Here is a 115,343-nt window from a genome sequence, read left to right on the forward strand (position 1 = left end):
CCTGCACCGGGCGCCCGGTCGTCAGTTTCTCCGCAAAGTCCTCTTGAACATTGAGCGTGACAATCCGTTCGTCATTCGTTGCCATGCCTGTCTCCCGTAGCGACAATTATTGCCCAAAGCAGCCGTTCAAGCACGGAACGATTCGAATAGCTGCCTTTGTGCTCCCAAGGGTGGGGTTAAATAGATCACCAAAAGGCCCAGGTTCGCTTTCGCCTTTTCTTCTCTATGATACATCGGGGGGCGTAAAGTGCTCGAACCTGCTCTGGACTGTTGAAGATTTGGGCCGCGACGCGCCAGCCGAACGTCGTCCTTTCGTCCTCGGGAAGTGGCGTATCAGATTACCCACCCCTTCATAAGCTCAACGGCAACGCTATGATGTTGAAGACCACCCGAGGCAACAATCTGTGTTGCATATAGCAGATTCCGTGTGCCTTTCAGGATCGAGGGAAAGCCGTGCCGGATATACAACTTGCTGAGAAAAAGACGGTTCTCCAGATTCTTGAGAGTTTCAAGGGCACCGGGCCACTGCGTGAGCTGCTGGCGCAGCTCAACTACGATCCCCTGAACGAGCCAGTGTCGCGTAAGGAATGGCCGGAGCCAGCGCAGGTCGCCCTCGCCCAAGATCCCAGGCTCTACGGCAGAGCGGCGGGCGAGTTCTATGTCGTCTATGCCCAGCTCGCTGCTGAAAAGCTCAAGTTGACGGATGAGCGTACCGTCATTCCTCAGCTCCTCAAGCAATACCCCTACGCCCTGTTCGTCTTCTCAGACAAGACGCAAACCAACTTCCACTTCGTCAACGTTAAGTGGGAGAACAACCAGAAGCGTCGCCTCTACCGCCGCATCACGATTGGCCCGCAGGAGCGGATGCGTACAGCCGCAGAACGTCTGTCCATGCTCGACATCCAGACGATTGACGCCGGCCTGTTCGGCGTCACGGCGCAAAACATCCAAGACCGGCATGACGAGGCCTTCGATGTGGCTAAGGTCTCCAAGTCCTTCTTCGACGAGTACAAGCGCGTCTTCGAGGTCATGCGCGATGCCGTCAAGGGCTTCGGCACCAGTGATGAGGAGCAGGATCGCCGCCACCTCTTTACTCAACGCCTCTTCAATCGCCTCATGTTCCTGCGCTTCATTCAAAAGAAAGGATGGCTGACCATTGACGGCAGCACGGACTATCTCGCCGCGCTCTGGGCATCGCACGGCAAACTAAAACAGGACGGTAAGAACTTCTACACCGACAGACTGCGGCTCCTATTTGCCGCTCTGAACAATGAGCGCGCTGGGATTGTTCTCCAGGGCGGAGGTGGCGCGGTTGAGGCGACAATCGGCAAGGTGAAATACCTAAACGGAGGTCTCTTCGAGGAAACCGACGAAGACAAAGATTCCAAGGTGCGCATTACAGACGACCCCTTCAAACAGATATTTGATAAGGCGGACGGCCTCTTCGAGGCGTTCAACTTCACCATCACCGAGAGTACCCCTCTCGATGTTGAAATCGCCGTTGACCCGGAGATGCTTGGGAAAATCTTTGAGGAACTTGTGACCGGAAGGCATGATAGCGGCAGCTATTACACGCCGAAACCCGTTGTCAGCTTTATGTGCCGCGAAGCGCTAAAGGGATATTTGGCGAAGAGCGTATCGGCAGAACAGAGTAGTGCGTTAGAGAGATTCGTTGATCGGCATGAGCCAGATGACATACATGATGCTGAGGCCGTCCTAAACGCACTGCGGACTGTGACGGTATGCGATCCGGCTTGTGGGTCTGGAGCATATTTACTTGGCATGATGCATGAGTTGTTAGATCTTCGCCAATGCCTCTTTCAGACCCGACATGTGGACCAAAAGACGATGTACCAGCGGAAGCTAGACATCATCCAAACAAACATCTACGGGGTAGACATCGCAGAGTTCGCCGTCAACATTGCACGCCTCAGATTATGGCTTTCGCTTGCGGTCGACTTCGATGGTCCAGCTCCCGAACCCCTTCCAAACCTTGATTACAAAATTGAGGTGGGAGACAGCATTAGTTCGCCGAGTCCAAAAGCATTGCAGATGGGTCTCCAGCAGCCTCTCGTCGACCAGTTTCTCGAACTAAAACGCAAGTACCTCGTTGCGCATCATGCGGAAAAGCAAACCCTCCGGTCTCAAGTTGAAACCCTACGACATGACATCATGGTCTTCAGCAATCGCAAGACCGAAGGTTTTGATTGGGTCATTGACTTTGCAGAGGTCTTTGTTGAAGGTGGCTTCAGCATCGTATTGGCCAATCCTCCGTATGTTCGGCTTCAGGAGTTATCGAGGGTGTCACCAGAGCTACTTCCTCACCTAAAGAAGAATTTCATCTCTGCCAAGAAGGGCAACTACGATCTTTACGTCGTGTTTGTCGAAAGGGGCTTGCAACTTCTAAAGCCCCTTGGCGAGTTTGCATACATTCTTCCTCACAAGTTCTTCAATGCTCAGTACGGCGAGCCACTTCGAGGGCTTCTGTCGGACGGTCGCCACCTTCAACACATCGTCCATTTTGGAGACTTGCAGGTTTTCTCTGCAGCTACGAGCTATGTGTGCCTTCTGTTTTTATCAAAGAAGCCTGTTGATGAATGCAAATGGGAGACAGTAGCGGATATTGAGAAGTGGAGTGCTTTAGGCCACGGCATTTCGACCCAGATTGCCTATTCAAGGTTTTCCAGTCAACCGTGGAACTTCGATATATCTGCTAGCGCAAGTCTCTTTGAGCGTCTGCAATCAATGCCCGACAAACTGGCAAGCGTTGCCGCCGGGATGGCTCAAGGATTGAGAACGAGTGCGAACGAGGTATATGTTCTGCGAGTTCTAAATCAGAATCGCGTAAAGGTTACGGCGAGTTCTAAGGAACTTGAACGCGAAGTAACCCTCGAAAAGAAAGCCACGCAACGGTTTCTCCAAGGTCGAAATATTAGGCCATATGAAATCGAAGCCACAGAGAAAATTGTAATCGTCCCATATAGCGTCGATTCGAGAGGTATCGAGCTCATCAGTCCGGCCCGCTACAAAGAATTATTTCCGAAGACCTGGGCTTACTTGAAAGAGAACAAGGCTGTTCTTTGCCAGCGCGAGGATGGGAAGATGGATAGACCAGATTGGTACGCGTATGTCTATCCTAAGAACATAGACCTGATGTCACGTCCGAAATTATTGGTACCCGATATTGCCGCTAGAGCGTCTTTCGCATACGACGAGCATGGGACTTTCGCGTTCGGCGGAGGCTATGGCATCACATTACGACAATCAGTTGAGGAGTCACCAAAATATTTCTTGGCTCTGCTCAACAGCAGTCTTCTTGACTTCTATTGGCGACGGATCAGTACACCTCTTAGAGGTGGTTTTTTTCGCTACTTCACCCAATTTCTCTCTGAGCTTCCGATTCGCCGCATCGATATGAACTCTGCGTCGGAACGGAAGGAACACGACTCGTTGGTCTCACTCGCAGACCGCTTGATCGAAGCAAAGGCCACGCATGACAACGCCGATACAAGCGAACTTGAGGAAGAAGTGAACGAAATAGTATTTCGCTTGTATAGCCTGACCCCTTCGGAAGTTGCCCAACTAAGGAACTCGACTTCGGTGCTGACCGAGGTGGGAGCATAATGCCAAACCACGACATCATCGACAACCGCAACGCCAAGCTCGTCGATAGCATTACGACGATGCTCGGTCAGACCGAGCTTGCACGTTTCGCCGTAGGATACTTCTTCGTCTCCGGCCTTGAGAGCATATCGAAACAACTTGGCCATGTGAAGGAACTGAAGCTGCTGATTGGCAGCACCACGAACTCTCGGACGTTGGAGCAGATGGCCGAAGGACATCGCCGGTTGAGTCTGGTACATGAAGAACTCGAAGAGGACAACTACCGGAAGAAATCCGACAAGCAAGCGATGGCTGCGGTGACTGCGGAGAACGTCCGTTCTGCTATCGAGCTGATGGACCAAACCGACATCGCGGAGGAGACCGTTCACGTCCTCGTTCGCATGATCGAGGAGAAGCGGCTCAAGGTTCGTGTCTACACCAAAGGCAGGATGCACGCTAAGGCCTACATCTTCACCTACGGAGACACCTTCAACCTGCTGGGGCATCCGATCGAGAAGCACGAGAAAGGCATTGCGGTTGTCGGCTCTTCCAATCTTTCGCTTGCTGGAATCTCCCACAACACGGAGCTGAACGTCGTCGTGAGCGGCAATAACAATCACGATGAGCTTTGCTCTTGGTTCGATACGCTTTGGGAGGAGTCGCAAGACTTTGACGAATCCCTGATGGACGAGATGAAACAGAGTTGGGCTCTCGCAGCCGCAACGCCCTACGACATCTACATGAAGACGCTGTACTCGCTGGTGAAGACCCGGCTAGAGGAAGCGGCCCCCGGCAATCTGCTGTGGGATGACGATATCTTCCGCAAACTGACAGATTTTCAGCAAGACGCGGTACGCCAGGCTACCGCGATGATTCGTAGGAATAGAGGCGTCTTCGTGGCCGATGTTGTTGGGCTTGGCAAGAGTTTTATCGGTGCTGCCATCGTCAAACATTTCGAGCGAACAGAACGTAGGCGCGCCGTCATTCTATGTCCCGCGACGCTCGTACAAATGTGGGAGCGATACAGCCACGACTACGACCTAAACGCTCAAGTCGTGTCTATGGGAATGTTGACCTCAGGCGAGGACGGAGAGAACTTCCTCCTCGACGACGATATCTACGCAGACCGCGATTTTTTGCTCATAGACGAAAGCCATAATCTGCGTAATGTTGGCACTCAACGATATCGCCTGGTGTCCGACTACATGGCCGGCGACCCCAATCGTCGGTGTTGCTTATTGACTGCTACGCCACGAAACCGAACCGCATGGGATGTCTTCAACCAAATCAAGCTCTTTCATCCAACGGACAAGACGGATCTTCCAATAGACCCACCAGACCTCCGTCGCTTCTTTGCCATGATTGAGAAGCAGGAGCGAAATCTTCCAGACCTTCTCACCCATGTCCTAATCCGTCGAACGCGCAACTTTGTTCTGCGTTACTACGGTTTCGACTCGGGAACGAACGAGCGGGTCGATGCCGCAAACTTCGCGCCCTATCTTAAGGGGCAGCGGCGCGCTTATGTCAAGGTGAACGGGAAGAATCAGTTCTTTCCGCGCCGTGAGCTTCAAACAGTCGAATACAGCATCGAGAAGACCTATCAAGGCCTCTATCAGGAGCTTCGCGCCCATCTCGGCAAGCCGAGGAAGGAGAAGAGCAAGCTACCGAAGAACTATGACAGTGAGTTGACCTATGCTCGATATGGCCTCTTCCGCTATGTGAAGGATTCCGCAGCGAGTCGAGAGCCCTACAAAAATCTCAAATCCACTGGGCCTAACTTGCGCGGTCTTGCCCGCGTGCTCCTCTTCAAGCGATTCGAGTCGAGCGTGGAAGCCTTTCGTAAGACAGTCGGGCGATTTCTCGAAAGCAACCGTCGATTCTTAATGGCTCTCGAAGCGGGCATGGTTCCCGCTGGAGAACTAGCCCAGTCGATGCTCTACCAGACAGACGATTATGAGGAACAGGACTTCATGGATGCGCTGCAGGAAGCATCCGAGAAGTATTTGCCAGTAGACTTCCATTTCGATCTCCTCAAACAACACGTAGCGCATGATATCAAGGTGCTAGAAGAGGTGCTGGCTAAGGTTCAACCAATTACACCTGAGCATGATGCGAAACTTCAGAAGCTGCTTGCCTTGTTGCCAGAGGCTACCCTCAACAGTGGAAAAAGACTAATTTTTACTCAGTATGCCGACACAGCGGACTATCTATTCGAGCACTTAAACAGCAAGGGCCGGGCCGATGTAGACGTAATCACCGGAAGCACCTCCAAGAGCAAGTTCCGTTTAGTGGGAAGATTTTCTCCTCTTGCGAACCCGGACTATAAGCCACCGTCAGGCGAGTCCGAACTAAACACCGTGATTGCGACAGACGTGCTATCCGAAGGCCTGAATATGCAGGATTGCGACACGATCATCAACTATGACTTGCATTGGAATCCACTTCGTCTCATTCAGCGATTTGGTCGAATTGACCGTATCGGCAGTACGCATGACAAGGTTTATGGTCTCAACTTCCTGCCTGAGTTGGGGATCGAGCAGAATCTGGGGCTACGCCAACGCCTAGAGCGTCGAATTGCCGAAATCCAAGAGACTATCGGTGAGGATTCAGCCATCTTGGACCCGACGGAACGAGTCAACGAAGAAGCGATGTACGCGATTTACGACAACCAGCCCGCCAATCTGGATTTATTCGAGTCGGATGAGCCGATGGGACTCGGAGAAGCTGAAGGTGTCCTGCGTCAACTACGGGCAGAAAATCCCGCAGAGTTTGAACGAATTGCTGCTTTGCGCGATGGCATTCGCTCAGGCATGAACTCTCTTCATCCAGGAATGTTCGTTCTGTGCCAAGCAGGAGATTTCCAGCAGCTCTTCTTCGTTGACTCGCAGGGGCAGATCGAGACGAGAGATGCTTCTACGATCCTTGGACGGCTCAAATGTACACCCTCTGAGCCAGCCTTGCCGTTACCCACCGAGTACAACTCTTCGATCATGAAGGTCTATGAACTGTTCGCGGGGGAGGTAGCGCACCGCAAGACTTCGCTTGACCACAGCACATCTCAGAGCGTGGGGCAACGATACATCAGTCAAGAGTTGAAGGCATTTGTAACTACCTTCGATGAAGATGAGCCCCGGCGAACCGACGTTGCGATATTGCAGCGAGCTTATAACTCAAATTCTCTAACGGCAGCAGTACAGACTGAGTTGAGGCGGGTTCGAAATCACAAACTCACGGGCGACGCGCTCTTTGCTCGACTTAGAAGCATCTACGACCAACATCGTCTCAGTCAGCAGCAGGAACAAGTCCGTAGCGACCGTCAGGTCACTGTACCGCACATAGTCTGCAGCGAATTCTTGGCATAAAGTGGAATATCAAACAGGAGCGAAATGAAATCGGAAACGATAACGGTACGGACACTCTTCGAGAATCGCCGCCAGTATTGCGTCCCGTTTTATCAAAGAGCATACGTTTGGACGTTAGAGGATCAATGGGAGCAACTCTGGGACGACATCCGCGAAAAAGCAGACGCACGCCTAGCAAATCAAAAAGCCACACCACATTTCCTCGGCGCCGTCGTTCTTGAGCCGCAGCCGAGGGTGGGACTGGTTGGGGTTGATGTTCTGCACATCATCGACGGACAACAGCGGCTCACCACGCTGCAATTCGTGTTAGCGTCAATCTTATTGACGCTCAAGAGCCCGGAAGATGATACGTATATTGGCATTGTCAAAGCCTGTTTTGAGAATGGAAATCCTCAATCCATGCGAGATCCGGCGGTAGAGATTTTCAAGGTATGGCCGACATTTCGTGATCGCGACAATTACAAGCTAGCGCTCGCTGCTCCAAATCTTGATGAACTGCGAGCACGCTTTCCAGCACATTTCACAAGAACAGCCGAGTTGAGGAAAATTGGTTCAGATCATCCGACTGCTCTTGCGGCACTTTGGTACTTCAGTCGAGCCTTCACTACTTGGCTGACTGCCGATTTAGAACATGTTTCTGCCCACGTTGACGCTCTTGTCAATGCCGTACTTCACGACCTCAAGGTCGTCTCGATCATCTTGGACCCCGAAGATGATGCGCAGATCATCTTCGAGACGTTGAATGGGCGTGGCGCTCAGCTACATGCGACCGATCTCATACGGAACTATTTATTTATGCGGGCGGATGAGGATAAGGCAGATCCCGAGTCTCTCTATGACACGCTCTGGTCACCCTTTGAAACGGAATATTGGGCGACAGAGCAACGGCGCGGTCGATTGAAAAAACCGCGCCTAGAGTGGCTAATCCATACTGCTTTGCAAGCAGAACTTCACGAGGAAGTTGATCTCTCAAGACTCTATTTCGAATACCGCAAGTATGCAGTCCAGGGCGGTGTGCCACTCACCGCTGAAAGACAACTCTTGACTCTGACTGAGTATGCGAAGCACTACAAGGAACTGATTGGCGGAACAGGCACTACTCCCATTGCACGATTTGGAAGAAGAATCAGCCCATACGACATTACAACCCTTTACCCGCTAGCTCTTATGATATCGTCGTCAGCGCTCCCCGATGACGCAAAGACGGAGATGTTTAATGATCTCGTTTCCTACCTTGTAAGACGTGCGGTCTGTAACTTGACATTCAAGAACTACAACAATGTGTTTTTGACGACCTTGCGTCAGCTCTATGGCGATGGAGTGACACCGCAGGGACTTCGACGAGTTTTAGGTGGACTTTCCGGGGAGGCCTCCCGCTGGCCTTTGGACGGCGAGTTCCGCAGTGCTTGTCTGACCGCTCCGCTATATCACGGACGGCTTGATGCACCCAAGGTTCGCTCGATTCTGACAGAACTCGAAGGACATCTGAGGTCTACAGTTCATAGCGAGGAGCCAACGCTCCCGGATCTCAGCGAACTCGATATCGACCATATACTGCCTCGTTCCTGGTTTGAGCATTGGCCCTTACCCAAGATCTCTGCTGAGCCAAATCAAGAGGCGACGAACGCGCCGCTTGCTTCGTCATCCGAAGCTGCGAATGTTGAGCTGCTCGTTCAAGTGGGTGAGCCCCTGAATGAAAGACAACGGTCTATAAGCGATCGCCAGGATTCGGTCAACCGACTGGGCAATCTGACGCTACTGAACCTTAGCGTCAATCGCGCAGCGCAGAACTACGCATTCAAGAGCAAGAGAGACCTCCTCATTGCAAACACGAATCTAAGACTTAATATTCCGCTGATACTCTTTGAATCTTGGGATGAAGAAGCCATCAAGGTGCGGGGTGGACTTCTGGCTGACGCCGCACTGATTGTTTGGCCGGGTCCTCGACCCTAGAACCGCGAAAGTTCTTTGACTATGCAGCCTCGTAGTGAATTGTCAGGCCCCAGTTTAACTTTAGGGGAATCCGAGCCTTCTTCGGAGGTCATATGTTTCTCGAAACCGTAGGGTTGAAGAACTTCAGGTCCTTTGAGGACGAGCAGATTTGTTTCTCCGATGATTTGACGATTCTTGTCGGTGAGAACAATGGCGGCAAAAGCAATGCCATTGATGCAATTCGTCTTATTACTACGCCCTTGAGCGGACGCCGAGAAATTTATTGCGAGTCTACCGATGTACGGTTTGGCAGCACGGATCGAAAGTTCGAGCTCGATGCAACCTTTGCTTCCCTCAATATTTCTCAACAGGGACGGCTGATTTCCGCTGTCACCGATCACTCGCTCAATAAGGCTGTCTTCGGAATCACCTACGACGAGACTAGGAGGAGCCATCCTGTTCGCCCGACTAGCTGGGCCGGGCACCTTAAGTCGTCACCAGAGGCTGGCTGTCAGGAGTGCATTCGTCACGTCTATCTGCCGCCACTACGTGACGCAAAGCGTGCGCTTGCCTCCGGGAACCCAACGCGCATCTATTCGCTGCTCAGGCATTTCCTCGGTGAAGATGACCCTCAACAACTGGCAGACCGGCTCAAGCGCAACACGGATGAAAAGATTCTCAAAGATATCGGTGGGGCCGTCGATATAGGTCTGACCGCCTTAACCGCGGGCGTTCGCCGTCAGTCGGCATCGCTTGGCTTTAGTACGGATGAGGCTTTGATAGACATCGCGCGAGACCTCCGTTTCAAGCTTGCCGACCATGGCATTGAACCTGAGGATTTACGCTACACAGGCCACGGCTATGCGAATTTGTTGTACATGGCGACCATTGCCGTCGAGTTGGAAAAAGTGAATGATACTGACCTTACGCTCTTCCTCGTGGAGGAGCCGGAAGCCCATCTTCATCCGCAGCTCCAGGCTGCTGTGTTGTGCTTTCTTGAGGAACAAGCCGAAAAGTCAAAGGTCGTGCTTCCAGGATACTTGGGACCAGCCGGGCAGTTACAAGTGATTGTCGCAACCCATTCCCCGAACCTCTCGGCTTGGGTTTCCAGCAAGAACATTGTCTTCTTCCGATCCGTTGTCACAGTGTCTAGGAATGCCGTTCCCATACCTCCACCGACAGAGGCCGAAGTCACGTTGCTCGCTTCAGCGATCGCCGAGGCGAACACGGATATACCGATTGCTACGATGACGGAAGGTATAGGGGAGCTTGTGAGCAGTCCAATCGGAGACGAAGAGGATTCGGGACAAGCTGCTGGGTTCGTGGAAGATGCTGTGGACCCGGTGGTGGAACCGTCTTTGCCGCCACCCCTATCCCGTCGTTCAACGCGGTGTATCCCGCTCAAAAAATTGGCATTGCCCGATTTTGAGCGCCGCAAGGTGGACCGCTATCTGGACGTAACAAAGTCTGCCTTTCTTTTCGGTGGTAGAGTTTTGTTGGTCGAAGGCATCGCCGAGACGCTGTTGCTTCCGGTTATTGCCAAGAAGTACGTTCTCGCCGGAAAGCCAGAAAAGCTCCGACTCTTCCGCAGTGCTGTCTTCGTCCCAATAGACGGCGTGGATTTCGAATGCTATCAGCGCCTACTCCTCACACCATATAACGATATTCGCATCGCTGATCAGGTTGTCGTGGTGACAGACGGTGACCGGAAGAGCGAAGCGCCAGGTGTAGCGTCAGCCGGTCAACTCCGCAAGATAGCTCTGGATACCGTGGCGACAGAACTTGTTGCCACGGAGCTATTTCGTGCCGTTATAAATACCTACTCTCTTGAAACCGAGCTTGTCAGCGCGGGCAATGGCGAACTCTTGAAGCAGGTTTACCTCAAGCTTCATCCCAGATCAGAGACTAAGTGGGATACCGCTGCCGCCCTGTCTGGCGACGCCCAAGCAGCTTCTATCCAAGGCTTGTTTGAGGACACGCGGAAGGGCGATTTTGCGCACCTTCTGGCTGAAGCCATCAACAGTGCCGCAACCTTCGTCGTTCCTGCTTACATCCGCGAAGCGATTGAGGCGCTTGTGCAATGAGCGTCAGACCGTTTGTTCCCACTCTTGAACAGAAGAGCGTAATTGAACATTGCGGAAACGCTTTTATTTCTGCCTGTCCCGGCGCAGGCAAGACGCAAGTGCTTGTAGAGCGAGCACGCAAGGAATTGAAGAACACAGCATCCGGGCAGGGTCTGGCCTTCCTGTCATTTACGAACGCCGCAATTTCGGAACTCAAACGCAGACTCCAACTAGAGGCATTGCTGCTGTCGCCCCCCTTTCCTCACTACGTTGGTACTTTTGACACCTTCATCTGGCAATTCTTTATTGCGCCATTGGGTGTTCCGGGTCACACCATAGCGCCACAGCTCATTCCTGATATGGACGCGCGGTGCGTCAAAGCCTATCCGGGCGCACAAGGTATCCCCCTCTCATGCTTCGACCGCACGACTGGCGCGATTATCGCGGACAAGGCCAAGCAGGAGGGCTTCGATCCAGCGAATAAGACGGCACGATTGATAACGCAATATGAGGAGGTTGCGCGGCAATGTCGCGCGCGTTTCATGGCGCGAGGGGAGCTGGGTTTCAGTGATGTTCGAACTGTCGTCAAGGAACATCTCTCCAATGTTCCTCTTTCAGCGAAACTGTCTGTAGCACTGGCGGCCCGCTTCCGCGAAATCATCGTTGACGAGGCTCAAGACTGTAACCCTGCCGACATCGAAATCATCAATTGGCTTCGTCGGGCTGGCATCGTCACAAAGGTGATTTGCGATCCCCACCAATCCATTTACGAGTTTCGGGGTGGCGTTACCGATCAACTCTTCGCGCTCCGTGACAGCTTCGGCGCGAGTGAACGCCTGACGATGAGCGGAAATTTCCGGTCGAACGCTAACATCTGCAAGGCCATCGCCGCGTTCCGCGCTCCAGCAGATCAGCAAGCTATCGACCAGCCTTTAGGTAGAGCGGCAAACGACCCAACCCACATTCATGTCCTCTTGTACTCCGGCACGTCTGTTCCTCTCACTATCGGGCGAAAATTTGAAGAATTATTGCGGACTGCTAGTCTGAGTCCCGCAGATTGCCCGGTGGTCTCGTCCACGAAGGACAGCGCTTGTAAAGCCATTGGACAGACTGTTGATCCGTCGAGTCAGGATCGAACTCTCCGGCTGGCGCTCGCCGTCGCGAGCTTTCATATTGGGCAAGAGGTCAACGCCCGCAAAATGGCGATGGAGGCCATGCACAAAATCATTCTGGAGTTGGAAGGACATCTTGGCGAGAAGACCTATTCGCAGCACGTCACAGCGGAAGGTTTGAAGCCGGAAGATTGGCGCCCTTGCGTGTTGCAAGTTCTGCAATGTCTTCGGTTCGACCCGGCAACTGACTCCAGCGCCGACACATGGCTTACACGCGCTAAAACGCTTCTTACCCCGCACCTCGCGGCTGGAGGGTCGTCCATCGCTCAAATGCTGCGCCGACACCAGGATTTGGCAGCCGTGTTTACCGCGACACCCGTGGCGAGTCTGACCGCGAAGACGATTCATTCCGTGAAGGGAATGCAATTTCCGGGAATTTGCGTCATTCTGACCACGAAGACAGCGAAGAGCCTCATCGACTATCTGACGACCGGCCAGCCCCCAGAGATGGCCGAAAGCGCACGGAAATTGTATGTAGCTGCATCTAGGGCGGAACGATTGCTGGTGATTGCCGTTCCGAGAAGTCAGGGAAGTCGGTTGGCAGCTCACATCAGCAACACAAGTGCCCAAGTGACGCAGATCACTTTGACTTGAGTCATTGGTAAACAGTTTCCAAACTCTGCACCGATCTCCTGAGCTTCGCCGGCATCACGAGTTGCGATTTGGAAGCACAAGCTAGAGCACAAGCGCCAACATTGAAGGTAAGGCGAAGCGTCAGCCAAACTGCTAACCGTTTTTCTCCGCAGGGCAGAGAAGGCGTAGTCGGAAAGCCGATCGTCGAAACGGAGCGTCATATTCTGTCCGCCTGACGGACCTAAATCTCGAAGGGCCTTGACTGCGAACTCGCAATCAGAATCAGAGGTCGATGATATCGACTTGATCGCCAAGTGCCTCTTTCGCCATATCGGCGACGAAGCGATGATGCGTGAAGAGTATGGGCTGAAGATGTAAACCGATGTCCGCTAGTGCCAGCAGACCTGCGCGGGTGCTCACTTCGTCAAAGGTCGTGAAGATATCGTCGCCAATGAAAGGGACAGGTTCGCTTTTTTTGGCGTAGTCGTCCAGGTAAGCCATTCTGAGCGCAAGATAAAGTTGGTCGCGCTGTCCTTCGCTTAATCCGTCAATGCAGACAGTCTTGCCGGTATCTCGAACCCCAACGAGTTGAGGCCGGTCGTTGTCTGGATCGAATTCTTGGTCGATGTGTGTGAAAGCGCCATTGGTGAGACTACGAAAAAGGATTCCGGCTGATTGCATTAGAGGAGCAGACTGAGTTGCACGGTGCTCTTCGATGACGCGGTTTAGCATATTAGCGCTCAAAGCCAGTGTGAGGTAGTCATGGGCAGCGGTCTCGATTTCTACTTCTGCACTCTTCAGTTGTTGCAGCGCGACTTCTGCCCCGGAACCGGATTCTGCGTCGATGAGCGCCTTCTCTTGGGCGGATTTATCGGCAAAGACCTGATTTATCGCGCCATCCTGTGCCGGAAAACCCTGAGCTAAAAGTTGAATTTCAATGAGGGTAGCTTGAGAATCAAATCCATTGAGTTCAGTTCGTAGTTGATCCTCTGGTAGACCGTCAGATTGAGCGATTAGGGTTGAACGCGCTGCAATGATTCTGCTCCGAATGGCTGTGGCTCGCTCAAGTCGTTCCAAAGTCGCGATGGGCTCACTTGTAAGCGCCAATTCGGACATTCGAGTTTGTACTAGCTTTGAATCCCGATCAGCATTGCGCTCCGCTGTTTCGAGGTTGGAAGACTCTTGCTCTACTTTGCTCTCAGCAGTCTCATAAAGGAGTTGTTGACGGGCCTGCCCTGCCACAATCTCGCTGAGCCGAATTGCTTGGTCAACTGGAGGAAGCTGCGGCAACTCTGGAGCGATAAGCTGGGTTAGGCGGTTGACCTCTTGTTCAAACTTCGTGATGTCACGGTCCATCCCGCGAACTCGTTTCATCTCACTCTCATATACGAGACGGCGTGCCGGAATATCACGCCAGACCTTCACCGCTGCGGCAACCGCAGCCAGACTTGCTTGAACATCGAAGCCGAGTGCTGCTGTAGCGACTTTCCAAGAAGCCGACCAGGCAGTTTCTTTCAACGTGTGTGCTGCTAGGTTTTTCTCGAACCTAGCCAATTGCTTGCGGCCATCCGCTGCCAACCCTTGACTGACAGCTCTATTGTTCCAAACAATCGCAAGCTCCTTCAGATGCTTATCTATCAGTATGAGTAGACTTTCTGTGGGAACAGCGGCTGGTTTCTCCAGTCCAACCTCACTCGAAAGAGCTTCGAGAGCCGTATGTAGCTCTGTTATCTGTGGATTGAGTGCAGCTAAGGCCGCTTCGTCGGCAATAAGCAATTCACGTTGCTCTGTGAGGAGCTTAACACTGTCGATCCAAGAGACCATCTCTCCCGGCGTTCCCGGCGATGACGTAACCGATGCCCATAAAGCCAACCACTCACTGCTAGTTTGGTTGAGTTGCGATGCGGTCTCCGTCTGTTGATCTTTGAGCTTAGATCGTTCATTCAGCTTGTTTGTTAGAGACTTTTGCTCAGTGTTGTATTGCGCGACCCTATCGGCATCTCGCGTGGCGGCATCGGCCAGACGATCAGCCTCACTGACCCGCGTTTCAAAAAGGTCAACAATCACGGGTCTGGAAGCTAATGCGACGGGTGCATCTTCGCCCAGAACCAATGGCCGGAGTTGTTGCCAACTTTCTTCTCGCACTTGACGAGCATCGGCGATTCGATCTGCTGATGCGACGGGCTCACCGGAGACAAGAACTTTGAGTGTTTTCTGTGCTTCTTCAATCGCCAAATCCAGCAGTTTGATTGCAGCCTCGGTTTGTCTCCGGCTATCTTCAATCTCCGAAAAGCGATTTCCGAGCCGGGCGAGGGCTTCCGGGGTGGGAAGTGTTAGGGTGGCGAGACTCTCTAACTTAGTCACCGAAGGCGACAAACGCGCTGAACGCTCTTCGAGCTTGCGTCGAGTTGTGGCAGAATCCCGGGCTAGAGTGCGGCTGCGTTCCAAGAGCGGGCGACTAGGTTCAAGAGCATCGAAGCGGGTTCGCCATGCAGCAGGGTCACCCAGCTCTCAAGTTTGACCATCCCCTTCCAGGTTTTCAAGGTTCGTCTTGGCCTCAGAGATGGACTCTTCTAATCTTTCCCGGTCTTGGGATAGCTTTTGGCCCTGCATTACCAAGTCTTCTAATTCCGCTAGCACAGCATCGGTGGGCTGGGAGGAATCAAGCTGATCCTCCGCTATACCAACACGGGCGGCCATGAGGGCAATTTCACGTTGTTTGCCTTCGGCTTCAGATGCAACTCGGGCGCGATCTCTCGTCGCGTCCTGATATTTTCCTATGTTGGTTTGAAGCGTTTGCACTGAAGCCTGATGCATAAGGATAGCGGCTTCCACGGTGATTCCGTTGAGCGCTGCCTTCGCTGCTGCTAACACTTCAGCAACGGAATCTCGCTTCTGGAGTGAAGTTCCCGATGCGGCAATCGCTGTGCGAAGACGAGTGATGGCTTGTTCGGAAAGTTCTGGAAGGTCGGAAAACTCCCGAATGTTCTCACACTCGGCATCGAGAATGTGAAGCTGAGGAGCTATGGTTCTTAGGCGAGTTAGGCGAGCGTGTTTCGCTCTGTCCGTGTCACGAGCTTGGCTCAATAACGCCAGTTGGGATTCGAGAGACTGTAACGCCGACCTCATCCCCTCAAGCGTCTCGGCCCGCAAGGTCCGCTTACGAATCTCTGAGCGGGCCTGGGTGTAAGCATCCGCCGCTTGGTCGAAGCGACGCTTGTTGGAACCCTTACCTGGCTTGAAGATCGTTCCCGCTTCCTCATCCAACTCGCGCCGGAGGCGAGTAATTCCTGAGAGACCGGAGGCCGCAGCGTAGAGTGTCGCCCCGACCTCGCCTTCGCTATCAAGCATCTCCTCAGCGCCCTCACGGAGCTGCGCACTATTGAGTCCAAAGGCGTGCGAAAAGACCGGTCGCGTGAGCCCTCCTAAAAACGGGTGGAGTGCAGTATCGTCGAGTGGTTTCCCGTCGCTTGCAAAGAGGACGTTTTTGTTCCCTTTACGACGCTTGAAGCAGAGCTGAGAGAGGTCGCGAGCCTGTAGAGTGGCACCAAGCCGCATTGTCTTTCCTTCATGCAGAAACGAAAACCGGGTCTGAGCTTCGATGCCAAAGAAGAGGTCTGTAATCCCTGCCAATGCGCAACTCTTGCCAGCGGCGTTACGCCCGTAGACAACATGCAAACGTGAGTCTGGTTTGAAGTGAAGGGTGCGATCGGTAAACGAGCCGTAGCGCTCAAGCTCAAGGGAAAGAATTCGCATTTAGAGTCTCCCTCCTTGAGTAGCGCCGGAGCGGCTTAGAAGAAGTTCGCGAGCTTCTGCAATCAGATTTTGTATATCTAGGTTGCCAAAAGCCGTCTCCTCGGAAGAACCCGCAGGGAGTTTGCGAACCAACTCCGCAATAAGCTCTTTCGTTTCCTTCTGTAAGGCTTCGGAAAGTGCGATGGTTTCGAGCGTGGAGCTCAGATCGAAAGCGTCTAGTGACGAGTTCGCGGCTGCGTCCACTTGAACGGGTTCCGTGGTTTCGAGTTTCAACTGCTCAAGCCAAATGTCCTGACCGCAGTGTTGCAAAGTGGCTTCAATATCGTCGCGTAGCTGGTCCTTTGCCGATCGAAGAGCGGAATGAAGAGCCGTGCAACCACGAAGGTGAATACGGACGAGGAGTAATCGTGCCTGTGAGTCTGCCTCAGCCTCAGCCACGATAGGCCGGATTAGGCTGCTGAGAAGATCGTGGACTTCGTTTGGGTCAGTCAGTCCCTCCACATCCACGGTAACGTCGAACCAGCGGGCGCGGTCCAAGATGAGCCTCTCCACAGTGACTTCGTCGTCTTTGACATGGACTAACAAAGCTCCTTTGGCTCCGCACTCATGGATGCCGCGCCCTTGTAAGTTGCCGGGAAAGAGAACGTGGGGGGCGGCGTGGAGCTGCTCGTATTCATGGATATGCCCGAGTGCCCAGTATTGATAGCCCTTAGTGACCAAATCCTCCAATGAACAGGGCGCATAGGGATCGTGGCCGGGGCGGCCATTGCAAGACGTGTGCAGAACACCAATATTGAACCAGCCAGCGCGGGCAGCAGGGTACGATGTTACGAAGTTTTCTGGTACTGCCCGGTTGGAGAAGCTACGACCGTGGATCGCTACCTTCAGGTCGTCGAGCAAAACTGTATCGGCAGACTTTGACGGAAACTCGAAAACTCCTTCCGGCAATCTAACGCTCTGTGTTACGACTGATACCGCATCATGGTTGCCGCGAAGCGTATAGACAAGGATGCCGGCACGAACCAAGCGGGAGACTTGGCGATTGAAGAAAAGTCCGATTGATGTGTCTTTCCACTCACCGTCGTAGATATCCCCAGCAACGATCAGAAACGAGACACGATGTGCGATGGCCTGGGTAACAAGCGCCGTGAAGGCTTCGCGGCTTGCAGTCGCCAACCGAGCGGCCAGTTCTGGATCTCGTGCAGCGATTCCGACCAAGGGGCTGCCTAGATGGAGATCGGCGGCGTGAATGAAGCTGAATGTCATTGCACCATAATACGAGCGCACCAGCGAGAGGAAGACCTGTTCTGTGGTCATAGTTCTTCTTTTTCCGTTCACTCGGCCACCGCTACGGTGTAAAAGCTACGCCCTTCGGCTCTGCGTTCAGAACTCGCGTACCGCGCCCTCCGGGTTTCGGACTCCTCCCCCCTCGCAGGCTCCGGGTCCCTTTCCAAAAACTTCTGCCCTTGGCAACGCGGCCATGCCGCGACTTGGGAGCAGCCACCTCCGCGCCCTTTGGGATGTGTCCCGATTGACCGGGCAAAAAGGAGAACACCATGCAGACACAACAGACCATCACCCTCTTCGGCACCGTCAGCAACTCAGCCACCAGCCGCATCTCCAAGAACGGCCACAAGTACACCGCCTTCGGAGTCGCAATCATCTCCGACCGCAATCTCCAGGCCTTTCACTACAACGTCGTTGCCTTCGGCAAGCAGGGCAGCTTCGCCAAACGCCTCGAAACAGGCACTCGCATCAAGCTAGTCATTCAGGCACAGTCCCAGCCGGACAACATCGCCATCACCCCACTTCTTACCGCAACCTTCGTGCGACCGGTTCATCCGGTTGCACGGGGGTAGTATAGGGTGACTTTTCCCATCCTAAAAACGCTCTCGTAATTACGATAGCGTCAGTTCCGCCCATCCGACGGGTTTGACTTAGTTAAAGAATTTGCGCTCCGTGTTTAACATCAAGATCGAATTCCCAGACCTCGATATTCGGCCCGATCAAGTGTCCTTGCGTTCTGACGTAATAGCTGGCTAGACTCACATCCTTCCGCATGTGTTTCAGGACGAATAAAATACGGCGGTAATGCTGAGGGCAGACGCTAAAGAGAAGCATCACTTCATTCATATTTCGTAATTTGGCACTTGGGATTCCGCTCGGGGTCCATGTGAAAGATTTGCACTCGACGAGGATTGCCGGGTCGTCGCTTCCCAGATCGAACCGATGAGGCTTTTTTCTTACGTATCCTACCGGCGCAATAAAATTTCGCTGCAAATTGATTCCTGTTTCTGCAAAGTATAGTTGTGCAGCCTCTTCAAACTCGTTTCCCACATGGGTATTACTCTTAGCGCCGACCCTTTGAAAATTATTTTCCATCCGTCAATCTCCCATGCCTCTCTATATAAAGAGAATGTATTCAGCCCAACGCTTACAGAATGTGTGTCCGAACTGCGGTATCAAGCCGCCGATGAACTAGAGATATCGTCGTCAGAATATCGAGCGCATCCTGCTCCGTGATATTCCAGTGAATTTTAGGAGCGTGTGCCGCAGTATTCCGGAACGCCCCGAACAAACCCTTAATAAGGTTCATGAGCCCGGAATGCTCGTTACGCTCGTTCTCTGTCCTCAGAGAATTAAAGGCGAGACGCGGGCATCCGGCCTTTCCGATACCCAAGGCTTCATCAACCAGTTGCGAGCCGTCGGAGCCCAGTCCAGTTTTCACGCGCAATTTTTCAGCAATGCTTTTGCTCGCCTCGAATACCGCGTGGAAGTAGTTATCGACAACAAGTTCGGCGCGACAGAACTTCAGCACGTCGGCGTGTACATTTCTCTCGACCAGAGCTTTTCGGAGGGCACTCGCAATTGCCTCCGATTCCGATAGCGTGCGCGCGGTTTTCACCTCGCGCAGCTTGCCGTCGTCTCCCAAAGTCAGACCGCTGAAGGCCAGGACACTGTTCAGTTTCCCTCGTTCCGACTCAAAATAATCCCGGCTGCCGACATGGCGCACTGGATTCATAACATGCGTGATGAATCCCAGGATGTTGTTGGCGCACCTGTCTAAGTTCTGTTTCTCTACAAGCGCAGCATAAAGCCTGTGGCGCTTCGTCATCTGCGGAATCGGATCAGGACAACCACATTCCCCCAAATATCGCCCGATCTCCGTCCCGGTCAGCCCTGTATCGGTTGCGCCCAGGATGTCGCATATCGCCTGTAAGTTTGCTTCGTCTAGTTTTGGTATGACAGCCATTTAATTGCACCCCATCTCTGCCCAACGACCTTCATCAAGAAGACTTTGGGATAGCCGGCAACGGTTCCCCCGCGAGCCCTTTACGCACGAGTCCAGCAATGAAGTCGGAGAAGGGAACTATGTCTTCTCCGACACTCGCCCGTTCGAGAGCATTCATGTAAACGTTGCGATCACTGACAGGTATAACCGTCCAGGGGTATCCACCAGATGCCAGCATCACGTTCATCAGAAAACGCCCAATGCGACCGTTTCCGTCCATGTAGGGATGAATGTAGACGAAGAGAAAATGCCCCAGCACGACGCGCACTGCCGGATGAGTCTCTTCCCGAAGAAGATCAAAAAACGCTGGCATAGCGTCCCTCACGGCATCGCGGTTGAGCGGGACGTGCATGGACTTCCGAATGTAGACCTGGCTATTTCGATATCCGGCAAGGTCAACGGGCTTCAAGATGCCGGATGCAACGCTCGGCGCGAAGAGTTCCCGATACCATGCCCCGTGTTCGTCGTCCGCGACTTGGCCGGGATTATCGCCGCGCAGAACCCGTCCAACGCCTTGTTGCACGGACTGGAACGCCAGCCAGTAGCCGCGCGCCGCCATCGCGTTCCGCTGCTCGCGGTCGCCCTCATTCGTCTCAGGGTTCCATGAGCCAGCGCGGACTCGCTCAATCAAGTCTGCCGTGACGCGGTAGCCTTCGATGGACAAGGAGTGGTAAGCGTCGGTGACATAGGTTTCGTTGACGCGCTTTAAGTAGGCCGCGATATTGCTCGGCGTCCCCGGCGCTTTCGGGAATCGCTCAATAATTGGCTCCCGCATCTTCTGCCAAAGCAGCCGTATTCGGTTTACATACGGGGATGTTTCACGGGTGCGGAGGACGAGGTTCGGCCTATCGCTGAATGGATCGTTTTCCCGAACAGCATAACCGGCAGCGGTCATCGTCTTCACAATGTCGTCCGCGATGCGATCGCGCCCGATGTTGCGAAACGCTCCGGCCAGACGCCCCGCAATGATGGTGTGTCCTCCGGCCAGCAGTCGGGCCAGGAGGCCAGAGGCATCGCGGACCATCAGCAGGACAGCCCGAACGTCAGTTGAGTTGTGGGAGAAGAAATTGGGAGAGCATTCGAGGAGGGCGGACTCCTGCGAGAAGACCTGCAGGCCGTCCACGACCTGCCGATCAGCAGCTACCGGCAGGGAGGAGCGAAGATCTAGTAGGGAAGTGCCATGCGGGAGCTTGGTAACGGCATTCCGGGCTTTCGGCGCCCTCACCATCAGTTGGCTAGGGACTGTCCAATTGGCGGCATGGAGCGACAGGGATTGTTCCGGGGAGAGGCTCCATTGCGTCCCGAAACGCTCTCTGAGGTAGACCGCGCAGAACTGCCAGTAGGAGGCGTACCATGCCGTGCTCTCGCCCGTAGTAGCGTTGTCTGGGCGACTCGGGATGAGCCAGCCCTTTAGAACCAGTTGGAGAAAGCCTTGAGCGAGCAGCCGCTCCCTGTGTGTGCGAGATAGATCCCTTGCACGAATGGCTGCGCCGCCGTCTGACTTCTGGAGCTTGGCAAGAGCCTCCAAGGACTGCGCTAGTTTCTCGGACGGTGTGGCCATGTTGCTCCCTTAGCTTTTCTCGCTGTACTGAAATTATCTTTTCATGTTGTACGCTTTTTATCTTATTATGTCGAGGCTAGAGGCGCTGGAGGCTGCTTAGTTCGGCCTGAGCTGATGACCTGCGCATGATACGGCATGGCGCAGCTTTATGGGAATCAAGCTAGGTTCTCCTAAATTTCTCTTGATAAGCGCAGGACATAACTGCGGTTTCTCGCTATCTTCACCGGTAGAAGTGAAAGGACGGTGATGGAAATGCCACCAAGGAAACCAAAGTCAATAAAGAAAAGGCTGCGCGTAAGCAGGGTGGGCGGCGTAATGTCGCGCAGGCGGCCCCGCGCGGCGAAGAGCAAGCGGCCTTATAAGGGCTGCCCGCTGAAAGTCACGATTGAATGCTTTTCGTGGCCGCCAATCACCGTCACGGTGCAGACGTTGGGCCTGACGCCGGAGCAGGTCGAGAAGTACGGCATCAAGCCGGGGCATCGTCTGTACTGGTGCTCTGAGTGCCGCTGCGTCTACTACCTCTCGAACAACTTCGCATACATCATCGGAAAGCGCGAAGTGGAGGGCAGCGACTTTATCCCCGGCGAGCTGCGCGGCGGGAGGTATATCGGAGGTCGTTAGACGAAACTAGGGGCCATGCCGGGGAAGTCGCGCGGTCATCCGTTGTCAGATTGTTTGAGAATCCTTGTGGCCCGCAACATGATTTGCTCGGCGGCTTCTTGTCCGAGCAGTGCCTTAGCAAACAAAGAGAACTGGATTGCCCGCATGGCGATCGGCTCGGCAACCAACTTGAGGTCGTCTTCGGAGAGGGTTTCGAGATCGGCGAGTACGTTTTCGGTTTCAAGATCGCAGAACGCCCACTTCAAGGCGGAGATGACCCGCCAAACGTATCTTTCTTCGAGCGGCAATTCGGCTAACGCGGCCAGGTAAGGCGCTGTGTCCTGCCCTCCGATATCGGCCTTGAGAAGCTCCAGATACGGCCTCATCTTTTCCGAACGGACGAGATCTTGGGACCCGGCCTCTTGTTGCAACGCACTAATTGGAATGCTCTGCGGGGTAGAGCGCATCATCGTGTCTCCCTGTGTATCCGAGTCCTAGCCTATACCGCCCATTTATACGGGGGGGCAACCCGCTCGGTTGGCCCCTGCCAAAAACGCCTGTCGCCCTGCCGCCGCAGGGTTATTTTCTCGGCAGCAAGGTCAGGGCTTGAGTGAGAGCTGAAACGAAAGCGCAACCCGCCGCCAGCGCATTCAATTTCGAGATCAGTTTTAGCGCGGCATAGAAGGGTTCCACACCAGCTATGTTCGAGCCATCGGGCATCTGGGTTCCGAGCGTCCCGAAGCCGGAATAGATTACAGGAACATTGATGAGTGCCGACCAGCCCCAGAAACCAGCGGCACCAAGGGCAAAAACCACACTGACAAGTGACAGGATCTTCATGAGGACAGCATAACGCTTCAGAGCCGAAACCCATTGTGGAACGACCACTCCACTCTCTTTAGTGTCCAGGCAACGCGCTGATTGGAATGCTCTGCGGGGTGGGGCGCATCATCCTGTCTCCCTGTGTATCCGAGTCTTAGCCTACATCGTCCATTTGTACGGGAGGCAAACGGCGAAAGCGCCCGGTTGGCCCCTGCCAAAGACGAGAGTTGGTTACAACTGCCACAAAAACTGCCACAGTCGCCAAAAACACAAGAGGCAAACCGTTTCCGATTTGCCTCTAAGTCTTTTATTATGAGATTGGTGCGGAGGAGGGGACTTGAACCCCGCTATCCGGGTTGACGCGCTAGACTGCAAGCTAGCGCGTTGTCGAGTGCAACGCATAAACTCGCCATCGCTATTAGCGCCTTGCTGGAGAAACGCTAATAGCGGTCCGCTCTATTAGCGCCGCCGATGATCAAGATCAGATGTTTGCGACTGAATCACGATGGGGTAGGGAGTTCGCATTCCCCAACGGAGGACTGAAACTGAGCCTCAAAAAGTGTGGGTAGTTTTGTGGGTACCCTGCCTCAAAAAGGTGGGTAATAACGGGTAATACCCACAGTCCAGCAACTTCTAAGAAGTGCCGTAAGTCTATTCCTATGAGCAGTATAGAGCGCCAACGAGCAACCCTGAAAAGAGGAAATCCCTAACTGTTAACCGAAGGGTTGTAGGTTCGAGTCCTACCTCAGGAGCCATTTAGAATCAACAAGATACAAGCCTAAAGGCGCCATGTAAGCCCCGAAAATCATACCGCAAAAGCGACGATTGCAGATACAAAGGTGATCGTCAGGTTTTAGTAAATCTTGCGAATCGGTTTGACGAAGGCCCATCCGTATGCTCCGAGCATGAAGATATTGTCTGTCGTGTCGATCAACGACATGCCTGCGACGAAGAGCGCAGGGAGGGCCATAATCGACCACAAAGACAGCCCCTTCGGCGCTTCCAAAGCCGAAATCCCCAGCAGACCAATCTCCGTGGCTGTGTCGAATCCAAGCCCGAACAAAATGCCCAAAGGGTACATGTGCCAGCTGCGATGGATCATGTTGAAGATGGGACGAAACAATCGAGAGAGGAAACCTCGACTACCAAGCAGCAGATCGAAATCTTCCTCCATGTACGGCTCTCCGCGTCTGACCCGCTTGAACGCTTGAAAAATGGAGCGAAGAACGACAGGATTCGCGATGGCAATTCCGAACAGGAAGAGCGTCGACACCATTGTGCCGACAGTTTCTCCGATCTCTCGCGCGGTTTCAAAACGGTGTTGCGGTGCGGAGGCAGTCGTCGCAATCGCAATCGAACCGATAACGACGACCGTTCTGCGATCTGTCGGTCAGCGCCGAACGTGAAAGAGGCGATCGTCGATGGGCGTACCATGCCCTGATGAGCCTTCGACATCAGTGACTTGGAACCAGGCTCGTCGTCGCTTATACGAGCTTCGTGCGTCTCGCATTGCGCGCCGGTGTGGGGGCCGGACCGAGCATCTTCGGCCTGGAGGCGTTCTGTTCGGGCAATTGGTCGTGCAGCACCACATTGAGGAGAGTCTTGTGGACTCGAATGCGACCGTTGTAGTCGATATAGCCCAGGCTGCGGAAGCGATTCATGAAAAAGCTGACACGTGATCGGGTGGTGCCGATCATCTCCGCGAGCGCTTCCTGCGTGATCGGTGGGAGCAGCGTCTCCGGCTCGCCGGGTTGACCGAACTCCGCCATCAGCAGCAGGGTTCGTGCGAGCCGTCTTTCACTTGAATTGAAGAGTTGGTCGACCAGGTCTGCTTCTGTCTTTGCGTTCTTCAGCAGGAGGAATTGGAGGAAGAAATCCGAGAAGTCATGCTCTTCATGCATCACGCGGAGCATCTCCTTCCTCTCCACCTCGAGCAGAGTACAGAGGGTAAGGGCAGTGGCTGTGGTTGTTCGAAGGCCGTCAGCATTCTGCATCGCCTCTTCGCCGAAGAAGTCTCCAGCAGCGAGAAGCGAGACCGTGGCTTCCTTACCCCGTTTCGACACGACGCTGAGTTCTGCGCGGCCAGCCTGCAGAAAGAAAACGGAATCCGCAGACTCTCCCTGAGAAAAGGCGATGCCTTTAGTCTTCAGGTGGACGATTCGTCTTCCCGTTCCTGGAGTTGCGAGGAATAGGTCTAGTTTGAACGGCTTTTTGTTCGATCCATCCATCGGGACAGCCTCTTTTTCGATACGTCCGCATCGGTAAACCCTCGTCCAATGACGCTTACGAGAAGTACGGATTCTGATCTGGCGCTGGATGAAAGCTCGCTGTCCATAGTGCGAGTATCCGCCAAACACAAAGGCTGGAGTGAGCAATATTGCTCTTTCTCGCACCGAGCCGGAGACGGCACTCAGTTCGCTTCTCATAGAGCAATACGACACAGTCTTATTTCAACTGCTCGCTCATACTCGACGCAGGTTCCCAATACCCCTTCACCACATCGGCTGGCAATCTTCACGGGCCGGTGAAAAGTCCCCCTCTGCGCACTGCTCTTGAGGAGATCCCATGCGGCGCCTGTCTTTGATTCTCGTACCGTTGATGCTGCTTCCGTGGCTTTGGAAGTCAGGGACGATCGACGCCGCGCAACAGGCGCCTGAGTCGGCCCTGGTCCAGCAGGCGGCTGCTGCAAAGCCCGCGGAGTTTGCCGGCTCAGAGACGTGCGTTCTATGCCATACCGATATTGCGAAGAAGTTCGCGTCGAACCCACATTCCGAACTGGCGCTGCTGCATGGCGGCAAGGGCGCCACCTGTGAGAGCTGCCATGGACCAGGACAAGCGCACGTTGCTTCTGGCGGAGATCCAACCAAGATTCTGCAACTGGGCAAGATGTCCGCGAAGCAGATCGATACGACGTGTCTCGGCTGCCATGCAAGTGCTCATCCAGACTTCCTGCGTTCGGACCACGGCAAGGCCGGCGTAAGCTGCACCAGTTGCCACAGCATTCACGGTCTTGCTCCCGCGAACATTCCAGCGGACCCCGCAACGCCCGTCGCGAACGCCGGAAAGAAAACACGTCTCAGTGCGCGCCTGTTTGGCGTATTGAAGCCTGACGCGAGCGTGAGCGATCCATTGCAATGGACGACCGCTTCACTCGAACGGCCGGGGCAGAATCCGGACCTGCTCAAAGCTCCTCAACCGCAGCTCTGTTTCAGCTGCCATAGCGACGTGAAGCCTGCGTTTAGCCAGCCCTTCCATCACAAGGTGAACGAAGGCCTGATGAAGTGCACGGACTGCCACGACACGCATGGGACCTTCGGCAACAATCAGCTTCGGTCGACTGCCGACCAGAACATGATCTGTGTGAAATGCCACACGGAGACGCGCGGTCCTTTTGTCTTCGAACACGCGGCTGTGAAGGCGGAAGGCTGCGTCGGCTGCCACTCGCCGCATGGTTCGCAAAACGCACGGCTGTTGAACGTGCCCAACATCAACCAGATGTGCAACGAGTGCCACAGCCCGGTTGCCGCTGGAACGATCCATGGCATGGGATCCGGGTCTGCTGAGGTGCAGTCCTGCGTCAGTTGCCACACCATGATCCACGGATCGAACATCAATGCCGCCTTTATCCGGTGACGAGTGAGCCAGCCGACACGCCGCAAAGCGATGCCGCATGATGAGTCCCATAGAACGCGCTTCACCGCAGACGAGGCTTGAGATGACGAAGATCGACTGCTTCATTCGGTTGCACAAAGATCAAGCCCGTCGCGTATTGCTTGCGGGGCTGCTGATGAGTGCTGGATCAGCGTCCGGCCAGACCGTCGTACCCAATCCGCTAACTCCGGTCGCGCCACCTGCGGCCGCCGCGTCAACGGCTCCTGATTCACCGTCTCCCGCCGCGCCTGCGGCACCCGAGCAGGCGCCGGGGAACGGGTATGCGATCCACCAGACGGCCGACCTGGGCGGCCATATCGCCGGAGTCTCGGGCAGCGGCGCAATGTATGACACGTTGGTGAATCTTCATTCCGGTCCCCGTATCCTTGGGCAGACTTTTACGATGCATGCCCTTCCGGGCAGCAAGCATTTTCTTGTGGATTCGCTTTCAGCGTCCGGCAGTGGCTTTGGCGGCGACCCCATCAACTTCGCCCGACTGTCTTTCTTCAAAGGCAAGCTCTACGAGTTCAGCGGAACGTTCCGTCGCGACCGGCAGTACTTCGACTACGACCTGCTGGCCAATCCAAGCATTCCATCCGGCATTTCGACTCCTTACGGCATGGTTGCCGGTGTGCCAACCGCCGCATCGCTGGCGCAGCCGCAGGTCAATCAATCGCCTGTGATGTTCAATACCGTCCGCAGGATGACGGACACCACTTTGACGCTCCTGCCGCTTTCGAAGATCTCGTTCCGCCTGGGCTATTCCCAGAACATCTTTCAGGGACCAAGCCTGAGCCCGGGTTACTTGATCGGTAAGTCCGATCTATTGCTTCGCGAATACCAGCGCAACAGCACCGATGACTTCACGGCTGCGATGATCTGGAAGCCGCTTCAACTGACCAGCTTCACCTTCGAAGAACAGGTGGACCACTATAAGGCGGACTCCTACTTCACCATCGCCCCAGGTCAGTTCAACGTGCAGGAGGCGGATGGTACGCCTGCCGCTCTGGGCAATTGGGATGCGACGGCGTCGCCGTATTCCATCGCCTCCTGTAACACGGCGAGTATGGGCGGCGCTTACACCAATGCGACTAACTACACGCTCCTGTCAGCTCCACAGACTGCAGGTGGTCTTCCGATCATCCATCCCGCCTGCGATGTCACGACGAGCTACCTGCGTTCACAGCCGACGCGTGTTCTCTTGCCCACGGAGATGCTCCGCTTTCAGAGCTCGAGTATCAAGAAGCTCGCTCTTAATGGTGACCTCCGGTACACGATCGCGAACAGCAATCTCGCGAATTACTATGAGAACTTTCAGGGGCTCGACGGAGCGATTCGCAACTACACCTTGACGGGCAATGCGTCTGTCCAGCGCCGGATGGTGAGCTCGGACCTCGGTATTACCTGGCAGGCAGCGAAAACGATTGCCCTGTCGGAGCAGCTCGACTTTTCCAACGTTCATCAGCCTGGCAGCGCGAATATTACTCCGGGTATTACGCAGAATGCTCCGGTGACCGCAGGCAACGAGACCATCAGTTATGCAGGGCCATTGGTTGCGGGAGCTGCCTACAGTATTGAAGGCAATCCTACTGGCGTGCCGCTCTACGGTTACTTTGGACAGAAGTTCTTGACGAACAATGCGACTGTTAGCTGGGACGCATCCTCTCGTGCGACGCTGACGTTCACTTACCGTTACAAAACCCATAGCATCGTGCAGGGAGCTGGATCGGGTGCGTCCAGTCTTTTAGTGACGGTCGAAGAAAATGGCGGCATCTTCAACGTAGCCTTCCGGCCGACAGCAAAATGGAAGATGAATGGTACGGTCGAGATGCTCTATGCCGACAATGCCTTGACGCCCATCGGTCCGAGGCAGACGAAGCATTATCGGTTTCATACCCTATACAGGCTCAGACCCTGGGCGACGCTCTCGGGCGCGTTCAACGATCTGGAGCGGCATAACAACACGTTCAACACCGGTGTGACGCCGATTGACGGACCACTTCAGCATGTCGATCACACACGCAATGTGGGTGTCGGTCTGTCGGTTGCGCCGAACGAACACTACGGGTTCGAGATCAGTTACGACTACTCGGATGTTTATATCTCGTCGAACATCTGCTACCTGAACGGCGCGACCACAACGCTGCCCGGCGCCGCCTCGACCACGAGCAGTGGAGCGCCGAATATCTGTCCGGGAGTGTTTGTGCGAGGATCGACAACGGTACTCTCGGATTGGGGTCCGACGAAAGATTTCATGGACGCGCCGACGCAGTTCGCATCCGTCGGGATCACTTATTCGCCGAACAAGAAGGTGCGCACAGCCGCTGGATATCGCATCAGCGCGGTGAGCGGCAACCAGTTCTTCGCCAACGCGCAACAGGTGAACGGCTCGCTTCAGTCCGCGTATCAGTCTCCTTATCTCAACTTAGCCTGGACGGTTCACCCGGGCTTGATCTGGAAGGCGGAATACAACTACTACGGCTATGGCGAAGGCGGTCCATCGGGCGCACCCTTCTGCAGCAACTCGACGTCTGTGACCTCTGTCGTCGTCCCTTGCAATTCTCCGACCCTGACCGGTCCCACGGGCTTGACGGAACCATCCTCCGGCTTGAGCGCGCCGAGAAATGTGCATGCGAACATCGTCACTCTGTCGATGCACTACGAGTTCTAACAAGCGCTGTCAGCAGATTCTTGGAAGCTGTTCACCCGACATCATGTCTAGCACCCGGTTGCCTCCGATCCGGCTGCGAACGGTGACGATGCCAGAACGATGATCGTAAACGGATCCTACCTGCACGGCGCTGGTGGAGACACTCTGCGAGCGCAGGATACTCAACGCTCGATCTGCGTCCTCATCGGCGACGAAGATTGCGAATCGGCCTTCGTTGGCCACATAGAGGGGATCGAGACCAAGCAGCTCGCAGGCCCCGCGAACGACCTCCGACACCGGGATGAGTGCTTCTTCGACCGTGATGCGAAGCCCGGCGACCGAGGCGATCTCATTCAAGGCGGACGACAAGCCGCCGCGGGTCAAATCGCGGAGACAATGAATCTCGATACCGGCTTCGAGAAGCGCTTCGACGGCAGGCCAAAGGCAAACCGTATCGCTGCTGGCCGGGCCTTCAAATTCGAGGCCCTCGCGCACGGACAGGATTGCGATTCCGTGAGCGCCAAGATCGCCGCTGACCAGAACGGCATCGCCAGCGCGGATAAACTCTGGACCGATCGCGTTGGGCGCCAGAACCACGCCTACCCCGGTGGTGTTGATGAAGATGCCGTCGCCTTTGCCCTTGTCCACGACCTTCGTGTCGCCGGTAACGATCGGCACGTTCGCAACGAGCGCCGCGTCGCGCATCGAGTGAACGACGACACGAAGCGTTTCCATCGCGAGCCCCTCTTCGAGGATGAATCCCGCGCTCAGGGCAATGGGCCGTGCCCCGCACATCGCGAGATCGTTCACGGTGCCATTCACGGCAAGGTCGCCGATTGTGCCGCCAGGAAAGACGAGCGGCTGCACAACATAGGTGTCGGTCGTCATGGCAAGCCTGGCCCCGCCAATGGCGAGCAGAGCTCCATCGTGACGCGCATGGAGGGCGGTGTTCGCAAATGCCGGGAGAAAGACATCTTCAATGAGTTGATTGGTAAGCCTGCCGCCACCGCCATGGGCGAGCAGAATCCGTTCAGTAGCTGGCAGCGGTAAGGGACACGAGAGAATCGACATCGTTCTTCCTCCTTCCGAAGTGATAGTAGGCGGCACATGCGCCTTCGGACGAGACCATGGGTGCGCCCAGGGGTGTGTCCGGCGTGCAGCGTATGCCAAAGGCCGGGCAATCGTACGGCCTGCGCAGACCCTGCAGCACGAGGCCAGCGATGCACTCGGCGGACTCTGCCGCGTCTTCGAGCTTCAAGCCGAATCTCAACTCAGCATCCAGGTCACGGTAGCGATCCCGCAGGCGCAGTCCGCTGGAGGGAATCTCGCCGATGCCACGCCAGACGCGATGGGTGACCTCGAAGACCTCGGCAACCCTTGCCTGTGCCTGGAGATTTCCTTCTCTTTGTACGGCGCGCGTGTATTGGTTCTCCACATCCGCACGGCCGGCTTCGAGTTGAGCCACGAGCATCAGTACGCCTTCGAGAAGATCGAGCGGCTCGAAGCCAGTGACGACGATCGGTACGCCATATCGCTGGCTGATCGAAAAGTATTCTTCGTAGCCCGTCACCATGCACGCATGACCGGCCGCGAGGAACGCCTGCACCTGACATTGTGGAGACGCGAGCACGGCCTCCATCGCGGGTGGCACGAGCACATGCGAGACCAGCATCGAGAAGTTCGATAGCTTCTCGCGGCCGGCCTGCCAGACGGCCATGGCGTTTGCGGGCGCCGTGGTCTCAAAGCCCACGGCAAAGAAGACGACCTCGCGGGTGGGGTTGGAGCGGGCGAGTTGCAGCGCGTCGAGCGGTGAATAGACGATACGCACATCGGCGCCCAGCGCCTTGGCGTCGAGCAGGCTTTGCGTGGAGCCCGGAACGCGCAGCATATCGCCAAAAGAGCACAGGATCACCTGTGGTAGAAGTGCGGTGGCTACGGCGCGGTCGATCATGGCGACTGGTGTCACGCACACGGGGCAACCGGGGCCATGCACGAGCGTGACGAGCGAAGGGAGGAGCTCCTGCAAGCCGCTCTTGACGATGGTGTAGGTCTGGCCGCCGCAGACCTCCATGATGCTCCATGGGCGGGTCGTGATGCGGCGAATCTCCTGAGCGATGCGTTGGACGGAATCGTAGTCCCGGTATTCATCGAGGTATTTCATCGGGTTTGTCCTGTCTCCTGCATCTCCAGATCCTCCAGCAGGTCGAGTTCTCGCAGCGCATCGAAGACCCGCTGCGCCTCTTCTTCATTCACGATCGATAGAGCAAATCCGACGTGGACCATGACGTAATCTCCCACCTGCGCCTCTGGCGTGTAGTCGAGGCAGACCTCCTTGCGGATGCCTCCGAAGTCGACTTTGCCGCGACGCAGACCGAGATGCTCTTCAACGAAGATGCTTACGATTTTTCCAGGCACAGCGAGACACATGGTGGTTCTCCTTATTGCATCATTCCTGCAAGAACAGCCTGTCCGAGTGCGAGGCTCCCGTCGTTCGACGGAACCTGACGGTGCGTGAAAACGTGGAATCCATTGGCCTCCAGAAGTCTTCGAGAGTGCCGAGTGAGGTAGGCGTTCTGGAAGACGCCTCCGCTGAGCACAACGTTCCGCGTCTTCGTGGTTCTTGCGACGGCAAGGATCCAGTCGGCGAGAGCATGGTGAAACTTTGCGGAGATGATTCCAACACGGACACCGTTCAGCCGGTCGGCCTGGATGCCTTGTACAAGGGAGGACCAGTCGCCGATTCCATCCGCGCAGGTAATCCGATAGGCTTCGTCCGTTTGGATTCCATCCGTAGCATTCTCAAGAGACATGGCAGCCTGTCCTTCGAAGTGGTTTCGCTGGGCGGCTCCAGATAGATAGGCCACCGCGTCGAAGAGTCTGCCCACACTGGAGCACTCCGGGGCGTTGATCTCGTTCTCCAGCATCGCGGAGAACTCGGCTTTGATCGAATGGCGAGCCACGTGGGGACCCAGGGTCTCCCATAAGAGTCCTGCTGCTGGACGGGAGCAATCGCGCATGGCAGCTTCGCCTCCGGGCAGCGCAAACGGTCGAAGCGAGGCGACCCGCTCAAAACCACGCTGGTCTGCCAAGAAGAACTCGCCGCCCCAGATCGTTCCGTCCAATCCAAGGCCCGCGCCATCCCACGCTACTCCAAGGTAGGGCGCGTTCAGACCATTCTCGGCTGCGCAGGAGGCGACGTGTGCGTGATGATGCTGGACCTGCACCAGCGGAACGTCGGCGACTCTTGCCTGTCGTTGAGCCCACCGGGTCGAGGCATAATCCGGATGAAGGTCGCAGACGATCACCTCGGGCTTGAATCGATACAGCTTGCAGAGATCCTCGATGGTGCGCTCGAAGGCATCACGCGCTTCGAGCGAATCAAGGTCGCCTATATGTTGACTGAGCCATACTTGCCGACCGAAGCCGATCGCCACCGTATTCTTGAGATGTCCGCCAACGGCGAGCACGGGCCGCAACTCGTGGGGCGCCATGACCGGAAGCGGTGCATAGCCGCGAGCTCTGCGCAGGATATGCGGACCATCAAGCAGCTTTACGACGGAGTCGTCACAGGCGCGCGCGATAGGGCGGTCGTGCAGAACGAAGAGGTCGGCCACGTCTTTCAAGCGATCAAGAGCTTCGTCATTATCGATGGTGATCGGCTCACCTGCGAGATTTCCGCTGGTCGCTACCAATGGGAAGGGATGATGCGCCATCAGCAGGTGGTGAAGGGGCGAAGCCGGTAGCATTACCCCCAGGCGGGAAGAGTGCTGTGCGACCTCGGGCGCGAGATCGCCCGCTGCCTTTGCCTGGAGCAGGACGATGGGGGCTGCGGCGGAACGTAGCAGGTTCTCTTCTTCTGTGTTGACCTCGCAGTAGCGGCGAACGCATTCGAGCGATGGCATGAGCATGGCAAACGGTTTTTGATCCCGCTGCTTGCGCTCCCGGAGTCGAAGCACCGCGGATGAGTTGCGTGCGTCTACCAGTAGCTGAAACCCTCCGATGCCTTTGAGCGCGACGATCTTGCCTTGATCCAGCGCGGAAGCAGCCGTAGAGAGGAGATTCACCGAGTCCGACCCGGCAGGTGAGAGCCAAAGACGTGGACCGCAGATGGGACAGGCAATCGGTTGTGCATGGAATCGGCGGTCGTGCAGGGAGCCGTACTCGCGACGGCACGACGGACAGAGTTGGAACTTCCGCATGGTCGTGTTGGGCCGGTCGTAGGGGATGTCCAGCACGATGGTGTAGCGTGGTCCGCATTGGGTGCAGTTGGTGAAGGGATAGCCAAATCTGCGATTCTCCGGATCGAGCACCTCAGCCAGACACTCCGAGCAGGTCACAATGTCGGGAAGAATTGCAGCGAGTCGGGGACGTTCAGCTGAAGCCTCCTCGCCGTTAGTCTCGGCGCTGGGAAGAATCTCAAAGCCGGAGCCTCCGCGAGGAGCGACACGAAACGTCTCTTCTTTCGCGATCACCGCTGCCGACGGTGTTGCCGCTCTTAGCTGAAGGACGAACACGTTCACTTGCTCCGCGTCACCCTCGATCTCAATCTCCAGGCCGGCATCGGTGTTCCGCACCCATCCCGTGAGGCGCATCTTCTCCGCGAGGCGATAGACCGTCGGACGAAACCCAACGCCCTGCACAGCGCCCTGAAGCGTGATGCGGAGGCGTTCGATGTGCGATGACAGGACGAGGGCCAATTAGACACTCACCGTCGCAGCAAGTGCACGCATCTCAACCGCTTGCTGAAGCCACTGCGTCCACGCAGCCATACCTTGGCCTGTCCTTGAGGAGAGTTCAAAGATGGCAGCCTTCGGACTGACCTCTCGGACGTTCGCCGCGAGTTCCTTCACGTCCACGCCGGATGCGTCGGCCAGGTCAATCTTGTTGATCAGGACCACGTTCGCTTTATTGAACATGACGGGGTATTTCTTCGGCTTCTCCGGACCCTCCGCAACGCTGCAAACCACGACTCGTAAACTTTCCCCGAGGTCGAAGGAAGCGGGACAGATGAGGTTGCCAACGTTTTCAATGATCAGCAGATCGAGGTCGTCAACGGGGAATGAGTCGAGAGCACGTGCGACCATGCGCGCATCGAGATGGCATACCGTTCCAGTCGTGATTTGATGGGCGCGAACGCCAAGAGCCTGGATCCGTTGAGCGTCGAGATCCGTCTGTAAGTCGCCTTCGATAACGGCAAGGCGAAAGTGCCCCTGAAGCGCCTTGATAGTCGCTTCGAGCAGAGTCGTCTTACCTGCGCCGGGCGCCGACATCAGGTTCATCACGAGCAGACCTCGATCGGCGAACAGTTCGCGATTCGCAAGGGCCGTCTGCTGGTTGGCGTTCAGTACATTGGTCTGGACTGAGATTCGTTCTGGCACTGGCTGCATGGTGATTCCTCTTTCTCTGAATCCACTTCGATATAGTCGATTTGAAGCTCTTCGCCGGAGACGATCTCGAGCGGGAAGCCGCAGTGCTCGCAGATCAGGCACACTCCGCGCACGGGTTGAGTCGATGCTTCGCAGACAACGCAACGCACGACCATCGGCACGATCTCAATGTCGAGCCGAGCATCCCGTGCAAGCGTTCCCTGCCGCGCAATCTCAAAGGCGAACTGGAGCGCATCGGGAACGATCGTTGTAAACGTGCCGAGGCGAAGCCCGATGACCTGGATGGATCGCGCGTACTGCTCGCGAGCCTTTGCTTCGGCGATCTGGACGATGCTCTCGGCGATGGAGATCTCGTGCATGCTTCAAACTCCTCATGCCGCAGCGGAGCGTTCTACCTGTTCCATGCGCATCCACCAGAGATTGGGCGTGGACGCCGGCTCGCGGTGGAAGCAGGCGATACCGCGTTCGATCAAGGCCTGCGCGATCATGGAGGAGGCGCGGGATGCGGTGCTCCGTACGGTTTCGCTAATACCCTCGGCGAACCCACATGCCTCGGGATTTACGCCGAGAACGATCAGGTCCAACGGAGCATGTCCAGCCAATCGGAGATGCGCCAGTGCGTCCCACAGGCCTGGATCGTGGCCGGTGATGCGCAGCTTGGCCTTGTGCGAGAGGAAGTCGTCTTCATGAAAGATCGAGAGCGTCCCGATGGCTGTATCCGAGTGAACCGCGTCGACCACGATGACGAGCTGCTGGTCGTAGAGGTATGGCGCGAGATCGAGACCCGGGGTGCCGAGATCGAGCACTTCCACGCTCAATGGGCATTCGTACTCGCAACGAAAGGTTTCGACGGCAAGCGGGCCAAAGCCATCGTCGCCAAGGAAGACATTGCCTAACCCGATGACGGACACGAGAGTCATAGGATCTTCACCTCCGCGATCTCCTTTCCGGTGACGTCCAGCGTATGGCAGGAACATGCCATGCACGGATCGAAGGAATGGACGGTGCGAAGCACTTCCAGCGGCTTCTCGGGATCGACAACCGGGCTTCCGATCAGCGAGGTTTCGTACGGTCCGGGCACGCCCTTTTCATCGCGTGGGCTGGCGTTCCAGGTCGTCGGAACGACCGCCTGATAGTTGGTGAATGCGCCCTTGTCGATGACGACCCAGTGGGAGAGCGCGCCACGCGGAGCTTCGTGCATGCCCATGCCCATGATCTCGCCAGTGGGGAACTGTGGTGCGTTGTAGGTGGTGTCGTCGCCATTCAGGATGTTGGTCTTGAGTAACTGCAAGTGCTCAAGCGCCAGGTCGGAGAGCATGGACGACCGGATCGATCGCGCAAGATAACGGCCCATCGTCGACTGCAGGTCGTTGGGTGTGATCTTCAATCCGTTGACCGCAGCGATCCGGTCGAAGGCTGTGTTAGTCCACTTGCGCGTCAGCGCATGGCCCGAAGCATAGCCGACCAGTACGTTCGCGAGCGGACCTGCCTGCATAGGACTGCCGTTGTACCGTGGCGCCTTGACCCACGTGTACTTGGCATTCTCCTTGAAGTCGGTGTAGTCGGGAATCTGTTCGCCTTTGTAGGGCTGTAGCGGGCCCGCGCCCTTGTACCAGGCATGCGCTGAGTCTTCCGTCACTGCCTTGCGGAACTCCGCATCCTGCCAGTCGACGATCGGCCGCACGCCAGCGAGATTGCCGTCCATGATCACGCCACCCGGCAGATCGAACTTGCTGGCTTTGGCATCGAGCGGGAGATCGGGCACGGCGAGATAATTGTCTACTCCGCGTCCAAGGTGAAGGTACTCCGGGTAGTTGGCCGCGAGCAGGCACGTGTCGGGGAGAAAGACCTGCTGCACGAACGGGATGAGGTCTTCGAGGATAGACTGCAACATGCCAAGCCGATCCATGTTCAGTGTCGCCAGGCTATCGAGGTTGATCGCATTCATGACACCGCCGACAGCAAGGTTTTGAATGTGCGGCGTCTTTCCGCCGAGGATAGCGACTACCTGACAGGACTTACGCTGGAAGTCCAGTGCCTGCAGGTAGTGAGAAAACAGGATCAGGTTCACTTCCGGGCTTAACTTCATCGCAGGATGTCCCCAGTACCCGTGCGAAAAGATGCCAAGCTGTCCAGAAGCGACCAGTCCCTTGACCTTCATCTGCACAGCGGCAAGCTCCTGTCGCGAGTTTCCCGTCCATGAACTCATCCCTTCTGCAATCGAAGCTGCTTTGGTTGGATCGGCCTTGGGAATCTGCAGGATATCCACGAAGTCCAGTGCTGACAAATGATAGAAGTGCACGATGTGATCGTGCAGAGCATGGCCGATCAGGATCAGGTTGCGAATGTACTGGGCGTTGGGCGGAATCTCGAGTGAGAGCGCATCCTCGACCGCCCGGACCGAGGCGACCGCGTGCACGGTGGTGCAGACGCCGCAGAAGCGCTGGGCAAAGACCCATCCCTCGCGTGCATCGCGGCCACGCAGAATGGTTTCGAGGCCGCGCCACATGGTGCAGCTGGCCCAGGCCTTGTTCACTACTCCGCCTTCGACCTCGACATCGACGCGCAGATGTCCTTCGATGCGGGTCACGGGATCGATCGAAATGCGAGCCATCAGGCCTCTCTTTCTATTGCTGTTGCTTGTGTGGCGGTGGGATGCTTCCATCCGAATGGGCGGAAGGCATGGTCCCAGGTGCTGGCCTCGCCCGGCAAGACGGCGAAGTAATTGATCGCGAAGACGAATGCCACGATGCCCAGGGAGATATAGCCGACAGCCATCACCAACTCAGGCACTGACGGGAAGTAGCTCGTGCTGCGCATGGGCGCGTACGCGATCGAAGTGGGGATGAAGCGGTACAGCATGCCTCCCAGGCAGGCCAGCGCGGACATGTTGAGCAGGGCGCGAGGTGTCTGCCGAACTCGCCGGAATCGGAGCGCAACAGCCGGCGTGAGGATGAGCGAGGTCTCGAGTAGAAAGAGCAGGCTCATCTTGTCGAAGGCAAAGGCCGCATGGATCTGACCGCGCCAGATCAGGTCGATGGCCTGGATCGCCAGAAAGAGAAAACACATGCCGGAGAGTAGATTTGCAAGCTCCGCCAGCACATCACCGTCGAGCCTGCGTGCATAGCGTAGACAGACGATAAGCAGCAGAAAGATGGTGAAGGCAAAGCCACATAAAGCAGCGGCTACCAGGTAGAGCCAAGGCATCACGGGAGACTGCCACAGCGGATGGATCTTGTCGCCCGCTAGTAACAGCAAGCCACCCAGCGAAGACTGGTGCATGAGGGGGATGACGTAGGCCCCGATAATCGCGAAAGGATAGATCTTGCGAATAAGGGGCGAGACATGACGCAGAAACGCACGCGCCTTTTCGTTGCCCGTATAGTAGAGGCGCTCCAGAAAGAGAGGCAGTATTTCAAAAGATAAAAAGACTGCACAATAGAGCGGCATGCAGATAGAGATTTCAAGCATCGCCGAACTGGTGTTCCAGCGCCAGGGCATTGCTGCGCTATAGAAATTCCATGGGCGGCCTACGTCGAACCCAAGTGCGATGAGGCCGGTCGCATAGAAAAGGAAACCTGACACTAGCGCCGTGCGCATCACCACATGCAGCTTCTGCCGGTTGAACACCCATGCGGCCATCCCCAATGCCAGTGGACCGGAACCAAGCGCGGTGAGAGTCATGACATTGAATGTCTTCCATATCCCCCACGCATAGACAGAGTTCATGGAGGAGAACGGTGCGAGCGGCGAGACCACACGGACGCCGGCCAGGATCAGGCCGATCGCGGCCAGGGCCATCAGCAATGCGAGCAGCGGTGTAAGCACCGGCCCAGTCGTGACTGGCACGCCGGACTGCCAGTGATTGACGAGGGTTGTGCCTCGTGTATCGGGACTTGAAGGAGTTGGTTTCATAGCTGGTCGGGAAACCCCGTCTCCTTCTCGTGCTTCAGCCTCTCCAACTCATGCCGGTTCCAGTTGCGTCGAATCGCAAACCCCAGCACTCCAGCCATCAGCATCGGCCCGCCGAGCCACTTGTAGATCACGGAGGTGACCTTCGTGGCGTAGTGTCCCAAGGAGGTATTTCCCAGCTTTGGCAGGCCTATTTTCTGGAACGAGACGCTGGAAAGGTAGAGCACCTGCGTTCCGCCAGCTTCATGCTCGCCGTAGACGCGGTTTTCGTAATACTTATCCGGCGCCGCAGCAATGCGCCCCTTCGCCTGGTCCAACAGGGCATCGCGCTTGCCGAAGATCACCGCGCCGGTCGGGCACGCGGCGGTACAGGCGGGCTCTAGATTCTCTTTCAGACGCTGGTCGTAGCAGAACTCGCATTTGACGATCTTCGGGTTCAACGCCTTCCATTCAAACTGCGGAACCTCAAACGGACATGCGACCTCGCAGTAACGGCAACCGATGCACAGAGAGCTGTTCCAGGTCACGGCCCCGAAGTCGACCTTCTTCAGGGACCCGAACGGACAACCCGTGACACAGGCCGGGTCGAGACAATGCATGCATTGCTTCTTGACGAACGCGAACTCGTCCGACTCTGGATCCTGGTAAAGCTCGATGATGTTCTTGGTCTGGGCATTGAGGCCGGTTGGCATATCCCAGATGCCGCCCGAGAGAAGCGTATCGGCTGGCAGGCCGTTGGCCTCATTGCACGCCGGCATGCAGGCTTTGCAGCCGGTGCAGATGGTACTGTCGTACAGCATGCCAACGGCATCGGGGGGCGCGACGGGATGTGCCGGATGCTCTTCGGTCGATGCGATTGCCTTCATGGGCAAGATCGCACTCGCGACCGTGCCTCCGAGGCCGAACATGGCTCTGAAGGCTTGCCGTCGCGTCAAAGGCATGGTCAGAATGTTCATGCGCCCGTCCCTTTATCCTGCCTGGAACCGGGTGCGCTCTCATCGTCCTGCTTCTTGGAGAACTGCCGTGAGGCGACATAGCCGCCGGTTGCCAGAACTCCGACTCCCAGCCCCACCAGCCCTGTGGCGAGAGGGCTGATCGTTCCCCGCGTTGTGGTGATGGGGGCAAAACTCGTTGGGGGCGCGGCGATGGTGTGGAGTTGCACGACCTGGAACATGGGGACCTTGAACGCGACCGCCTTCTCGGTGCAGCCAATGCAGGGAGCACCAATCCCAATCGGCCACACGTCGGGAATCTCATTGAAGTGGCGCGTCGAGCAACCCGCGTGGGTGTCTGGTCCTTTACAGCCCATCTCGTACAAACACCAGCCTTCGCGGTGCCCGGCATCGCCGTACACCTTCACAAAATTGCCGGCGTCAAAGTGTGCGCGGCGAGGGCAATGCTCATGAATATCGCGGTCGAAGGCAAACTTGGGCCGCCGTTGTTCATCGGTTTCCGGGAACGTCCCGTCCGCCGCGTACTGCAGCACAACACCCAACATTGTGTACGGGTTTGGAGGGCAGCCGGGGATATTGATGATCGAGTGGTCCGGCATCAGGTCTGCCACACCGACCGCACCCGTGGGATCGGGGTCTGCCGAGGGAATACCACCCCATGAAGCGCAGGAGCCGATGGCGATGATCGCGGCAGCCTTGCCCCCAACATCGGCCAGCACTTCCATCGCAGTGCGTCCCCCGGACTTCATGTAAACTCCATGAGCTCCTGTTGGGATCGATCCTTCAACCACCAGAATGTACTTGCCAGCGTACTTCTGAATCGCTTCGTCCAGCGCCTGCCTTGCCTGCAGCCCCGAACCTGCCATCAAGGTCTCGTGATATTCGAGCGAGATCACATTGAGGATCAGATCGGCAAAGCCTGGGTACGAGGTCTGCAAGAGCGATTCGGTGCAGCCCGTGCAGTCTTGAAAATGGAGCCAGATGATGGGAGGCCGGACAACCTTCCCCAGCACTGCGGCAACAGCTTCAGGACTTGCCTTGTCCGTCAGCGCCAGGCCGAAGGGTGCGGCGACCATGAGACTGGTGCAAAATACGAGGAAGGACCGGCGGCTGATGCCGCTTAGTTGCAGACGTTGGTCGATGGTCTCAAGCTCTTTGGAGAACGGGATCAATGTGTCGAGCATTCTGCCGCTCCTGTCATGCATACGAAGGTCCATCGCTAACGCCTAAAGGTAGTACGGCGAGCCTTCGTGCAACTGTCCCCTATTGCTCACGCTGGTTTGCTCACTCCAGGGAATCTATCTGCATTAAGAATCGATACGCGATGATCAATACTGCACAGCCTCGAAATCTGACCTCGAACATAATCCGAAGGTAGGCCTGCAGCCCATGAGTGGGCGTCTGCCGCGAACTCTATCCCTGAAGGAGATCTTCCAGTGAGACATCCATTCGTACTCGCATCTGCGGTCCTGGCAATGGCTTTTGTGGCAACGCCTTCCTATGCACAAGCAGGACCCGACACCTACAAGGCCAAGTGCATGATGTGTCATGCCGCGGATGGGTCGGGAAACACTCCGGCTGGAAAGTCCATGGGAGCCCTACCGTTCAAGTCAGCCGCGCTTATCAAGGCGTCGGATGCGGATCTGGTTGCCGCGACCACGAATGGCAAGGGCAAGATGCCGGCTTATAAAAGCCAGCTCACGGCTCCACAGATCGCCGATGCGATCGCGTACGTACGGACCTTGCAGAAGTAGCGAGGCGGTCATGCTAAAGGCAGGTTCGTTGCGCGAGAATTGGCTTCGTCCGTTCTTCTTCTACGGCAATAACTGGCTGAGCCTGCTGGGCGGCGCGATCACGACCGCGTCGGCCATGGTGCTCGTCGGCTTCTGGGTCGTGAGCGTCGTGGGGCATGGCGGATCGTCGAATCCCTATTTAGGGATACTCTTCGACCTGCTTCTCCCAGGAGTGTTCGTTGCAGGGCTGGTTCTGATTCTCGTTGGAATCTTCATCAGGCGCAGCTTCCTCCTTTCTACCGACCAGGTTCCGTCCTTCTTCCCTGAAGTCAGCATCCACGATCCTGTATTTCGGCGCGGACTCGATATCGTCGTCGTCGCCACGCTCATGAATTTCATCATCGTCGGCGTTGGCTGCTACCGTGGCGTCGCTTATATGGACACCGTTTCCTTCTGCGGTGCGACCTGCCATGTGATGGCGCCAGAAAACGCGGCGTACCATGTCTCATCGCACGCCGGAATAGTCTGCACCGAGTGTCACGTCGCGCCGGGTACCGCTGGCTACGTCCATGCCAAGGTCAATGGGACGAAACAACTCTTCATGGTCTTAGTCGATCACTATCCTAAGCCCATCATGGCGGACCACAAGGTGCCGGTGGCAAGCGCCACCTGCCTGCACTGCCACAACCCGAATGCAGAGCTGGGGGACAAGCTGGTTGTCTCGCAATCCTTCGCAGACGATGCGACGAATACGCAAACCTCCAGCGTGACGGTGCTACACATCGGTGGTGACGATGCGTTGGGCCACCTCAGTGGCATTCATGGTGCTCACTCGGGAAAGATCGAGTACGTCGCCACCGACGCCGACGACCAGACGATTCCTTGGGTCCGCAAGAGCAACCCTGACGGCTCCACAACCGACTTTATTGCCAGCGGCGCGCCCGCCCCCAATATTGCGCATCCTCAGGTCATGGACTGCATCGGCTGCCACAATCGCGCGGCCCATTCTTTCGATACGGCGCAGGGCGCGCTGGACAAGATGATGGCGCAGGGAAGCCCAAGCGCTACTCTACCGTTCCTGCACAAGGAAGGTCTGGCCCTGCTGAAGACGAAGTACGACTCGCAGGGCGAAGCGAAGGCGAGAATCACCTCCGGCCTGATCACCTTTTACCGCTCACAGTATCCATCGGTGTGGGATGCTCAGCGTCCGCAGATTCAGAACTCGGCCAATAGCCTTGTCAGGATCTACATCGATAACATCTTCCCGGCAATGAACGTGGGCTGGGGAACACACCCCAATAACATCGGCCACACCGATTCGGCGGGATGCTTCCGCTGTCATGACGGAAATCACACCAGCAAAGCGGGCAAGACAATCACGAACGACTGCTCCGTCTGCCACAACCTGGTGGTGTCGAATGAGCCACACCCCAAGCTGTTGACCGACCTCGGGATGCATTAGCGGAATGTGAGCACGACCGGCCGGTCAATCTCCTTGTTCAGGGAGCTGCAGGAGCACGCGCAAAGAAAACGGCTATGTGAGCAAGATGACACAGCCTTTGGAGCTGAAATCGGATATCTTGAGCGCATGGTTCGATCTTTGCCGTGCGCGATGCGCGATGGAAGATTGTCATAGATCGAGAGTGCGATGCCGGGGACCAAGAAGGTAAAGTTCAATCCAGCGCAGTATATGTCAAGCTCGGCGCTGACCCACAAAACAGTTCATGTGGCGGCAGGACATCTCTTCTACTCTCAGGGAGATCCCGCGAACTCCCTCTATTACCTTGAATCCGGACGAGCGAAGCTGATTGTGGTCTCGCACCGTGGCAAGGAGGCTACAGTCGCCCTGATGATGGCGCACGACTTTATTGGAGAAGAATCGCTCGCGGGATCTGCTGGTATTCACGCTGCCTCTGCCGTCGCAATCACACCGTGTACTGCCTTGAAGCTGGACCGGGATGAGATGATCCAGATGATGCACCGGGAGCACGAGTTCTCGGACATGTTCCTGAAGTTCGTCCTCACCCGAGCCATCCGGACGCAGGAAGATCTCATCGATCAGCTCTTCAACAACAGCGAGAAGCGTCTCGCACGGACGCTGTTGCTGATGGCGCAGTTTGGCGACCCCGGAGAGCCGCGGACGATGATCCCGCCTGTCACCCAGGAGGCGCTCGCGGAGATGGTTGGAACGACGCGCTCCAGGGTAAGCAAGTTCATGAACCGGTTTCGTAAGCTTGGTTACCTAACCTACAACGGGCGGATTCACGTCCATAAATCTCTCCTCAACGTGGTCTTGCACGATAAACTACCAGACCAAACGGCTAGTCGGCCGGTCACCCTGGATCCGAAACGTACACCCGCTGAGAAGAAGAAACGAGCAAAGGTCGTTTGAGCCGTGGTCCGCTGTATCGTCAAATGACAATCACTGCGGACCCATGCTCGGTTTCACCTTTCACACTCAAGAGGGCTTCGTTCGCTTGGTCGAGGGAAAAAATAGATACCCTCGGTTCGATTTTGAGTTGAAAGGCGAGATCGATAAAATCCCGAGCATCCTGTCGCGTCATGTTGGCGACACTGCGAATCTGCCTCTCTCCCCAGAGCAGTTTGTCGTAATCGAATTGCGGCATATGGTCGAGATGAATCGCGTTGATCGCCACAACGCCACCCTTCCTCAGGCAGGAGAGTGCATCGACGATCACCTTTCCTACTGGCGCGAAGGTGATGGCCCGATCGAGTGCCACGTCCGGCCGATCGTCCTCCCGCCCCACCCAGGTTGCTCCAAGACTGCACGCGGTCTCGCGATGTTTTGCGCCTCGCGTAACAACGTAGACCTCGCAGTTCCATGACTGCAGGACCGGGATCATCAGGGTCGCTGAGCTTCCAAAGCCGAACAGACCGACCCGCTCTCCGGCTTGTACACCCGCAACCCGGAGGCTGCGAAATCCGATGACGCCGGCGCAAAGCAACGGTGCGGCGTGAGTCGCGTCCAGTCCGTCGGGTAGACGAATCGCGAAGTCCGCTCGGACCAGTGCGAACTCGGCAAAGCCACCGTCGACGGTATAGCCCGTGAATGTTGGTTGATCGCAAAGGTTCTCCATGCCGTGCCTGCAGTACCAACAATCCCCATCCGTTCCGCCCATCCACGAAACCCCCACACGTGTGCCCAACGGAAACTCAGGCGTCGCTCCGTCAGCGACCTCGCCGACAATCTGGTGCCCTGGAATCAAGCGGGATTGAAGCGGCGGCAAGTCTCGCTCAACAATGTGCAAATCGGTTCGACAGACTCCACATGCGATGACCCGTAGTAGCAGGTAGCCTTCCTTCAACTCAGGCCGGCGAAGCTCTTCGATGTGAAGGAAGTCTGGTGAAGATGACGTCTTGTCGAATATGGCGGCTTTCATGTTGCACCTATTGGGCGAGCACGATCTCTTTGATTCAGCTAGAGCATGTCACGACCTACTTGAAAAAGTCGGTCTCTATGGCTCATTCCAGAATGAACCCCCTTGCTGAGCCGCATTGCTCAGCGCGGATTCCCTCATGCTGGAAGACTTGAAATATGACGTCGGCGATATCGGATTCAGAAATGGTTGTCCCCTGGAAAACAGATGCCGAACATCTTCCTCGAGGTAAACACCTTTGACAACCATCATGCCCGAACTCGTATTGCAGCATCGCTCTCAGGGATTGGGCAGCCTGTCGCTGATTCAACTGGAGGGTACGTTGGCCGCCGCAAATCTGCTGCTCGTCACTTGGAGAACGGCGGCTCTCTGCGGCTTTGATCACCCACCGGAAAGTTCACGTCTGAAGGAGACTTCTGTATGCCCATAGCAGCTGATTTTGTGAAGTCGGTTACCGGCGAGACCTTCGCCGCGCTGGTGCTTGCGTCCTCGGAGCCCGTGGCTGTGGAGTTTATGTCTTATGGGTGCGAGCATTGCCGCCTGCTGGAACCGGTCCTCCAGGAGGTCGCTGAGACCTTAGGTGCCCGGGAGGCTGTCTTCCGGGTGAATATCGCGGTCGACCAGGAACTGGCGGACCGGTATGAGATTGAGGGAACTCCCACGCTCGTGATGTATTCCGGAGGAATCGAAGTTGGACGAGCGGTTGGCCCGAACCCTTCCGTGAAGGTCTTGTGGAATGCCGTGACTCGCCCGTTCGAGGAGATAGCGTCGTGACGGAGTCAACCCTCACCAAACCGATTCTCCTGTTCAATGACGAATGTGCCGTATGCCGCGTCATCGCACGCTGGGTTTGTAACTCTGCGGAGGGTCAGGAAGGCGGCTCGTCTATCGACATCCGCCCGATAGGGAACGACCCCGACGCTCTACGAATCTTGAACCCCGCGCTGGACATCTGGGATGCCTATGCGAACATACACATCCTGATGCCGGACGGAACCATGAGAACAGACGGAGAGGCTGTTGCGGAGACGCTGCGCAATCTGCCGAACACGCGGTGGCTCGCGCGCTGCTTCAACGTGAAGCTTTTCGGTCGGAGGCCGTTTCAGGCGATCCTCAACGGTGCTTATACTCTCTTGGCTGACCTGCGGCCCTTGCTAGGCTGCGAGAGCTGTGGGATTCCTCCACCCTGGCTGCGTCCCTTTCATTGGTTGGCTCAGCGAATCACAGGTAGGTTCAGGGGCCGGAATCATACGGCAATCAAGAGCCGCCTTACAAAACCGCCCACGTTGAAGAGAACGCGGTGACCCGATGCGGTATAGGCACGGGGAGGTGGAACTGAGTCAATGGAGATCCAGAACGAAATCGACGGTCTTCGGTCGATCATTGTCAAATTGACTCAGCTTCCGTACCTTCGATTTTTGCCCTCGAAAATTGACCCACAAGAGATAATCGGTCTCTCCATCGAGTCGCTTGAAGCTGTATTTGCCGTCACGATTTGTAATATAAGAAACAACCCCCATGGTGGCTCCGTTCTGCACCTGAACCACCGCACCTCTCAGTGGTTCGTGCTGACGATCGGTTACAGATCCCGAGAGATCTCTGGTTGTCATCTGTCCGACTGCCAGCGCAGACCAAAGAAACAGGAGCGTGAGAGAACCTGCTGCAGGCAGTCGAATCGTCGTTTTTCGAATCATGATGTTGCCTCGTTGCATGCGATGTTCCATGACAGGCGCCGTAGCGCCTGGACCTCTACTCAGATTCCCATGTACTCCGGGGCGTAGTCCTGAAACAGTCCCTGCCCTGGATACATCAGGCGAACCGGCATCTCTTCGTCGTGCTTCAGCATCTTGACCCAATGCCATGCGTGCGCGAGTTCAGAAGACTTGAAGTAAAGCGTCTGAGCCTGAAGCGCCGCGGTCGCAACCAGCAACATACTGGCTACTTCCTCCCAATCGCTGGCGCCGACGATGGCAAGGCGCGCAATCCGGCTGGTATACCGTTCCAGAAATCGCATCTCATGCCAACGCGCGGCCCAATCTGCGCCGTCCATTTTGCTGAGGTCCGCCAACATGCCAATCGGCTTCTTGTAATCGCCGATCATGAAGTCCAGCTTGACGGTGAGGTCTTTTGTGTCGGCTGCTGTGAGCACACCGTGAACGGCGAAGCCGAAGGCGGGGCCTCTTGCCTGTTGTAGATGTTCGATCATGGGAGATCTCCAGGAATAATCATTTGAGCGGTGTAAGCCCTAACGGGAGGTGAAAGCCGGCCTTCATCCGAAAGGCCGGCAGACCGCGGACATGAAACCGAAGCATCGAGGGGCTCCAGCTCACATGGGGCTGAGCATTATGCAAATACGGTCTCTCCGTGCACCGTGTAGGAACTGTGCTGAGTACCTTCGATGATCGCTTTTGCGCGACTTACCTGATCGGGCGTGCCGTGAACAAGCAGGAGGAACTGGTCTGTTTTCAGGGCGATATCGTACTGCAACACACTGTCCTTAGGGATGCCGATACTGACAAGACCGGCGCCGATGGCGCTAACACCTCCAACAACGACGGCTCCTTCCAAACCGGCTACAATCCAGGCGACGAGTGGGCCGGCCACGAGGATGGGCCCGATGCCGGGGATCGCGAACATAGCTGATCCGAAGAGCAGCCCCCAGAAGCCGCCCCAGAACGCCCCTAGCTTTCCCCAATATTTCATGCGGTCGCCTGCGTTGTAGTAACCAACGACATGTTCGTCGGTGTGTGTATCCTTTGCTGCGATCGACAGGCTCTGCATATCGACGCCGGCCTCTTGAAGGTCCTTGATTGCGGCTTCAGCCTGCTTGTGCGTCTTATACACAGCAATAATCGAATTGAGTGTCGACATATCTCTCCCCCTATTTTTGCAAAGCATGATGGAGATCAACAGTGTTGTCCCCATGTCCTATGCTTGAGTCTCTTCCTCATGTCGATGTCATGTAGAGCTTTAGGGCTCACATGGAAAACCTCACTGAATTCGATAAGGTTCTAAATAAAATGCGTCTCTAGTCATGTGCCAAAATGCTCAGACGATAAGGTCGACGGTAGGGCAGGCTTGTCATTGGGGTGATCCAGTGCTACAAATCCTGAATTTTATTGGTGCTGTTCTCGGCGGCGTGTTCATCTTATCTCTCTTCAGGCAACGGGCTTCCAGAACGCTTGTACCCGTGCCGCCCTTCAGAACCGAGCCTGGATGGCTGCGGCAGAGCTCTCGAACATTATTGCCCTGTCGGCTGGTACGGTCTGGCAAGGCCGAGATAGGAGGTTTCCTTGCCTGAGCGAACGTTTCGATACCGCGTGCTCCTCGTTGACGACGAAGTGAGTCTTCGCTTACTCGGCAAGAGCATTCTGGAGTCACAGGGCTACGAAGTGCATTGCGCCGAAGATGGCTTCGAAGGCTTAGCCGCTCTTCGAAGGGCACACCCAGACATGATCATTTCAGATTTGCAGATGCCGAATATGAATGGCTTCGAGTTTCTGTCCGTGGTTCGACAAAGATTCCCCGCTATCCCGGTCATCGTCATTTCCGGGGAGTTCTCTGGTATCTCCGTGCCTGAGAGCGTTCTGGCGGACGCTTTCTTCTCGAAGGGTAGTTACAAGCCCGCAGATCTTTTTGAAAAGATTAGCGAGTTATTGGCTGAACTCCCCGAGCGTTCTATCGTAAGTAAGCCAAAACGAGCCGCAGTCTGGGCCAAGAACGATAAAGACTTGCTTGCCGTGACATGCTCGGCGTGTCTCCGCACGTTTCCTGTGGCTCAAGCGGGCATGGGGCTCAATGAGGCGGACTGTGAATTTTGTGCCAGCAGAGTGGTGTTTGAGATCGTGTCTGAGCAGGCGGTCGCCTGAGGCGACCCCGCCGGTATGGCGGGTTCATTTCGCCGGTCCGCCAGCAGCGCCAAATTCAGGTTCGCCGTTCCTCGCCAACGAATGTGGCTAGACAACGACGATCATGTGTTCCTTCGCAATCGCTTCGACCTCGGGCGGAGTCAGTGCCGAGAGATCCACTGTTTCTTTCGCGATCACATGCCGCGAGGTGTCTTGGTGGTTTTCCTTCAGGTACTCCGCTAGATGATCGACTGCGCTGCTCGTGCCCACCCCATGTCCGATGAGAACAATCTCGTTCGCGGGCAAGAGTTCTCTTGCAATCTGCTCATAGAACGTCTTGTCTTCCGGTATCCGCTCCCCTTCGTAGTGTGCCTCTTTCTTGTGAATGAGGTGATGACGAAACCCAAAGGGATCGTAGGGATGCGCCGTGTCTTCGAGTTCAGGAACTTTTTGATCGACGTCCCGGTACACATGCGCAACGTGATGATCAATCACCACCACCATGCGGCAGGGCTGCGACGACTTCCCGGAGATCGGTGCTGGACCGGCATCACGAAGAAACTTTCGCAGCCGGGCGATCTCTTCGACGGCCAGATCGTGAGTGTGCGGACGTTTGAAGAATGCTCTTTGAGTGCCCACCGTGAAGACAAATTCACCGTTGCCGTGCGGTTGAACCTCGCCTATCTGATTGATCAGTTCGATGGTGTCAGCCCAGGTCAGATTCCGGGGTAGCTTTCCAGTGAGGAGGCTTGTGTGAAGCAGATCGAGGTCGTGACGTAGGGGTGTGCTCATACGTTTAGCATGGCACTCGCGAAACCATCAGGTTGTATCGCTTTGCTCACCAAAGTCAGGTGTTCAGGCGATGCGGAGGCGCCGGAATATGGGAATCTTTGCTAAGTTGAGAACGAAGAAGAAGAGGATGGCGGAGAACAACTCCAAAGCCAGGACGAGAAGAGGAAGAGAGGACATCCCAATGCCCCGGTTCGCCAGTAGAGAAATGAAGAGCACTTCCGCCACCGACGACAGGAGCAACCAACTCGTGGGACGCAGACCCCAAAGATGTTGACGATCGCGGAGTGCATAGGTAATGGCCTGGCTCCCATAAACAACCGAGAGAACGCAAAGCGTTCGCAAGTGATCGATGTCCAGATGCATTTTGTATGTGCCCACGGTAAGAACCGCTATACAGAATGCCAAAAAGCCGAGACCAAAGAAGCCACCAGCGGCTGTAACCTTTCCCATCTCCCAGGAGTTTGGAGTCTCGGAAGGTCTCACCCGATCCGTTGCGAAGGCCATCGATAGGAAGTCTCCCGAGATCATGACGATCACCATGAGCAATGGCGTTAGCACGGCTTGTCCTGTCATCAACAGTCCGATCGCAAGGAGTAAGATCTGGGTCAACTTTTTCGTGGTGGATCTGAGCGTATAGCTCAAGATGCGTTGAAAGATCAGTCTGCCTGTCTTAATTGCGGCTACGATACCGCTGAGACCTGCCTCCGTAAGAACAACGCCTGCTGCCGATTTGGCCACATCAGTGGCTGTCGAAACGGCAATTCCGATCTGCGCCTGCCGCAGCGCCGGAGCGTCGTTGGCTCCATCGCCACACATTCCGACGGTATGTCCGTTCTGCTGAAACGCCTTGACTAGATCGAATTTTCCTTCGGGCAGAATACTTGCGAAGACGGAATAGTCCTCGAGTTTGACGTTTGCCGGCATGGAGCCGCTGGGACACGCGGGACCGTCCAGTCCCACTTCATGCGCCACGATGGCGGCGGTTTGAGGCGCGTCACCCGTCACCATCACTGTTCTCACCCCAAGCGTCTTCAACTCGGAGATCAGGGCCGCCGAATCGTTACGAGGAGGGTCGCTCAGCGCAATGAGTCCTATCAGCCGCAGCGCCTCGGGCGGCCCGAACGCGACAGCCAATACGCGAAAGCCTTGTGCTTCCAGTTTGCCTGCAGCAGCCGTGGCCTCCTGATCAGGCGAGACAAGGCTTTCTACGGTTGCGGCTGCACCTTTAATGATTTGCATGGTGTTGCCGTTAGCATCGGTCGCAGTAGCCGCCGCTATCTTCTTCGCTGGATCGAAAGGGGTAAAGGCGACTAGCTTCAGACTATTGGGCGACGGTTTGCGTTCGGACGCTGCGCGGATGGCGGCATCAACGGCGTCCTCGCCGCCAACCGAGCTGGCGAGCGCTGCGATCCCCATTACCTGTTCGTCCTTGAATCCGTTCAGGGACAGAATACTCCTGACAGCTAATTGATTGGCGGTAAGAGTTCCTGTCTTGTCGACGCATAAGACGTCGATCGTGCCCGCTTCATCCACTGCGGACAAGCGAGTCGGAAGAACGCCGAGCTTCGCCAGAGAGCGTGCTCCAATCGCCGACGAGAGCGTGAACGTGGCGGGAAGGCCAACGGGTATCGCCGCGAGGACCGCTGTGAGAAACAGGGGAGTGACCTCATTCCAAGGCATCGAGTGGGTCAGCGCATACAAGCCCATGAGCAGGATGATGCCGCCATTGAAGATGGCAAGATTTCGGACGATTGTCAGAACAGCTTTTTGTTGAGAGCTGACGGCATGGGCGGTTCTCACCAGTTCCGCAGTTTGTCCGAACTTCGTGCGGGCTCCGGTTGCAGTGACGACTGCTATCGCCTCGCCCCGTTTCACCAACGCTCCGGAGAACGTGTCAGCGCCTGCGGCTGCCTCTACTGGCAAAGATTCGCCGGTCAACATCGACTGATCCAGCAGGACGGAGCCCTGCACGATATGCGCGTCCGCCGCCACCACTCCACCCAGCGACAGCTTGATCAGGTCTCCCACGACCAATTGTACGGACGGGATGATCTTCCAAATCCCATCCCGTTCGACGGAAGCATTCAGGGAGAGACGTGACTTCAACGCATGGAGCGTCGCCTGAGCTCGACCTTCCTGGACAAATGCGAGCACAGCATTGAAGAGCAGCAGTGCGCCAATGATTCCGGCCTCGACATACTTGTGCAGTGCGAGCTGCAGGATCATGGAAGCTTCGAGTAGCCATGGGACAGGCGCCCAGAATTTGGAGACGATGTTTTGGAGCAGATGGGTTGATGTATCGGGCATGGCATTCGGCCCATCGTGCAGGAGTAGCTGGGCAGCCTGGGAGCTGGACAAACCCGCGGATACCCTCGGTTCGTCCGTCATAGCAGATGCCGTGAACGGTTGCTCGTTCTGCGCTAAAGCCAAGGCGCCGGAATTTCCGCTTGCTTTCAAGGATAGGGCTCCGCAGTTGAGTTCAAGAAAGCCTCCGCGCTTCCGGGAAGCGGACAGGTTGATCGAGCATTGCACTCCGGCTCCAGCGTGTACTGTGCCTTTGTGCTCACGTTCGTGAACGAAATTCGAATGCCGGGCGGAGGTCCACAGTGTGCACAAGGAACCAGACTAAGGATGTCCGTCCTGAGAAGCTCAGGAGACGGAGTGAAAGGTTGCCCGATGACGCAGAAGCAAAAAGTTCAAGAAGACACCAAGGTGTATCTGATCGGCGCTGGGATCGCGTCTCTGGCTGCTGCTGCCTTCTTGATTCGTGATGGCGGGATGACGGGGCGCAGCATCACCGTCATCGAAGAGTCATCCAACATCGGTGGAAGTCTCGACGCCAGTGGGAATGCCGAGACCGGCTACGTGATGCGCGGTGGCCGGATGCTTGAGAGCAAATACCTCTGTACCTTCGATCTCTTCGCCTCGATTCCTACGCTCGACGGCAGCCGGTCGGTCACCGAAGAGACATTCGCCTGGAACGAGGCTTTAAAGACCGCATCGAAGTCACGTCTCTTTCGCGACGGGAAGGCCGTGGACGCTCCACTCTTTGGCTTGAGTGAGAGGCAGATTCTTGCGATCGAGTGGCTCGGGTTGGAGCCGGAGTCGCTCCTTGGGCGTACTTGCATCTCCGATCATTTCGATGCAGCTTTCTTCGGAACGGACTTCTGGTTTATGTGGTGCACGACGTTTGCCTTCCAGCCGTGGCACAGTGCCGTTGAGTTCAAGCGTTACCTCTTACGGTTCACGCATATGGTCGCGGGCTTCGATACACTTGGCGGCATCATGCGCACCGTCTTCAATCAATACGACTCGCTGGTTCGTCCGCTCCATCGTTGGCTCACAGAGCGTGGAGTGCAGTTTCTTCTCGACACCCAGGTGGTAGACCTCGATCTCAACCATGGTGTGGACAGTTTTTGGGTTGAAGGAATCCGTTGCAGAACCGGGGTGCGACTGCACACTCTCCAGGTTGCCGATGCAGACTTTGTGATGGTCACCCTGGGCTCGATGACGGAGGGCTCCACGCTGGGTTCGATGACACGACCTGCCGTCCTCAAAGAACGACCGGACGGCGAGGCCTGGAGCTTGTGGGAGAAGATTGCTCAACAGGGAACAGGCTTCGGTCACCCCGCAAATTTCAGCGACCATATCGCCGATTCGAAGTGGATCTCCTTCACCACAACTCTGCATGGACCGGCGTTCTTCGATTCCATCCATCACCTCACGGGAAATGCGCCCGGAGAGGGAGGATTGATCACCTTCCCGGAATCAAACTGGCTCGTGTCGATCGTCCTGCCTCATCAGCCTCACTTCATTCAGCAACCCGAGAACGTCGATGTCTTCTGGGGATACGGCCTCCTTGTCGACAAGCCTGGAAACTTCGTCGTCAAGCCGATGTCGGAGTGCAGCGGAGAGGAGATCATGACGGAGATCCTCGGCCACCTCCGCCTGCAGGCAGAAGCTGAAATGATCCTACACGCCTGTAATTGCATCCCGTGCATGATGCCCTTCATTACCAGTCAGTTTCTGCCCCGGTCAGCAGGGGACCGGCCCTTGGTGGTTCCGGAACGATCGCAGAACCTCGCATTTCTCGGGCAGTTCTGTGAGCTTCCCGAAGACGTGGTTTTCACCGTGGAATACTCGGTCCGCTCGGCACAGGTCGCGGTCTACGAACTCCTTGGGATCGGTCGGATGCCTCCCGCTGTCTACAAAGGAACTCACAATCCGCGTGTTCTCTTGAAGGCCTTTGAGGCCTTGCACGGTAAGAATTCCGCGGAGACACCGACTGCATCTCTCGTTTCTCTCTAGGGAGAACGTGATCAGGCGTGTTTCCTATTCGCTTGTGAGATGGAAGAGCCTTCGCTTGTTGCGGAGGAAGTTCTTAGAACGAGGAGATCAAAGATGCTTATACCCGGCTTCACCTTTCATCCGAAGAAAATTCTTGTCCCCATGGACTTTAGTGTCTCGTCGATTTCAGCGCTGGCGATAGCGGCTGAACTTGCCCAGCAATTCCATGCGGAACTTTACCTTCTTCATGCCATCCCGATGTTGACGATGGTCACCGGAATGGAGTTCCCGACAGCCTTCTACCCGCGTCAAGAGTTTCTTGACAACGCCGAACAGGATGCCGTGAAGCGATTCGCCGACTTCATTGTCAATCTCTCAGGTCAGGGTGTGAAAGCACACTCCGGGGTCGAGATCGGCAATGATGTCGTAGGGAGCGTCCTGATGGTGAGCAAACGGGAGCACGCTGACATGCTCGTGATTTCAACGCACGGTATGTCGGGATGGCGACCGGTTGTCTTCGGATCGATCGCGGAAAAGGTCGTCAAGCTCGCGGAATGCCCCGTCCTCCTCCTCCGGAGCGCTAAGACTGAAGGGGGAGAGGCTCTTGAGGGTGATGAGTGATTGCTGCAAATGCGGCAGCGTCCTCGCGGTGCACTCGCATGGTTGCTTCGGACGAATGAGGTACACTCTCTCACCTTCATCGCGCCGCCGCCGGTCGGAGCATGGCCGTATAGCTCGGCGGCCTCAAGCTGTTCTTGAATCTTCATTTCAGAGCCGCCTTCAAACCAAGACCCGCACCCGTTGGTGAAAGAATGACGGAAGGACTTCTCCCGTGCCGGCAACGTCGATGAAGAGCGTCGTCGTCGATATGACTCTTTTTGACTGGGACGGAGACGTGCCGCTCAATCACTCTTTTCGATCGACGGTCATCTACGAAATGCATATCGCCGGTTTTACACGTCATCCTGATTCTGGCGCGTCGGAGCTCAATCGCGGCACCTATCAGGCGTGGTAGAGAAGATCCCCTATTTGCAGGAGCTTGGCATCACCGCCGTCGAGATCCTGCCCGTCTTCCAGTTCGACTCGCAATCCGCACCTTCAGGCTTGACGGACTACTGGGGATCAATCGCGTATCGTTCTTTGCTCCCCATCTTGGGTATAGTTCCTCTGGCGATCCCGTACGGTGTATTGATTAATTTCGCGACATGGTCAAACATCTGCATCGCGCGGGTATCGAGGTGATCCTTGACGTCATTTACAACGACACGGTGGAGGCGGGCGCGGGTGATCCAACATTCTGCTTTCGTGGGCAGCCTATCGCTCAGGTGATCTGGAGAGAAGGGGCCGCGCCCTGAACCATAAGTCTCAGTGGCGTCGACTAGTCTCGTCGTGACGCTTCTTCAAGTGCGTTCACTTCCTCTTCGATGCGATTCCGGCGGCTAGCGTCGCGAAACCCCTGATGGGTGCTTCTACTTTCAATGATCGATTCCTCCGCCTGGAGGTCGTCGATCTTCTTCTCGCGATCCGTGAGCTTCTTCGTCATGAGTGAGACCTCTATGAGCCTGAGTACTGAAGATGATTGCTCAATGTCTGATGAGGATTCCACACCACGGCAGTCGAACACTGAGCAATCGGACTCATCAGCCGTCAGCGTGAAAGAAGAGAATCATATTCACTGCTCATGGAGGGCGAAGGAATTCGATCTCCCTTCAATCATCGAGAAGTCGAGCAGTGACGCAAACCGTTTGGTGGGTCATTACGCGGAAGAGGATGATCGATGCAGCTTGCAAGGTTCGGCTCCAAGAGTTACGCGTATCTTCCTTCCGGTATCTTAATTGTCGATCCCGACCCAGGCCTGCTCGCGGCCCGGACGCAGCTGCTCTCCGCTGCTATGGACTACGTGGCCGCATCCAGCGAAGAGAGTACGGGAACCGACCTTTGCAATATGGAGGTTGAGGTAGCCATACTCAGCCAGACTCTTGGACAAGAGACTCTGCTGGTGCTGGCTCAGGAGATACGGCAATACTGGCCGGACGCCTGCATTCTGCTCTTTGGAAATGTGGACGTGGTCCTCGAAGACCGGCTTTACGATGACGCCATCGATGTCCACTGCCGCCCGGAGCAATTGCTGGGGATGCTCCACAAGCTCAGAAAGAACGCGAAGGAAACAACCGCGCATTCACGACGCGAAATTGGCGCTTTACTGTGCGATTTGTCCGAAGAGGGACAAAGATCGCTGCATGCCGTTCCTTCAGAAAGCGACCCATCGAAGCAGCCGGCTTCCGCGTTTGAGGAACAGCCGACCGGTTGGGATGTACCCAGGGATGAATATCCGCAAAGCCAAATCTGAAGAGAAGATTCTCTCATCGCAACCCAACGCGGCCTGAAATCGAACGAGTTTTGACATGGAGATGAGATGAAGATCAAGAGCTCGAGACGAATATTCTTATGGAACGGATTCGCCGGACTTGCGGTCATGCGGGTATCCACGTCCGTCCTGTGGTCTCAGGAATCTCTCCCCCTCGGACCCATGGTTGCTCTCGACATAGAGGGACTGAAACCGGGACAGTTTCTTTGGGCTCCGGCGATCGCCCCAAGCGGTCCCGTCCTTGCTGTGATCAGTCTCGGAGTACAACGTTGCTATGTCTATCGCAATGGCGTTCTCATCGGTGTGGCCACCGTCTCGACAGGCAAGACTGGACATAGGACGCCAACCGGTGTTTTCACCATTTTGCAGAAGCAGGTGCACCACAAGTCGAGCCTCTACAAGTCGGCTCCGATGCCTTACATGGAGCGGCTGACCTGGTCGGGGGTGGCCATGCACGCCGGAAACCTACCCGGATATCCCGCCTCGCACGGATGCATCCGGATGCCGATAGCCTTTGCCAGGCTCCTATATGGCACGACCGAGCAAGGGATGACCGTCGTGATTACGGAGCTCGATGCAGTACCGCGAATCGCTCCCACTCCCGACCTGCTCCAGGGCGAAGCGGCAACGAAGGCCGAGGATGCCGGCGGAGCGATCTGGGAGCCTCAGAAGTCGACATCGGGGCTGGTATCTCTCGTCCTGAGCGCGGCGGATCGTCGTTTGGTCGTGCTTCGGAATGGGGTGCTCATCGGCTCTACGCCAGTCACCATCGCTGGCTCAGTGGCGGAGACGACGGCCTACAGCCTTTCGAAGATCGATCAGGAGGGATTTCACTGGATACAGTTGCCGCTTCCAGGCCAAAGCTGGGAGGGAAGCCGGGAATTGCCGCTGACGGAACGCGCGCGGGTGACCATGCCTGATGCCTTTCGAAGCGCCTTGGACGGCCTACTGTCGCCTGGTGTCACCCTCGTTGTAACCGCGGATTCGCTTCTGGCCAGTGCGACAGGGAATAGCCTCACGGTCATCGAATCGGAGCCCTAGTCTAGCGGGAGCTTCGCAACTGCTAACGGGTTCCGACGGCCTGCCCCAGAGCGATGCCAATCGAGAACGTGATGATCCCTTCGACCGCGCCGAAGGCCGTCAATTCAAGACCAGAGCGCCACCATGGCCGCACCGTCATGAGCGATCTCGTCGCGCCGACGGCGAAGTGAGCGGAGAGCGAGACGATTGCTGCAGAGGCAATCGCAGAAAACCCCGACATGAGAAAGAAAGGAACGATGGGGACGAACGCGCCGATCGCCGTCGCCGCGAAGCCAGTCAAGGCCGCAACCCAGGGATTACTGAGGTTTTCCTCGGAGATGCTTCCCCTGGTGCGTGCAAGAGCCTTGACGAAAACTTCTTTGTCTTCCGCAAGCAGATGGGAAAGTCGCTCTGCCACATCCTCTGGAAGACCGCGAACCTGAAGGCTAAGCGCCAGCACCTCGAGCGATTCGGATTCGTCGTAGTCAACGGCCCGGCGCTCTCGTGCGATTCCAGCCTCATAGATCTCCCGCTCGCTTCTCGCAGTGAGATAAGCGCCCGTCCCGGTGGACAGCGCGCTGCCGACCATTCCCGCCAAACCTGCGATCAGCACATAGTGGCTCTTCCCTAACGTCGCTCCAGCGACCCCGGAGACGATGCCGAAGATGGAGCCCAGACCGTCATGGGCGGCATAAATAGCGTCGTTCAGCCACCCTGCAGCCTCTGGAGCCCGCTTTTTTCGAGCGGCCAACAGAGCCTCAAGGGCGATCCTGGCCTGCGAACCATCCAGCAAGGGGAGCGGCGGGCGCGCCCGGATCAAACTGCTCAGCGTCTTGTAGTGATCGTTCTCGTCCGCGAGCACCTCCCGCAGAACGTTTTGACAACCCAATTCTGTGACCGTCGAACTTTGTTTGCTGTAACGCTCAATCTCGCTTCGTTCATGAATTCTAAGACGATGGAGTTCGACATCGATACCGCCGGGCAGAGCGGCAAGGACATCGAACCATCCGTTTGCATTCCCGTGATACACCGGCAACGGCCCATGGAGAGCGGCGATCTCACCTGCCCAAAGGTCTGCATGATGTTTCTCCGCAGCGGCCAGGCCCCTCATCACATTGCGCCGCCTTGAGTCGAGCTCAGCCATAGCCAAGGCCCTGTAAGTCGCGTGATCTTCCATCTCGATCTGCCAGTTGGACTCAAGGATCGAAAGGGAGACTGGTGCCTGAGCGATCTTTTCCATACCTGCCTGATTCCCCGATTCACTGAAACCGTTTGAAACCCTTCTTCCTCGGTCCGCTTGCGTGAGCCCTGCGGAGTTATGGTGGGTGCTCGTGAAGAGAGAGTCAATGCTCGTTTGTCTTTTCCTTGATGAGAAGCGGAATAAGGTCGTCGAGTATCGGAATCAGCGCGAGTAGAAGCAGAATCGCTGCTAGAAAGAGAGTCGCTGAAAATCCAAGACGTTTGAACTCGATTGCGCCGGCAATCCCGCCGACGAAAAAAAGTCCGACGAGGGAGACGAGCACCCCCAGCCTGCCCCGGTCGCCATGGATGCGAGGCAGGACTGGATCGCTGTCAGCCCGGTTCCAATAAATCATTTTGCCGATCTCAATTCCGATGTCCGTGACCATTCCGGTCACATGCGTGGTCCTGATCGTGGCATGAGACAGCTTCGTGATGATGGCGTTTTGCAGTCCCATGATGCAGCAGAGCAGCATCACGCTCGCTGGCACAAAGAGCCATTCGTGATGCTCCAGATTGCCGCCGAGAAGGCCAAACACCAGCAGCAAAGCCGATTCCAGCAAGAGAGGTAAGGCGTACTCGCTTTGCAGGCCCTTCCTTCGCCCCCAGTGGATCAGAATCGCGGAGCATGCAGCCCCGGTAACGAAAGAGAGCAGAGCGCCAAGCGCCGACAGGACCACGTCGACATCGCCCAGAGCGACACTGTCCGCCATCCGCGACACGATCCCAGTCATATGAGACGTGTATTGTTTGACAGCCAGAAAGCCTCCGGCATTCGTCGCGCCTGCCACGAACGCAAGATAATACGCGAGATGACGATCGGATCGTTCGTCCCGGCGCCGCCCCGTCAGTCCGCGCAGATAAGCGATTGGCATCAGACACGTTCCGTTCTCGTCCGCGAAAGCATGCGAACCGTGATCACCATGGCCGGGATAAGGAAGGCAAAGGAACCCAGCACCCACATGATAACGGCTCCCAGCACCTGATCACTCAACGGATCGATCCCAAAAGTGTTGGGATGGGTGACGTAGTAGCGGTAGGCTGGCCGGTCGCAGAATGCCAGGAAGGCGGAGAGCAGAGTGTTGATGACATCGGCCGAGACGAGAAAGATCAAAATGCCCCAGGTGCGCGGATGCGTCGCGGCAGGCCAGGGAAGCACGATGCAATACCAGAACAGAAGAGAGGTTCCCAGGAAACAGAGGTGCTCGACGGCATGCCAGTTCTCATGCTCCAACGCGAAGTCATAGGCGCGAGGAATGTGCCATGCGAGGAAGGTGAGGTTCATTGCGAACCATGCCACGACGGGCCTCATCAGCCAGTGCAAGAGACGTCGTACCGTCGCTAGACGGATCAGTGGGCTGACGATGCGGACGGTGGCCCAAATCGGTAGCCCACGCAGCAATGGAACGACGGGCAGACCACAGAGCAACAGCGGCGGAACCACGGACATCAGGATCAGATGCTCGACCATGTGGACACTGAGCAGGGTGTCCGCGAAGGCATCCATGGGCGATCCGATGGCCACCCACAGAACCACGAGTCCACCCAGGAACGATGCCAGCCGGAGCTCTCCAAATTGTTCCGGTCTCGTCTTGCGGATGGCGAGCCAGCCGCGCAGATAGATAACTCCGGTGAACGCTAAAGAAAGCGTTAACCAGACGGGGAGCGACCACTCCTCGAAGACATGGGACACGGCGACAGACATACGCTAGTGCCCCGTCGGCCCAGTCTTTGGCTCGGTCATGTCGCGCGAGGCATCGACCGCGGGGGAAACGTTGGGACCTCGCAACGTCTCCAGGAACTGCGTGAGAGCTTTGGTCTCGGACGGATTCAGTGCCTTGCCGTACGCCGGCATGTTCCCGCCGCCCTGCAGGATCTGCCGGATGATCTGGTCTTCGGTCAGGCGCGAGGCGACGTCGTCGAGCGCCGGGCCGCGCTGTCCGCCTGCCCCATCCAGGATGTGGCAGTTACGGCATTGCTTATTCTGTAAGACGACCGCTCCCTGTCGTTCCAGCGGTGTACGTCCATGCAGGTACTTGGGCGGCACCGGTTCGCTCGTCCATGCGCCCATGATCGGGCTCCACGGAGTGTAGGCGCCAAGCCGGGTGAAGATCCCGAGCGAGACTGCGATGACCGAGACCATGAGCACGGCGACCGGACGGCGTGCCCAGTGGCGCTCTCCCTCCCCGTTCAACACCGGTAGCAGCAGCATCCCGGCAATCGCGAGTACGGGCACGACCAGGATGACGGGCGTTTCGATCGACGGTGGAAGATAGGCGAGGACCGCGTAGATCCAGAGGAACGCAAAGTCTGGTTTGGGCGCGGTCTGAATAATGGTCGGATCGGGCGGCCCGCCGGGTCCGATGGGCCCAAAGAAGAAAGCACATGCCATGACGGCGAAGATGATGGCTGCTGCGAAGACGGCGTCTTTCCATGCCGCATCGGGGACAAAGGGAATACCCGTCTTCGCCGTCAGTTCTTGGTACTCGCGTTCATAGGTGGCCTTGCGCACGAGGCGGCCGGGCATGGGCCATTCACTGACGCCATGGAAGAGCGTCATCCAGATGTGAACTCCAACGCCTGCAAGCAGAAGGCCCGGGATGACGAACACATGCAGCGTGAAGAAGCGGGAGAGCGTGGCACCACCGATGGTCGGTCCGCCGAGCATCAGATGCACCAGCGATGCGCCGATGAAGGGCACACGGCTGGCCAGAGAAGCGCCGATGCCAAGACCCCAGTACGCGTCCTGATCGAAGCGCATCACCTGTCCGGTGAAGGCCATGCCGAGCGTCAGCAGGAGGAGCAGTACGCCGATGATCCAGGTGAGCTCGCGCGGAAACTTGAAGGAGCCGAAGAGGAAGACCTGCACCATGTGGATGAGCACGATGGCGATCATGAAGTCCGAGCCCCAGCCATGGAGTGCGCGCAGATACCAGCCGAGGGCGACGTTGTGGTTGAGGAAGTTGAGACTGCTCCAGGCCTCGTTCGCGGAGGGGCTGTAGACGAGCGCGAGCAGGATACCGGTCATGACCTGCAGCATCAGCAGGACCGTTGCCGCACTGCCGAAGACGTACCACCAGCTTGCGTTGCTGGCGGGCGTGGGATGGGTCGCGGCGGCGGTCATCGGCTTGATGAGCCCGAGTCGGCTTTCCACCCAGTTATAGGCTGCAAGTCCGGCGCCGATAGCGCGCTGCTTCAAACCTGCCATGGTGTCGGCCTCGTGGATGTAGCCGTTGATGCGGGTTCGATCTGTATGAGGGGCTTCTCGTTGCAGGAGGCCTGCGTTGCGAGCGTCGGCATCTCGCCTGCATGGATGACGAGCGAATCCCCGGCGAGTTTGTACTTGTATTCGAAGAGGCCGCGTTCGGGCGGACCTGAGGCGCGGGAACCATCTTCGTAGTAAGCTCCGCCATGGCAGGGGCACATGAAGAGCTTCGACTCCGAGAACCAGCGAACGGGACAGCCGAGATGGGCGCAGTTGATGGCGAAGACCTGGAACTGTTCTGCCGAGATCCGTCGCACCCAGCAGGCGACCTTGGCTGTCTGCCCGTCGCCGAGACTGGTGACCGGGCTTTGAAAGTCGACGAGGCGTGTCTCGCCGACAGGGAACTGGCTTGCGGGGCCGAGACCGATCCAGGAACCGACGGCTGAACTTTTCTTTGTCGTCGGACCGAGCAGGTAGCCGACGAGCGGGACGGCGAGGACGGCGCCCACGGCGCCATTCAGCAACAGCGATAGCTTGAAGAGGAAGCTGCGTCGAGAGTGAGCGGCAGCCTTCGCCTCCGGAGTTGGGCCGCTGTCGTCAACGACGGGTTGTACTGGAACTTCGCTCATGCTTATCTCCGTCTACGGGTGCTCCCGATAGGGCTGGCCGGGTGTTGCGATGCGGTGGGATGCGAGCCATGTGACGGTGTCGGTGATCTGCTGGTCTGTCATGGCTAATGCGTTCGGTCCGCTGGCGTCTGATCGCCAGTCGGGCATGTGGTCCTCTGGCTTCCCTGCAATGATTGTGCTGCGAAGGCTCTGATCGCTTACGAGAGCCAGATAGGCCGGATCGATGATGGACCCGGTTGCTTCGGTCGAATGTTGCGCCGAGATCTTTGCAGCGATACCTGCTCCGTCTACCCCATGGCAGCGGGAGCAGAAGCTTGTGTACGCAATGTGCCCCGCAGTTGCATCGCCGGTTGTACTGCTGGCGTAGGTCGGAAATGCCTGACCCTGTAGCTGCGAAGGACGTCCCCATACTTCGACCATTCCACGCGCCAGTATTGCGATCTGCTGGTCGGTCAGCATTCCGCCCTTACCGATTGCGAAGGCCGGCATCAGCGTTCCGGGTATGCCGTTCGTGGTGGCGTTCTGGATCGCAGCTTCACCTGCCGTGGCAAGATAGACCGGGTTCGAGAGCGAGATCGCAGCGCCCTTGCTGCCGTTGGCCCCATGACAGGCGGAACAGTTCTGCTGGTAGAGCGTGGGGAAGTCGATCACCTGATCGGGACGTTGCGTCTCCGCGGTGAACTTCGGTTTACCCGGCGCGTCCTTACAGCCTGCACTCGCAAAGAGGAGCAGACTGGTCAGGAAGAGCGAGGCTGCGGAACGTGGCTTTGGCATCATTGCGAGGGGTCCTTCTCATCCGGCTGTCCGTTTTGTTTGGAGGGACGAGTGATTTGATCGGAGTGAATGCCGGCACGAGTGGCGAAGGGCAGCGCGCGGAACTGAGGTGTGCGGACCTTCGTCTGCAGGTTGACGACGAAGCCGCAGACGAGGCCAAAAGCGATCTGCGAGACCACGAACCAGAACCAGCCGATGCGTTCGTTGAGGATCGGGCTGATGATGCTGAGAGCCGAGTAGAGAATCCCGGTGAAGAGCAGGGGAACCATTAGCCCTGCGGTGACGATGGGATACTTCGGAAACATGGGAAGCATCGCGCCGTAGAGGAGACCGACCAGCAGGGAGACCACTCCGTGAATGATGAGAGCCGCCAGCAGACCCTGCAGGTGGAACTGGCCGAGGAAGCTGTCGCTGGCTCCTGCCCAGCTCACGAAGCCACCGGCCGCCAGAAGGTTCATGGCATACCAGATGCTGTGATACTTCAAGAGACTGAAAAGAGTGGCCGGGACCACCATCGCGATGCCGCCGGCGACGCCACCCCTGATGCCGGTGGTGATATGGAAGGTCTCCACGGGCAGGATCGCACGCTGCGTCTCGATAGCGGGCAGACGATCGGTAAGCGTGCGCGTACTGGCGATGGTCACTTCCTCGGTCTGCACGACGACAGCAACATGATGTTCATGAGGAAAGACCTGGAAGAACCATCCGACGGAACCCCAGATCGTCAGCACTAAGCCAAGGAGCCCGATCGCGACATGCGTCACCATCCCAGCGCAGATAAGCGAGATACCCAGCGCGAGGACCATGGGGAAGATGGTGGGTGACGGAAGCTGGATGACATCGGTTTCGACTTCCGTGTGGTCGAGGTGCATGGTGTCTCCTTTCGGCGGTATTGGGATCGTCGTCATCGCCCGAAGACGTAGACGACGAGCAAGACGACGATCCAAACCGCGTCGACGAAGTGCCAGTAGAGCGAAAGCACTTCAAGCTTTTCCGTGTGGGAGTTATTCAACTGGCCGCGAAGAGAAAAGAGAAGCGCCAGCGAGAGCAGGAACAGGCCGACGATGACGTGGAATCCATGCAGACCTACCAGCGAGTAAAAGGTCGTGCCGAAGAGATTGGTGCGAATGGTGAGACCATCCACGTAGATGAGGTGATACCACTCCATCCCTGTGCCGACGAGGAAGATGCCGCCGAGAAGGACTGTGATCGCCAGCCAGAGCGAACAGAGACGTGTCGCTCCTTTGTGGAGCGATGCTACAGCGAGATGGAGGGTGAGACTGCTCGATAAAAGGCAAATGGACGTGAAGACGGGAAGCTCAAGCACATCGCGAGGTGTAGGGCCGCTGAGACTCTTGCCGAGATAGAAGAGATAGGCGACGACGAAGATGATGAAGATCGCCGCCTCGGCAAGGATGAGGCAGGCCATGCCGACGACTCCGCGCGAGGGTAGCTTCCACGCTTCGGTTTCATGCTGCGGGATGATGGCTGCTTCGCTCATGGTCGTTCACGCTCGCTATTCATAGTTGCTGTCTGGATCTTCGGGATGCTTGAGATCCCAGAGCGGACGACGGCTCTCGACGGTAGGGATTTTCGCGAAGTTGTAATCGGGAGGTGGCGAGGTCGTGGACCATTCCAGTGTCCACGCATCCCACGGATCGGCCCCGGCGACCGCGCCCTTGAAGTAAGACCAGATCATGTTGTAGACGAAGAGAAGTGTGCCGATCGCCTGAATGAAACCGCCACTCGAAATCAGCATGTTCCACATCGCCCAGCCGCGATCGGCCTCGTAGGTGTAGATCCGGCGAGGCATGCCGAGCAATCCCGGGATGTGCATCAGGTCGAAGGTGAGATGAAAGCCAATCAGGAAGATCCAGAAGTGCCACTTGCCGATCCTCTCGCTCAACATGCGCCCGGTCATCTTCGGGAACCAATAGTAAAAGGCGGAGAAGAGCATGAAGAGGATTGCGCCGACGAGAACGAAGTGGAAGTGTGCGACGACGAAGTAGGAGTTGCCGAGCTGCCAGTCGAGTGGCGCGGCGGAGAGCATGATGCCGGTCAGACCCGCGATGAGGAACTGGAAGAGGAAGCCGACCGCGAACATCATCGCCACGGTGAAGTGTACTTTTCCACCCCAGATCGTCGCGAGCCAGTTGAAGATCTTGATGCCGGTGGGGACGCCAATCACCATGGTGGCCAGGGTGAAGAACGCATTCGCGCCAGCGCCCATGCCAACCGTAAACATATGGTGAGCCCAGACGCTGAGGCTGATGAAGCCAATGCCCACGGAGGCAGCCACCATCGCCGGATAACCGAAGATGGCCTTGCGTGAGAAGACGGGGATGATCTCGTTCGCGTAGGCGAACGCCGGCAGGATGAGCACATAGACTTCGGGGTGGCCGAAGATCCAGAAGAAGTGCATCCAGAGTACGGCCGATCCGCCCGCCTGGGTATCGAAGAAGTGGGAGCCAAGATAGCGGTCCAGCATCAGCATGATCTGTGCCGCGGTCAGCGGGCTGACCGTGACGAAGACCAGCATCGACATGACCAGATAGAGCCACGCGAAGAGTGGCATCCGGCCCAGCTTCATACCCGGGCATCGCATGCAGAGGATCGTTGCGACGATGTTCAGCGCGGTGCCGATGGTCCCGATACCGCTGAGCAGAACCGCAAGCGTCCAATAGTCCGTGCTGTGGCCGGGTGAGAAAGCATGTGCGGTCAGCGGAGCATAGGCCCACCAGCCGACGTCCGGTGCGCTGCCCGCACCGTACAGCCCGTCGCCTCCGAGATAGCTGAAGTAGAGCAGGGTGCCGCCGAAGGCGGAGATCCAGAAGCTGAAGGCGTTCAGCCGGGGAAACGCCATATCGCGCGCGCCGATCATGAGCGGGATAAGGTAGTTGCCAAACCCGAAAAGAATCGGCATCCCGACGAAGAAGACCATCGTCGTGCCGTGCATGGTGAAGAGCCGGTTGAAGGTCTGAGGCGATACGAAGTGATTATTGGGAACGGCAAGCTGGATGCGAATCAGGATCGCCTCCAGGCCGGCGACCACCAGAAAGATCAGAGCGTAGCCGATATACATCAGCCCGATCTTCTTATGGTCGACGGTCGCGATCCAGTCGTGCAGCACTTCGAGCACCAGCCGACGCGGCGGGGTCGTGCTCGTCTGGTCGAGAACCGCATGAACTGGAGTCTGCGTTGCCATCATGTTCCTTCCTTCGTGTTCTCTACTTCAGCGTGACAAGGTAGGCGGTGACTGCATCGAGGTCCTGCGCGTCCAGGTGCATGGGCGGCATCAGGACGCCGGGTTTGAAGTGCGCAGGATCGTCGACGAACACGCGGAGATTCTCAGCGGAGTTGGGCACTGATCCGGAGGCGATCGTGTCGCGGCTGGCGACATGCGTGAGGTCCGGTCCAAAGCGCCCCGTAGCGACCGTGCCCGCAATGGTGTGGCAACTGATGCAGGCGTTGTGTTCAAACACGGCTCGCCCCTGAGCGACCGCCACGTTCTGAGTGGCTGCCATCCGTTGATGTGCGACCCATGCGGCAAACTCCGTTGGCGTATCGGCGTAGACGCGCAGCAGCATCTTCGCGTGCTGCGTCCCGCAATACTGGGCGCATTGGCCAAGGTAGAGGCCCGCGGCCTGCGGATCTATCCACATGGTATTCACCTTGTTGGGGATGAGGTCCATTTTGCCGGCAAGGCGTGGGATCCAGAAGCTGTGGTCCGTGTCTGCGGAAGACATCGTGAGGTACGTCGGCGTGGGATGTTTTGGATCGCTGACGGGAATATGCAGTTCATTCGCGGTCACGATGCCGAGCTTCGGATAGCGATACTCCCACCAGAACTGATGGCCGATCACGGTGACATCGAGAGAGTCCGTCGGCTTTGCAGCGTGCTCGGTGGTGTAGATGACGCGGGCTGTGGCGAGGAAGAGCATCACAACGATCAGGATCGGGATGACCGTCCAGGAAAGCTCGATCTGATTGCTTCCATAGATCTGCGCCGGTTCCCGTAAGGCGTTTTCGTCGGTCGGCCGATGCCTGTAGCGAAGCAACGCGTAAAGGAGCAGGCCAGCCACGACCAGGAAGATGCCCGACGTAATCCCAAGCACCAGCATCGAAAGGCTGAAAACCGAATGCGCCGGCGTACCTGCCGGATTGAAGATGCTGGTCGGGCTTCCACCGAGACCGGTGGTCACTTGGGTCGCGAGGATAGGCGGCCAGGGATGGAACGGCATAAGTCTCCAATCGAAGCGTTGGGCCTTCCTGGGAGTAATCGGGATACAAGTCGCGGCGGCGTTGCTCTAGCAAGTATGAAAGTCTCGCACTGGCCAATCTGAGCAAAAGTGCTCACAGTGGTCCGCTTTCAAAGCTCATCGGCATCCTTGACCTCCGCCAGGGCGCGATCAATTGCGTCGGTGAGCGAATCGGAGTCGAAGGATCCGTCGTAACGCCGGTCGTCGATAAAAAGCGTTGGCGTTCCGTTGACGCCGCTCCGGATTCCCGCCTCCAGATCGAGGCGAACGCGTTCTTGATAGAGGCCTCCCTGGAGAGCGGTGCTAAGCGCGGCGCTCGACTCTCCGACGCGGGTTGCGAGTTCAAGAAGCGTGTCGCCGGAGAGGATGCTCTGGTACTCGAAAAGTAAATCGTGCATCTCCCAGAACTTTCCTTGGCTCGCTGCGAACTCTGCCGTCTCTGCCGCGGCCTCGGCCCACGCGTGGGTCTCGCTGAGAGGAAAGTTGCGAAACACGAAGGAGAGACGATCTCCGAAGTGTTTTTGCAGTTTTTGCAGAACCGGTTCGATCTGTCCACACGAGGGACACTCGTAGTCGCCAAATTCGACAAGACTGCATGCGGCGGCGGGATTGCCCCTAATGTGATCGTCCGGGGTGATCGAGATGGAAAGCCTGCTCATGACTGACTCCTGCGACGCGAGGGACGGGTGAGGAAAAAATTAATGGCGTCTTCGAAATGCCGGAGACGAATACGCGTGCGCTGTTCTTGTCGATGCCTCCGTGATCATGCGATCGGGCGCAGGAGGTAAGAGCATTGGCACGATCAGCATGACATCCGCGATCCCTAAAAAGCTGTGCTCTTTTGGTCACCCTGAATCGCGCGACCGGCCCCGCAACAAGCCGGACCGCCGTGAGTCTGCTGGCAATCCTGGCAGCAGGACGTGCGCTTGGAGGGAGACTTCTCGTGGTGAGCGAATCGCTCGAGCAGACACGCTACGGTCAAGGGCAACGTGCCTCCACGGTCGGCCGCGTGGCCCTGGAAAAACTGATTCCCGTGCGCTTAAGTGCACAGCCACGCGGGAGACCGATCTGCGACCCTTGCAGCATGGGATCCACGGGACCGAACCGCAGATCTCGCAAGCCGATCGACAGCATGACGCTACGGACATCCTTGCGAGTCGTCCCGCCTGATCGGCCAAATGACGAATCGTGAGCAAGAGGATGCGTCGAAAGCAATCGGATCGCGTCCAGAGGGGGAATTGATGGGAAGCAGCACTGGGAGACGCAGACTGTTAGTGGTCGAGGATGAAGCTCAAATTCGCTCGCTCATGTCTCAGATACTGACCGCGCTTGGCCATGAGGTCAGAGCGGCGGAAGACGGTCTCAGCGCACTGAAAGAGATTCGCGAGTCGACTCCGGACATCATCCTGTCCGACCTGAATATGCCGGGAATGTCTGGATTTGAACTCCTGTCGGTCGTGCGGCGGCGGCTTCCCGGGATCTACGTCATTGCCACGAGCGGCGCCTATGCAGGTTCCGACATCCCACGCGGCATCGCGGCCGATGCATACTATGCCAAGGCATCCGGCATCCAGGCTCTGGTAAGTCTTCTTTCACAGGCTCTGGAGGCTGATCCAACCCGCGACCGTGGGGATGCGGAATCCACGCCCATATGGATCTGCCGCGAGAGCGAAGAGAAGCATCTGGTAATCAACTGTCCGGAGTGTCTTCGAAACTCGTTGCAGGCAAGCCCGGATACGATTCAGACCATCCATCGAACGACGTGTCATTCCTGTGGCTCGGTCATCCACTACGCGATCATCCGCCCCATGGGGGCGGAGGCCTCGCAGGCGAATCTCCAGGGACTCAGCTCCATCGCGCCGAAGCGCAGAGCGATTGCGCCGCCCATCCGGACGCTTGGATTCTGAAACAATGATGCTATCCGCCGCCGTGTCACTGGGCTCTCTCGGCTCAGGTTGGTCTTACGGGATTGAGCCAGTCCCCGCGGGGAGTTTGCGGTGATGGAACGGAATGCGGTGCAGTGTCGGATTGCACAGAAAGATCGCGGACGGAGTGGAAGACTCGAACTGCATCATCTTTCGAACGAACTTCCTAACCGGACCGGAGAGAACCTCATGAGCGCAGTCGATTCCGTCGTTGCCATCTACCCGACGCACCAGGAAGCAGAACGTGCTGTCAAAATGCTGCAGGAGGCAGGCGTCGATATGAAGAGCCTGTCCATTGCGGCGAAAGATACTCACACGGAAGAGCATGTCGTGGGTTACTACAATGCCGGAGATCGGATGAAGTACTGGGGCAAACTCGGTGTCTTCTGGGGCGGATTCTGGGGACTCCTGTTTGGATCGGCCATGTTCGTCATCCCGGGACTCGGACCGATTCTTGTCGCGGGTCCGCTCGTTGCGTGGATCGTCGCTGGGTTGGAGAATGCGGTCATCGTGGGAGGGCTCAGCGCCATCGGCGCCGGTCTGGTCAGCATCGGCATCCCGCACGATAGCGTACTTCAATACGAGACCGCGCTGGCGACCGACAAATTCCTGCTTGTGGTGCATGGCTCATTTACAGAAGTAGAACGGGCCAGGAATGCCATCGCGGGCGCCGGCCACGGCGACTACACCTGCCATGGCGAGCGTGTCCTCGCGGGCCAGGGAAACTAGATTCCAATACAGGGGCGGCGGTGAGCTGCTGCCCCTTGTTCAAGCCGCGCACCATGCAATTTGCATCGGGAGCGGACTGGACGATTTCGCCCGGTCCACGCATCGAGAGGTAGAAAGGGAACCAACCATGCCGTACGCAAGCACCAATCCATACACGGGTGAATGTAGCCAGGAATTTCCAGATCATACGAGCGCCGAGGTCGAGAGCGCGGTCGCGCAAGCGGAGGCATGTTTCCAGCAATGGAAGACCACCTCGTTCGCCGAACGGAGCGCCGTCCTGACGAAGGCAGCGTCCATCTTGCGCTCTCGTACCGAAGAGTTCGCTACTTTGATCACGCTGGAGATGGGGAAGCTCATCGCGGAGAGTCGTGGCGAGGTCACCCTCAGCGCGGACATCCTCGACTATTACGCGCAGAACGCCGAGGCGTTTCTTGCTCCACAAGAGCTCTCGCCCAGGAACGGAGCCGCCACCATCGAGAGCGCTCCGATTGGAGTGCTCTTCGGGATCGAACCCTGGAACTTTCCCTACTATCAACTCGCGCGTTTCGTCGCCCCGAACCTGATGGCGGGCAACGTGGTGATGGTGAAGCATGCGCCGTCGGTGCCACAGTGTGCGCTTGCCTTCGTCGCCCTCTTCCGGGAATCCGGCGCGCCCGAAGGCGCTTACACCAATCTTTTTCTTTCGAACGAAGATGCCGATCGACTGATCGACGACAAGCGAATCAAGGGTGTCGCGGTGACGGGAAGTGAGCGCGCAGGGGCCGCCGTGGCGGCACAGGCAGGAAAAAACCTGAAGAAATCCACCATGGAACTGGGTGGCAGCGACGCATTCATCGTGCTCGAAGACGCAGCCATGGACAAGACGATCGAATGGGCGGTCTGGGGTCGCATGAACAACACCGGGCAATGCTGCGTGGCGGCAAAGCGGTTCATCGTAGTCGAGAGTGTTGCCGATGCGTTCCTGGCGAAGTTTCAGTCCGCCCTCAGTCTGCTGGTCCCGGGTGATCCGATGGAAGCATCGACGACGCTTGGGCCACTTTGTTCCGAGGCGGCCCTCTTGAATCTTCTCGATCAGGTCAAACGCTCGACGGCAGCGGGAGCCAGACTCGTTCTGGGCGGTGGTCGTGTCGACCGACAAGGTGCTTTCATGCAGCCCTCGATCCTGACCGGGATTCAGAAGGGAACCCCAGCCTATGATGAGGAGTTCTTCGGGCCTGTCGCCTTGTTCTTCCGTGTCAAGAACGAGGACGAAGCCATCGAACTTGCAAACGATTCGAAGTATGGTCTCGGAGGTTCTGTCTTCACGGCAGATATCGAACGGGGAAAGCGGGTCGCGGCTCGGATCGATACAGGAATGGTCTTCGTCAATCATCCCACCTGGACCGCTCCGGAGCTGCCGTTCGGCGGAATCAAGAACTCCGGCTACGGACGCGAGCTGTCCAGCCTGGGCATCCAGGAGTTCGTCAACAAGAAACTTGTATGTGTCATCCCGATCGATGCTCCCGCATAAGGGGCACGCCGCGCGGGACCGGCAAGGGGGGAAGATGGCTTGACTTCCGCTGACCTCGCTACGTGCGGGATCTGCGGTTCAGGGCCTGGCGCGATCCCTTCCTGCCTCTGCATCTCGGAACCGGCGAAGCGACGCGTGTCTTCCGTGACTTAAGACGATGAGGCCCCGAATCCGTCCGGGGACTCATCGTCTTGCTTTGGGTGGTTCAACCGTGTCCGGTCCCACAGAAGAGTGGGGGCGCCTTACCGCCTACCTCAATGCCATGAGCCGTTTCCATCACTACAGCTTCGGCAACATGCTGGAGATCGCCTGGCAGAAACCCGATGCGACCCGGGTGGCAGGCCTGTATGCGCGGAATCAGCTGGGCCGCAACGTCAAGCGGGGTGAGCATGGCATCCGCATTCTGGCTCCTATCATCGGCATCGAGCGTAAGCGGGACGAAGAGGCCGAGAAGGACATCACCCGGCAGAACACGCATCTGCTGGTTGGCTTTCGCAATGTCTATGTCTTCGACGTGGCGCAGACCGAAGGCGCGGACCTTCCCCTTACGCGGGAGATGCACGGCTCCGTCGGAGAGAACCGGGACCGGCTGCGTGCGTTCATCGAGCGGCAGGGGATCGAGCTGGTCTTCACCGAAAACATCGCGCCTGCTTTGGGGATGAGCTACGGCGGACGGATTGCGATCCTCCCCGGTCAGTCTCAGGTCGAGGAGTTTTCGACCCTAGTCCAGGAACTCGCGCACGAGATGCTGCACAAGGCCGAACGCCGCACGGCGACCACCAAGGTCGTGCGCGAGACCGAGGCCATCGCCTTCGTCATCGGGAGGGCGGTGGGACTTCAGACCGGAACTGCCTCGGCGGATTACATCCACCTCTACCATGGCGACGCGTCGCTGCTGGCGGAGAGTCTCGAAGTCATCCAGCAGGCCTCGGGCGTCATCCTGGCCGCATTGCAACCGCCGACCGAAGAACAGGCGGCGATGCCCGATGCGGAACTGGCGAAGGTGGCGTGATGCAGACCATCCTTCAACTTCTCAAGCAGGCCGGCGGTTGGCGCCACGGCCTGTCCCTCCAGATCGAGAGCTGGCCTCTGGAGCGTAGCGGAAGAGGCTCTGCATATCGAGCCGCGGCGGCCTGCGTTCGATGCGGCACGGCATCAGATGACGCACTGCATCGAAACTGATCGTACCGAGTCGCAAGGTCTCTTCGATGGCATGGCTTACTTCGGAGAGAGCGAAGGTCTCCATCAGCCGCGGCGCCTGCACATACTCACGACTGCCGTGCTTCTTCAGTCTGGCTTCGAGCAGACGGTGTAGTTCGGCGAAGCAGTCTGGCAGCTTCCATCCGGCCAGCGGTGCGGCTTGGTCCAGAGCCCGAGTCTCCTGTTCGAGCAGCGCCAGGTAATGCAGTGGATCGAAGATCACGGCTTCGCGTTCATAGCTGCGCTGGTGTCGTGCGATGACCTCGCTGGCGCGGGCGATCACGATTTCATGCACGAAGCCCTTTACCAGGACCTGGCGGTGTCCGAACTCGGTCGGGAGCGAATAGTCGTTGCCACGATAGCGAATCAGCGACAGCGAAGTGACTCGCACCGTGATCTTCTCGCAGGCTTCGTACGGAGTTGCGGGCAGCGGCAACATGGCCGCGCGGTCGCGCTCGAAGCGCTCGGCGATAGGCTCCCGCGACAACCCAAACTCCTTGGCTACCGCTCGCTGACTCCGGCCCTCAACGCGAACCGCACGACGTACACGCCCGTATATCTCCACCTGAAACATCCCTCCGGTGTTCCAGGAACCACGCTGTCAACGCAATAGCTCACAAAATCAAGATCCGGCGAATGGCCTACTTTTACTCCGCCGCAGAACGCCGCTTATAGTAGCCCCGGATTTCATGCCTGGAGATCGGTCGCTTTTATTATGTAACTCGCTACAGAGATGTTTTTGGGGTGAAGATCACGTCTTCATCACGATCGAAGGCAAATAATTTGTTGGTGTACGTCAAAGCGTAGAGTCTGCCGATCTCCGGATCGCATGTAAGTGCGTTGGTAATACCATCTGCGACTTGGTGCTTTCCTGTGATTTTGTGAGTACTCGGGCTGAGCTCATAGATCACACCATTGCAAGCTCCGAAGTAAATCCTGCCCAGCAATAGCCGGGCTGGGCCATAGACTTTGGAGCCGATGTAAAGGCGAGTGTGAACCTTCCTGCGGTCGAGATCCAGAATATACATGTATTTATCTGTTGAGCCTACATAGGCAAACCCGTTTACCACCAACGGGACGGTATAAACGGTGTTGCCGGTACGCACGGTCCAAAGTTCCCTCCCGGAGTCGACGTCGATGATGTAGATATCGCCGTTTGAGCAACCGGTTACAAGCTGCCGTCTCTCTAAATCGAACGCTGGGGCGTGCCTGATCGATCCTTTTCCTGCATCGCTTTGTGTTTCGAAACGCCATCGGACAGCACCCGTCAGCGCGTCCAGCAAAAAAAGCTCATTGTCGTTGCTTCCGCAGGCCACCACGCGTTCTGCGGGCCAGTAAGCCGGTGAGGCATGGGTAAAGCGACGGGTAGGATGCTCCCATACTGGTTCTCCGGTGCGCAGGCTGAGTGCCATGATGCTGCCTCGATGATGTTCCTCGGCGAACTCGAGACCGATGAACAGCAGACCCAAATCTGGAGCCAACACAGGGGACGAACCCACCCAGTCGGCACCCTCGAAGCGCCAGATCTCCGCGCCAGTCAGCGCGTCGCGCGAATAAACATTTCCGTCGTAAGCGCCAAAGTATACGTGCCCATCACGCAATGCGGGAGAGGACCAGATGTTCTTGTGGCCGTCAGAGTGTACGCGAAAGCTCCACACAACAGAGGCGTCCCGCGTGTCTAAACACCAAAACATTCCACAGTCGCTGCCAAAATAAATGCGCGCACCGTCAATGACTGGAAACGACTTAGGAACGCGCTCCGACCAATTGGGGGACGGAGAAGCAAAGCTCCAGACCTCTCGGAAAGTGGCCAGGGGCGGCGCAGGTTCACGCATGGGCTGTGACAAACCGAGTTCATTCAGCGTTGTGATGGCGTCGACACGCAGAGCCCAGCGTTTACGCCATTCCAAACCTCGCCTGGCTTGAAAGTCGAGGACCACATAGACGCTATCCACCAGGTGGCCTGCTTCATCGAGCACGACGCGCACCTTCTCCATGCTTTGGCCGGAGTTGAGTAGATCGTCCACAATGACGACTGGAAAATCGTTGAGGTGGCCTTCGATCTGATTTGCCGTGCCGTAAGTCTTGCGCTCGCGGCGGACGATGAAGCCGTTTACCGGCGTGCCACGCTCCAACGAACTCATCACGATGGCTGTAATGAGTGGGATCGCCGCAGTTTCCAGTCCGCACACCTGAAACGAGGAAGCGTTTTTATAGCGCTCCCAAAAAAGTTCTACAAATGCAGCAAGATATTTTCCCTGTAGCAGCACGCGTCGCAGGTCAACGAGCCAACTGAGTCGGCTGCCATCAGGCGCCGCAAGAAAATGTTTGTCCCCGCGCAGAATGGCATGCTCACGAATACCTGTGAGCAGCAAACTTCGTGCGGCGGTCGTGTCCGTCCGTTCCTCGCTCGTCATCGTCTCAGGAACCCGCAACCGTACCTTCCAGGAGCAGCAAGCTATCAGCCGGGTCTGGACTGTCGTTTACCTGTTCGATACCCACGCTAAGTCCAGGAACGAAACTGATCAGACAGTTGGGTTCCGGTACCAGGTGTGTTGTTTTACCCAGCACTCCGGCGAGTAAGCCGCGACCCATTTTGATGTCCGATGAGTAAAGACGGCCTCCACGGACCCTCACGCCTTTTGCAATGCGCAGTGGCAATGCAAAGTACGCCTCGTCGTGTGTCTGGCTTGCCGCTCGAAACGCGCCGGTCGTCAGCAGGCTGAGTTGCAGGGAGCGCAACTGGCCGTACCCGTGCGAGACTGCCCAGGCATCCAGGCGATGGCGAATCGCGGTCAGCAGATCGGCGGGTATAACCTTAGCGGGATCGCAGGACAAAAGCGACAGCCTTCCGGCAGCGTATTCATACTCCCAACCGGGTTTTGTAAGTTCCTTCGGTTGAGTATCGGTCGCGAACCACGCATTCACGAGCTGTTCGCATTCCGGGAAGCGTTCAAAAAAATCCGGTTCGCGGACGATTCCAGTCACCGCTACCGAGGGCGCGGGCGAGGACGTTTGCGCTGCAGGGCATGACATCGCCGCAATGGGGTGGGGAAAGGGGCAAGAGCGTAGCTCCGGCTCGGGCGCCTTCGGAAGACCCCGGCGCATGGCGGCGTCGAACTGTGCAATCGCTTTTGTGGCCTCCGCCACCTCCTGAAACGGTCGAACGGCAAGCTTGACCTGGTGTTCCGGAAACTTATCCTCCGTGGTCGGGTGCGTCCCGAGAAAATAATGCTTTTCCCACTTTTTAGGAGGATTTGGCAGACGCAGACTTTCGTTGTGCAGACGACGGCTTTCGCTCCAGCCTGCATGTCCCGCCTGCGAGTGCATGTCGGCGGTAATCGGCAGTAGCTGGGGATCGAACGATTCCGTCTCGCCCCGTCTCACCGGAGACACCATGCAGATCGGCTCGTCGCGATCGAAACGGATGGGCAACCCAGGCCGCGTCAGCTTCCAGCTCATGGGAAAGCTGGCGACGGCCCAGTCCGTTTCAACGATGGCGTGCAAAGCGCAGATGCCATCCTTCGGATAATTCACCGGACCCCGAACGTACATGTTGTAACCGGGCGGGGTCCGAAACAGGTACGGAATCCACCACGTGACGATGCCGTGACCAAAATGGCTCAGCGCAGGTGTATGGGTGCCGTCGAGAACGGTTATGGTGATGTCTTCCTGCTTGTTGCCACCGTTCCAAAGGATACTGATCGGCGTAGGATTCAGAACAAACCAGCCGTCCTGATTGGCAATGCGCATCGGCAGACAGCGATTTGCAAAGGTCGTGTTGAACGCACTCATCCACGGCCGGTCCGCCGTTGCCGGCACAAGTTTCGCGGGGATGCCTGTAAGCGGATAAGCAATCAGTGGCAACCGTCCAGATTGATCGTCTCGCATCGAAGGCTCGGTTGTGCTGCCAAACTCGAGGGAACTGCGCTGTTGCTCGGGAAACAAGTCTACGGCCACAAGTTACTCCTTTGGTTTCGCAAACACGACCACGATACCCGTATAGTACAGATTTTTGTCCACGAGACCAGCGCAACCTTGCACAGGTTGATAGATTCATCCGCCGCGGGCATAAATAATTTTATTTGCCCGACAATAAATTTATTTCACTTAATGGCTTGACTCCTGCTCCGGCTCCTCCCATACTTTGGTTCACTACGTGGAGCAAATCATGGGTAGAGTCATACGATTGCCTCGGCGACTTTTGATGTTGCTCGTTTCCGTTCTTGCGACGCTGTTCTTCCGACTGGCTTCCGCTCCGCGGACCTTTGCTGCATCCATAAGAGTCCCTCGGTCTTCCACGGAAAACACTCTTTCGCTCCGTCCTATTGCGGACGCTCCACAAGACAGTGGAGCGACGACCGGCAGACGCAACACAAATCAGAGCAATATACGCCCAAGCTGCCCAAGCTGCCCAAGCTGTCCGGGTTGCCCAGGGTGGCCGGGTTGCCCAGGGTGTCCGTGTTGCCCCTCCTGCCCCTTCCCGCCGGCCCCGCCATGTCCGGGATGCCCCGCCCCCCCACCGTGCTGTCCGGAAAGCTGTCCGAGCTGCCTGCCGCCACAGCCGCCTTCACCGCCGCGGCCTCCTCAGGAGCCATGCCCCGGCGCACCGGGACTGATGTGCCCAATTCCTAGCTGCCCCAGTTGCCCTCCTCCGCCCAGTTGCCCGGCCCCGCCTAGCTGTCCGGCTCCGCCCAGCTGTCCGGCCCCGCCTAGCTGTCCGGCTCCGCCCAGCTGTCCGGCCCCGCCTAGCTGTCCGGCTCCGCCCAGTTGCCCTGCGCCGCCCGGTGATGGCGGTGGTGACGGCGGTGGTGACGGCGGTGGAGATGGCGGTGGAGATGGCGGCTGCGACGATCGGCTCTGCGACGAGAGAATCGGCGTTCACGAGTACGCGACCTTTGCAACAACGCCGTTGGCGCCACCTGTGATTCGCATCAAGCTCAACAACAGGTTGACGGGTCAGGAACCGCTTTTACCAGGTTCACAAACGGCGCCTTCCGTTCAGACAGAACCTCCGGCGAAACCCGGGGATGAATAAAAGGGAAGTGTAAGAGGATTTACTCGTGGAGAAGCCTGTTGCGGCACGTATCGAATCGTGTCGCAATGGGGTCTCTGAAGGCTTGAAGTGGATTCTTTTGCTGCATGGGTTGTCGGCTATCAAGGTCGGTTGTGACCGCGGGCAGCTCGCATTCCAAATCGTCTGAGTGAGGCATCGCGTGAACTTAGAAGGCAGTCATCCTCGATATCCGGCGCAACTTCGTCAGAGGTACTATCTCCGCCAGCTTTCACGGTTAGCGACGATTTTTGTCGTGCTCGTGGCTTGTTCTGCTGCTGCATCCGCGCAGAGTGTCACGTCCAACACCGTCCAGGCCAACAGCGTGCCAGCGGGTAGCCTGCCGCAGATGTATGAGTACGCATTTCGCTACGAGGTCAGTCTGGAGCGGCTGGCAGATAGACGTGTGCAGCAAGGCAAGTCGGCCACCGCGCTCAAAGGCCTCTTACCGCAGCGGCTGGGTATTTCAGGGGACTCCTTCAGGATTTTTCAAGCATCTGCGAACCGCTTCAATCGTGCAGAGCAAACGAACAATGCATTGCTCAACGATATTGTCGTTCGCGATGGATCGCTGCATCCTTCCACGCGCGTCCTCTCGGCCAGCATTCGCCCAACTGTGCAGCAAATGCTGGGCAACGTCGATATCATGGCGGCCAACGAGATCACGGTCCTCCACGCAAGGCTGGGTCCCGCGCTCGGCGCTCAGGTAGACAAAGCTGTCACGGACCTCTACACCGGCGTGAACCAGATTGTGACCCACATCGCGACCGGAGAAGGGAATGGTCTCTCCAGCCGACAACCGACCATCCAGCCGGAAGCACAATCCAAGCCAGATCTGCGCCGCGGGTATTACTGCGCACCCCCGCCCCCATGCGGCCTGCCGTATCAGGCCACGTTCCGAATGAACTTTAGCAGTGACGGCAGCACCGTCACTGCGACGCTGACGACCACCATCACTTCAACCGACGTATCCAACGGATGTTACCCAGTCGCCAATCTGGAGTTCGACCAGGACGGTTCTCCGTTGGGTCAGCAGCGCATGGATGGTCCCCTCGGGACTCAAACCGTGACGAGCACCCTCGACGAAAGCGTGAATGTTGGGAGCACCTACGGCCTGGGCACGGGTGTGATTCCGGCGCTGTCGTGCATGAACGATAACGACGATTCTGCCTGCGGCCAGCTCAATTACATCCTTTCGCAATCGTTCCACACCGGCCCACCCAACATCACCAACAGCCCATTCTCGGGTAACCTTGGGGAGTCCGGCACGATCTATCTGCAAGGCTACGATCTCGGCGGCCCTCCGGGTAACACGCCGTCGGTGACTGCCAACGGCACAGGGCTAAACCTGAGTGTGCTAGGAGCGTCGAGCTACTTGGCAAGCACAAGCGATCCAAGCGCAAGCACGCAAAATGTCAGCTACGCTTTGGACCCATCGGCGACGCCCGGAGCGGACACCTTTACCCTCACCAGCGTGTGGGGTACGAGCAATACGGCTACCTTCACTGTGAATTGCAGTCAGCCGAACATCACTGGCGTCGATCCCAGCGTGTGGCAAGCCGGCGTCCAGCAGATCGTCCAGGTGCATGGCTCCAATTTTTGCCCGACATCTACGGGATTGGTCACCTTGTCGAGCGGGACTACGCTTTCGGTGCCGGTGCAGTGGATCAATTCCAGCAATCTGACGATCACCGTGAACCCAGACCCCTCGCTGGCTTCGCAGAATGGCGCGCTCTCGATCAGCAACCCGACCAGCAGCGGGCCACTTACCGCGAACTGGCCCATCTCCATCGCCAACGCGGCTACTTCCGCCAGCCTTTCCTTTGTCGATCCATACCTCGTGTTCACCGTCACTTCGAGCAACACCACAGTGGATCACGCCGAGGTCATCAGCTCGGTCGCGAACGGCAACGATGTGTCGGCGACCGGTGTTATCGCCGACGGGGTATCTACCTTTATCGCGGTGTACGAGACCAGCGTTGCCTCCGACGTCACGCTGAAGGCGACCGGGAACCTGCTGCTCGGCGATTACAGCGAAGACTTCTTGACCGCAAGCCAGCCGGGACAGCTTTACCAAACGTCGGCAACGCTGACCATTCCGGCCGGCAGTCTGTATGTCTATAACGGTAAGTACTATGCCCTGGCGCTTGTGAAGGCGCCGCTGGGGGCACATCTGGCCGACCTGTCCGGCAATCCCGTGCAGCAGATTATCGGTACCCAGCAGACGACTCAGGCCGGGGGGGCCACGAGCGCAAGTCACACGATTACGCTCTATCAGAAGCCAATCCTGCTGGTGCATGGCCTGTGGGGTGGTCTCTCCACATTCGCCGACATGAAGATCTATCTGCAGGCGCACATGACCAACATGGTCGCCAATACGATCGTTCCGATTTGTTACTCGCGCTTTATCGCATACAACACCCCGACTGATCCATATAGTTCGTTCGCGAACGACCCGTACACCGGCGACCCGCTCGGGGATTGCGAGGTGGCTTCCAACACCGCCATTACCACGGCCCTGAACAACATCAACGCTCAACTCGACCAGGTCAATATCGTACGCGGCCAGGTGGACTACGTCGGACACAGCATGGGTGGGCTGGCGGCGAGATACTACGCTTCGCTCTCCAAGTTCAATAACTACAGCAACATGAATCAGGGGGCCTTTCATACGGTGGTGACCCTAGATACGCCGGAGACAGGGTCCGGTCTGGCAGACGTGCTTATCCAGAACGCCACCGGCAGTCTGAATCCGAATGCGCCCCTGGGGGCGACCGATACCTGGCGCGTTGTGTGTCAAACCAAAAACCTGCAAGACTGCTTCGGTAACATCGGCAACCCAATCCTATGGCCCGGCGCGGCCCTCAACTCAGGAGCGGTCGCGTCGATCTCGACAGTCGCGCAAAACGGTAGCCAGATCGCTGCCACTTCGGACTTTCCGCAGACAGTTACGCACCGCGCGGCTACCGCGATCTACGATTCGACCATCAATCCGCCGTCGCTGTTGCGAGACTTTGTCCAGTCCATGCTGACGGCCGTTACCGGTTCCACGGCGCCCGTCTCCAGCTATCTCGGCAGCACAAACCTGGGGGACGATGGTGTTGTCACCTATGAATCTCAAGATTGGCCATACACTCAGAGCAGCCCAGGGCATTCCTTCTCCAATTATGCTCATTCCGAGTTTCTGTCTGCCTTGAGCGCCTATCTCGTTTATATCGGGTATGCCGGCGATTCCGACGCGAACATCCTGCACGCACCACCCATCAACCAGTCGATTTACTGCACGCTTACGACATCCGGAACGCAGTCTTGTGGCCAAGGAGCGCAGCCCATGTTTCATATCCAACCCACGCTGGGAGGAACGGTCACTTCCAGCTTCACCGAGGCAGCCCTCGCGCCCAGCCTTCAGGAGTCGAAGCCATCCGCTATCGCAGATCCGCTGCAGCCCGGACTTGCCCGACACACGACACGCCTGGACAACTCACGCCTGCGCGTTGCCGCACCTGTGGCGGCCGTGCACTTGGGCGAACCTGCCGATCTCAGCCTGTCGCTGAATGAAGTCGGAGTTCAACGGGTGCAGACAGTGCAATGCCACCTGGGACCGACCGAGGCGAACTGCAACAATCGTCCCGGAAAAACCGTTCAGATTGTGCCAGTGCTCTCCCACCCGGATGGCTCGAACTACATTACGTTTACTCCGCTCGTAGCCGGGCGTGTCGGCCTAGTCGTCACGGCAGAGTTCGCCGACGGTGTCGTTTCCGAACAAACGGCGAACTTCAACGTCGACTACTCCGCCCGTGCGCCGAAGAAGCTGATCGTCACGCTCAGTGGTTCTTCGGGCAGAGCTGACAAAGTCGTCCCGTTGAGCCTTGATGAAATCAACCAGCGGGTCATCCGACGTTTGGTGCCCAGCGCACAGTATGCCAGCCATCCTGAACCGCTGTATCTCGAGCCGGGAGAGGTCAAGTTCACCGTGAGGACTTCGGGAGGCGGAGAGGTCGTACGCATCGATTCGCATACGGGTACGATCACACCGGTGGCGCTCGGCCACGCTCTTGTCACGATGCATTTCGCCGGCGCCACCACGTCCGTCTGCGTGGTGGTTGTGCCTACCAGTCTGGACACGCCCAGAAAAACCAACTGCGCCGAGCTGATGCAGACCGGCGAAGAGACCGGCCACTAGAGACCTGGCCTCAACGCCTGTGAAGGAGTCGTCCTATGAACACGATTCTCGCCTGGAAGCGCTCCACCAACTCGGTTGGTCTCTGCGCCTTGTCTGCTTGCCTTGCCTTCTCCGCTGCTTCTGCGCAGTCGACTCCCGGACGCATTGCGATAAACCCCCTGATGTCCGCGGACCGGCAGCAGGATGCAGTCGTTCGATATCGAACGGGCTATACATTTCCCGTCTTACAGGGCGGTCTGCTTGTGGAGCGGCAAAACGCGACCGGTAAAGCGACGCAGATAAACCTGATTGTTCGAGATCTGGTGAACAACACAAGCAGCAGCGTAAACCTCGCCCTCCCGGATGGACGCCGTGCCACATACACTTCGATATCGCTCGGGAAGGACGACTCGATTTTCGCGTCTGGCTGGGCGAGGAGAGGAACGGGGGCCGACTACTTCCTTGGAATAACAAGCGGTGTTGGCGGCAAGATGAAGACAGTGCCCACCCACGCCTATCTCGCGAGTGCTGTTTGCCCTGTTGGGGATGGCACAGTCTGGACCATTGGCACACGTCCTCATACGGCGGATGGGTCGACGTTCGGAGCATTGCGCCGATATGACCAGAACGGTACCGTCCTCGACGAGAGTTTGCGCACGGAAAGCGTCGGTAAAGAGTACGCGCTGGCTTCGGTCGATCCCAAACAAGTATTTTTAACGTGCCACGGCACGGATGCCTACATTTACAACCACATATCGCGGACCTTGGCGCACTACAGCTCTACGACCAGGAAGCTGGATCGCTGGAGGATCAGCGATCCACTCGCCATTTCAGATCCAATGATCACAGGCTTCACCACGATGGATGATGGCAGTGTGTACGCTAGCTTCAAGAACTCCTTAAAGGGTGCTCGGAGTGTGCGAGGTCTCTTCAAGCTCATAGGGAACAGCGATAAACATGCCATCTGGCGTGAAGTGCCTGGCACGGTCAACACCGGCGGACAAGCTGGCGCATTTTGGATTTTGCTGGGAGCGCAGGCAGGTCGACTGGTTTATGTGACCAAGCCGCTGCCGGGACACCCCGAGGCTGTCAAATGGAGCCCCGCGGAGTAATTCCTCTCACGGTAAGGATTCGTGCTGGATTGTTGCACCGCGCCCCCTGACCGCTTGCGGGACGGTTTGGCGCGCTGGACCTTGCCGGAGGTTGCGTCAATTCATGCGTTCCTCCGGAGCGTTGCAACTGCCTGCCTTTGTTAAATTGGAGGACAACCGGGGCAGAGCGAGATCGGTAGGCGATCTTTAGCTACATGGAATTTGTCACGGGTCCAGAACTTGATGGCGGCCAGCCCAAGAGGGAGGCCCTGCTGCGTAACGACAGGCTGGAATGCATCAGCACGCCTGAGGTCGTATGGCATCGAGGAAGCTCACGCCCGCCTTCCGCAACAGGGGCTGGAGTTGTGTTCGCGGGCCAGGCCTTACTTCTTTATGTTTCATCGGTTTGTCCGACCTGATCTCGGTAGGGGAGCCCACAAATCGCAGCCCGTCCGATATGTCCCCGCTTGTGTCGTTGGGCGCCGCTTGCCGTGGCTGGAGAGCCTGAGCCGGAGATCGTTACGGCCAAGCTCTACCCGTAACGGGAAAGCGCCCCGTGGATATCGCCGGGGCGCCTTCGTACGTATGGTCCTCTATTACGGTCCGACGAGGATCGCCAGCGGCGCGGGCGCCGGACCTGCTATACCCACAAACTCGGAGACGCTGCTGTCGCCGGAGTTCGCCGTCCATACACTGCCTGAAGGATCGACGGCGACGCCGTCCGGTGCGTGCAGCACACCGTAGCCAGTCGAGGGCGAAATTGCAGTGCCCTGGGTTGCGGACAGCTTTGTCAGGCTTCCGTTGGTCGTGCTGTTCACGACCCAGATTGCGCCGTTGCCGTCCACGGCCACGGCCGCTGGCATCGACAGTCCGCCGCCGTGCAGCGGGGAGTAGGGCGACGCTGCGCCGTTCGGCGACAGCAGGCTCACGGAGTTGACGCCATTGTCGGCGATCCACGCCTCACCCGAGGTATCGATTCCGATGCCTTCAGGCGCGATCATCGAGCCATCCGTGTAGCCGGCGCCGCTCAGTAGCGTCTGGCTGTTGGAGAACTCGGCCACGTTCGAACCTGCGTTGTCCGTCACCCACATATTGCCCGCCAAGTCGCCCGCGATCCCGAAGGGCGAACGCAGCGTCCCGTTCGCGGTCAGCGGGCTTCCGCCAACGGCAACGCCGGAGCTGTTGAGTTCGGTGACAGAAGCTCCCGCGAAGTTACTGACCCAGACATTGCTATGGCTATCGAGCGCCAGCGCCGTCGGCCCGTCGATGCCGCCGGCGGTATAGCTCGCGTTCGATTGAATGATGCCTGAACTCAGGGTCAGCTTGACGACTGAGCTGAGCAGCGTATCGGCGACCCACACGTTCCCGGTGCGGTCGACGGCGATCGCCTGCGCTCCGAGAATGTTGCCCGAGCCCGTGTAACCAGCGGAGCCGGTCAGCAGCGCGCCCGTGTTGCTCAGCTCCGTCACGCTGTTTCCACCGGCGTTCGCGACCCAGATGTTGCCGCTTGCATCGACCGCGAGGCCGCCCGGCGAGTTGAGGCCGCCGCCTGTGTAGTTCACCGCCACGGTCCAATCGTTCGGCGCCTGGGGCAGGAGCGGCTGATAGGGACCCGTCGCCGGCGCCAGATTGAAGAGCTGCGTGACATTGTTGCCAGGGTTCTGCGCGATGTCGAGGGCGGCTGCGATGGTGTTCGCCGGCGTGCTGCCTCCCGAAGGCTTCGCCGCGGCGAAGACCGCGGCGCAGTTGCCGTCCGTTCCGTTGGAGTTGACGCAGAGTGAAAGAATGTCGGCCAGCGTAGCAATCTCGCTCGTCGGCATGGTCGCGTTTGTGGGCAGGTTTGGTCCCGGCATCGTGCCGGACGAAGGGTTCACCAGCAGGGAGGCGGTCTGGAAGGCGTTGACCAGGCCCGGGGCATTGGTCCCGGACGCGCCGATCTGTGCATAGCTCCCCATGAACGGCGCCAGGGCGAAGGTCGCTGCGACGGTCGTGAGCTCGTTGACCGAGACATACGAGGTAGAGGTGAAGCTGCTGCACGGCCCAATGGCCGCCATCAGCGCCGAAGCGGTGTTGTTGACGGTTCCACCCAGCCCCGGATTGCCGCCTGTCCCGACGATGTAGATCAGAGGATTGACGCCATAGGTGTTCGTGTTGGAGGTGCAGTCCCACTTGCCCGCGATGTTGAAGCCTCCGTTCGCGTCGGTGACGACAGTCGTGCCGATGAGCGGCGTCGCGGGCGAGTAGAGCCCTCGAGTTCCCACCGCGTAAAGCTGTACCGTCGCGCCTACAATGGGCTGCTGTCCGCCATGAAAGCTGCCGTTGACGACGATTGCGGAGCCGCCACCCTGGGGTACGCTCTCAGCCACGTGCGAGAGGCCCGTTCCGCATCCCGCCACAAGCAGAGTCAGCGTGGAGAGCAGGATTGCTTCGATCTTCTTCGCTACATTGTTCATCCAGGTCATCCTCGTCATGGCGTCACCGAGAAGGTGCGCGCGACCGAAGTAGCCGCGCTGAAGGTCGAGTTGCCGGCCTCGGATGCGGTGACCGTCACCGAGCCGACTCCCGTCAAGGTCAAGGTGTTACCGGAGATGGTGGCCGAACCGGTAACGGTGTACACGATGGGCTGCCCCAGACTTCCGGAATTGCTGTGCGCGGTCAACGTCAACTGGTGCGCGGCGAGCGGCACGTTCGGGATCGCGGCGAAGGTGATCGTCTGTGGCGAATTGCCGTTGACCGTCAAGGTGCCGGTCGCGAAGCTGAAGACGTAGTTCGCGGGCGCGGCCAGCGTGTTCGCCGTCACTGCGATTGGGTACCCGCCGGCGAGCGAGGCGAGCGTCGCGGTGGTCGACAACGTCACCGTGCCGGTGACGACGGAGATGGTGTCTCCATTGACGAAGCCGGTGATCGTATAGCCGAACGCGGGGTTCGACACGCCGAAGTTGCGCGAGACGCTCTGCGGCGTGACCGTGAGGATGTTCATCGAACTCACGGTCACCTGCACCGTGGACGAGGTGCTGGTGGTGAAGGTGGAGTTGCCAAGGTACTGGGCGGAAAGCATGTGGCTGCCCACGCCGAGCGTTGTCGCGGTATAGCTTGCGCTGCCGCCGGCCAGGGTGGATGTGCCCAGCAGTGTCGCGCCATCGTAGAAGCCAACGTTGCCGGTCGGCACGGTGGCGCCGCTGGCCGGGGCGACGGTCGCGGTCAGGATGACGCTGCCGCCAACCGGGATCGTGGTGGCCGAGACGCTGAGGTTGGTCGTGTCTCCCAGCAGGATGGTGGGGCTGTCGACATCGGTGACATGGATGCTCTCGTTATCGGAGATCTGGACCGCGAGCACCGGCACATCCGTATCGGTCACATGGATTGCCTCGACATCGTTGATCGCAACCGAGAGCAGAGGCGTATCGATGTCCGTCACATGGATCGCTTCAACGTCGTTGATGACGACAACGGTTCCTGCGGAGACCGCGTCGCTTAGATGAATCGACTCATTCACGTCGATCGGCGTGCCGGCCTGCGCTGCGGTGGTTGCGTCGGTCAGGTGGATCGTCTCGACGACTGCGACGGGGTGGGCCACGCTTGCGTTCACGGCATCGCTCAACACGATGGTTTCGTTGACCGATACCATTTTGCCCATCGAAGCCGAGACAGCGTCGTTCAGGTTGATAGTCTCGCTCACGTTGACGGTTGGATAGTTCACCCCTGTTCCGGTCAGTTGTACGTAGACGGTGGTTCCGGCGCCGTAGGTGAGCGCAACGTATCCCGTATAGCTACCCGTCTGCCCTGGATTGAAGGTGACGTTGGCCGTGCAGGGCGGGGCGCCGCCCACGAGCGTGGCCGGGCAGTCCACGTTGGTGACCGTGAAGCCGCCGGGCGTGGCCGGATTCTGGAAGACGATCTGGAATGCGACGCTGGTCATCGGGCCGCTGCCCGTGTTCCGCAGCGTCAACACCATCGCCGGACTGGTCGTGTTGATCTGCTGCGGATTGAAGGTGAGACTGGTGGGCGTAAGCGATACGTTCGGTTCCGCAAGGATGTCGATCGTGACCGGGCCTGCCGTCGCCGGCCCGTAGATGGAGTTCGTCGACGGCGTGAAGTTCGAGACGATGGTGTGGTTGCCCAGCGGCGCGGTGATGGCGGTGGGCGCGATCCACTCATAGGTCATTGCACCGTCATAGTGGACCATCAGGTTGTTGTAGCTCGGCGAGCAGCCCGCGCAGACGATGTTGTTGTTGATCGTCGGCATGAACAGAAGATCCTTCACGCCATCGCCATCGAGGTCGACCGCCACGGTGGAAGAGGTGCGTATGTTGATGCCGTTCGGCTGGTCTTCGAAGGTGTTATTGCCGATGTAGGAGTAAGCGCCCGTGGCCGGCTGGTACATCGCATAGGTGAAGGTGTTGACGTTGAAGCCGATGACGAGATCCGGGTAGCCATCGCCGTCAAGATCGGTCGCGGTGATGGAGGTTGGCTGCGGATTGGTCTCCGGATACCCGCCTGCCCCGAGGCTGAGCTGGTTGGCGGCGAGGTTGGCGGTGTAGTTGAAGACGCCGCCCGCCGCACCGTAGAGAAAGCTGACCTCTGCCTGCGTCGGGCTGTCGTTGTTGGTGATGGCGAAGTCGAGGAAGCCGTCGAGGTTGAGGTCGGCGACCGCGAAGGCGGTGGGATTCGTGCCGACCGTGTAGACGCTCATGGCGCCGAAGCTGCCGTCGCCGTTGCCGTTCAGAATGCCGATGGTCTGGTCGGCCTTGTTCAACACCGCGATGTCGAGGATGCCGTCGTGGTTGAAGTCTCCAAGTGCAAGCTGCGATACGCCGTTCCCCGTGCCGTAGGTCGTCGGGGACAGGGCCAACGTCCCGTTCCCGTTGTTGAGCAGTATCGAGACCAGGTTGGACCCATCGGAGCTGGTCGCGACGATGTCCGGGAAGCCGTCGCCGTTCACGTCGCCGACGGCCACGTTGCTCGCGGGATGCCCGGTCGCGTATGTGACCTCCGCCGCATTGAAGACCCCGCAGGCGGTTCCACCGGTGCAAAGACCCAGCGTGTTCATGAAGATGCCCACACTGCCCGCTCCCGACGGGTCGTTGTGCGCGATGATGAGGTCGAGATGGCCGTCGCCGTTGATGTCCGAAGCAACGCCCTGCACCGGAGGCGTGGAGACCGCGCAGGTTGGATTCGTACCCGTGGCCCCGTTGCAGCCCGCGTAGTTATTCGGGTTGCTGTAGAGGTCCGAGATCAAAACCTGGTTATAGAGTGCGCTGAGCGTAACAAGCGCCGGTACGCCGGACTGAAAGACATCCGCCGTAAAGAAGTTCGTGACCCCGACCGCGCCCAGGCTGTAGACGTAGTCGCCATAGACATACCCGCCGGAGTCGTAGACGCCGAGCTGTGGATCGTAGATGGGGTACAGCTTGTCCGCGTACTCCGGCACTACAGTCGACGGATAGACGATGCCTGTCGTCTGGTCGGTCAGCGTTGTCGTGCCGGTTGGAACCTGAAGTCCGAAGGCAAAGATGAAGGGATAGCTCACGAGCGGGTCTTGATTCGGGTTGTAGATCGTGCCGGTGAGTGAGTTCTCCGGATCGAAGAGAATCTCGGTGCCCTGATTGCCGACCATGGAGAACCCATACTCGGTGGCGCCGAATCCGCTGGTCGTCAGCACGAGCGGGTTCGCCGTGGTCGCGGGCAGAAAGCCGTATCCGGCGGGCGGACCGAAGGGCGTTCCGCTATACGTCGCGGTCAGGTTGTGCGAGCCTGGGCCGAAGGCGAAGGGGAGTGTGGCAACGCCGTTCAGGGCTCCATCTCCGCCAACGGGGAACTGCACGTTCGCCGTGCCGATGGCGCTCGGACCTGCGTTGCCGGGCAGACCGGGGTTGTCGTAGAAGGTGACGCTGCCGCCCGTTACGGGCTGTCCCGTCGCGGTCACGGTGACGGTCGCGGTCAGCGTCACGGGGTTCAATGGCGAGCCTGATCCGCCGTTGGTTGGCGTCACGTAATTTGGCGCGAGGTTCGAGGAGGTGAGCACGATGGTAGTGCCGGTGTTCGTGCCTCCAGCCGCCGCCATGCCCGTCCCGTTGACCGGAACGATCTGCGGCGAACCCACCTGCGTGTCGTTGACCGTCAGGGCGCCGGATGCGGGACCAGCCGCGGTTGGCGTAAACGTCAGGGTCACGGTGCAGGAGCCGCCCGCCGCCAGCGTCGTCCCGCTGCAGCCGTCGGTGGGTATGTTGTAGACCCCGGCGGCGTTGTTCGAGAGGTAGTCGAAGCTGATCTCAAGCGGACCCGTGCCGGTGTCGGTGATGGTCAGGGTCTGGGTGGCGGTGCTGCCCACCGCGACCGAGCCGAAGTTTACCGGGTTCGTGCTGAAGCTGGCGATGCCCGGCAGCGGTACATTCACCACCGTCGGATCCGTCTGAGCCGGAGCATAGATTGAGCCCGTGGCCGGGGAGTAGCCCGCAACGACTGTATGCGCGCCCGGAGCGGTAATCAGCGCCGGAATCTGGTCCTGGGAGTACAACGTGTTGAGGAAGATCGTGATCGCGTTCTTCGTCGGCTTGCCCGGGTAGAGCGCCGAGTTATCCGGATTCATCAGCACATAGTCGTTCACTCCATCGCCGTTGATGTCGCCCACGCCTATGCCGACCGAGCGGAAGTTGCCGACCGGCGTCGAGCTCGCGCCACTCGAGGAGTAGCCATCCTCGAATGGGTAGGAGTCGCTGGGAGCGTCGTAGACCAGCGGCTGAAAGAGGTCGTTATTGGGATAGCTGAAGACGAGGTCCGGCAGGCCGTCTCCGTCCACATCGGCTGCCTGTAATCCGCTGATCGGCGCCGTATAGGTCGGCCCGTTGGTGGCGAAGTCTCCGAAGCCGAAGTTGTAATACTTCGGCGTGAAGGTGCCGTCGCCCGCGCCCAGCAGCACCGTGCCGCCCAGGAAGCCGGCAGGATACTCCAGGTTGTAATTGGCGACGCTGAGGACCGCGATGTCGAGGTACGGGGTCAACACGTGGTTGTTGGCAAGGCGTGCGATCGTGAAGACCTGCGGTACGGCCGAGAGGCCGCTCGGCGCCGCGGGGGAGGTCGTCATCGCCTGAAACGTACCGTCGCCATTGCCCAGCAGGATGCCGACTGTATTGTCGAGCGAGTTCAGCACGGCGAGGTCGAGCTTGCCGTCGTAGTTGAAGTCGGCGAGCCCGATCTGTACCGGGCCGTTTCCGGTGGCTGCCGCGACGGGCTGCTGGGTGAAGGTTCCATCGCCGTTGTTCGTCAGGACGATGACCAGGTTCGTTCCATCGGCAGTCAGCGCAACGATATCGGGCTTGCCGTCGCCGTTCACGTCGCCTGCCGCGACATACGAGATTGGATGGCCGAGGTGATAAGTGACCTCGGGCGAGCCGAAGGTCTTCTGCGGCGCCGTCACGCCGGGGTCCTGCTGTAGCGTGTTGAACAGGATGCCGACGCCGACGCCCGCGCCGCTCGTATCGTTGTGCGCGACGACGATGTCGAGCAGGCCGTCGTTGTTCATGTCGAACGCCACGCCCTGCACCGGGCTGCCCGCGACCGAGCAGGGTGTGCAGCCGGTAGCGGTCGAAGCCGCCACCGGGGTCGCCTGCGCGCGGTTGATGTCGACGGTGTAGACGGCGTTCAGGGCGGAGTAGAACGCCACGATCGAAGGCACGCCCGCGCGATAGGGATCGGCGAGGATGAAGCTGGTGACGCCCGCGGCTGGGGCGTTGAGATTGATCGTCTTGCCGAGGCTCGAGTAGAGCTCCTGCAGCGACGTCCCGGCAGGCTGGTCGTAGAAGGTATTCGTCGTCTGATCGACGATCGTCCCTGTGCCCGGCGGATATTGCATGCCGTAGCCATAGACATAGAGGTCGCCCGAGACGACCGGCTGGCTGGGATCGTACAGGATGAAGCTGCCGTCCGCGCCCACGAGGTTCAGCGTCGCCTGCGACTGTGCCTGGCCGCTCACCGTGACCGCCAGCGGCGTTGTGGCGGACCGCGCCCAGTTCGGAACGCCGCCGGCCGTGTTGCCGGAGGCGCCGTTGTAGATCGCCGTCAGCGTGTGAAGGCCCGCGCCGAGATCGACCGCGAGCGTGGCCTGACCGGCCGGCGCGAGGTACGGCGTCCCCTGGATGCTTGCCATGCCCAAGGGATCGGCGGCCTGTGTGCGATCCAGCGGCGCCTGGTCGTAGAAGGTGACCGTTCCACCCGTGACCGGCTTGCCGCTGGCCGTCTCGGTGACCTGCGCGGTCAGGAACGTGGGCGTAAGGGCAGCAGCCGCGCCCGGTGACGACGGTGTCGTATACGTGGGGCTGCTGTTCGACACCGTGATGGTGATGGTCGTTGGAACCTGCGCCCGCGCCGCCAATGCGCCGAAGAGCAGCAGCAGGGCCAGCGCACACGGCGCCGAATTCCGGCTGCTGCGTGCGAAGAGGCTTCGAATTCGCGCACTGGCTCTTGGGATCATGGCTATGGGCGCCTCAACCTTGGTTGACTGCATGGGTTTCGTCTGGAAGGGAAGTCCAGTGTGCTTAGGAGAAGGTCAGCACGACGGTGAACGCGATGGTCTGGCCGGTGGTTACGTTCAGCGGGGTGATGCTGGTGCCGGTGAGGTTGCCCCAGAAGTAGCCGCCGCCCTCCGTCTGGTTGTAGCAACCGATGGGATCGATGCCCGAGTAACTCCCGGTTCCCCCCGTGTTGCAGGCGAAGAGCTGTGTTCCAACCTCGGTCACTGCTCCGCTCGCCAGTACAGGCATCGTGCCGCTCAGCGTGATGGTCCCGTTCCCACCGCCGCCGTTGACCACTTCTTTCAGGTTGTAGTTGCAGAAGCCCGCCGCGGAGCCTGCACAGCCGGTAAATCCGCCCAGCCCCGCGGTTGACGATGCAGCCACCAGGCAACCACCCAGGCCGCCAGTCGTACCTGGATAGGTCGTGCAGACGAGCGAACCGGTTGACGCGATGGTGATGCCCAGATCTCCGCTCACATACTCTCCCGTGACGAGGTAAAGCAGGTCGGTCGGCGAAAGCAGTGAGTTCTCGAAGTCGCGATGTTCGGCGACGGCGCCGTCCGCGTTGCGCAGGTCGATGATCCAGTGGCCGTGCATGGCTACGCCCTCGTGCCCCGGCTTCTTGGCGACAGCCGCAGGCGTGGCGGTGATGACGACCGGCTCGCCCTTCAGCCCGGCGGGTCGTGCGACCGTGATCGCAGTCGGCGGCGGGGTCACCGACGGGCCCTTGGCTGCCGCAGGCTTCGCGACAGTTGTCGTCGTCTGAGGCGATGTCGCCGTTTGAGTCTGCGCGAATGCGATGCGTGGCAGCCCAAGGGCGGCGATAAGGATGGCGAACGTCGATAAGCGTCCGTGGCGGATGATTTTCATGGCTGAGCCTCGCAGGTCCGTATTCGGAGATCAGGAAAAGCTGATGGTGACGGTGAAGACGAGCGTCTCGCCTGTGGTGACGGTGACCGGCCCGCCCGGCAGAGTTGTGCTGGTAAAGCCGTTGTTGGTCAGGTACGGCCCCGTAGTGCTGCCGTTGAAGACGTTATCGGCGTAGGTCACCGCGTTGCTGTAGCAGGCGCTCGGACTGACGTTTGTCGGCGAGTTGAAGCCTGGGCTGTAGCATCCGCTGATGCTTGTGCCCACGGTGTCGAAGGTTCCCGACGCGGGCATGGTGACGGTTCCGCTCAGCACCCACGAGGTATAGGGTCCGCCGGCAGGCATCAGGGTGGCTGTCAGCCCGCCGAAGCAGCCGCTGGGAACCGGCGTGCAAGAGTTGTAGTACGTGGCCGTCGCATCGACCGCGCCATGCCCCGCGGTCAGCGACTCGACGATAATGCAGGTGTTCACCGTAGTCAGTCCATTGCAGACCGATCCGGGACCGTTGGTCGATGAAGAGAAGCTGATCGCCGGATCGGCCGGCACATCGAAGCCCGCGAGGTACAGCCCCATGATGTAGCCGCCGACGTAGCTGTTCTCGAACTCGCGGCGTTCTTTCACCGTTCCGTCCTTGCGCTTCACCTCGATCACCCAGTGACCGTGGATCTTCGTGCTGCCGTCCTTGCTCTTGCCGGCGGCCTCCTCTGGCAGCGACGAGGAGACAATCGGCGCATCGGGTGAGGAGAACAGCTTGGCCGCGGGCGATCCGACCGCGACGTTCGTGCTCCTCCGCATTCCGCCGATTGCGGGCTCCGATGCCTGCACGCGAGCCACGGCCTCGTTCTGCACCGGCTCCTGCGCTCGTGCGGATGCATAGAAAAGTGCTCCACACACCATTGCCGCCTGTATCCTGCGCTTGATCGTCTGCTCTCTCATAACGCCCTCTCTGGTTCAGCTACGAATCTGGGTGCCCCATGTCTCGCCTTTGAGACATAGGATTGAAGCGGCGCAAAATCCTCGCCACTTCCTCTACTGCGGAGGCTTGCCGTTGACCAGCGGCATGGCGCCGGGGCTCACCGGCGTCGTTGCCGTCTTGCCTGTGGATGAGCCTGCCACATTGCTCTTCACCGCAATCGCCGGGGGAGCCGGAGCTCCGGTCATCGCCGTCGTGGTTGGCGTGCCGCTGGCTGCGCTCTTCGCCGCCGCCTGTGCCGCGGTGGTCGTCCCCTTGCCGCTCGGCGCGCGCACGCCCGGCTGCTGCGCGTGCGCTGCGGGGGCCGTCATCAGCGCCAGTCCGAAGGTGAATAGAACCGTTTTCCGTTGCATCGTCGTCCTCTTCATCGCAATCCTCCTCTGCCTGCCTTACGAGAAACTGATGGTCACCGTAATCTGAATCAACTGTCCGGCCGTTACCGAGATCGGCGTGGGGTTGGTATAGGTCATCGTCCCGCCCAATACACCTGCGGTGGAGGTCTGACAGGTCGCCGGAGCGACCGTGCTGACCGTAAGTGGAAAGCCGGAGGTTGCTGAACTGTTGCAGCCGTTGAAGGCCGTCCCGATCGCGCCGATCGATCCGCTCTTCGGTGCGGTCATCGAGCCTTGCAGCACCAGCGTCGGGCCGGCCCCGAAGTTCGGGGTTACCGTCAGACCGCTGAAGCAGGTATAGACCGTGCATCCAAAGGCGCCGGGCGCGGCGGTCGTCGACTGAACGATGGTGCAATAGGGGTAAGTTCCCGAAGGGCAAACCGCGTTCGTGGCGTTCGCGGCCGCGTTGCTGAAGTAGATCTCGTACCCGCCCGCCGACGCATAACCGGAGAGCAGACCAACGAGATAGTTCTGGCCGTCGTACTGCACCGAGTTTTCGAAGGCGCGATGCTCGGCCAGCGTTCCATCCGGATTGCGGATGTCGACCACCCAATGGCCATGCACCTTCATCGATTCGTGCCCCGGCTTTGCGGGCTCTTCCGTCTCCTCGTGGGCCATGGCCGCCACCATCGGCGGTGCATCCAGCGTTCCCGGAAAGGCCCAGAGGTTCTTTCGTGACGCCACGGGTGGCGCGGGCTCGACCGCAGCCGGTTTGGCCGGCGGCACACCGCCTATGACTCCCGAGCCTTGTGGCGCGCCCGACGGCAGTTGCGCCATCGCCGCGACCGAGCAAAGCATTAGCAGCGCGCTCCACCACCTGGGTCCCGTATTGACCTGCTTCGTAAACCTTTGCATCGCCAAACCTCCGAAATCAATTCCCGGTGCTACTGCAAATCAGCCTGCGAATTGTGTTGTCCTGCCTCGTCGACCTTTGCATCGCGCAAGCTCCAGCAACTTTGCTTCTGAACTAACTGAACGTGAACGTCACCTTGACCTGCACGATCTGTTCCGAGGCCACCGGGATCGCCGTGATGCCCGTGGCGGAGAAATAGAGAGGTCTTGAGTTGTCGGCGAGTACCGTGGCGCATACCTGCCGTCTGCGCCCGCGCAGGCGAGCAACATGGCGCCCGTCAACGTGCAGAGCCGAAATGTCTTTCGCCAAACCTTCATCGCTCACTCCTTGAAAGGCACTCTTGCCGGGCTGGCGTAGTGCGCGCCCGCCAACGTGTGTGTCCGGTGCAACACCGGTCTTCTAACTGAAGGTGTAGGTCACCGTTACCTCAACGGTCTGTCCTGCCGCCACCGTGATCGCCGGAATCGTGGCCGACGAAAAGACGTTGCCGGCGCTCGAGGAGGGAGCTCCCGTGGTGCACGACTGCGGACTGTAGGCTGCGCCTGGTGTTGTCAGGCAAAATCCGAGATATCCAATGACGGTTGTGATACTGCCCGCCTGCGTCGCCACGAAATTGCCTGCTAAAACCATGGAACCCACATTGGTGACTGTCTGGGTCAACCCGGTATCGCAGACGGCGGTCCCAGGGTTGCATAACGCGGCTCCCGGCTGCGTCGTCAGAGATTGAACGATCCCGCAGAGGTTGGCGGAGCCACAGATCGAGGTTGTGCCGTTCAGCAGGATCGCCCAGTTCGCCGGAACGAACTCGCTGCCCAGAAGCCCTGCCAGCATCTGGCTTCCGGTGCTGAGCAACGCGTTTTGAAAGTCGTGATGTTGCACCAGCGCGCCGTCCGGATTCTTGACGTCGACGATCCAGTGGCCGTGGACGCGGATACCTTCCTGGCCGGGCTTTGCGGGCTGCGACGTTTCGTTTTCCTCGGCGGCGACTGTGCGCTCCTGCAACTCGGGTCCGGGGACGACCTGGGACAGCGGCATGGGCTGCGCGTTGCGGAGCAACTGGTCCCGTCTGGCGGCTTCGCGGAGAGCCTGAAGGCGAGCCAGGTTGTCCACCGGGTCCAGGAGCTTCGCAGCCGGCGTGACGGAACCGGACGTTGCCGGAGCCTGGGCCAATGCCACCTGGACAGGCAACATCACGGCGCCGCACAGGATCGCGGTTCGAGTTGCGTCCGAGACGAGCCTTGCCAACCGCCGCTTCAGGTTCATCGTGTGCTCCATTCTGTACGCGCTTCCGTTGTTACCGTCGCTTGCTGGCTAAGAGAACTGATCGTCACCGAGACCTGAACGACCTGGTCTGGATTGGCGTCGATCGGTGTCGCCTGGATCGTGCTCATGACTTGGTCCCCGAGACTTCGTCTCGCGCTTCCTTGCCGTCGTGGTTGCGCCTGCGAACGAGAAACAAAGTCGTCTCCCGCTCGATGGTGATCTCCAACCTGCGGATGAGCTCCGGCTCAGGCGCCGGAACCTTTTCGCTTGTTTCCGGCAGAGCTCGTTTTTGCCAGAACAGCTTCATCGCTCGTACTCCGCTTCATCAGGTTGAATATGATCAGGTTGAATATGACCGGACTACACCACAGCTCGAAGAAAAAACCTCATTTATTGTTTTGAAAATTTATCAACGCTTATTTATTCCAATCCTTCAACGACTTACGTCAGGCAGCGCAGGCAGCTTCAAGTGCGCGCGCAGGCTGTGCATTGATGGAAGCGAAGGGCTTGTATCTATAAATAGGTGGATGGAGAGTTAGATGTGAAAACAGGCATTCGACCAAATGGTAGGGAATTGTTCAAACAGCCTTGCGGTGGGTCGCCCGCTGGGCTAACCTTCTCGTGAGCATTTCACTTCTCCTCCGGGACGACCGACTGGGGCCTTGCAGCGGGCAGTCCGAGATCGCTTCAAAATCTCTACCAGAGAGTTTGAGCCGCCCATGCCCCTCACCGTCGACAGGGACCGGTATCGCTTCGATGAGTTCGAGCTTCAGCCGTCGCGCCGTTCGCTCCTGCGCGACGGAAGCGTCGTGTCTCTTTCGCCGAAGGCGTTCGAGGTTCTCACCTACCTGGTGCTCAACCCTGGCCGCGTCATCTCCAAAGAGGAGTTGATCAAGGCCATCTGGCCGGGGTCGTACGTCGAGGAGAGCAATCTCGCCCAGCAGATCTATGCACTGCGCAGGGCGCTGGCCGACCGGTCGGCCTGCATCGCCACGATCCCCGGACAGGGCTACCAGTTCACCGCCGAGGTCGTGCAGGCGACGGGGCCCGAATCGACGCACTCCGCCGCGCACCTGCCCGACGGCTCGTCGAGCAGCGAAATGCTCGTGCAGCACATGCACGAGCGCAGCACGATCGTCGTCGAAGAGAGAGTCCCCAACCCTGCCGCTCACCCCGGCCGTCTCCGGGCGTTGCTGTGGACGGGGTTCTCGCTGGCGGCCGTTGCATTGCTCGCCATCGCTGGCGCCAAGGCGTGGCGCCGGTTCAACCCCCCATCGTATGGACACGCCGAGGCCGTCGTCGCCGATCTGGACAACAGCACAGGCGACACGGACTTCGACCATACGTTGAACAAGGTGCTACAGATCGACCTGCAGCAGTCGCCCTACTTCACCGTCATCAGCGAGGGCCGCGCGCGCCGCACCCTGAAGATGATGCGTCAGCCGGCCGATGAGCCGATCACGGCGCCGCTGGCGCGCGAGATCTGCCAGCGGGTCAACGGCCAGCTCTATCTCGCGCCCGCCATCGCGAAGGTTGGCGACCGCTATCACCTGTCGCTGCTGGCCTACGACTGTGGGGACGGTCACACGCTTGGCGCGTTGCGCGAGACCGTGCGGTCGAAGAACGACGTTCTGGCCACCTTCTCGGACCTCACCGAAAAGATTCGACGCAGCGCGGGCGAGCCGCGAGCCTCGGTGAAGGAGTTCAGCAAGCCGGTCTACGATGAGCCGACGTCTTCGCTTGAAGCGCTGAAGGCCTACTCCGAGGCCACCCGGCTGGGCGACGGCGGCAAATTCGCCGAGTCGATCGCGCTTTACCAGCACGCAGTTCAGCTCGACCCCAACTTCGCCGTCGCCTACGCCGACATGTCGACGATGTACTACAACACCGCCGACTGGACGCATGACAAGCAGGCCATCGCCAAGGCTTATGCGCTGCGCGATACCGTCAACGAGCGCGAGCATTTTTACATCGAACTGCGGTATCACCAGAGCGTCACCGGCGACCTGCACTCGCTGATCGAATCGCTGCGCCGCTGGGCCGCGACCTACCCCGAGGACAACCTGCCCGTCGCCGATCTGGTGAACTTCGAGACCTGGACAGGGCAGTATCCGATGGCGGCCGCGCACGCCGAGGCCGTGCTGGCGCTTGAAGCAAAGAACAACATCCACAACGGCATCTCGTATGAGATCTCAGCCCGCGCCTTCCATCACGCGAATATGCCGGACAGGGTGCGAGCCGTCTACGCGGAGGCGCTGCGCTGGGGAGTCGATACGCAGGGGATGCACGGCGTGAGAATGGAGCTGGCGGCGGAAGACGGCGATCGGGCGGAGCTCGCGCGGCAGGAGGCGTGGGGACGAGGAACGCCGGCCGAGTCTCATATGCTCCAGATGGAGGGTTCGGTCGAACTGGCGCAGGGGCATGTCGCGCAGGCGGAGTCGCTCTTTGCCAGAGCCCGGATCGTCGCGCAGCGCGACAAGGTGGAGGACACACTCGCCGATATGGACGAGTACCAGGTGCGCATGCTGGCGGAGCTTGGGTTGACCGCCGAGGCGAAGGCGCAGTTGAAGGCGATGCCGGCCTCCGACCCATCGCTCGACAAGGCCTTTGCCGAGGCTGCCGTCGGCGAGAAAGAGGTTGCGCTCGCCGAGACGCGCCGCCAGCAGGCCGCCTCGCCGACCGACACGCTGTTGAACGTGGAATATGCACCGTCGGTGCGCGCCATCGTTGCGCTCGAAGAGGGCAAGCCGCAGGAGGCCGTTGCGCTCATGCAGGCCAGCGCGCCGTATGAGCTGCGCGATCCCACCGTGCCATACCTGCGGGGGCAGGCCTATCTCGCGGCTCGTCAGCCGGCGGAAGCAGAGGTGGAGTTCAATAAACTGGCCGACCGGCCCTGGCTCGCCGACCCGCCGGCGCCGCTCATTCCGCTGGCTCACCTGGGCCTTGCGCGTGCCTATGCCATGCAGGGACAGTTCGGCGAAAGCGGCAAACAGTACAAGGCGCTGCTCGACGCCTGGCAGGGCGCCGATAGCGACCTGCCCGTATTGAAGCAAGCCCGCCAGGAGTACGCGCAGGTTCTGAAGTCTTCGGCCAGCACGCGGCCCTGAACATCACCCTCATCCAGTGAAATGGGCGACCATTCACGATGGCCGCCCGTCTTCTAAGTTTGGAATCTGCACCGCTAACGCTTCAGGCTCAAAAGTTGAAGGTAGCCTGCAGGTCTACGCTTCGGTTCGACGCCGCGGAGCCGAAGAATCCGCCCGAGATCGCTGTCGATTTGCCGAAGAGCGCGGAGTCCAGCACGCCCGTCGGCGCCGCCAGGCTCACATGGTTGAAGATGTTGCGGCCCATGGCGGAGAAGGTCAGCGAGTACCGCCGGGGCGCCATCTGATCGAGCTTCGGAGGGCCGCCGTTGTTGCCGCTCAGGCCGCCGGGGCCAAGGCCGCCGCCTGGTCCGCCCCCGCCTGGTCCGCCCCCGCCGGGTCCACCGCCGGGTCCGCCCGGTCCGCCGTTCGACGCGCCGCCTGCGCCGCCCTCGACGCGCGGGCCGATTCCGAAGGTCTTGCTCAACCGCAGATTCATGCTGAACTGCGCCGGGCCGGATGCGAGGTTATAAGGAATCCGCGTGGACGTCGCGCTCGGGTTCAGGTCGAAGTCTCCGTATGCGGTCTGCTTGGTGTCCGTGCTGCTGGCGGTCGCGTAGGCGGGCCGGTCGTTGTACTGGTTGTCGCCGTTCAGGTCCTGTCCGATGGTGATGTTGAACGGGCTGCCCGCATTGGCGACCAGGAACGGGCTGACCGAGATGCCGAGCGGCGCCAAGTAGTTTCCGCCGAGCAGGAAGCGGTTGCGTACGTCGAAGGTCGCCCGGCCGTAGTCGGCGCTGGGGCTGGTCGGATTCGATGAAAAGTAGGTTGCGCCGGAGGTGTCGGACTTCGCGAAGTTCAGCGTGTAGAAGCCGAAGAGCGAGAGCTTCTTCGCTCTGACGGTATAGTTCACCGTCAGTTGATTCTGGTTGTACACGCCGCCCGACTGGAACTGGTAGATGTTCTCGTTGATCCCATTCGGACGCACGCCCGTGGCTGTCGTCGCGTTATAGGTCCCGGCGATGTAAGCGTTCGTATTCTCGCTCAGATACTGGTGGACGCCGCGCGAGTTGATGTAAGTCGCCGACAGCGTGACCGCCTTGCCGAAGCTATGGTCGATGCCGAACGCCGCCTGCATATTGACGGCGGCTTTAAGATTCGACGCAACCGTATAGATCGTGGGCGCGCTCGTGCTGCTGGCCGCAAGCTGCGCCGCCGTGGGCGCGTTCGAGGTGAACGTTGGGTTCTTCACCACGTACTGCTGCTGGTTGGTCCCGTTCTGATGGATCGCGTCGAGCACATACGTTGGCGAAAAGCGATCGAAGAACCAGCCATAGCCCGCGCGAAGGACCGTGTTCGCCTTCTTGCCGTTGCGCGCTCCCGGCGCATAGGCCACCGCGAAGCGCGGCGCCCAGTCGTTGTGGTCGGAGATGCGGTTCTGGCCCTCGTAGCGTACGCCGTAGCTCAACGTCAGATTGGGTCGCGCGGTCCAGTCGTCCTGGAAGAAGGCGGCCGCGTCGAAGAGATTCACGCTCGCCGTCGGCGTGCCTGCGGTCACGTCGTACTCCGACGGTGTGCCTGCCGCATACGCGCTCAGTGACGAATAGATGTAGTTGCCGTTGAAGCCCGAACTTGACGTGTTCACCTCATGCGTCAGACGCAGGCGCGTGCCGAAGTTCAGCGCATGCTTGCCCTCGGCCGCGGTCACGTAGTCCTGAAACTCGAACTTGTCCAGATTGTCCCGCACCGCTCCGGCGTTGCTGCCGCCGCCGGTAAATGCGCCCTGCACCGTCACGGTGGGGTCGCTGACCGACGCGGTCTGCGAGTCGCGGTCGGCAGTGTACTGGAAGCGGGTTTCGTTCAATACCTTCGAACTGATCACCTGGCTATCGCTGATCTGCAGCGTGTGCTCGTAGTTCAGCACGTTGTAACCCTGCGTCTGCAGCGCAAATCCGGAGACGCCGTCGTTGGTGTTCTTCTGCCGGTCGAACATGTAACGAAGGGTGAGCGTATTGTTCGCGCCCAGTTGCAGGTCGACCCGGGGGCTGATGTCCAGGCGCGACTGCGGATTCGGCACGGCAAGGCTGTAGGCCTGCGCCGCGCCGCCCGTGCCCAGGATGTCCGCGTTGATGATGGAGTTCGAGGCGTTGTCCCGGCGAAAGACGCTTGTGAACCACGACGCATTCTTACCCAGCGACCCACCCGCATTTCCTGTGAAGAAAGTCGAGTAGTACGAAGGCTCGTTGGTCACGAAGGGGTTGAGCGAGTTGAACTCCTTCGTGTTGCCCGAGAAGGTGAGCGAACCGCGAAACTTGTCCGTGCCCGGCTTGGTCAGGATCTCGATCCGGCCATAACCCAGCTTGTCGTACTGCGCGGAGAAGGGGTTGCGATTGATATGGATCGCGCGGATGGAGCTCTTCGGCGGAAGCTGGCCGCCGGTGAACCCGTCGATGTAGATCTGCCCGCCGCTTGGTCCGGCAGCAGGCCCGGCCAGCGCGGTCAGCTCGTCCTGCAACTGGTCGGGATCGTCCGAAAGCGCATCCAGATCCTTACCCTGGATGACCATGGCGCTCGCATTGTCCTCGGGGTTCGTGCTCAGCGTGGCATCGTCGGCGGTCACCTGCACGGCCGATTCAAGCGAGATCGCGAGCTTCACATCTTCGCTCGTCACCTTGTCGCCGAAGACCTCCACATCCGTGACCGCGGCCGCATCGAAGCCCCGGGCGTTCACGCTGACGGTATAGCGTCCGGGCACGAGGCGCGCCGCCTCGTACGTTCCCATCGCGGTGGTCTTGATCTTGCGCGCGAGGCCCGCGGCGTTTGAAACAGTCACCTCAGCCTGCGGCACCAGTGCGCCCGAGGGGTCTGTAATTGTGCCGCGAACCGTGCCGGTGGCGACCTGGGCCTGTACGGAGGAGGCCATGCACACGAGCATCGGCATCCCAAGAGCGAGTGGTACAAAAGTATTTTTCCTGATCATGTCTGCGCCTTCCTGACGCATCTCCAGAAGAACGCAGCCAGCAGGGCAGTGCGGCCACATTGCGTAACGCTCTGTAAAGGTTTGTCACGATCGGCGTGACCATTCTTTACAACGCAACCTCCAACGAACGGCGTCGACGGAGTTACCCTAGGTGGGAAGGCGTACATCCATGGAAGACATTCTCCTCATCGACGACGACGTCGAGCTCTGCCAGATGCTGACCGAGTATCTTGGCCGCTACGAGCTGCGCGTCAACTCCATCCATCGCGGCGATACCGGGCTGCAGATCGCGCGTAGCCGCAGTTGGCCGATGATCCTGCTCGACGTCATGCTGCCCGGTCTCGATGGCTTCGAGGTGCTCAAGCAGATCCGCACCTTCTCCACCGACAGCGTGCTGCTGTTGACCGCGCGCGGCGAAGACGTCGACCGCATCGTCGGTCTGGAGATGGGCGCCGACGATTACCTCGCCAAGCCCTTCAACGCTCGCGAGCTGCTCGCGCGCATCCGCGCCATTCGCCGGCGCAGCGAGACTCCCTCCGCCGGCGCCGAGTCGCCACAACTCATTGTCGAAGACCTGGTGCTCGACTCCGCGGCACGAACCGTACGTCAGGCCGGAGAATCAGTCGAACTCACGGATATTGAATTCGCGCTGCTCGAAGTGCTCATGCGCTCGCCCGGCAAGGTGGTTGAACGCGAGAGCCTCGCCGAAGAGGTGCTCGGCCGCAAGTTCAATCCCTTCGACCGCAGCCTGGACATGCATGTCAGCCGCCTGCGCCGGAAACTTGCCGGAGACGTCGCCGGGGAAGAGCGCGTCAAGACCGTGCGCGGAACCGGCTATCAGCTCGTCCTGCGCCGCAACCCAGCCGGCGGAAGGAGCTGATCATGCGCGGCCTCTTCTTCAAGATATTCGCCATCTTCTGGCTCGCGCAGAGTCTGATCTTCGTCATCTCGACCACGCTCATCGTGCGCCAGCGCTTCTCCGGCCCAGGCAACTTCGCCGAGGCGCTCGACAGCAACCTCCAGCACAACGCCAACCTTGCGATGCGCGACTATCTGGCTGGCGGTTGCAGCGGCTTCGCCCGCGCCGATGCGCGCTTCGAGCCCGCCGGCGCCGCGCTCCTGCAAGCCAACGGCGAGGTCATCTGCCGCACTCCCAACACCCCCGCGCTGACCGAGCATCCCGGCAGGTTTCCCGACCGCGTCGATGGCCGTCAGACCCCGGATGGCAGTGTCTGGTTCGTGCCCGTTGTTGGCCTCGACGGAGCGCGTTACGAATATGCATGGTTCCAGCTTCCGTCGACCAGGCCCGAACACCGCGTGAACCTGATGCACTTCGCCTTTCCGCAACTGCCGGTCGCCATCGCCGTCGGCGGACTCACGACCTTCGTGCTGGTTCTGCTCTTCAGCCGCCCGCTGGTGCGTCTACGCAAGGCCGCGCGTGCGCTGGCGGAGGGCAACCTGTCCGTGCGCGTCGAGCAGACGCCGGCGGCCAGTCTGCAGTCGCACTCGGACGAGTTTCAGGGGCTCGTGCATGACTTCAACCACATGGCCGAGCGGCTCGAATCGCTGGTCGGCGCGCAACGGCTTCTGCTGCGCGACGTCTCGCACGAGCTGCGTTCGCCGCTCTCGCGGCTCAGCGTCGCGCTCGAACTCGCACGCGAGGACGCCAACCCGGAGCTTGGCGAGCATCTGGCCCGCATCGAGCGCGAGGGGGAGAAGCTCAACCAGCTCATCGGCCAACTGCTCACGCTCTCCTCGATGGAGGCGCGCGAGAGTACGGCGACCTTCAAGCCGCTATCGCTCAACGAGATCTGCGAGCAGATCCTGCCCGATGCTGAGTACGAAGCCCAGCGCCGCCCCTGCACCGTGCTCCTGCAGCAGGACGCCGCATGCACGATCCGCGGCGACTGGGAGCTGCTCTACCGCGCCATCGAGAACGTCGTGCGCAACGCCATCCGTTACACCGGCCCAGGCACCCAGGTCGCCATCCGCATCGGCGAAGCTGCTGGCGATGCGAAGCGCATGGCCATGATCGAGATCATGGATCGCGGCCCTGGCATACCCGACGCAGAACTCGAACTCATCTTCCGCCCCTTCTATCGTGTGGACGAGGCGCGCAGCACAAGCACCGGAGGCTTCGGCGTCGGCCTCGCCATCACCGAGCGAGCCGTGCGTCTGCATGGCGGAACCCTGCGCGCCATCAACCGCGCCGACGGCGGCACAACCATCCAGATGATATTTCCCGAAGTATAAGCGGCTACTGCTCGGACCCCGGCATCTCCAGCGCCAGGTAGTCGTACATCACATAACTCGGTTCGAGCTTATAGTCGGTGTTCACGAGCTCGATCGAGTTCTTGCCCACATGCAGCTTCGACACCGGGATCGCAACATTCTTCACCGAATACTTACCATGCGAACCCTGACGAAGCAGCGCGTTGCCTCCACCGAACTCCGGCGTAAACGTCGTCAGCGGAGCATCTCCGTTCACCGACACCTGCACATGCGCGCGGTCTGACCCAGCGATGGCGATGATGAGATTCGCATCGCCCTTCGCCGGTAGCTGTGCAAGGTTGAAGTCGATGCGCCACCGCCACGGCTCAGGATCGGCCTTGTCCTTGCGATAGCTCGACTGCGCGTAGTTCCAGTCCCTGCCGGGCTTGCTGACGCCGACGGTGTAGACGAGCGGGTTCGGAAACTCCAGCGCAAAGCCCTTGTACAGATACGGCATGAAGTAGTCGTTGCCATGATGGAACTCGGTTGAGTCGCGGTCCGGTTTGCCGATCTCCCATGCGAGATAGTCGCCGGTGCGGGGAATCGTCCACTGCACGTTTCCAAGCTGCGTGGCCGTTCCCGCCGTGACCGTGACGTTCCGCTGCACATACTGACCCACCTCGCCATCCACGAATGCGTACAGCGTATACACGCCCGGCCGCACGCTCGGAATCGAGAACGTCCCATCCGCCGCGACATGGCTCCAGTACTGATAGTTCTTCGTCTCCGACTGAAAATCGAGACCCGGCGGCGGCTGAGCGAGCCCGATCCACGCGCCTTTGGCAGTCTGCGTAGGCTTCAGTTTGTCCGCAATCGTGAACGTCCCAAGCACGCCTCCGCGTTGCGCGGCCGGCGGATACTCCGGCACGCCGGTCAGCCATGTGTAAGGCCACGCAGCCTGTTCCGCGGCTGCCTGCTTCTGCGCATCGTGCCACAGCGTATCGCCATCGGAGCCGCCATTTGCATAGAGGAGGAACGGCCCGAAGATCTTCGACCACTCCTCGCCCGCGTCCACATGGATACCCGTATCGCCATAGTGATTGCGGCCGAAGTGATGCGTCATGCCGCCGTCGAGAGCGGTCAAGTCCTGCTTGCGCGGTCCATCGTTGTAATAATCGAAGCCGCCGAGCACGGTCCACGCGCCGAGCTTGTTCACGTCGCTTGCGAAGCCGAATGTGCCGATGTCCTCGTACGTCGCGCTATAGGTGTACTTGCTCTCGCCCCGGTTTGCCCACGGTCCGCTACGGAAGAAAGAGATCTCCTTGATCGGCGTCGGAATGCGATGCTCAAGCTCATCCGGCGTGGGCATCACCCAGTGCCGCGTGTTGTCGACATAGATCTTTTCGAGCAGCCACTTGCCGCCGTTGCTGGGCGTCTGCCAAACCACGCGCCACTCGCCCACGCTCGTCGCGGGATAGCTCGCTGGATGGCTCAGCAGCGCGTACACATAGATGCCCGTGGCGCCGCGCCGCAGCACGTAATGAATCTCGATATCGAACGCATGCGGCTGCGCGCCGGTGTACTTCTCCTTGCAACCCACGTCCACCATGTCGGGCGTGTTCGTCTTCACGAAGCACTGGCAGTGGCCGGGATTCTGGTACGATTCGCCGCCGTCCATGCTCCAGTAGATCTGATCGTGACGCCCATTGCGATTGACCAGTTCATCCTTGTGAAAATGGAAGTCGGCGATGGTCGCCGTCGGCCCATCGATCGAGAACGAGACATTGCCATTGGCCAGGTCGTACTCCTCGCCATGCTGCGCGAGCGTCACGGCATGCAGGTCGCCGCTGCCGCCCGGCACGTTGGCATGGGCCGGAACGAACGCAAGCATGCACAGCGTCCACGCAGCGATAAGATGCTTCAGGGCAGGTTGCAACATGGAAGATAACTCCGTCGACTCAGCACGGCGGATCGGCCCGTTCAACAGTCGGAGTATTGTTGCCTATCGATATTTCAAAAAGCAAACAAATTTTCCCTCGGAATGCATCGCGCCCGCAACCCTCGGCATATCAATGCGCAGTGCTCGGCCGACTCCGCTCGCTCTCCAACGATTCCGTTCGAGCCTGTTCCACCGCCAGGTAAAACGCGGCGGCCGAAGCCTCGATCTCGCGCGTCAACCTGCGAGTCCGCGCCAGTTCGCGCAGTCGCGCCCGCCCGAAGTCGAAGTAGGACGCAGCTCCCATGGTCTGCATGTTGCCGAGGTCGGCGGAGACGCCCGCGCGCCAGCCGGCCAGCGACTCCGGCCGCACGCCCTCAAGCGAAGCTGCCTGACCGCGCAGCCGTTCCGTGGCCGCCTGCGTGCGAGCGAGGATCTGACGCAGCACGTCGGAGCTTCGTGTCGGCCAGAGCTGGTCGAAGACAAACCACATCACCACGATGCCCAGCGCCACGCCGATGACGCGATCGCGCGCCGGCGCAATCTGTGTCGCCGCGCTGAAGCCCTGCAGCGCCGTGATAAAGAAGCCGAAGCCGATCTGAATGCCTGTATAGCCCGCATGCGGACTGCGCATCACCCATGCCGCCAGGAGCGTCACCGCAGCCACCACCAGAGCCAGCGTCGCGATCGAATCCATGTTGGGAAAGAGGAACGACTCCGTGGCGATAGCGATCGCCCCGCCGATCGCCGCGCCCGTCAGCCGATAGAGCTGCTTCTGTTTCATCGCCCCCGTCGAGCTCAACCCCGTGAACAACACCGTCACGACGCAGGTGATGATGCCGGGCCATGCAATCGCGTTGTAGATCAGGTAGCAGACCATCGCCGACAACGTCAGCTTCAACGAGTAGTAGAGCGCCTGCGGCGCGGTGAACGCATCCTGAAGAAAGAAGCTGCTCGATGGTTGCCCCTGCCAGTGTCCATCGTCCACCATGCTCGCAGGCAAGGCCGTGGTGACTGCATACTGCCGCAGCGCGCCTTGGATCTCGCGCAGACGAGTCGAGGCGCTTGCGGGCAGGGTCGTCAAGGCCTCGTGAGGAGTGGACGCACAGGCCGCCGCGATCGCCGCCAGAGCCTCGCGCTCGCTCTCCGTCGGCACGGCCTTGCGATACCCCACCAGCGCGCTCTGTTCGAGCACACGCGTCAGCAGGCCGATGCGAAAGCGCAGCCCAGCGGGGGTGTTGCCCTGCAGCTCCTCGTAGAGCTGGTTCATCCGCAGATCGCCCGCATGCGCATACTGCACGATGCGCGCATGCAGTGACTTCAACAGGGTGAGATCGTGGACCGGCTCGGCCATCGCCGTATAGAAGTCATGCAGCAGCCGCAGTCGCTTGCTCAGTTGCTCCGAGAGCTCTTCCGCCGGATGCCTGCTCGCGAAGACATACTCCATCGCGACTGAAACGCCCAGCACCAGCGCCAGCGAAGCTACATTCTGCAGCGATGCATTGACCACTGCGGTTGGCGAACGATGCGTATCCCACAGCGATAGATCGAGGAAGCCATAGAAGCCGAAGATCGTGAAGAACAGCGGATAACGCGTGGCCGCCATGCCGAACGCGGCGCAGAAGACGCCGATGGCGACGCCGAGGAAGCGCGCGACCTCGACCCCGTCGGTGAACTGCACCCACACCAGCGCGAGGCCCAGCGCGACCACCGCGCCACCCAGCAGTTGCAGCGCACTGCGCAGCGTCAGACCAGGATGTTCGCGCTGCAACAAAAAGATCAACGCCAGCGCGAGCGAGATGCCGTTGACCCGCAGCGTCTCCGCCAGCACCAGCGCGACGACGATGCTCAACGTATCGCGCAGGCTTCCGGCAAGCCGCCCGGGAAAGGGTGCAAGCTCGCCCCAGAGTGCATCGCCAAGAGTCTTGCGCGGTGCGCGTTCAGTCGCCATCATGCGCTCCTAGCGGACCACCGTGATGGCTGTCGCTCCAATGCGAAATGCCTCGGGATCGGGATCGAGCACGCGGATGCGAACCGGGAAGCGCGCCGAAAGATGCACCCAGTTCAACGTGCGATCCACCGCCGGCAGACCACCCGCAACCGCGCCATCTTCAGGAAAGACGCCGCGTCCCACGCTATCCACTACACCGTTGTAACGGCGGCCGGGATGCTCCATCAGGTACACCTGCACATGCATGCCCGGCCGTATGCTCTTCAGCTTGGACTCGCGATAGTTTGCCAGCACCCACCAGTTGCTCGTATCGATCAACGTGAACAACGGCGTGCCCACATGCGCATACGCGCCCTGCGAGATGTTCATGTTGGTCACGTATCCATCGAACGGCGCACGCACCGAACACCACTCCAGATCGAGCGCCGCCTGCTCCACCTTGGCCGCCTTGCCGGGCCTCGCCGCTTCGAGCGTCTCAAGCGTATCCACCGTATGCTGCGCCTCGCCCAGCTTCGACTGCGAGGCCGTGAAGCCCGCGCTCGCGGATTGCTTCGCAGCCAGCGCCATCGACACCTGCGCCTGCGCCTGCAACAGTTGCGACGCGGCCTGATGCGAAGCCTCCTGCGCCACACGCACCGAGGTTTGCGCCTGGTCGATCTGCTGCGTTGTCACGTAGTGCTTTACAAGCAGCGGCGCCAGGCGATCGTAGTCGTTCTGCGCGAAGTGCAGTTGCGCATCGGCCGAGACCTGCGCCGCACGCGCACGCTCCTCCGCGGCCTGCGCCGCAAGATATGCGCCCTGCGAGGCGCTGATGCTGCTCTGCGAGCCTGTCACTCCGGCGCGTGCCGCTCCCACCGCGCTCTGCTGTGCGGCGATGCGCCGGCGCTCATCTTCGATCTGACCTTCAAGCGTTGCCTGCTCAGCCTTGGCCTGGGCCAGCGCATGCTCGAACGGACGCGGATCGATCTGGAAGAGCAGGTCGCCCTTATGCACCACCTGGTCGTCCTTCACAAGTAGCTGCGTCAGCCGACCCTGTACCTCTGGCGCGAAGGCGATCGCGTTGGCCCGCACCGTGGCGTCGTCCGTGCGCGGATGCCGGTCGACCTGCAGCGCCGAGACCGTTAGCGCGACAGCCGCCAGCGCGATCACGCCATAGCCGAAGATGCGTCCCCTGTTGCGTTGTTCGTTCATCGATGTTGTGTTCGTCATGGAGGTCGTCCTATGCAAAGATGCAGAGCCAGAGAAGACACGTAAACAGCACTACCATGGCCGGATAGACAGCCGCCGGGTGGCCGATAGAAAGATGCGCGCGGCGCGAACGCAGCACCGCATGCACAACGCCCGCAAGCGCGACCGCCGCGACCAGGCACACCATCCAGCCGGGAAAGTAAGAGCCGACGATCTCCACATTCGGGTTGCGATTGCAACCCGTCATCGGAGCGGCGGAGAGAAGCAGCAGGGAAGAGGTACGTGCGTTCATGGGGTTACTCCGGGCAGCGTGTCGTTGCTCAGCAGGCTTCCAGTGGCATAGGTCAGCGTGATCGCGCTCTGCAGATACTGCGCCTTCGACTGCACCGCGGCGAGCCTTGCCTGCGCAAGCTGGCGCTCCGCCTGCACCACATCGACCAGCGAGCGTACTCCATACTTGTATGCATCGAGCGACGAGTCGTACGAGGTCTCGGACGCTTTCAGAAAGCTGTCCGCCGAGCGTTCCTGCTCGATCGCCGTACGGTAGTCGACGTAGGCCTGCCACACTTCGCGCGTCACCGCGTCCTGCGCCGCTCGCTGCTCCTCGCCCGCGGTCTTCTCTTCGGCCATCGCCGCGCCGACCTCATGCTTGCGCGCGCCGTTGAAGAGCTCCCAGCGCAGCTTCGCCTCGACCGACCAAGTCGACACGCTCGCATGGCCCAGCAAGCCGTAGTCGGCGGTGGGCCACAGCGCGGTCTGCCCGCCCGTGGCGCCCAGCGTCAGGCTCGGCAGATACGCCGCCTGCGCCTTGCGGGCCGCATCCCTGGCATGCCGCAGATCCTGTGCGCGAGCCAGCAGATCGGGCCGCGTCTTCCACGCACTATGGACCAGCTCTTCGACATGCATCTCCGTCTCATCGACCGGCGCCCCCTGGGCCTGCGAAGCGACCTGAATCTCCGTGGTGGGCTCGATGCCGATGGTCTCCGTCAGCGCCAGCTTCGACTTCTGCACGGCGCCCTCGGCGGAGGAGAGTTCGAACCGCGCCTGCGCCGCGCCGGCCTGTGCATTCTGCACATCGGGCAACGTCGCGCGTCCGTTGTCGTACTGCGACTGCGCGTTTTCGAGCAGCGTCTCCGCGGTCTGCAGAATCGTCTTCGCTGCCTCCAGCCTGCCGGCGTCAAGCTGCGTGCGATAAAACTGCACCGCGGTCGTATACGCGATACGCTGGTTCGTTCTGCTCAGTTGCAAGGCCGACCCGATCGCGAGGGCCTTGCCCGCATCCACACGCGCCCCGCGAGAGAAGTCCACGACCGAGTACTCGAGTTGCAACTGGATAGCCGCGGTGGGCTCTTCCACTGTCACATATCCGCGCGGCGCAATCGGCTTCGGGAAGGGCACGATCGCGCGCAGATCGCTGCCCTGCGCCTCGAAGCTCAGCACGGGAAGGTAGAGCGCGCGAGCCACGCCGGCCTCTTCCATCGCGCGCTTCGCATGCGCCCACGCAATCCGTCCCTCGGGACTCGCCATCTCCGCGATGTCGATCAACTCGGGCAGCGTGTACACCTTGTCCGCAGCCAGCACAGGCAAGGCGCGTGCGTGTGGAGCGCTCGCAAGGCAATGAGTCACATCGCGCGTGGTGACCGCCTGCCCGCAAGCGTCATGCGTCTGCGCGCGGGACGACGCCGCAAGCGAACATCCCGCCGCGAGCAGGGAACCAAGGAAAGCGCGTCTTCGAGAGTTTGTCGTCTTCATGTATACGCCGTAAACAGAATTGAGTATACACCGTAAGCGTACGGCGTATACTGAAAAATGTGAAGACCGTGCGGAAGACCTCAACCGGACCCGATAAAGCCGACTCTCTCCGCGACCGCATCGTGCAGGCCGCGGCAAAGCTGTTCTCCGAAGGCGGCTACGACAGCCTCTCGATGCGCCGCGTCGCGCAGGAGGCCGAGTGCTCTCAGATGGCCATGTATCGCTACTTCGCGAACAAGGAAGCCTTGATCCAGCACATCTGCAACGAGCTCTACGCGCGCTTCGCCAAGCGGATGAACGCCGAGATCGACGCCGAGCAGCAGCCGTGGGACAAGATGCGGCGATTCCTCGCGGCGGTCGTCCGCTTCGCCGTTGCCTATCCCGATCACTATGCGCTCATCTTCCTTGTGCGCCATGCCGATCAGGCCGTCGTCACCGAGCGAGAGAAGCTGGGCCGGGAGTTCATCTCGGGCCTGCGCGAGCTGGTGCGTCAGCTTATGCCCCCAAAGACCCCCGACGACGCCGTCGACGAGGTGCTGCGGCGCATGCTCTCCTGCCTGCACGGCACAGCCGCCCTGCTCATCGCGCACCCCAAGGCTTACGGTCTTAACCGCCAGCGAGCCGTCGAAGATGTCGAGGCGGTCCTGCTTCGTCTCATCGGTTAGGATCAGACGATTTCAGCGCACGTAAAAAGAGGCTCCGGCTCCGAGCTCTTTCGAGCCGGAACCGAAGCCTCTTTCCTGACGTTGAAGCTGCCTAGTTGGCGAGCACCGCGCGATACCGCACCTGGTTCTTCTTCACCTTCGCAACCGCTTCATTGGCCTTCGCCATGGGGAAGCGCTCGGTGATCGCCTTGATGCCGTGCCGCGCCGCGACGTCCAGCATCTCGTGGAGATCCGAAGGGCTGCCCGTCGGGCTGCCGGAGAGCGACTTCTGCCCGCCGATCAGCGCAAAGGCGTGAATCTGGATCGGGGATGGCGCCACGCCGACGACGCAGAAGGCGCCCTTCGGCCGCAGCGCAGCCATATAGCCCGCCCAGTCCTGGTCCGCGCTCACGGTGCTCAGCAGAAAGTCGAAGCTGCCCGCGACCTTCTTCAGCGCGCCCGTATCGCGTGTGTTGACGAAGTGGTGCGCGCCCATCGAACGAGCCTCCGCCTCCTTCTCCTTCGAGGTGGAGAACGCAGTCACCTCCGCGCCGAAGGCCTTGGCGAACTGCAGTCCCATGTGTCCCAGGCCGCCGATGCCGATCACGCCCACGCGCGACGACGGACGCACGCCGTGGTTGCGCAGCGGGCTATAGACGGTGATGCCGCCGCACAGCAACGGAGCAACGTTCTCGCTCTCGAGCGACTCCGGCACGGGAATGGCGAAGCGCCAGTTCACGCGCACTGCATCCGCGTAGCCGCCGTTCCGGCCGACGCAGGTCGGCTGCGACTTCGCGCACAGGTGTTCGTTGCCCGACCGGCACCACTCGCAGATGCCGCAGCTATCCGCCTGCCAGCCGATCCCCACACGTTCGCCCACCTTGCGATCGATCACCGCGGACCCCACCGCCGTAACCGTGCCCACGATCTCATGACCGGGAATGAAGGGGTATTTGCTCAGGCCCCAGTCATTGTCGATCAGGTGAACGTCGGAGTGACAGACGCCGCAGTGTGAGATCTTGACCTCAATATCGTTTGCCTTCAGCTCACCGGCGTCATACTTATACGGCAGAAGATGCGCACCAGCCGCATGTGCAGCCAGACCATGAATGTCGTTCATCTCGTTTACTATCCTTCCACGCGCGCGACGTTCTCATTGATGGCGCGGACTACTTGATGCTACAACACCCGGCTTCCACAGCATGCAATTTCCTGCACCGGTTTGGGAGGGAGTTGTGTTTACCGAATCGTCAACATCAAAATCTGCGTTCCCGTGACAGCGTAGTCTACCCCAGCCGACCCCGCCGCCACCACCGTCTCGCCCGTCAACTGCATCTCGTGGGTCTGTTTCAGCGGCTCCAGCACGTTCGCCATCGAGATCGGCAGCCCAGGTAGCGCGCCGGACTCCAGCACCGCCTGCGCCGCGTGGTCGAGCAGCGTGCAGAAGACGCGGTCGCCCGGATGAAGCTGGTTCAACTGCGCGATCGTATCCGCCAGACCGGCTGGGTGCGCGCCCGAAGGCTGGGTCAGCCGGTCGAGCGTCCCGCCATCGCTGACCAGAATCCGGATCTGCCCGGCGCTCAGATCCGACGGCAGCTTCACCGGGATGCGGACGACCATCGGCTTCGACTGGTAGGGCCGCACCGTAGCCTCCACCTCGACCGTATCGCCGGCACGGGCCTCGGTCTGACTCAGCCGGGCCGATTCGATCACCGCCGTCCGCCGCTCCGGAATCGCCTCCACTTTCAGGTGGAGACCGGTGACCACGGGCTGCTCCAGCGCATTTCCGTAGACCCGGCTGAAACGCTCGTTGATATAGAGCGCGGCGGCTACGGCGCCGGGGTTGAAATCGCTCGGCGCCATCACGCCTTCCAGCCGCACGGGTGCGAAGCCCTGCGTGGTCAGCTCGCCGGTCATGCGGTAGCTGTTTTCGGCGGCGGAATCGTTCGTCCCCTGCAGCGCCTGGTAGACGCTCACCAGCATCGCGTTCGGCGTCAGTTGCCGGTTGTCGAGCACCTCGAACCGGTAGGTGTGCGGCTTCTTGCCTGGCGCCAGCACCTCGACCGAGGCGGGAATCATCCGCGCCGTGCGGTCGAACCGCCCGAGGATCGCCGAGGCGCGATCTTCGGTAAAGCTGCCCACGGTCTCGGTCGTGTTGACGATCTTGAAGGCGTTCAGTGGGCTAGGCAGAGTCGCGACGACATTTGCCTTGGTCATCGGCAGCGAAAGCGATCCGTACTGCGTAATCGGGTGTCCGCAGGCCATCAACTGCTTCGCGTCCAGATACGTGACGGTGCAGGTGCCGGCCATCGAGAGGTCGCCGCGCACCAGGATCGCGCTGACCGCGCTGCCCGGCACGATCGGTTCCGGCTGCTTTGCCTCCGGGTCCGCGCCGCCGAGGCCCGCGACCGGCGTCAGACCCATCGCACGGAATCGGTCGCCGAAGCGCTCCACTGTCTCCTGGCTGAAGCCGTTGAAGACCAGCGGCGTCTCGATCGGCTTCACCTCTGGCTGGCCCTCGCCCGCGGCCCTGGGCGAGCCGCCCTGCTGCTGGTGATCCCGCACCTCCAGCATCGCCTCGATCGGCGTGATCCCGGCGATGGGTTCCTTGCTGAACTGGCCGATGCGGTAGCTGAGCGCGCCCACCAGCCTGCCGTCGATGTAGACCGGGCTGCCGCTCATGCCGGCGACGACCCCGGTGTACTCCGCCTTGGTCCCATGCAGCCGCGCCAGGATCATGTCCTGTCCCGGCCCGATGGCATTCTTCAGCACGCCGAGGATCTCGACCCCCATCGGCTCCGGCTCGACGCCCTCGAAGACGGTGTAGGCCACGCCCTGCAGCCCGCGGTGCACCTCCGCGAGAGGGAAGAAGATCGTCTCGCGCGGCGGCTTCGGCGGCAACGCCGGCATCTGACCGAAAGCGGTTGCAGCGGTGATCGAGAGCAGGGGAAGGCACGCGCCAAGCCGCGCCAGAATCTTTCGCGAAGTCTTCACGTCTATCAGAGTAGAGACCCCGAACGATCTAAGCAAAGTCTGGCCAGGACGGAGTACAGTTTTGATACCGATGATGACCCGATACCGCCCACTCTCGTCCCTCGCTCTGCTGCTCTGCCTGGCTGCGCCGTTTGCCGGATCGCGCCTCCACGCCCAGGATAACCAGCAAAAGCCAGCCACGCAGACGCCCGACCAGACCACCGAGCCCGGACCCCAGACCGACGACGGACCCATCGTTCTGAAGAAGAAGAGCAAGGACGCGCCCGAGCCGCCGCCCCCCGCGCCCGCCGAGGAGAAGATCAAGAACCCGAACGGCGACACCTACTCGCTGCGCGTCGACGTGCCCATCGTAAACCTCGACGTCTCGGTCATCCTCGACAAGACGCACCAGTTCGTGCCCGGCCTGCACCCCAACAACTTCCTCGTGCTGGAGGACGGCGTCGAGCAGGAGGTCCAGACTGTCCGCGTCACCCAGGCGCCCATCACGGCGGTCATGCTGCTGGAGTTCGCCGCCAACTCCTACTACTTCATTCGCGACATGCAGAACGCGTCGGCGACCTTCTACAGCCAGTTGCGTCCGGACGATTACGTCGCCGTCATCACCTACGACATGCGCACGCATATCCTCACCGACTTCACCAACGACAAATCCCGCGTCCAAAGCTCGCTGCAGACGCTGATGATCCCCGGCATGTCCGACACGAACATGTTCGACGCGCTCTACGAGACGCTCGACCGCACCACTCGCATCGAGGGCCGCAAGTACATCATCCTCATCGGCACCGGTCGCGACACCTTTTCGAAGCTGACCTGGGACAAGATGATGGCGAAGATCAAGACCACACCCAACGTCACCATCTTTACGATCGCCACCGGCGGCTTCGTCCACGAGATGTCCACCGGCGGCGGCATGCGCAACCTGAACTACCTGCAGGCGCAGAACCAGTTGAAGACCATCGCCGAGATGACCGGCGGACTATACTTCGCGCCTGTCTTCCAGGGCGAGCTGCCGGATATGTTCGGCCGCATCAACGAGTCCATCCGCAACCAGTACGTCCTCACCTACCGGCCGACGAACAACAAGAACGACGGCACCTATCGCAAGATCAAGGTGCTGCTTGTGGATAACGAGGGCAAACCATTGAGAATGCAGGATGAGAAGGGCAAGCCGGTCAAGTATTCGATCATCGCTCGCGACGGATACAAGGCCAAGCTGCCGGTGGAATAAGTCTCGT

General features: G+C 59.0%; 88 protein-coding genes and 2 pseudogenes. 31 read left to right on the forward strand and 59 right to left on the reverse strand.

Annotated elements, in window-relative coordinates; all coding sequences use genetic code 11:
• The first annotated feature begins 453 nt into the window (after nucleotides 1-453).
• The 5 genes from CHB87_RS06065 (at nucleotide 454) to CHB87_RS06085 (ending at nucleotide 12,726) form a co-directional block, all read left to right on the forward strand.
• Entirely contained in the window at nucleotides 454-3,624 is a 3,171-nt protein-coding gene (locus CHB87_RS06065; RefSeq protein ID WP_089407544.1) for an Eco57I restriction-modification methylase domain-containing protein, read from the forward strand.
• Nucleotides 3,624-6,965: a helicase-related protein gene (locus CHB87_RS06070; RefSeq protein ID WP_089407545.1), complete on the forward strand. Its 3,342-nt coding sequence runs from the start codon at nucleotides 3,624-3,626 to the stop codon at nucleotides 6,963-6,965. Before CHB87_RS06065 ends, CHB87_RS06070 begins: the two co-directional genes overlap by 1 nt.
• 24 nt (nucleotides 6,966-6,989) lie before the next feature.
• Complete coding sequence (locus CHB87_RS06075) at nucleotides 6,990-8,918, forward strand: DUF262 domain-containing protein (protein ID WP_089407546.1); 1,929 nt, start codon at nucleotides 6,990-6,992, stop codon at nucleotides 8,916-8,918.
• A 92-nt stretch (nucleotides 8,919-9,010) separates the two neighbouring features.
• Complete coding sequence (locus CHB87_RS06080; RefSeq protein WP_089407547.1) at nucleotides 9,011-10,981, forward strand: ATP-dependent nuclease; 1,971 nt, start codon at nucleotides 9,011-9,013, stop codon at nucleotides 10,979-10,981.
• Entirely contained in the window at nucleotides 10,978-12,726 is a 1,749-nt protein-coding gene (locus CHB87_RS06085) for a UvrD-helicase domain-containing protein (RefSeq protein WP_089407548.1), read from the forward strand. The genes CHB87_RS06080 and CHB87_RS06085 overlap by 4 nt, the downstream gene beginning before the upstream one ends.
• Nucleotides 12,727-12,987: 261 nt before the next feature.
• Here CHB87_RS06085 and CHB87_RS06090 read toward each other — a convergent pair whose 3' ends face one another.
• The 3 genes from CHB87_RS06090 to CHB87_RS06100 form a co-directional block, all read right to left on the reverse strand.
• Nucleotides 12,988-15,153: an ATP-binding protein gene (locus CHB87_RS06090; RefSeq protein WP_142988240.1), complete on the reverse strand. Its 2,166-nt coding sequence runs from the start codon at nucleotides 15,151-15,153 to the stop codon at nucleotides 12,988-12,990.
• Nucleotides 15,154-15,216: 63 nt separating this feature from the next.
• A complete protein-coding gene (locus CHB87_RS06095) occupies nucleotides 15,217-16,461 on the reverse strand; it encodes a YhaN family protein (RefSeq protein ID WP_089407550.1) in 1,245 nt (414 codons plus the stop codon).
• Nucleotides 16,462-17,778: a metallophosphoesterase family protein gene (locus tag CHB87_RS06100; RefSeq protein WP_217897015.1), complete on the reverse strand. Its 1,317-nt coding sequence runs from the start codon at nucleotides 17,776-17,778 to the stop codon at nucleotides 16,462-16,464.
• 239 nt (nucleotides 17,779-18,017) lie between these two features.
• Here CHB87_RS06100 and CHB87_RS06105 point away from each other — a divergent pair, with 239 nt between their 5' ends.
• Nucleotides 18,018-18,320, forward strand: coding sequence for a single-stranded DNA-binding protein (locus CHB87_RS06105; RefSeq protein WP_089407551.1), 303 nt, complete (start codon nucleotides 18,018-18,020; stop codon nucleotides 18,318-18,320).
• A gap of 82 nt (nucleotides 18,321-18,402) precedes the next feature.
• On the opposite strand, the gene CHB87_RS06110 is transcribed toward CHB87_RS06105, so the two are convergent.
• From CHB87_RS06110 to CHB87_RS06120, 3 genes are read right to left on the reverse strand one after another with little or no spacing between them, the layout of a single operon-like run.
• Complete coding sequence (locus tag CHB87_RS06110) at nucleotides 18,403-18,843, reverse strand: hypothetical protein (protein WP_089407552.1); 441 nt, start codon at nucleotides 18,841-18,843, stop codon at nucleotides 18,403-18,405.
• Between the two features lie 52 nt (nucleotides 18,844-18,895).
• A complete protein-coding gene (locus CHB87_RS06115) occupies nucleotides 18,896-19,714 on the reverse strand; it encodes a TIGR02391 family protein (RefSeq protein ID WP_089407553.1) in 819 nt (272 codons plus the stop codon).
• Nucleotides 19,715-19,748: 34 nt separating this feature from the next.
• Nucleotides 19,749-21,314, reverse strand: coding sequence for a Fic family protein (locus CHB87_RS06120; RefSeq protein ID WP_089407554.1), 1,566 nt, complete (start codon nucleotides 21,312-21,314; stop codon nucleotides 19,749-19,751).
• A gap of 315 nt (nucleotides 21,315-21,629) precedes the next feature.
• Here CHB87_RS06120 and CHB87_RS06125 point away from each other — a divergent pair, with 315 nt between their 5' ends.
• Nucleotides 21,630-21,935 (forward strand): hypothetical protein, encoded by a 306-nt coding sequence (locus tag CHB87_RS06125; protein WP_089407555.1) that lies wholly within the window; start codon nucleotides 21,630-21,632, stop codon nucleotides 21,933-21,935.
• 35 nt (nucleotides 21,936-21,970) lie between these two features.
• Here CHB87_RS06125 and CHB87_RS06130 read toward each other — a convergent pair whose 3' ends face one another.
• From CHB87_RS06130 to CHB87_RS06145, 4 genes are all read right to left on the reverse strand, one after another.
• Nucleotides 21,971-22,384 (reverse strand): hypothetical protein, encoded by a 414-nt coding sequence (locus tag CHB87_RS06130; protein WP_089407556.1) that lies wholly within the window; start codon nucleotides 22,382-22,384, stop codon nucleotides 21,971-21,973.
• 109 nt (nucleotides 22,385-22,493) lie between these two features.
• Nucleotides 22,494-22,802: a hypothetical protein gene (locus tag CHB87_RS06135; protein WP_142988241.1), complete on the reverse strand. Its 309-nt coding sequence runs from the start codon at nucleotides 22,800-22,802 to the stop codon at nucleotides 22,494-22,496.
• Nucleotides 22,803-23,589: 787 nt separating this feature from the next.
• Nucleotides 23,590-24,099 carry a HoxN/HupN/NixA family nickel/cobalt transporter gene (locus CHB87_RS06140; RefSeq protein ID WP_089407558.1) on the reverse strand — a complete coding sequence of 170 codons (510 nt, stop codon included), beginning with the start codon at nucleotides 24,097-24,099 and terminating at the stop codon, nucleotides 23,590-23,592.
• 121 nt (nucleotides 24,100-24,220) lie between these two features.
• Nucleotides 24,221-24,964: a Crp/Fnr family transcriptional regulator gene (locus tag CHB87_RS06145; protein ID WP_089407559.1), complete on the reverse strand. Its 744-nt coding sequence runs from the start codon at nucleotides 24,962-24,964 to the stop codon at nucleotides 24,221-24,223.
• A 337-nt stretch (nucleotides 24,965-25,301) separates the two neighbouring features.
• On the opposite strand from CHB87_RS06145, the gene CHB87_RS06150 reads away from it, so the two are divergent.
• Together CHB87_RS06150 and CHB87_RS06155 are read left to right on the forward strand one after the other, a co-directional pair.
• Nucleotides 25,302-26,369 carry a DmsE family decaheme c-type cytochrome gene (locus tag CHB87_RS06150; protein WP_089407560.1) on the forward strand — a complete coding sequence of 356 codons (1,068 nt, stop codon included), beginning with the start codon at nucleotides 25,302-25,304 and terminating at the stop codon, nucleotides 26,367-26,369.
• Between the two features lie 154 nt (nucleotides 26,370-26,523).
• Nucleotides 26,524-29,058, forward strand: coding sequence for a hypothetical protein (locus CHB87_RS06155; protein ID WP_142988242.1), 2,535 nt, complete (start codon nucleotides 26,524-26,526; stop codon nucleotides 29,056-29,058).
• Between the two features lie 9 nt (nucleotides 29,059-29,067).
• On the opposite strand, the gene hypE is transcribed toward CHB87_RS06155, so the two are convergent.
• The 11 genes from hypE to CHB87_RS06210 form a co-directional block, all read right to left on the reverse strand.
• Nucleotides 29,068-30,108, reverse strand: coding sequence for a hydrogenase expression/formation protein HypE (gene hypE, locus CHB87_RS06160; protein ID WP_089407562.1), 1,041 nt, complete (start codon nucleotides 30,106-30,108; stop codon nucleotides 29,068-29,070).
• Nucleotides 30,068-31,198 (reverse strand): hydrogenase formation protein HypD, encoded by a 1,131-nt coding sequence (gene hypD, locus CHB87_RS06165; RefSeq protein WP_089407563.1) that lies wholly within the window; start codon nucleotides 31,196-31,198, stop codon nucleotides 30,068-30,070. The genes hypE and hypD overlap by 41 nt, the downstream gene beginning before the upstream one ends.
• Entirely contained in the window at nucleotides 31,195-31,464 is a 270-nt protein-coding gene (locus tag CHB87_RS06170; RefSeq protein WP_089407564.1) for a HypC/HybG/HupF family hydrogenase formation chaperone, read from the reverse strand. The genes hypD and CHB87_RS06170 overlap by 4 nt, the downstream gene beginning before the upstream one ends.
• Nucleotides 31,465-31,475: 11 nt before the next feature.
• Nucleotides 31,476-33,734, reverse strand: a complete 2,259-nt coding sequence (gene hypF, locus CHB87_RS06175) for a carbamoyltransferase HypF (protein WP_217897016.1) — start codon at nucleotides 33,732-33,734, stop codon at nucleotides 31,476-31,478.
• On the reverse strand, nucleotides 33,735-34,424 hold the full coding sequence (hypB, locus tag CHB87_RS06180; RefSeq protein WP_089407565.1) for a hydrogenase nickel incorporation protein HypB: 690 nt from the start codon (nucleotides 34,422-34,424) through the stop codon (nucleotides 33,735-33,737).
• Nucleotides 34,379-34,783 carry a hydrogenase maturation nickel metallochaperone HypA gene (hypA, locus tag CHB87_RS06185; RefSeq protein ID WP_089407566.1) on the reverse strand — a complete coding sequence of 135 codons (405 nt, stop codon included), beginning with the start codon at nucleotides 34,781-34,783 and terminating at the stop codon, nucleotides 34,379-34,381. The genes hypB and hypA overlap by 46 nt, the downstream gene beginning before the upstream one ends.
• Before the next feature lie 12 nt (nucleotides 34,784-34,795).
• The gene (locus tag CHB87_RS06190) at nucleotides 34,796-35,344 is read right to left on the reverse strand and encodes a hydrogenase maturation protease (protein WP_176441623.1); all 549 of its coding nucleotides are present in this window, start codon (nucleotides 35,342-35,344) and stop codon (nucleotides 34,796-34,798) included.
• Complete coding sequence (locus tag CHB87_RS06195) at nucleotides 35,341-37,038, reverse strand: nickel-dependent hydrogenase large subunit (RefSeq protein ID WP_245817850.1); 1,698 nt, start codon at nucleotides 37,036-37,038, stop codon at nucleotides 35,341-35,343. Before CHB87_RS06195 ends, CHB87_RS06190 begins: the two co-directional genes overlap by 4 nt.
• Nucleotides 37,038-38,273, reverse strand: a complete 1,236-nt coding sequence (gene nrfD / locus CHB87_RS06200) for an NrfD/PsrC family molybdoenzyme membrane anchor subunit (RefSeq protein ID WP_176441624.1) — start codon at nucleotides 38,271-38,273, stop codon at nucleotides 37,038-37,040. The genes CHB87_RS06195 and nrfD overlap by 1 nt, the downstream gene beginning before the upstream one ends.
• Before the next feature lie 62 nt (nucleotides 38,274-38,335).
• Nucleotides 38,336-39,292 (reverse strand): hydrogenase 2 operon protein HybA, encoded by a 957-nt coding sequence (hybA, locus tag CHB87_RS06205; protein WP_089407569.1) that lies wholly within the window; start codon nucleotides 39,290-39,292, stop codon nucleotides 38,336-38,338.
• Complete coding sequence (locus CHB87_RS06210) at nucleotides 39,289-40,473, reverse strand: hydrogenase small subunit (RefSeq protein ID WP_089408096.1); 1,185 nt, start codon at nucleotides 40,471-40,473, stop codon at nucleotides 39,289-39,291. Before CHB87_RS06210 ends, hybA begins: the two co-directional genes overlap by 4 nt.
• Nucleotides 40,474-40,764: 291 nt before the next feature.
• On the opposite strand from CHB87_RS06210, the gene CHB87_RS06215 reads away from it, so the two are divergent.
• The 3 genes from CHB87_RS06215 (at nucleotide 40,765) to CHB87_RS06225 (ending at nucleotide 43,414) form a co-directional block, all read left to right on the forward strand.
• Entirely contained in the window at nucleotides 40,765-41,043 is a 279-nt protein-coding gene (locus CHB87_RS06215) for a c-type cytochrome (RefSeq protein WP_089407570.1), read from the forward strand.
• A 10-nt stretch (nucleotides 41,044-41,053) separates the two neighbouring features.
• A complete protein-coding gene (locus tag CHB87_RS06220; RefSeq protein WP_089407571.1) occupies nucleotides 41,054-42,484 on the forward strand; it encodes a NapC/NirT family cytochrome c in 1,431 nt (476 codons plus the stop codon).
• A gap of 186 nt (nucleotides 42,485-42,670) precedes the next feature.
• The gene (locus tag CHB87_RS06225) at nucleotides 42,671-43,414 is read left to right on the forward strand and encodes a Crp/Fnr family transcriptional regulator (RefSeq protein ID WP_089407572.1); all 744 of its coding nucleotides are present in this window, start codon (nucleotides 42,671-42,673) and stop codon (nucleotides 43,412-43,414) included.
• Between the two features lie 19 nt (nucleotides 43,415-43,433).
• On the opposite strand, the gene CHB87_RS06230 is transcribed toward CHB87_RS06225, so the two are convergent.
• Nucleotides 43,434-44,423: a zinc-dependent alcohol dehydrogenase family protein gene (locus tag CHB87_RS06230; protein WP_089407573.1), complete on the reverse strand. Its 990-nt coding sequence runs from the start codon at nucleotides 44,421-44,423 to the stop codon at nucleotides 43,434-43,436.
• A 417-nt stretch (nucleotides 44,424-44,840) separates the two neighbouring features.
• Here CHB87_RS06230 and CHB87_RS06235 point away from each other — a divergent pair, with 417 nt between their 5' ends.
• Together CHB87_RS06235 and CHB87_RS22845 are read left to right on the forward strand one after the other, a co-directional pair.
• Nucleotides 44,841-45,194 (forward strand): thioredoxin family protein, encoded by a 354-nt coding sequence (locus CHB87_RS06235; protein ID WP_089407574.1) that lies wholly within the window; start codon nucleotides 44,841-44,843, stop codon nucleotides 45,192-45,194.
• The gene (locus CHB87_RS22845) at nucleotides 45,191-45,724 is read left to right on the forward strand and encodes a DCC1-like thiol-disulfide oxidoreductase family protein (RefSeq protein WP_176441626.1); all 534 of its coding nucleotides are present in this window, start codon (nucleotides 45,191-45,193) and stop codon (nucleotides 45,722-45,724) included. The genes CHB87_RS06235 and CHB87_RS22845 overlap by 4 nt, the downstream gene beginning before the upstream one ends.
• A gap of 36 nt (nucleotides 45,725-45,760) precedes the next feature.
• Here the strand turns inward: CHB87_RS22845 and CHB87_RS06245 are convergent, their stop codons facing one another.
• The 3 genes from CHB87_RS06245 to CHB87_RS06255 all read right to left on the reverse strand — a co-directional run bounded on the left by CHB87_RS06245 (nucleotide 45,761) and on the right by CHB87_RS06255 (nucleotide 47,291).
• Nucleotides 45,761-46,114, reverse strand: a complete 354-nt coding sequence (locus CHB87_RS06245) for a carboxypeptidase-like regulatory domain-containing protein (RefSeq protein WP_176441627.1) — start codon at nucleotides 46,112-46,114, stop codon at nucleotides 45,761-45,763.
• A 59-nt stretch (nucleotides 46,115-46,173) separates the two neighbouring features.
• Entirely contained in the window at nucleotides 46,174-46,626 is a 453-nt protein-coding gene (locus tag CHB87_RS06250) for a SpoIIAA family protein (RefSeq protein ID WP_089407577.1), read from the reverse strand.
• Nucleotides 46,627-46,763: 137 nt separating this feature from the next.
• Entirely contained in the window at nucleotides 46,764-47,291 is a 528-nt protein-coding gene (locus CHB87_RS06255; protein ID WP_089408097.1) for a general stress protein, read from the reverse strand.
• Nucleotides 47,292-47,713: 422 nt separating this feature from the next.
• Between CHB87_RS06255 and CHB87_RS06260 the strand changes: the two genes are divergently transcribed.
• Complete coding sequence (locus CHB87_RS06260; protein ID WP_089407578.1) at nucleotides 47,714-48,289, forward strand: response regulator; 576 nt, start codon at nucleotides 47,714-47,716, stop codon at nucleotides 48,287-48,289.
• Nucleotides 48,290-48,376: 87 nt separating this feature from the next.
• On the opposite strand, the gene CHB87_RS06265 is transcribed toward CHB87_RS06260, so the two are convergent.
• Nucleotides 48,377-49,060 carry a hypothetical protein gene (locus tag CHB87_RS06265; protein WP_089407579.1) on the reverse strand — a complete coding sequence of 228 codons (684 nt, stop codon included), beginning with the start codon at nucleotides 49,058-49,060 and terminating at the stop codon, nucleotides 48,377-48,379.
• Between the two features lie 63 nt (nucleotides 49,061-49,123).
• Nucleotides 49,124-51,517, reverse strand: a complete 2,394-nt coding sequence (locus CHB87_RS06270) for an HAD-IC family P-type ATPase (protein WP_245817851.1) — start codon at nucleotides 51,515-51,517, stop codon at nucleotides 49,124-49,126.
• Nucleotides 51,518-51,736: 219 nt separating this feature from the next.
• Here CHB87_RS06270 and CHB87_RS06275 point away from each other — a divergent pair, with 219 nt between their 5' ends.
• The 3 genes from CHB87_RS06275 to CHB87_RS22545 all read left to right on the forward strand — a co-directional run bounded on the left by CHB87_RS06275 (nucleotide 51,737) and on the right by CHB87_RS22545 (nucleotide 54,362).
• Entirely contained in the window at nucleotides 51,737-53,368 is a 1,632-nt protein-coding gene (locus tag CHB87_RS06275; protein ID WP_089407580.1) for an oleate hydratase, read from the forward strand.
• A gap of 39 nt (nucleotides 53,369-53,407) precedes the next feature.
• A complete protein-coding gene (locus CHB87_RS06280) occupies nucleotides 53,408-53,968 on the forward strand; it encodes a universal stress protein (RefSeq protein ID WP_245817852.1) in 561 nt (186 codons plus the stop codon).
• Between the two features lie 226 nt (nucleotides 53,969-54,194).
• Nucleotides 54,195-54,362 carry a hypothetical protein gene (locus CHB87_RS22545; RefSeq protein ID WP_245817853.1) on the forward strand — a complete coding sequence of 56 codons (168 nt, stop codon included), beginning with the start codon at nucleotides 54,195-54,197 and terminating at the stop codon, nucleotides 54,360-54,362.
• Nucleotides 54,363-54,725: 363 nt separating this feature from the next.
• Here CHB87_RS22545 and CHB87_RS22180 read toward each other — a convergent pair whose 3' ends face one another.
• On the reverse strand, nucleotides 54,726-54,890 hold the full coding sequence (locus CHB87_RS22180; protein ID WP_176441628.1) for a hypothetical protein: 165 nt from the start codon (nucleotides 54,888-54,890) through the stop codon (nucleotides 54,726-54,728).
• Between the two features lie 234 nt (nucleotides 54,891-55,124).
• On the opposite strand from CHB87_RS22180, the gene CHB87_RS06290 reads away from it, so the two are divergent.
• Nucleotides 55,125-55,697, forward strand: coding sequence for a hypothetical protein (locus tag CHB87_RS06290; protein WP_089407582.1), 573 nt, complete (start codon nucleotides 55,125-55,127; stop codon nucleotides 55,695-55,697).
• A gap of 66 nt (nucleotides 55,698-55,763) precedes the next feature.
• Nucleotides 55,764-56,756, forward strand: coding sequence for a L,D-transpeptidase (locus CHB87_RS06295; protein ID WP_089407583.1), 993 nt, complete (start codon nucleotides 55,764-55,766; stop codon nucleotides 56,754-56,756).
• Between the two features lie 22 nt (nucleotides 56,757-56,778).
• Here CHB87_RS06295 and CHB87_RS06300 read toward each other — a convergent pair whose 3' ends face one another.
• The 11 genes and pseudogenes from CHB87_RS06300 to CHB87_RS06350 all read right to left on the reverse strand — a co-directional run bounded on the left by CHB87_RS06300 (nucleotide 56,779) and on the right by CHB87_RS06350 (nucleotide 67,500).
• Nucleotides 56,779-57,975, reverse strand: a complete 1,197-nt coding sequence (locus CHB87_RS06300) for a VIT1/CCC1 transporter family protein (protein WP_245817855.1) — start codon at nucleotides 57,973-57,975, stop codon at nucleotides 56,779-56,781.
• Between the two features lie 142 nt (nucleotides 57,976-58,117).
• Nucleotides 58,118-58,849: pseudogene (locus tag CHB87_RS06305) on the reverse strand (YoaK family protein); the annotation flags it as partial.
• Nucleotides 58,849-59,679 (reverse strand): cytochrome c oxidase assembly protein, encoded by an 831-nt coding sequence (locus tag CHB87_RS06310; protein ID WP_089407585.1) that lies wholly within the window; start codon nucleotides 59,677-59,679, stop codon nucleotides 58,849-58,851. The pseudogene CHB87_RS06305 and the gene CHB87_RS06310, both read right to left, overlap by 1 nt.
• Nucleotides 59,680-59,682: 3 nt before the next feature.
• The gene (locus CHB87_RS06315; RefSeq protein ID WP_089407586.1) at nucleotides 59,683-61,182 is read right to left on the reverse strand and encodes a cytochrome b N-terminal domain-containing protein; all 1,500 of its coding nucleotides are present in this window, start codon (nucleotides 61,180-61,182) and stop codon (nucleotides 59,683-59,685) included.
• Nucleotides 61,170-61,808, reverse strand: coding sequence for a QcrA and Rieske domain-containing protein (locus CHB87_RS06320; protein ID WP_089407587.1), 639 nt, complete (start codon nucleotides 61,806-61,808; stop codon nucleotides 61,170-61,172). The genes CHB87_RS06315 and CHB87_RS06320 overlap by 13 nt, the downstream gene beginning before the upstream one ends.
• 12 nt (nucleotides 61,809-61,820) lie before the next feature.
• Nucleotides 61,821-62,585, reverse strand: a complete 765-nt coding sequence (locus CHB87_RS06325) for a c-type cytochrome (protein ID WP_089407588.1) — start codon at nucleotides 62,583-62,585, stop codon at nucleotides 61,821-61,823.
• Nucleotides 62,582-63,454 carry a hypothetical protein gene (locus tag CHB87_RS06330; protein ID WP_089407589.1) on the reverse strand — a complete coding sequence of 291 codons (873 nt, stop codon included), beginning with the start codon at nucleotides 63,452-63,454 and terminating at the stop codon, nucleotides 62,582-62,584. Before CHB87_RS06330 ends, CHB87_RS06325 begins: the two co-directional genes overlap by 4 nt.
• Before the next feature lie 32 nt (nucleotides 63,455-63,486).
• Nucleotides 63,487-64,083 (reverse strand): cytochrome c oxidase subunit 3, encoded by a 597-nt coding sequence (locus CHB87_RS06335; RefSeq protein ID WP_089407590.1) that lies wholly within the window; start codon nucleotides 64,081-64,083, stop codon nucleotides 63,487-63,489.
• Nucleotides 64,084-64,098: 15 nt separating this feature from the next.
• On the reverse strand, nucleotides 64,099-65,787 hold the full coding sequence (gene ctaD / locus CHB87_RS06340; protein ID WP_089408100.1) for a cytochrome c oxidase subunit I: 1,689 nt from the start codon (nucleotides 65,785-65,787) through the stop codon (nucleotides 64,099-64,101).
• 22 nt (nucleotides 65,788-65,809) lie between these two features.
• Nucleotides 65,810-66,823 carry a cytochrome c oxidase subunit II gene (gene coxB / locus CHB87_RS06345; RefSeq protein ID WP_089407591.1) on the reverse strand — a complete coding sequence of 338 codons (1,014 nt, stop codon included), beginning with the start codon at nucleotides 66,821-66,823 and terminating at the stop codon, nucleotides 65,810-65,812.
• Between the two features lie 128 nt (nucleotides 66,824-66,951).
• Nucleotides 66,952-67,500: a DsbA family protein gene (locus tag CHB87_RS06350; RefSeq protein ID WP_089407592.1), complete on the reverse strand. Its 549-nt coding sequence runs from the start codon at nucleotides 67,498-67,500 to the stop codon at nucleotides 66,952-66,954.
• A gap of 582 nt (nucleotides 67,501-68,082) precedes the next feature.
• Between CHB87_RS06350 and CHB87_RS06355 the strand changes: the two genes are divergently transcribed.
• The 4 genes and pseudogenes from CHB87_RS06355 to CHB87_RS06370 all read left to right on the forward strand — a co-directional run.
• Entirely contained in the window at nucleotides 68,083-68,748 is a 666-nt protein-coding gene (locus CHB87_RS06355; protein ID WP_281252316.1) for a response regulator, read from the forward strand.
• A gap of 207 nt (nucleotides 68,749-68,955) precedes the next feature.
• Nucleotides 68,956-69,495, forward strand: a complete 540-nt coding sequence (locus tag CHB87_RS06360) for a general stress protein (protein WP_089407594.1) — start codon at nucleotides 68,956-68,958, stop codon at nucleotides 69,493-69,495.
• A 127-nt stretch (nucleotides 69,496-69,622) separates the two neighbouring features.
• On the forward strand, nucleotides 69,623-71,005 hold the full coding sequence (locus tag CHB87_RS06365) for an NAD-dependent succinate-semialdehyde dehydrogenase (protein ID WP_089407595.1): 1,383 nt from the start codon (nucleotides 69,623-69,625) through the stop codon (nucleotides 71,003-71,005).
• 241 nt (nucleotides 71,006-71,246) lie between these two features.
• A pseudogene (locus tag CHB87_RS06370) lies at nucleotides 71,247-72,017 on the forward strand (ArdC-like ssDNA-binding domain-containing protein); the annotation flags it as partial.
• Nucleotides 72,018-72,038: 21 nt separating this feature from the next.
• Here the strand turns inward: CHB87_RS06370 and CHB87_RS22185 are convergent.
• From CHB87_RS22185 to CHB87_RS06385, 3 genes are all read right to left on the reverse strand, one after another.
• Complete coding sequence (locus CHB87_RS22185) at nucleotides 72,039-72,779, reverse strand: Mu transposase domain-containing protein (RefSeq protein WP_176441630.1); 741 nt, start codon at nucleotides 72,777-72,779, stop codon at nucleotides 72,039-72,041.
• 151 nt (nucleotides 72,780-72,930) lie between these two features.
• A complete protein-coding gene (locus CHB87_RS06380; protein ID WP_089407597.1) occupies nucleotides 72,931-74,622 on the reverse strand; it encodes an outer membrane protein assembly factor BamB family protein in 1,692 nt (563 codons plus the stop codon).
• Between the two features lie 4 nt (nucleotides 74,623-74,626).
• Nucleotides 74,627-76,165, reverse strand: a complete 1,539-nt coding sequence (locus tag CHB87_RS06385; RefSeq protein ID WP_142988244.1) for a DUF6065 family protein — start codon at nucleotides 76,163-76,165, stop codon at nucleotides 74,627-74,629.
• Nucleotides 76,166-77,421: 1,256 nt separating this feature from the next.
• Between CHB87_RS06385 and CHB87_RS06395 the strand changes: the two genes are divergently transcribed.
• Nucleotides 77,422-81,441: an alpha/beta hydrolase family protein gene (locus CHB87_RS06395; RefSeq protein ID WP_142988245.1), complete on the forward strand. Its 4,020-nt coding sequence runs from the start codon at nucleotides 77,422-77,424 to the stop codon at nucleotides 81,439-81,441.
• 35 nt (nucleotides 81,442-81,476) lie between these two features.
• Nucleotides 81,477-82,532: a hypothetical protein gene (locus tag CHB87_RS06400; protein WP_089407601.1), complete on the forward strand. Its 1,056-nt coding sequence runs from the start codon at nucleotides 81,477-81,479 to the stop codon at nucleotides 82,530-82,532.
• A gap of 575 nt (nucleotides 82,533-83,107) precedes the next feature.
• Here CHB87_RS06400 and CHB87_RS06405 read toward each other — a convergent pair.
• The 9 genes from CHB87_RS06405 to CHB87_RS06445 form a co-directional block, all read right to left on the reverse strand.
• Nucleotides 83,108-84,964: an NHL repeat-containing protein gene (locus tag CHB87_RS06405; RefSeq protein WP_142988246.1), complete on the reverse strand. Its 1,857-nt coding sequence runs from the start codon at nucleotides 84,962-84,964 to the stop codon at nucleotides 83,108-83,110.
• Between the two features lie 14 nt (nucleotides 84,965-84,978).
• Nucleotides 84,979-91,014, reverse strand: a complete 6,036-nt coding sequence (locus CHB87_RS06410; RefSeq protein ID WP_089407603.1) for an FG-GAP-like repeat-containing protein — start codon at nucleotides 91,012-91,014, stop codon at nucleotides 84,979-84,981.
• A 31-nt stretch (nucleotides 91,015-91,045) separates the two neighbouring features.
• Nucleotides 91,046-91,891: a hypothetical protein gene (locus tag CHB87_RS06415; RefSeq protein WP_089407604.1), complete on the reverse strand. Its 846-nt coding sequence runs from the start codon at nucleotides 91,889-91,891 to the stop codon at nucleotides 91,046-91,048.
• A gap of 30 nt (nucleotides 91,892-91,921) precedes the next feature.
• Complete coding sequence (locus tag CHB87_RS06420; RefSeq protein ID WP_142988247.1) at nucleotides 91,922-92,824, reverse strand: hypothetical protein; 903 nt, start codon at nucleotides 92,822-92,824, stop codon at nucleotides 91,922-91,924.
• 93 nt (nucleotides 92,825-92,917) lie between these two features.
• The gene (locus tag CHB87_RS06425; protein WP_142988248.1) at nucleotides 92,918-93,214 is read right to left on the reverse strand and encodes a hypothetical protein; all 297 of its coding nucleotides are present in this window, start codon (nucleotides 93,212-93,214) and stop codon (nucleotides 92,918-92,920) included.
• Nucleotides 93,215-93,250: 36 nt separating this feature from the next.
• Nucleotides 93,251-94,108 carry a hypothetical protein gene (locus CHB87_RS06430; RefSeq protein ID WP_142988249.1) on the reverse strand — a complete coding sequence of 286 codons (858 nt, stop codon included), beginning with the start codon at nucleotides 94,106-94,108 and terminating at the stop codon, nucleotides 93,251-93,253.
• 112 nt (nucleotides 94,109-94,220) lie between these two features.
• Nucleotides 94,221-94,430 (reverse strand): hypothetical protein, encoded by a 210-nt coding sequence (locus CHB87_RS06435; protein ID WP_142988250.1) that lies wholly within the window; start codon nucleotides 94,428-94,430, stop codon nucleotides 94,221-94,223.
• Between the two features lie 75 nt (nucleotides 94,431-94,505).
• Complete coding sequence (locus CHB87_RS06440; protein WP_142988251.1) at nucleotides 94,506-95,369, reverse strand: hypothetical protein; 864 nt, start codon at nucleotides 95,367-95,369, stop codon at nucleotides 94,506-94,508.
• A 124-nt stretch (nucleotides 95,370-95,493) separates the two neighbouring features.
• Entirely contained in the window at nucleotides 95,494-95,676 is a 183-nt protein-coding gene (locus CHB87_RS06445) for a hypothetical protein (RefSeq protein ID WP_089407610.1), read from the reverse strand.
• 412 nt (nucleotides 95,677-96,088) lie between these two features.
• Here CHB87_RS06445 and CHB87_RS06450 point away from each other — a divergent pair, with 412 nt between their 5' ends.
• Nucleotides 96,089-98,476, forward strand: coding sequence for a winged helix-turn-helix domain-containing protein (locus CHB87_RS06450; RefSeq protein ID WP_089407611.1), 2,388 nt, complete (start codon nucleotides 96,089-96,091; stop codon nucleotides 98,474-98,476).
• 88 nt (nucleotides 98,477-98,564) lie between these two features.
• On the opposite strand, the gene CHB87_RS06455 is transcribed toward CHB87_RS06450, so the two are convergent.
• Nucleotides 98,565-101,375, reverse strand: coding sequence for a TonB-dependent receptor (locus CHB87_RS06455; protein ID WP_176441632.1), 2,811 nt, complete (start codon nucleotides 101,373-101,375; stop codon nucleotides 98,565-98,567).
• A gap of 226 nt (nucleotides 101,376-101,601) precedes the next feature.
• Here CHB87_RS06455 and CHB87_RS06460 point away from each other — a divergent pair, with 226 nt between their 5' ends.
• Together CHB87_RS06460 and CHB87_RS06465 are read left to right on the forward strand one after the other, a co-directional pair.
• Nucleotides 101,602-102,312 carry a response regulator transcription factor gene (locus tag CHB87_RS06460; RefSeq protein ID WP_089407613.1) on the forward strand — a complete coding sequence of 237 codons (711 nt, stop codon included), beginning with the start codon at nucleotides 101,602-101,604 and terminating at the stop codon, nucleotides 102,310-102,312.
• Between the two features lie 2 nt (nucleotides 102,313-102,314).
• Nucleotides 102,315-103,685: an ATP-binding protein gene (locus CHB87_RS06465; protein WP_089407614.1), complete on the forward strand. Its 1,371-nt coding sequence runs from the start codon at nucleotides 102,315-102,317 to the stop codon at nucleotides 103,683-103,685.
• A 4-nt stretch (nucleotides 103,686-103,689) separates the two neighbouring features.
• On the opposite strand, the gene CHB87_RS06470 is transcribed toward CHB87_RS06465, so the two are convergent.
• The 5 genes from CHB87_RS06470 to CHB87_RS06490 all read right to left on the reverse strand — a co-directional run bounded on the left by CHB87_RS06470 (nucleotide 103,690) and on the right by CHB87_RS06490 (nucleotide 110,470).
• The gene (locus tag CHB87_RS06470; RefSeq protein WP_089407615.1) at nucleotides 103,690-105,582 is read right to left on the reverse strand and encodes a polysaccharide lyase family 4 protein; all 1,893 of its coding nucleotides are present in this window, start codon (nucleotides 105,580-105,582) and stop codon (nucleotides 103,690-103,692) included.
• A 130-nt stretch (nucleotides 105,583-105,712) separates the two neighbouring features.
• Nucleotides 105,713-107,533: an FUSC family protein gene (locus CHB87_RS06475; protein ID WP_089407616.1), complete on the reverse strand. Its 1,821-nt coding sequence runs from the start codon at nucleotides 107,531-107,533 to the stop codon at nucleotides 105,713-105,715.
• Between the two features lie 6 nt (nucleotides 107,534-107,539).
• Nucleotides 107,540-108,739 carry an HlyD family efflux transporter periplasmic adaptor subunit gene (locus CHB87_RS06480; RefSeq protein WP_089407617.1) on the reverse strand — a complete coding sequence of 400 codons (1,200 nt, stop codon included), beginning with the start codon at nucleotides 108,737-108,739 and terminating at the stop codon, nucleotides 107,540-107,542.
• A gap of 10 nt (nucleotides 108,740-108,749) precedes the next feature.
• Nucleotides 108,750-109,010 carry a YtcA family lipoprotein gene (locus CHB87_RS06485; protein WP_089407618.1) on the reverse strand — a complete coding sequence of 87 codons (261 nt, stop codon included), beginning with the start codon at nucleotides 109,008-109,010 and terminating at the stop codon, nucleotides 108,750-108,752.
• Complete coding sequence (locus CHB87_RS06490) at nucleotides 109,007-110,470, reverse strand: TolC family protein (protein WP_089407619.1); 1,464 nt, start codon at nucleotides 110,468-110,470, stop codon at nucleotides 109,007-109,009. Before CHB87_RS06490 ends, CHB87_RS06485 begins: the two co-directional genes overlap by 4 nt.
• A 59-nt stretch (nucleotides 110,471-110,529) precedes the next feature.
• Here CHB87_RS06490 and CHB87_RS06495 point away from each other — a divergent pair, with 59 nt between their 5' ends.
• Entirely contained in the window at nucleotides 110,530-111,135 is a 606-nt protein-coding gene (locus tag CHB87_RS06495) for a TetR/AcrR family transcriptional regulator (RefSeq protein ID WP_089407620.1), read from the forward strand.
• Between the two features lie 91 nt (nucleotides 111,136-111,226).
• Here CHB87_RS06495 and CHB87_RS06500 read toward each other — a convergent pair whose 3' ends face one another.
• Both CHB87_RS06500 and CHB87_RS06505 read right to left on the reverse strand, forming a co-directional pair.
• Nucleotides 111,227-112,234, reverse strand: coding sequence for an NAD(P)-dependent alcohol dehydrogenase (locus CHB87_RS06500; protein ID WP_089407621.1), 1,008 nt, complete (start codon nucleotides 112,232-112,234; stop codon nucleotides 111,227-111,229).
• 119 nt (nucleotides 112,235-112,353) lie between these two features.
• On the reverse strand, nucleotides 112,354-114,108 hold the full coding sequence (locus CHB87_RS06505; protein WP_089407622.1) for a SpoIVB peptidase S55 domain-containing protein: 1,755 nt from the start codon (nucleotides 114,106-114,108) through the stop codon (nucleotides 112,354-112,356).
• A 70-nt stretch (nucleotides 114,109-114,178) separates the two neighbouring features.
• Between CHB87_RS06505 and CHB87_RS06510 the strand changes: the two genes are divergently transcribed.
• Complete coding sequence (locus CHB87_RS06510) at nucleotides 114,179-115,336, forward strand: VWA domain-containing protein (protein WP_089407623.1); 1,158 nt, start codon at nucleotides 114,179-114,181, stop codon at nucleotides 115,334-115,336.
• Nucleotides 115,337-115,343 lie beyond the last annotated feature (7 nt).

This window comes from Granulicella rosea (genome assembly GCF_900188085.1).
GTDB classification, from domain to species: domain Bacteria; phylum Acidobacteriota; class Terriglobia; order Terriglobales; family Acidobacteriaceae; genus Edaphobacter; species Edaphobacter rosea.

Excerpts from the sequence above, each read along its gene's own strand:
- CHB87_RS06070 (WP_089407545.1), top strand. The coding sequence starts at position 3,624 with ATGCCAAACCACGACATCATCGACAACCGCAACGCCAAGCTCGTCGAT.
- CHB87_RS06075 (WP_089407546.1), top strand. The coding sequence starts at position 6,990 with ATGAAATCGGAAACGATAACGGTACGGACACTCTTCGAGAATCGCCGC.
- CHB87_RS06080 (WP_089407547.1), top strand. The coding sequence starts at position 9,011 with ATGTTTCTCGAAACCGTAGGGTTGAAGAACTTCAGGTCCTTTGAGGAC.
- CHB87_RS06085 (WP_089407548.1), top strand. The coding sequence starts at position 10,978 with ATGAGCGTCAGACCGTTTGTTCCCACTCTTGAACAGAAGAGCGTAATT.
- CHB87_RS06095 (WP_089407550.1), bottom strand. The coding sequence starts at position 16,461 with ATGCGAATTCTTTCCCTTGAGCTTGAGCGCTACGGCTCGTTTACCGAT.
- CHB87_RS06100 (WP_217897015.1), bottom strand. The coding sequence starts at position 17,778 with ATGACCACAGAACAGGTCTTCCTCTCGCTGGTGCGCTCGTATTATGGT.
- CHB87_RS06105 (WP_089407551.1), top strand. The coding sequence starts at position 18,018 with ATGCAGACACAACAGACCATCACCCTCTTCGGCACCGTCAGCAACTCA.
- CHB87_RS06110 (WP_089407552.1), bottom strand. The coding sequence starts at position 18,843 with ATGGAAAATAATTTTCAAAGGGTCGGCGCTAAGAGTAATACCCATGTG.
- CHB87_RS06115 (WP_089407553.1), bottom strand. The coding sequence starts at position 19,714 with ATGGCTGTCATACCAAAACTAGACGAAGCAAACTTACAGGCGATATGC.
- CHB87_RS06120 (WP_089407554.1), bottom strand. The coding sequence starts at position 21,314 with ATGGCCACACCGTCCGAGAAACTAGCGCAGTCCTTGGAGGCTCTTGCC.
- CHB87_RS06125 (WP_089407555.1), top strand. The coding sequence starts at position 21,630 with ATGTCGCGCAGGCGGCCCCGCGCGGCGAAGAGCAAGCGGCCTTATAAG.
- CHB87_RS06130 (WP_089407556.1), bottom strand. The coding sequence starts at position 22,384 with ATGATGCGCTCTACCCCGCAGAGCATTCCAATTAGTGCGTTGCAACAA.
- CHB87_RS06145 (WP_089407559.1), bottom strand. The coding sequence starts at position 24,964 with ATGGATGGATCGAACAAAAAGCCGTTCAAACTAGACCTATTCCTCGCA.
- CHB87_RS06150 (WP_089407560.1), top strand. The coding sequence starts at position 25,302 with ATGCGGCGCCTGTCTTTGATTCTCGTACCGTTGATGCTGCTTCCGTGG.
- CHB87_RS06155 (WP_142988242.1), top strand. The coding sequence starts at position 26,524 with ATGAGTGCTGGATCAGCGTCCGGCCAGACCGTCGTACCCAATCCGCTA.
- hypE (WP_089407562.1), bottom strand. The coding sequence starts at position 30,108 with ATGTCGATTCTCTCGTGTCCCTTACCGCTGCCAGCTACTGAACGGATT.
- hypD (WP_089407563.1), bottom strand. The coding sequence starts at position 31,198 with ATGAAATACCTCGATGAATACCGGGACTACGATTCCGTCCAACGCATC.
- CHB87_RS06170 (WP_089407564.1), bottom strand. The coding sequence starts at position 31,464 with ATGTGTCTCGCTGTGCCTGGAAAAATCGTAAGCATCTTCGTTGAAGAG.
- hypB (WP_089407565.1), bottom strand. The coding sequence starts at position 34,424 with ATGCAGCCAGTGCCAGAACGAATCTCAGTCCAGACCAATGTACTGAAC.
- hypA (WP_089407566.1), bottom strand. The coding sequence starts at position 34,783 with ATGCACGAGATCTCCATCGCCGAGAGCATCGTCCAGATCGCCGAAGCA.
- CHB87_RS06190 (WP_176441623.1), bottom strand. The coding sequence starts at position 35,344 with ATGACTCTCGTGTCCGTCATCGGGTTAGGCAATGTCTTCCTTGGCGAC.
- CHB87_RS06195 (WP_245817850.1), bottom strand. The coding sequence starts at position 37,038 with ATGGCTCGCATTTCGATCGATCCCGTGACCCGCATCGAAGGACATCTG.
- hybA (WP_089407569.1), bottom strand. The coding sequence starts at position 39,292 with ATGAACATTCTGACCATGCCTTTGACGCGACGGCAAGCCTTCAGAGCC.
- CHB87_RS06210 (WP_089408096.1), bottom strand. The coding sequence starts at position 40,473 with ATGCTCGACACATTGATCCCGTTCTCCAAAGAGCTTGAGACCATCGAC.
- CHB87_RS06215 (WP_089407570.1), top strand. The coding sequence starts at position 40,765 with ATGGCTTTTGTGGCAACGCCTTCCTATGCACAAGCAGGACCCGACACC.
- CHB87_RS06220 (WP_089407571.1), top strand. The coding sequence starts at position 41,054 with ATGCTAAAGGCAGGTTCGTTGCGCGAGAATTGGCTTCGTCCGTTCTTC.
- CHB87_RS06225 (WP_089407572.1), top strand. The coding sequence starts at position 42,671 with ATGCCGGGGACCAAGAAGGTAAAGTTCAATCCAGCGCAGTATATGTCA.
- CHB87_RS06230 (WP_089407573.1), bottom strand. The coding sequence starts at position 44,423 with ATGAAAGCCGCCATATTCGACAAGACGTCATCTTCACCAGACTTCCTT.
- CHB87_RS06235 (WP_089407574.1), top strand. The coding sequence starts at position 44,841 with ATGCCCATAGCAGCTGATTTTGTGAAGTCGGTTACCGGCGAGACCTTC.
- CHB87_RS06245 (WP_176441627.1), bottom strand. The coding sequence starts at position 46,114 with ATGATTCGAAAAACGACGATTCGACTGCCTGCAGCAGGTTCTCTCACG.
- CHB87_RS06250 (WP_089407577.1), bottom strand. The coding sequence starts at position 46,626 with ATGATCGAACATCTACAACAGGCAAGAGGCCCCGCCTTCGGCTTCGCC.
- CHB87_RS06255 (WP_089408097.1), bottom strand. The coding sequence starts at position 47,291 with ATGTCGACACTCAATTCGATTATTGCTGTGTATAAGACGCACAAGCAG.
- CHB87_RS06265 (WP_089407579.1), bottom strand. The coding sequence starts at position 49,060 with ATGAGCACACCCCTACGTCACGACCTCGATCTGCTTCACACAAGCCTC.
- CHB87_RS06275 (WP_089407580.1), top strand. The coding sequence starts at position 51,737 with ATGACGCAGAAGCAAAAAGTTCAAGAAGACACCAAGGTGTATCTGATC.
- CHB87_RS06280 (WP_245817852.1), top strand. The coding sequence starts at position 53,408 with ATGGAAGAGCCTTCGCTTGTTGCGGAGGAAGTTCTTAGAACGAGGAGA.
- CHB87_RS22545 (WP_245817853.1), top strand. The coding sequence starts at position 54,195 with ATGAAGAGCGTCGTCGTCGATATGACTCTTTTTGACTGGGACGGAGAC.
- CHB87_RS22180 (WP_176441628.1), bottom strand. The coding sequence starts at position 54,890 with ATGACGAAGAAGCTCACGGATCGCGAGAAGAAGATCGACGACCTCCAG.
- CHB87_RS06290 (WP_089407582.1), top strand. The coding sequence starts at position 55,125 with ATGCAGCTTGCAAGGTTCGGCTCCAAGAGTTACGCGTATCTTCCTTCC.
- CHB87_RS06295 (WP_089407583.1), top strand. The coding sequence starts at position 55,764 with ATGAAGATCAAGAGCTCGAGACGAATATTCTTATGGAACGGATTCGCC.
- CHB87_RS06300 (WP_245817855.1), bottom strand. The coding sequence starts at position 57,975 with ATGGAAAAGATCGCTCAGGCACCAGTCTCCCTTTCGATCCTTGAGTCC.
- CHB87_RS06310 (WP_089407585.1), bottom strand. The coding sequence starts at position 59,679 with ATGTCTGTCGCCGTGTCCCATGTCTTCGAGGAGTGGTCGCTCCCCGTC.
- CHB87_RS06315 (WP_089407586.1), bottom strand. The coding sequence starts at position 61,182 with ATGGCAGGTTTGAAGCAGCGCGCTATCGGCGCCGGACTTGCAGCCTAT.
- CHB87_RS06320 (WP_089407587.1), bottom strand. The coding sequence starts at position 61,808 with ATGAGCGAAGTTCCAGTACAACCCGTCGTTGACGACAGCGGCCCAACT.
- CHB87_RS06325 (WP_089407588.1), bottom strand. The coding sequence starts at position 62,585 with ATGATGCCAAAGCCACGTTCCGCAGCCTCGCTCTTCCTGACCAGTCTG.
- CHB87_RS06330 (WP_089407589.1), bottom strand. The coding sequence starts at position 63,454 with ATGCACCTCGACCACACGGAAGTCGAAACCGATGTCATCCAGCTTCCG.
- CHB87_RS06335 (WP_089407590.1), bottom strand. The coding sequence starts at position 64,083 with ATGAGCGAAGCAGCCATCATCCCGCAGCATGAAACCGAAGCGTGGAAG.
- ctaD (WP_089408100.1), bottom strand. The coding sequence starts at position 65,787 with ATGGCAACGCAGACTCCAGTTCATGCGGTTCTCGACCAGACGAGCACG.
- coxB (WP_089407591.1), bottom strand. The coding sequence starts at position 66,823 with ATGCCGTTCCATCCCTGGCCGCCTATCCTCGCGACCCAAGTGACCACC.
- CHB87_RS06350 (WP_089407592.1), bottom strand. The coding sequence starts at position 67,500 with ATGAGCAGGCTTTCCATCTCGATCACCCCGGACGATCACATTAGGGGC.
- CHB87_RS06355 (WP_281252316.1), top strand. The coding sequence starts at position 68,083 with ATGGGAAGCAGCACTGGGAGACGCAGACTGTTAGTGGTCGAGGATGAA.
- CHB87_RS06360 (WP_089407594.1), top strand. The coding sequence starts at position 68,956 with ATGAGCGCAGTCGATTCCGTCGTTGCCATCTACCCGACGCACCAGGAA.
- CHB87_RS06365 (WP_089407595.1), top strand. The coding sequence starts at position 69,623 with ATGCCGTACGCAAGCACCAATCCATACACGGGTGAATGTAGCCAGGAA.
- CHB87_RS22185 (WP_176441630.1), bottom strand. The coding sequence starts at position 72,779 with ATGTTTCAGGTGGAGATATACGGGCGTGTACGTCGTGCGGTTCGCGTT.
- CHB87_RS06380 (WP_089407597.1), bottom strand. The coding sequence starts at position 74,622 with ATGACGAGCGAGGAACGGACGGACACGACCGCCGCACGAAGTTTGCTG.
- CHB87_RS06400 (WP_089407601.1), top strand. The coding sequence starts at position 81,477 with ATGAACACGATTCTCGCCTGGAAGCGCTCCACCAACTCGGTTGGTCTC.
- CHB87_RS06405 (WP_142988246.1), bottom strand. The coding sequence starts at position 84,964 with ATGAACAATGTAGCGAAGAAGATCGAAGCAATCCTGCTCTCCACGCTG.
- CHB87_RS06410 (WP_089407603.1), bottom strand. The coding sequence starts at position 91,014 with ATGCAGTCAACCAAGGTTGAGGCGCCCATAGCCATGATCCCAAGAGCC.
- CHB87_RS06415 (WP_089407604.1), bottom strand. The coding sequence starts at position 91,891 with ATGAAAATCATCCGCCACGGACGCTTATCGACGTTCGCCATCCTTATC.
- CHB87_RS06420 (WP_142988247.1), bottom strand. The coding sequence starts at position 92,824 with ATGAGAGAGCAGACGATCAAGCGCAGGATACAGGCGGCAATGGTGTGT.
- CHB87_RS06425 (WP_142988248.1), bottom strand. The coding sequence starts at position 93,214 with ATGCAACGGAAAACGGTTCTATTCACCTTCGGACTGGCGCTGATGACG.
- CHB87_RS06430 (WP_142988249.1), bottom strand. The coding sequence starts at position 94,108 with ATGCAAAGGTTTACGAAGCAGGTCAATACGGGACCCAGGTGGTGGAGC.
- CHB87_RS06440 (WP_142988251.1), bottom strand. The coding sequence starts at position 95,369 with ATGAACCTGAAGCGGCGGTTGGCAAGGCTCGTCTCGGACGCAACTCGA.
- CHB87_RS06445 (WP_089407610.1), bottom strand. The coding sequence starts at position 95,676 with ATGAAGCTGTTCTGGCAAAAACGAGCTCTGCCGGAAACAAGCGAAAAG.
- CHB87_RS06450 (WP_089407611.1), top strand. The coding sequence starts at position 96,089 with ATGCCCCTCACCGTCGACAGGGACCGGTATCGCTTCGATGAGTTCGAG.
- CHB87_RS06455 (WP_176441632.1), bottom strand. The coding sequence starts at position 101,375 with ATGGCCTCCTCCGTACAGGCCCAGGTCGCCACCGGCACGGTTCGCGGC.
- CHB87_RS06460 (WP_089407613.1), top strand. The coding sequence starts at position 101,602 with ATGGAAGACATTCTCCTCATCGACGACGACGTCGAGCTCTGCCAGATG.
- CHB87_RS06465 (WP_089407614.1), top strand. The coding sequence starts at position 102,315 with ATGCGCGGCCTCTTCTTCAAGATATTCGCCATCTTCTGGCTCGCGCAG.
- CHB87_RS06470 (WP_089407615.1), bottom strand. The coding sequence starts at position 105,582 with ATGTTGCAACCTGCCCTGAAGCATCTTATCGCTGCGTGGACGCTGTGC.
- CHB87_RS06475 (WP_089407616.1), bottom strand. The coding sequence starts at position 107,533 with ATGATGGCGACTGAACGCGCACCGCGCAAGACTCTTGGCGATGCACTC.
- CHB87_RS06480 (WP_089407617.1), bottom strand. The coding sequence starts at position 108,739 with ATGACGAACACAACATCGATGAACGAACAACGCAACAGGGGACGCATC.
- CHB87_RS06485 (WP_089407618.1), bottom strand. The coding sequence starts at position 109,010 with ATGAACGCACGTACCTCTTCCCTGCTGCTTCTCTCCGCCGCTCCGATG.
- CHB87_RS06490 (WP_089407619.1), bottom strand. The coding sequence starts at position 110,470 with ATGAAGACGACAAACTCTCGAAGACGCGCTTTCCTTGGTTCCCTGCTC.
- CHB87_RS06500 (WP_089407621.1), bottom strand. The coding sequence starts at position 112,234 with ATGAACGACATTCATGGTCTGGCTGCACATGCGGCTGGTGCGCATCTT.
- CHB87_RS06510 (WP_089407623.1), top strand. The coding sequence starts at position 114,179 with ATGATGACCCGATACCGCCCACTCTCGTCCCTCGCTCTGCTGCTCTGC.